Below are 115,343 nucleotides of genomic sequence, written 5' to 3' on the forward strand. Positions count from 1 at the left end.
TTCGTATACAATAATTGTATTCGTTCTGAATTTTCTCATTCAAAGCCATCAAACAATGGCTTGTTTTATTAGAATTTTCAGGGTTTTACATACTGTTCAATCTTCTGTTTTCAAAGTGCTTTGTGTTGTTATGTTCTCAACAGCAACTCGTTTATATTACCATATCGTTTCTGTTTTGTCAACAACTTTTTTAAACTTTCTTTTCAGCTTTTCAGCTGAGCCCTGCACCGGACTGTGTCCGTGCTGGAGTTATAATATATCATGTTCGCCAAATAAAGTCAAGGGAATTTGTTCCATTTTCTCAAACAATTTTTTGCAACACTAAATATGCTCTTATTTCTTGATTTCTCCTATATTTTGTGGTTATAACAAAAATCGCCGGACAGACATTTTTTCATTCTGACCAGCGATTTGTTTTAATTGAATATATGATATCAACAATTGCAGACCTACAGCATACCATGGATGACGCTCAAAACAATTGCATTCAGGAAATTATGTTCATATAGAAAGGACAGCCATTTACTGGCTTCCACCTGACGAATCAGTGTCATTCCCCACGAAGTACCGGAGCACGCCGTTAAGACCAGACAGAGAATCCAGAGAAAGATCAGACCCTGAACACCTCCGAGGAGCGCACCCGCGATTTTATTCATTCCAGAAAGGATCGGAAGGCGGGCAATCAAATCCAGCCAGCGCACCACCAGCTTAATCAGAAGATATACGATCGCAAACATCAGGACGAAGCCCACGGAATTTAAAATCATGTCCGCCAGATAGTTTCCTATATAATCAGCAAAGGCATTGACTCCCAAAAGCTCATAGACTTCGTGATTATTATTTTCGATCAGCGCCGATTTGACATTCTGAGGCAGATTAAGGTTTTCGATAATCGTGCGCTGTACGGATGGCACATCTTCATCTTTCTCTTCTTCATCACCAGTTTCTTCCGGCAGGCCGATACCTGCTGCCTGCTTCATGCTGTTGGACAGCGTCTGCTGTATCGACGTATTTTCTTTTAAATATTCTGTTACTTTCGGCATGGATACGTGCACAATTGCCAGAGCCGCCACTAATGCCACCATAGATACCGCAAGCCGGATAAATCCCCTGTAATGTCCGTATAGAACCATGGACAGCAGGTAGACCCCGGCCGCGATCGATAACCAATTTTCCATAAAATTCCTCGTTATAATTCTGCCTCCAGGACGAATCGGTATATGGCCGACGCCACTCCATCTTCGTCGTTTGTGTCCGTAATATAGTCAGCTGCCTTGCAGAGATCCGGTCGGCCATTTTTCATGGCTACACCGATTCCGGCCTCTAAGATCATGGAGAAATCATTTTCCCCGTCTCCCATAGCCATCGTTTGCTCTCTCTTAAGCCCCAGATGCTCCGCCAGCCGGCGGATACCACCACCTTTTGTCGCTCCTGGCGCATTGATTTCAAGATTCATGGGCATGGAGGAGGTAATGATAATTCCATCGATCTCTTCCAGCACCTTTCTTACCTTTGTGCGTTCTTCTATCTCAGGAAAAAATAAATTGATTTTCTCCACTGGCTTTCGGCAGGTTTCAAGAAACTCAATAATATTCGGATAAACATCTCTGGTCATCCGGACCACTTCCTGAAGCTCCGGCCTCAGACCATATTCCGTTAAGTGTTCGTAGAAACGCGGTTCGGTAATGCCGCGACGCTCAATGTATGGATCGTACATTACGTGATACTGATCAATAATTTTTAATATCTTCAGCGCCAACTCCCATGGAATGGTACACTCCGACAGTGTTAGATCTTCTTTCATATCCTCTACCACGGCGCCATTCGTTGTAATGGCATAGCGTACCCCCGGCAGTTCCCGGACGACCGAAGGAATCCCAGACACGGTTCTTCCGGTCGTCGGAACAATGTGAATGCCTCGTTCCAGGCATTCCGTCAGCGCCTGTCTGTTACGGGAAGACAGACGCTTCTGGCTGTCCAGAAGCGTTCCGTCCAAATCAAGTGCAATTAATCTGATATCCACAATTCATGCTCCAATTAGTTATTTGATTCCGCCGTCCACCAATTCGGTTCCTGTGCAGAATCAAAGGCTTACAGCAGAGTTACCGCCGTTTTGATTAGTAAATAAAATGCTCTTCTTTCAAGATCAGAAGGCCGTCTTTATCGTATTTGGATGAGAATATTCCCTTGACGCGTTTTCCGAAGGTTGGCTTTTCTGCACGGTCTGCCGCTTCTTCAATCAGGCCTTCCGCATTCTCTCTTGTCAGTGCCACTCCGTCCTCTTCCATAATCTCGATTCGCTCATACAGGGCCAGCATGCTCTTGCCGGTTATGCTGCAGTCAATTTCATTGGCATAACGGCAGGCGTACTGAGCGAACTCGTCAATATCCATCTCTTCCCCGTGACTTCCTGGACCATCATCATTGCGGTAAGACATGGCTTCCTCGCCGTCTTCGTCTTCTTCCACATAGTAATCGTCATTTTCATCATAGGACTCTTCCGGTTCCATCTCCTCGTAAACCGGCTTTTTACGGTTGCGGAACAGACCTTTTTTCTTTTTCGGCGCCGCTTCTTCATCCGGGAAATCATCGTAAGCTTCCTCTTCATAAGAATCCGTCTCATATGACTGTGCATCTCTGATATCCTGATCGTAAGAATTCTCTTCATAAGGCTCATCGGCGTAAACAGGCTGACGGCGCGGTTCAGGAATAACCTCCTGGACTGGTGGAGCCGGCTGGCGTCTGACCGGAGCATCATTTCGTTCCGGATAGAGAGGTCTCACCGCAGATTTGGGAGCAGCAGCCCTCTTAGCAGGCTCTTCATTTCTTGCCGTCGGACGCGGCTCCTGTGCCGGAGATATAGTTTGAGTATACTCCTCGCCAGGTTCATAGCCTTCTCCGCTTCCTATGCATTCAAACTTGCTGGCAAGACGCGGATGGTTTCTGTGAAGATTCTCCATTTGTTTGGGATTATCAATCAAAACAACGATCATGCCGCTGTTATCGTGATTCATCAGTTCATATAATTCTTCTAAGGCTTCCGGAGTCAAATCTCCTGCCTCTTCTATAACAAGATCTTTTCCGGCCAGTTTAGATGCGGATGCGAGCACACCTCTTTTGGAAAGCTTCTCTCCTGTAATCTTGGCGACCGGATTTTTTATGCCGGATTCATTATGAATCTGCTTTAATGCCTCTACAGCAATTTTAAGTCCTTTTTCGGGAGTCCTGGCTTCAATCATCAAATGATTTAATACAGGAGGTTCTTCCTCTTCCTCTTCCTCTTCAAGGTCTTCTATCTCAAGAACGTTATCTTCTGTACGCCGTTTGTTCAAAACAGTGACATTTGCGGTATGGTCTTCCTGTGTGCTGTATTCAGAATCCCCCTGAACGTAAGTGGAATTATCGCCTTCTGATTCATCATAGGATGTCTCTGGTTCATCATAGGCAGTCTCTCCATAGACCGGATCATCACCAGTTGATTCACCATCTGCGGAATCGCCGTATGCAGTCTCACTGGAAACCGATTCACCGGAAACTGATTCACCAGTAACCTCGTCACTATAAGCAGCGTCGCCGTATGCAGTATCGCCATAGGCAGACTTACCGTATGCAGTGTCACCATAAGCAGTCTTACCATATTCCGGATCGTCATAATCAGATGCACCGTAAGCTACGTCATCAGCCAAATTCCCGCCATAGGCCGGTTCTTCAGAAGTATTTTCTCCATAGGCTGCTTCCCCATAGGAGTTATCTCCATAAGCTGCGCCTTCATGGCTGTTTTCTCCATAGGCAGAATCTCCGTAGGTGTTTTCACCATAGGCGGTCTCTCCATAGGTACTCTGACCATGGGAGGCGTCTCCATATGCATGTTCCCCATAGCCTGGCTCTCTATATGCGTTTTCTCCATAAGCTGCCTCTCCATACGCATTCTCTCCGTATGCCGGCTCGCCATAGGAAGTCTCCCCATATCCTGGCTTTCCATAGGTATCTCCGCCATAAGCCTGTCCGCCATAAGAAGTGTCGCCATAGGGGCCGTCTTCATAGGAGGTATCGCCATAAGAAGATTCCCCATAGGAAGATTCTCCATATCCGGTATTTCCATAGGTATAGTCTTCCTCTATCACTGGCTCTGCAGGAACTTCATCAGCCATCTCCGGCATACGCATCATTCCGCGCGGTCTTGGCATCGCAGAGGCAAGGCGCTCTGCATTCCCAGCCATATGGACTACGGCATCCGCTGCACCGTATGCAGCACCAGCCATTCCGTCTGCTGCCCCGGCAAATGCACCTCCTGCATATGCGGTTCCTGCTGCTGCGGTCTCTACGGCCGCCATAGAAGCGCCATCATATTCAGAGTCCCTCATAACCGGGCGGTTAATCCGTCTGATATCATCGAGCACCCGTGTGTTGTCATGTCTCCTGGGGCGCTGTTCAGCCGGCGGTTCCTCGTAAGACATGCGGGACATCTCCCGGGCCAGTCCCTCCTGAACCTCGGCCTCCTGCATCCTGGCCTGTAAATCTCCATAATAGGGTTCCTCCGGCATGTCCATCCCCGGATTCCCATCATCATAGTATTCTTCATCCTGCTCCGGAACATTCATCTGGCCTCCGCCGAGTCCGTATTCCTGTTCCACAGCGCGAAGCTTTGCCTCATATTTATCACGGTTTTCCACCAGATCCATCTGGTAGGTCGTAAGCGGTGCGTACTGGATTTTCAGTTCCATTGCCTTATCCACGTATTTTCCAAGACCAAACATCAGCATGATCTTATCGCATGTCTCCACGCATCTGTCGGCCATACCTGCTATGCTGTAAAGCTCAGCCAGCTCATACAGCCATTTCTCATCAATTTCCTGACTTGTATAAGATTCAAGAGAATGGATTAACTGCTGGGCAGGCGCACCTTTTGCTTTCAAAATTAAATAGCGTAGAAGCTGCTGTCTCGGATCATCTCCGGCCAGATCGCTGAATTCCCTGTAATATGCCTCAGCCTCATCAATATTGCCCTCTTTTAATGCGAGTTCTGCCAGCTTATAGAGCAGACGTTTCCCAATGGGGGCACGTTCAAACGCCAGAAGAAGAATCTCTCTGGCCTCTTCATAGTCCTCATTTTTTTCGTAAACCATGGCTACCATAGACAGCAGGTTCGTGTTCCGCACGCGCCTCCAGTCAATGGTATCGGCAATCTTCATGGCCGTCTCATAATCACTCTTGCCGACAAGCTTCTTTATCTGTTCAACTTTAATATTAAACTCGTACTTATCCATTCTTTTGCATCTCCTAACAAGGTTAATGAGTTACAGTTCGACCCGGCCTTCCAGGGCCCGTAACAATGTTACTTCATCTATGTATTCCAGATCTCCGCCGACGGGCACGCCGCTGGCAATACGGGTTACCCGTACGCCTGTAGGCTTTATCAGCTTGCTTAAATACATCGCCGTAGTTTCCCCTTCGAGACTGGAATTGGTAGCGATGATAACTTCTTCCACATCACCCTGAAGCCGCTGCATCAGCTCCTTCAGTTTGATATCATTCGGGCCGATTCCCAGCATGGGAGAGATCGCTCCATGAAGCACATGGTAAACACCGTCATACTTCCCCGTTTTTTCGTAAGCCGCCAAATCCCTTGTATCCTCAACAACCATGATGACTTTATGGTTGCGTTTGTCACTTTTGCAGATCGGGCACAGCTCCTGGTCTGTTAGAGTGAAACACTCCTTGCAGTAATGGACATTATGCTTCGCCTCAGTAATGGATGAGGCGAGGCTCGTTACTGATTCCTCCGGCATATTAATAATGTGAAATGCCAGACGCTGTGCGGATTTGCTTCCTATTCCGGGAAGCTTGGAAAGCTCTTCTATTAATTTCGTTATCTGACTGCTGTAATAATCCATGATTAGAAAGGAAAGCCTCCGCCCATACCGCCGAGGCCGCCGGTCAGCTTGGACATGGCCGCACTGCTCTCTTCCTCCATCTGGCGGAACGCCTCGTTGGTCGCAGCCACAATCAGGTCTTCCAGCATCTCAATATCATCCGGATCCACCACTTCTTCAGTAAGCTTCACCGCAGTCACTTCCTTCTTTCCGGATACGGTAACGGATACTGCTCCGCCGCCTGCTGTCGCCGTATACTCTTTTGTCTCCAGCTCCTTCGTCGTCTCTTCCATCTGACGCTGCATTTTCTGAGCCTGCTTCATTAAATTATTCATATTGCCAGGCATTCCGCCTGAAAAACCGCCACGCTTTGCCATGGTGTATGTCCTCCTGTTAATCTTCTATTATAATATCCATGTGAATGTTTTCTTTTAATTCTTCGTCACTGACGTAAATGGTATCGAGGCGTTCTCCGCCGCCCCGCAGTCTTGCCTTAAAATAAATTGATTTCTGATAATGTTCTTCCACATACCGTTCGATGTCTCCCAGAGTCGTCGGACGGCTGCCTATAATAAAATTGCTCTGGTCTGTGAACACAACGCAGAGACAGCTTTCTCCCGCCGGTTCCACCACCGTATCCCGGAAACTGGCCCGGATCGGACCTCCCAGGTCTTTTACAATCTTTCCCCACTCGTTGCGGACCAGATTTAAGTCTTCCAACTGCCCCTTGGGGAGCGCAACGCGTTCCGCGGGTGTCATCGGTTCTGACGGGGCACCGTTTCCGCCCGTTCTTCCATTGTCTCCGGCCGGTACAGAATCCATACCGTTACCACCTGCCGGCATGGCGCCAGTTACAAAGACGCCCTCTTCCAGCTGTTTTTCAATGTTGCCGATTCGCTGAATGACGGAATCCAGGTTTTCTTCCATCTCGGGGCGGGTCAGTTTAATGAGAGCCACCTCGATCAGCACCCGTTTCTGGGATGCGTAGCGAAGCTGGTTCGAGAGATCGGAGAACACCCTGATAAACCGCAAAAGCGTCTCTCCATCGACCAGGCCGGCTTCTTCCATCAGAAGATTCATATTCTCCGCCGACATATCCAGCATATTTTCCGCGTCATCCACAGACTTTACAATGAGAAGATTTCTCAGATACCAGATAAAGTCTGTTACAAACTGCCCCAGCTCGCGTCCCTGGATTACCATCTCCTCCAGACTCTTAATACAGTCCTTCGTCCGGTTTTCCACGACAGCGCGAAATAACTGGCTGAATACCGTAATGTCTACGGCGCCGAGGACATCCAGCACATTGTCATATGTCAGAATCTCTCCATAATGGAAGGCCACGCACTGGTCCAGAAGGCTCAGCGCATCACGCATGGCCCCATCCGCCGCTTTGGCAATATAGGCCAGCGCCTTGTCCTCCACTGAAATATGCTCAGCTTCGGTCAGCTTCTGCAAATGAGACACAATGGTATCAACCGTAATCCGCTTGAAATCATACCGCTGACACCGTGACATGACCGTGACCGGTATTTTCTGCACTTCGGTGGTCGCCAGAATAAAGATTACATAAGACGGAGGTTCCTCCAGCGTCTTTAAGAGGGCGTTGAAGGCTCCTGTAGAAAGCATATGAACCTCATCAATAATATAAACCCGGTATTTTCCTTCCGTAGGGGGATACTGGACCTCGTCCCTGATCTCACGAATATTCTCGACGCCGTTGTTGGAAGCGGCGTCGATCTCCACCACGTTTAAGGAGGAGCCTGCCGCGATATTCTTACACGTCTGGCACTCTCCGCAGGGACTGCCGTCCACCGGATTCTCACAGTTAACCGCTTTCGCAAATATTTTTGCAATACTGGTCTTACCGGTACCTCTGGTACCGCAGAACAGATATGCATGACCGATACGATCGGATACTATCTGGTTTTTCAAAGTCTGTACTACATGGTCCTGGCCTCTGACATCCGCAAAGGACGCAGGACGCCATTTCCGGTATAATGCCGTATACGACATGCTCTATGGCTCCTTACTCATCGCCGAAGCTGATGCCTATCATCTTGGCTTCCTTAATGATAGAACTTTCAGGATCGACCGTCTTTAATTTACCGGCAACTTCTTCCAGCGGCACCTTCACGATCTCATCGTTGATCACTGCCACCATATTGCCGTATTCCTTATTCTTAATCAGATACGCGGCCTCCGCGCCCAGACGTGTCGAAAGAACCCTGTCGTATGGACATGGTTCACCGCCTCTCTGCATATGGCCGGGAACAGTCACACGGACTTCCTGTCCCGTGCGTTCTGTAATCTGAGCGCCGATCTCATAAGCGACCGACGGATAGATCACTCCGTTTTTCTTCTTTTCTTTCAATTCTTTCTTGGTAAGAGCGGCGTCCTCCTTAGAAATGGCACCTTCCGCCACTGCCAGGATAGAGAAACGTTTTCCTCTCTTCGTCCTGCTCCTTAACGCTTCCACGACAATATCCAGATCATAAGGGATCTCGGGAAGTAAAATAATGTCCGCTCCGCCTGCGATTCCTGCATACAGGGTAAGCCAGCCTACTTTATGGCCCATGACCTCCACAATAAATACACGGCCGTGAGACGCCGCCGTGGTGTGGATGCAGTCAATGGCGTTGGTCGCCACATTGATGGCGCTCTGAAAACCAAAGGTCACATCGGTTCCGTATAAGTCGTTATCAATTGTCTTCGGCAGATGAATGATATTCAGCCCTTCCTCGCGAAGAAGATTTGCCGTCTTCTGACTGCCGTTTCCTCCCAGAACAACGAGACATTCCAGCTTCAGCTTTTTATAGGTGTGCTTCATCGCTTCTACCTTGTCGAGTCCGTTCTCATCCGGTGTACGCATCAGTTTGAACGGCTGTCGCGAGGTGCCAAGGATTGTCCCGCCTTCCGTCAGAATCCCTGAAAACTCTGACTGCTGCATAACACGGTAATCAGCATAAATCAGGCCCTTGTATCCGTCTTCAAAACCAATTATCTCCACATCGTCATACATTCTGTACAGCGCCTTTGCCACACCGCGCATTGTCGCGTTTAAGCTCTGGCAGTCGCCGCCGCTTGTAAGCATTCCAACTCTCATCATCAAAGCACACCCCTTCTTAGATTCATGTTTAGGAAAATAGATACTATATACCCATTTTGTACATAATTATAATACAAAGGGAAGGGTGGGGCAAGGGAAAACTTTGTTCTATCGGGAAATGTAAGAAAATTACCAGTTAAATGGTAATGATTGTACATATAGAAAGACACCGGATTTTGCTTCCCCGGTGTCTTATTGTCTTCTATTCGCTGTATTTTATTTATATTTTTAATCCGTGCGTCTCACTTTGTATCGTTACCACAGGCGTTACCCTGACAGTTAACTCAGTCCAGGCTGCCTCACGGCACACAGGAGGTTCCACTTAGTGCTGCTGCATTCCTGCCCTGACACGGTTCATGAATTCCTGTTGCGTAAGACCCAAACGTCATCGCCACTTATCAGGGGCAGCCCTGCAATAGACGATCCGAGGTGAGACATCACCCCTGCTAGAGCGGATTGCAGGTACAGGGCACCGCTATCTCCCCGGCTGCACGGAAACTTTATGACATGTGTTGGTCTGTATGCGAACTTTCCATATATATACATATATTAACGCACACGTATACATCTTTTCATGTATAGCCAATTTAGTATACATGGAATCCGGCTATTTGTCAAGGAGTCGTCTCTTCCTGTTTTTGTTTTTTTATGGCTGCTTTCTTTTCCCTGAGAGCCTTAAAAAAATCCTTCATAAGCCGAGAACACTCTTCCTCTAAAACGCCATTCTCCATCTCAACCTGATGGTTAAAACCGTCTTCATGAAGCAAATCGAGCACAGAGCCGGCACACCCGGCCTTCGGGTTCATGCAGCCGATTACGACTTTGGGTATCCTGGCCTGGACGATTGCCCCGGCGCACATGGGACATGGTTCCAGGGTCACATACATGGTACAGCCTTCCAGCCTCCAGTCCCCCATCTTCTTACATGCTTTTTTTATGGCAATGATCTCCGCGTGAGACAGAACATTCTTATCAATCGTTCTCCGGTTATATCCCCTCGCAATAATCTTGTCCTCATAGACGATGACACATCCGATGGGTACTTCCCCGATAGCCCCCGCTTTCCGGGCCTGTCCTATAGCAGCACGCATATATTTTTCATCAGCATTCATGCCGGTCCCTCTTTTCACTCATTTCAAAAATATGGTATACAATGAACACTTGCCAGGTCCTTTCAAACACGCCGGGAGGCACCAGTACTGCATTGCGTAGTTAACTGTGATAAAATGCCTGATATCTGCGTCAGAGGCGTGTCTGCAAAGCGACGGCGCAGTGGACCCTGCGATTAGATTCGCAGGCGTGCTCCTGGCGTAGATAGCGGGTGCTATGCAGTACGTATTTAGGTCCGGCGGTACTGGTATGAATGTACGCCGAAACACGCAATGAGGTCTTTCACGAATTTAGTGTTTATGGTATACTTACTTTTAAGTGCACTGATAACCAGTGCATTTTAGTATATCACGAAAAGTACACCATGAAAATAAGGAAGCGAAAATTATGAAAATTTGCGGTCTGCAAAAAACAACTCTCCTGGATTTCCCCGGCCATGTCGCTGCCACCATATTTTTAGGCGGCTGCAACTTCCGCTGCCCTTTCTGCCACAACAGCGGACTCCTGGGAAATGATGCCGAAGAAGCCATGACCGAGGCTTCTCTCTTCACCTTTCTGAAGCGGCGTACATCTGTCTTAGAGGGAGTCTGCATCACGGGCGGAGAGCCAACACTCTCCGACGATCTGGAAGATTTTATCCGCAGGATCAGGCAGATGGGTTACTTAATCAAATTGGATACCAACGGCTATAAGCCCGCCGTCTTAAAGGATCTCGCTGGGAAAGGGCTTCTCGATTATATCGCTATGGATATCAAGGCCGGCCGGGAAAATTACCCGCGCGTGGCAGGCATTCCCGGCATTCAGATGGAAAAAATAGAGGAAAGTGCGGCATTTCTGATAAATGGCTCCATCCCGTATGAGTTCCGCACCACCGTCGTGAAGGAACTTCATGACAGCCAGGATTTTCTGGATATCGGACGGTGGCTTGAGGGCTGCCAGCACTACTACCTCCAAAACTATGTGGACTCCGGTGAAGTCCTTTGTTCCGGCTTCACTTCCTGTACCAAGGAAGAGCTTCTGGCTTTTGCAGAAATTCTCCGTCCATATATGGCTGACGTTTCTCTGCGCGGAATCGATTATTGACAGATGGCTGACGGTATCAGCTTCCAATCTTGACATCGGTATACCAGTATCCGAAACGTCCGTCTTCCATTGGCTGATTCTTTGACAGAACAAAATTGGGGAAACCAAACATAGATGCCATATACCGCTCATTACTGTAATAATGCCCCGGGACCCCCAGCAGATAGCGCGGAGTCCCCTCCGGGTTAAACAGTTTTGCCAAAATTAAGTAGCGGTAATTATAATATCCGTGAAGCAGGAAACTGTTATTTCCGTATACCCATATCTCTCTGGGCAGAAGGCCGATATCCTGTGGCTTAATAGTCAGGATTTCACAGCCCTTTTCATAATCAAAATCCAGGATTTTTGTGTGATCCCGTCTCAAATTCTCCCATACCCGTTCGCTGGAATTTTCATCCTCTTCCCCGGTCTTTAACAACCGTTCCAGTTCCATTGGATTGCCAGGAACCGGCTGGGGGTTCTGAGCCTTTTGGAGCTCCGGTGCCTTGGGTTCTTCATCCACCGTATGCGCCAGCGCGGCTCCCGATACTTCATCCGTTCTGTGGGATTCTGAATTTTCCGGTATTATTTCCGGCGCTGGTTTTGATGTTGTTAACGGCGATGGTTTTGATGCTGAAAACTCTGCTGATTTTGATGCATATCTATCCGGATTTTCATTTATACCTCTTACTGCGGCCGGTTCTTCGGGCTCTCCGGATTCCTGTATAGGTTCCGCCATACGAGATTTCGCTGTGTAATTTTCTGAGGCGCTCATTTTGAGAGAATCATGTGTGTCTCCCGCCGAGCGCATGTCAGAACTGTACCACATACTTTCTACCGGACGATTAACCGGATATCCGCGCATTCCTTTTGGCGCGGCGGCTTCTGAAGAGCTTTGAACAGCGTCTTTTGAGGTCATTTCCGAAATGTCATCAATTCCGTCTGTCGAATACGTTTCTGATATTTCCTGCATGGATTCCTCTGTATGGGAATTGGAAATATTCTGCGTACCGGTCATTGTGCCGGAGATAACAGAATTTTGTGTATTCTCCATGGAATATGTGCCTGGGATGCCATATATATCGCTTGCTGAATGGGCGCCGGACGTTTCATATGTGTCCTGGCTGCCATACATGTCTGGGTCTTGCTGCGCATAATCCGATGCGTGTTGTGATGCATATCCCGATATCTGATCCGGTCCATTTTCCATTGCAGCTTTTGGCGCATATTTTGATATATGTTCTGGCTCATAATCCAATGCATGTTCTGGTGTATATTTTGATGTATATTCCAGTACATGATCCAATCCATACTCTGACGCATATCCCGATATACGTTCCGGCTCATTTTCCAATCCATTTTCCGGTACTTCCATCTCTGCTTCCCGAAGTTCTGGCGCATATACTCCTGATTTTATCGACTCCGGAGCACTCATCTCCGATTCATTCATCTTCGTTTCTTCGGTTAAACGCTCTGAATTTCCCATTTTTTCAAGCTGCTGCGGGTAGGATCCGCTTTCCGGCCTGGAGACAAAGGAACCTGATGTATCGGCCCGATAGCAGATCGTCTCTCCCTGGATATCCTCCAGAAAATCACTCCGGGTTCCGGTCTCTTCCACATTATACAGCATCTCTTCCGGGTCAGCACCACACTGCCCTTCAGCCATAAACGGAGCCTGATTTTTTTCTTCTATATAATAAGATTCCTCCGTATCCGACTCCATTATTCCTGTGTGAAGTGTGGTAACCGTCTCGATATCCGGCATCAGTTCAGAGGCATATTCTACAGCCGGGATACCGGAGAAACCGGTGTAGCCGCGCGCAGAATTACCCTGTTTTCGATAAGATCCCTCATCCGCGTGTGCCATTTTCATGGGTTCCTGCTGCTGCCGATACGGTTCCCGAATTGGAGTATCCTTATCTGTGGCCGGTTCCTCCGTGCTGTGAAGATCACTCACCGGCTCTTCCACCGGCACCATTTCCGGCTTCGCCGGCTCATTCATGGATTCTATGTAAGAAGCTTTCGCTCTGGACCATTCCATCCTGGCTTCCTGCTGCCTGATCCATGCTTCCGCCGTCTGCTCCGTCGTATCTGCGGACTGTTCCACCTGTTTTCTGATGCTCTCCGCAAATGCTTTCGACTGCTCTCTGGCGCTCTCTGTAAATGCCTTTAACTGCTCCCGGGACATTTTATCCTGCTTCTCAATTTCCTTCGTTTCCTGGACAGCTTCTACAGGGAACTCTTCCTCAATTTCCTTCATTGCCTTTTTAATCTGCGCTTCCTGCGCCGTTTCTTCTCTTTCCTTTTTCTCGGGAAGCGTATTGGAAAGTTCTACTTCAGCGGCGTGGGCCACCGCATCCTCCCAGATCGTCGTATAAGACCGCCACGTATTTTCCACATCATGGACCGTCAGACCGTAACACTGATCCATGGGAATTCCGGAGTGTTCCACGTCACTTACCGTAACGACCGTACGGAATTCCCCGGAACCTCCGCGGATAAAAATATTTCCCAGCAAGATTTCCTTTTCACCGGCCAGCAGATAGACGCCGATATCATTGCCGCCCACATAAACCTTCTTAACATTCACCGTAATCTTACACTGGCTGCCCCGCGTTTCTATTTTCGCGAACCCAATGTTTTTTCCTTTGATTCCGCCTTCATAGGCATAGATATATGAGATTAGTCTCCGATAATTGGACATGATATCACCCCTTTTATAAATATTTTATGCAATTAGCCATTGAAACTATGCCATAAAAATGTTATCCTAATGCTATAAATGAAATAAAATTTTTTTTCAAGAACATGGAGGGCTATAAAAATGAGACTTTACCGCGCAAAGGATTACAATGACATGAGCCGCAAAGCGGCACACATTATTTCCGCTCAGGTTACCATGAAACCAGACTGCGTACTGGGACTCGCTACCGGATCCACACCGATCGGGACCTACAAGCAGTTGATCGAATGGTACAACAACGGTGATCTGGATTTTGCTGAAGTAAAGACTGCCAATCTGGACGAATATAAGGGACTGACAAGAGACAACGATCAGAGCTACTACTATTTCATGCACGAGAATCTGTTCAAACATGTCAACATCAAGGAAGAAAACACCAACATCCCTGATGGTACAGAGCCTGACGCCGCGAAAGAGTGTGCGCGTTACGAAAAAGTAGTCCATGAGTTAGGCGGCGTAGACCTCCAGCTTTTAGGCCTCGGCCATAATGGCCATATCGGCTTTAACGAGCCGGCCGACGAATATCCGAAGGAAACTCATATCGTAGACTTACAGGAAAGCACCATCGAAGCAAACAAGCGCTTCTTCGCCTCCATTGACGACGTTCCGCGCCAGGCTTATACCATGGGTATCGGAACCATCATGAGCGCAAAAAAAATACTGCTGGTAGTAAGCGGTGAAGACAAGGCTGCTATCTTACGTGAAGTCATCTGCGGACCGGTAACTCCTCGCGTTCCAGCTTCCATCTTACAGCTGCACCCGGACGTAACGATCGTAGCTGATGATGCTGCCCTTGCAAAACTCGGTGACTGCTGCAAATAAAAACAGCGGTACTGTCTGAACGGTACATAAATGAAAAGCCCCTTTCGGTTTCATACTGGAGGGGCTTTTCGTTTAATCCCATCATTACATCTAGACCCATCATGTACGGCAATTACTGACATATACTCCATAGAATCCAGCTGCTTTTTCGAGTCACGTAATACCGTCACACACTACCTGCCAGAGTCTTATCTTACCTCATTCTTCCGCCACTTTCTAAGAAGCCGGAGTTTCCCAGTACCGCTCTCCAACCCTATTTTCATTTACTGAAATATATGTTTTCATTTACTGAAATATATGATAAGCTTAATTTTACTGATCAAATACAAACATTTGCTTAGTATATCCTTTTAGTGAGGTTACGACAATATGGACAAGTTGTTAATCATTGATGGAACAAATCTGCTTTTTCAAATGTTCTACGGCATGCCATCGCGTATTATAAATAAGGACGGAAAGGCAATTCAGGGCACGCTCGGCTTTATCGGCGCAACAATTAAAATTATGAAAATGGCAGCCCCCACTCACCTTGTAATACTCTTTGACGGTGAGCACCCTAATGCCCGCACCGAACTGCTTGCTGAATATAAGGCTAACCGACCGGATTACTCACTGGTCGCCGAGGAAGACAATCCATTTTCACAGATTGATGATGTATATCGTGCACTCTCTTTTATGAACATCAGGCATACCGAGGTACAGCAGGTTGAGACTGACGACGTAATTGCAAGCTACGCCTATACATATGGGGAACAAATGCCGATTGTGATATCCTCCTTTGACAGTGATTTCTTCCAGCTAATCAATGACAATGTAAAAATCTTACGATACCGCGGTAAGAATACGGTCATTTGTGATACCACATATGTAAAAGAAAAGCTGAACATCACACCGCATCAATATGCAGATTTCAAGTCACTTACGGGAGATAATGCAGATAATATAAAAGGTGCCGACAAGGTAGGTCCAAAAACTGCCGCACTACTGCTTCATGAATTTGGGGATTTAGAAAGCATACTGGCAAACGCAGAAAGCATCACAAAACCAACGATTCAAAAGTCAATTTTAAACAATACGATCCGTCTGCGCAACAACTATAAGCTAATCAAACTCGATGCCAAAGCCGCGTTGCCATTTCATAAAAAAGAATTAAAATACGATTACAGCGGCATTACTACCAATGAAGTTTTGAGCGGAATTGGGTTGAGATAAATACAAATGCTGAACTCAAAGTGCAGAAACAAATTATTCTTGACTCTCCCTCTCTTCCATGGTATGCTGAAACAAATATTTCGAAAAAAGGAGGTGGACGCTATGCATTGCATCACAATTGAGGCTACAACATTATGGTCAAATATTGACAATGTCGCTGTCATTTCGTATAAAAATGACGATTCCGTGTATCAGTGCGCCCATTTTTACGATAATAACAGCGTCTGCCCTTCAAATTCATCGATTCTCCGGCTGTCTTAACAACTGGTTTTCATGATGGTTTATCTACCCGAAGGCGCTTGCGCTTTTGGGTATTTTTATGTGATGAAATCATGTTCCTGTCACATAAAAAATCTGCCCTTTTCGGAAAATGGGTTCTATTATTCCATTTTTAGAAAGGTAGTTTTATCATGAATAAATTTAAGACATTTCTTGCTGGACATGGCTGCGGGCCCCGCGCCATTGTCTCCACTATTTTGATGTGTACAAAACAAATTTTTGACGGCGGCATCCTGTGTATCACAGGCGGATACCTTGTTTCTGCCGTACAGTTTGTCATGCTTATTTTTATCTGGACCGCCCTGGACCGGGAAGGTTCCGATTTAGGCGGCATGGCGTTAAATCAGCTGATGACATACACACTGATGTCGACTGTATTGCATCAGGAATTAAATATTGTTTCACCGGCCACCGCCTCGCTGTGGGAAGGTTCTGTCATTGGACGGTTTACCAGGCCGGTTCCCGTTCCCATAGGCTTTATCGCTGAGACGATCGGGCGATGGTGGATTCCGAATTTTCTGTTTTTCGGCCTCCCTCTGCTGATTATCGCCCCGTTTCTGGGCGTAAATCCAGCGCCGGCGGATTTGACATCCGGAGCTTTAGCGCTCATCAGTCTGGCACTTTCAGCTTCTCTGGGATTTGCCATGGACTTATTATTTGCCGCCTTTGCCATGTTCCTGAAAAATGGCTGCTGGGTGGCAAACAATATACGAGAGGCGGCATTTTCGCTCCTGTCGGGGGAAATGATCCCCTTCGCCCTGTTTCCCTGGGGACTGGATAAGGTCTTTTCCTTCCTCCCCTTTGGCTCCATCGCCCATGCGCCGCTCACGATCTATACCGGCACGGCTGCTGCTCCCTTAAGTACCATCGGGCTGCAGCTCGTCTGGAATATCGTTCTGTGGATCACCGCGGCCAGGGTGTTCAAGAAAAGCAAAGAAAGGATGATCTCTTTTGGTGGATAATTTAAAAATACTTTTACGCCTCTACAGGCAATACACAAAAATGGACCTTTTATGGTTCCTTCGGGACACTCGCTACTGTCTGCTTCAGATCGTTTCAGATACCATATGCGCTTGCTGCACCATCGCCGGCGTATTCCTGCTGTCCGAAAAATTCGGCGGCTTCGGCGGTATGAATCAGGCGGAGATCCTCTTTATGATGGGCTTCTCCACTCTCGTTGACGGAATTTATATGATGTTTTTTATTGGAAATAATACAGCCATGATAAGCCGTATAATCGGGCGAGGTCAACTGGATCACGTCATGATACAGCCAGTTCCCATATGGGCGGAGCTGCTGGCCCAGGGATTTTCCCCGCTTTCAGGAAGCAGCATGCTTATATGCGGGATTGGACTGACCACGTATGCTGTCAGCCGGCTGCCCATATCCGTCACGATGCCATGGCTTATGCTGCTGCTTATTTATGCACTAAGCGCTACAGCTCTGATTATCTCCTTTATGACCCTGCTGTCCTGCGCCGCATTTTACGCACCCGCGGCAGCCGAGGAGATTGCCCAGGTGGGCAAGGATTTATTTACATCTCTGAAGACTTATCCGTTAGGTACGATGAGCCATTCAGTAAGACGGCTGTTCCTGACCGTACTCCCAGTGGGACTGGCGGCCTGGTTTCCATCGGCGCTGCTTTTAAAGGCAGGCTGCGGCGAATTTGGCCTTCCCATGCTCCTGCAGGCATGTTATCTGCCGACAGCCGCGTTTGCATTGTCACTACTCACAATTTATGTATTTAAGAAAGGAATGAAATATTATGCAGTCAATGGTTCACCACGATACTCCGGCTTTGGTCATAGATAATGTTACAAAACAATACTCCCAATGGCAGAGAAGCGGTCAAGCCCGGGATATCTTAAAAAATATGCTTCACCCACAGAAACGCATCATCACCGCTCTCGACCATCTTTCCTTTGAAGTGGCTCCAGGCGAGTTTGTCGCCTACGCCGGGGCCAACGGAGCCGGCAAGAGCACAACCATAAAGATTCTCTCCGGCATCTTGAGTCCTTCTGAGGGCACGGTATCCGTATCCGGTTTAAGCCCGGTCACTGACAGAATTGAGCTGATGCGCCATATCGGTGTGCTGTTTGGACAGAGAACAGAGCTGTGGTGGGATCATCCCATCATTACCAGCTTTGAATGGAAAAAAGAGGTGTGGGGCATTCCGGAGGAGATATATAAAAAGAACCTTTCCCTGGTGACAGAACTGCTCGACCTGGAAGACATCCTGCGCACCTTTGCCAGGGAACTGAGCCTGGGCCAGCGTATGCGGGCAGACATTGGGATGCTGCTGCTGCACGACCCCTCCGTCATATTTCTGGATGAGCCGACTCTCGGACTCGACGTGCTGGCCAAACAGCAGATGATACATTTTTTAAAGGAAATTAACCAAGAATGCGGAACCACCATTGTCGTTACAAGCCATGACATGGATGATCTGGAGGAAATGGCGCAGCGGATTATTCTGCTCAACAAGGGGCAGATTGCATTTGACGGAAATTTTGACAAGCTCAGAAATACGGCCGGCGCCTGCTCACGCATTGTTGTCACCATGAAGAATCCAGGCTCTAAAAAGCAGTCTTTAACATCTGATAAAGCATTAACCGATCCCACAATCCCGGGACTGCAGCTGCTTTCTTCCAATGAGGGTATATGCGAATATGAGTTTAACCGCAGCCAGACAGGAATCCATGAGGTTCTGGGTAATCTTGCGGGATTTCAGGGAATCGAAGATGTGGAAATCAGAAGAGCTCCTATTGAGGATGTGATAGCGAGACTGTATTTAAGCTGGAAAAAGTCGTAGAAAGCAGAGGATAAACACCAGATAAACTTTCTTCACGGAACAGCCTCATTGCAGTAAAATGATATCTCTTAAGTCGACAAGGTAAATTACCAAAGTCTGCTTAGGAGGTATTTTTCTGCGTGAAACCAGAATATGTAAGACCTGCGTCATTATCTCTGCCCTACACTTCAAACATATTACATTAATCATTTTAAATAATCTGTAAAACGCAGCATTATAATAAAGCCATGCACCTATTATCAAAGAGCTATAGCAACTGGGATTGATGGTGAATAACGATAATTTTATTAAAATCTACCCTCATCGGGATGGACTGAAAAAAATCAACTCCAAAAAAACTAATAAAAGCATCTATCCTTATTGGGTTTTATGATAATAATGGCAGGCTGTTCGATCTTAAATTTTATAAACTATTCAGAAATGCGCATAGAATTGTGCATAGCTATTGCTGGATTTAATAACTCCAACCTAACTCAAATATTCTTTTTCACTATAAACAAACTCATTCTTTTTCGTCTTTATACACACCATTTTTTAAAAAACAACTTCTGGTAAACACCATTCCTCTTATCGTGGCCAGAATACACTCCTGCTCTTTAACAGAAAGCTTTCCAGACTCTTCAAGGATTAATTCCGGACGGTTCTTCTCCTGATCTCTTTCTATGGACTGCAATCCTACACCCTCCGCCTTTGGCTTTTGACTTGATAAATCTTTTTTATGTTTTATAAATACATACTATCATGTTTCAATCACATTGTCAAGACGTTTATCCGTCTTTTCAATACATTTATGTCTTGACAAATCATTTTCACCATGTTAAGATTAGTTATCAGGATTTTTAGTGCATTGTTTATACATGATTAATTACTGTTACTGACCCCTGTTACGGTTCTCACATTGTATTTTCAACACATGCGTTACTGCATACATAAACTACCATGGTTAATAAGCTTCACATTTGTGTTTAACCTGTACCTGCAAAGTAATCGTAATCACATGCGCCTGACATGTAACATGTATTTCCCGTTTAAGGATTCTTTTGAATCGTTGGAAATTGCACTGTACATTATTCATATCACAGATAAAGTCTGAACGAAACCAATAAATACAGGATTCACGCAATTTTACGAAATGTTTTATTAATCCAAATTAAATGGCGGATTGGCGCATGTCCTACCATCTTATCGATTATGGCGCAGCGCCTACGCGGAATGGAGTATCATATGGGAATAGGTGCCCGTCTCAAACAGGCCCGCAGTTCAAAAGGGTATACACAGAATTCTCTTGCTGATGCAATTGGTGTCTCCCGCGGTGTCATCACAAACATTGAACACGAAAAGGCAGAACCGCAAATGCTCGTCATTCGGGGAATCTGTTACGAACTGGGAATTAACAGCTCGTGGCTTCTTCAGGGGGAAGGCCCCATGGAATCAGAAAAAGACGCGGAAAGAAGTGCTCATCTTCTTGCCGAGATCTATCATTTATCTACCTTACTTTCAAAAGAAGAACAGGATTATGTCCTTGATATGATTAAGACCTTTCAGAAACACAAAGAAAGTCTCCGTAACAACAGCGATATACCAAAAGAGACGGAGCCACAGTAATTTTCATTATTCTTTTATTATTCTAATTTATCATTGCATACTGTCTCTTATTCACTACAGTTTATATGAAAAGCAGAGCTGCCGGCCGGCAGCTCTACTATAAAAGCTATATTCCTTTTTATATTAATTCCTAAGGCCATACTCTTGCCCAACTGTCACCGGCAGCTGCAGCTCTGTTACAAACTGTGTAGTATCGTTTGTCATTCCCGCATCCACTAACGTAATTTCAATAGAATTTCCGGCCAGTTCATAGCCTCTCACTTTCATTTCAGACAAAAGTTTTTCATAGTAGACCGATGACTGCGTATGCGTTCCACAGTACCTCAGTGTTAGGTATCTTCCGCCCGGAATATCCGCTGCCTCTCCGTCATAGACATCTCCAGGTTCCAGCACAACAAATATGGAGCAGAACTCATCGAATTTATGTGACATCACATGACGCATTGAAATGGACACGCCCACCTTACCCAAAAACATGGCGGCCTCCAATTGTGTCTGCCGTTCCAGCTGGCGGATAGAATATTCCAGATCATCCGTGGCCGGAATTTCCGTCCGCAGCATAGCCAGCTTTCTGTCCGGCAGAGTAACCTCCTCCACCTGGTTATATATGGTATACAGTGCATCATGGAGCTGTGAGAGGCGTTCACTGATCTTGTGCTCTATGCGTTCCAATTCTCTGCGTTTTACAAGAACCTCCTGCTGCTGCTCTTTCAGAATCTCCATCATCTGACCGATATCCTTATTTTCAAAAAAACGCATTATTTTAGCCAGCGGCATATCCAGTGCTCTTAAATATTTAATTGTATTAAGGCGCTCAAACTGCCCGGTAGAGTAATAACGGTATCCTGTCATGGGGTCCGTATGCTCCGGACGGATCAATCCTATTTCATCGTAGTAACGCAGCGTTTTCGCATTAATACCGAACAGCTTCGCCATCTCGCCGATAGTAAATAATTTATTCATGGGACTGCCCCTTTACTCCATACATTTTCTCAATCATAGCATACCGTTTTTTTAATGTCCAGCCTCTTAGCTGTCGCCCTCATTGTTCATAATCTATTTCTCCATTTTTTTGCCTAATACATAAGTAACTCCAAAGGCAACCGTTACGGCAAGGACCATGACTACCATAGCCCATATCAAATTAGCTGAAGTACCATCAGGATTGATATATGCCGGTATAGAGATAAAGCCTGGCGTAGAGATTACATACTGGGTCATCCCCACCAATCCGGCCAATAGTCCGCCGAGTCCGCCTCCAACCATGGCGCCGATTAAAGGATACTTCTTCGTAAATAACACTCCGTAGACACCCGGCTCAGTAATTCCACACAGCGCAGTAATCCCCGCGCCAGTAGCCACACTTCTGTCATTAATGTCCTTTGCAATCAGCGCAGCTGCCAGACAGGCTCCCCCTACGGCGACATTAGCCGGGGCCATGCCGGTACAGATCAGCGGATCAGATCCAACCTCTGCCAACAGAGCAAATACAATAGGATAAGTCGCATTATTCATACCAAAGAAGACCATCAACGGCGTCGTTATACCGATAATCATAACAGCGACCGGCGGAGCCGCACGATAGATGGCAAATACACCGTTTGCCAGCCATGTTCCCATCAGATTACCAATAGGGCCTAACACAATTAAAGTCACAGGCACTGTGATCAGCATGGTAATCAACGGTACAAAGATAGTTCGCAGATACACGGGAACCACCTTAGAAAGGAAGCGGTATACGACTGCCATAAAAAGCACACCCAATATAACCGGAAATACCGTAGAATTATAACTAACCTGCTGAATGGGAATACCAAGGAAATTAAGCCCCTCTGCATTGTTAATAGTGGAGAACAGCAGTATTGCCCCCAGAAAGGCCCCTAGAAAGCCATTGGACTTCAGTCGGTTTGCTGCAGAAAAGCCTATGAAGATCGGCAGGAAGTAAAATGTCGCCTGGTTAATTGCATAGATAACCGTATAAGTACCCGACTCTGTGGATACTCCAAAGAATGCAGTCAGCAGCGTCAATACGGCCCCGGTAAGACCGCCAGCTATTAACACGGGAATCACAGGAGAAAAGGTTCCACCAATAAAGGACATAATGGTATTCATTACATTTCCCTTCTTCGCTTCCGTATCCTGCTTTAATGCAGCGGCGTCTGTAACTTCTCCGCCAGTCTTGAGTCCCTCATGTTTAATAAATTCTGCATACAAATTTGGAACATCCTGACCGATGACAAACTGATATTCACCATTTTGTACTACCAGATTCAGAACTCCGGGTATTTTTCCTGCTTCCTCTCTGTTTAATTTGCTTCCGTCTAAAAGCTGTACGCGCAAACGAGTCATACAGTGACTAATGCGGGAGATATTATTTTCACCACCGCACACCGCGATGATCGAGTTACAGATTGCCGCATAATTCTTTTTAGCCATGTTGGTACCCCCTCTTATTGTTTATTCTGCCCTATTTTTAGCAAAATTACGCCACTGTGACATATCCGTTCCCCATTCCTGACCGTTAGAGTGTATTAATGTGGAATACCAGTCAAACGAGTCCTTTTTAATCCGTTTCATATCCCTTAAGTCATCGTCGGTCCTGTTTACAAAGACCAGGCCATAACGCTTTGCCATGCCGTTTCCAGTGCTGAGAAGATCGGTAAAGGACCATGGATTGAATCCGAATACCTCTACCCCATCCTGAATCGCCAGACCTACATTATAAACATACTCTCTAAGATAATCAATACGGGCCTGATCATGGATCTTACCATCTTCTCCCAGCTCTTCATGAGCACCATATCCCGCTTCCGTTATAACCATCGGCAGGTGGTAGTGATCCCACAGGTAACGCAGTGAATAGCGCATGCAGACTGGATCAATATGCCAGTCCCAATCCGTCACTTCTACGTAAGGATTTCTGGCCAGCGCATATTCACCTGGCAAGTTAGGATATACGAATTCCCCCTTGATACCGGATTTATTAAGACCGATTTCCTGCTTATAGCTGTCATCGGGGGCCATTCCTACATCAGATCGATAGCAGTTAACCGCGATAAAATCGATTTTCGCCTGGGCTATTAATTCCATATCGCCAGGCCGAATATCCGGATCGATATCATTAACCTTCCAGTAATTTTTTACAAAACTGCTGTACTCGCGGAATACATATAAGTCATCCCAGATTTTCTGCGTCAGTTCCTCCGCATTCATGGCACCTATCTGATCCTCCGGCCGGCAGGAATAAGGATAAATCGGCACGTATCCAGGCACTGGACCAATTTTTCCATCTTCAACCAGCTCATGGCAGGCGACAACGGCTTTGGAGTGACACAAATTCATGATGTGGTTTATCTGCCACTTTTCCTTAAACCAGTCTGCGCAGCCCTTGGATACACCTAACCAGTCACCATAGACAATCTGCATATTCTGTTCATTAATAGAAAGCCAGTATTTTACACGATCCCCGAAGTTCTCAAAGCAGACACGGCAATAGTAATCAAATTCATCAATAATGGCCCGATTATGCCATCCACCGTACTTTTCATCCACCCAGCATGGCATATCGTAGTGATACAATGTGATAATCGGAGTAATCCCTGCCTCCAGCAATTCATTGATCAGGTTATTATAAAATGCGATTCCCATGGGATTCACCTCACGGTCAGCCGCTGGAATTACACGGGACCAGGAAATCGAAAAACGGTAGCTGGTAAAGCCGCACTCCTTCATCAACGCTACATCCTCTTTATAATGGTGGTAGTGATCAGATGCTACCGAGTTATCTGCATAAGGTTTCTTGGTTTGGGAATTCAAATCAATAATCGCGGGAGTACGGCCATCTTCAGCGGTTGCCCCCTCTACCTGCCATGCTGCGCTGGATGCTCCCCATAAGAATCCTTCTGGAAATACCGGGTTCTTTGAATACTTCATAAAATATGTCTCCTTTCAAAATTCGTCTTTCGCTTTTTACGTTTGGTTCATACAAACAGTGTACCAAAGAAGAGAAAACGATGGGGTTCAACATTTGAATCCAAATTTTGTGAAAAACACTGCAATTATGAAAAGTCAAATAAGAATTTATTGTGAATATCGATGACAGAATAAAAAACCTGTGATATGATTTGGCTATGAATACAGATAAAATCCAAAACAATTTCAGTTTAAGTTATTTTAATTTGATGACGTCCTTATTGGCAGTCCTAAATTCCAATGAAGATGATGATACCAACCTGGTGTTGGCAAGGTATTTACTGGAACATTTTCATGAATTGAAAAACCTGAGTATCTATGATGTGGCGGAGGAATGCTATGTTTCCCGAAGCAGTATTCAACGGTTTGCCAAACTGATCGGCTACGAAAGCTTTACTGCCATGAAACAGAATGCACCAATTACCCGGCAGCACATGGATGCCTTTGTTCAGTATGCCTGCCATCCGGAATTCGACCAGTATCTTCGTATTTCCATGGATGATATGATGCAGGATCTCAATGAGATGTTCCTGTCTCAAAATCTCGATGCGCTGGTAAAACGCATCCATGACAGTGAACAGGTCGTTATCCTGGCTGCGGATCTGTCTAGTTATCCAGCGAAGGTACTGCAGCAGGGACTGGCTGCGATTGGTAAGCTGATTCGTATTGTTACAGATGCCTATCCTGATACTGCTCTCCTGCAAAATTTAAAGCCCGAAGACCTGGTTATCGTTACCTCTACCACCGGCAATTACGCCATAGCTACGCTCTCCGACCTGCAGAGCGTCCACGCCTGCAAAGTGCTGATTACCCTTAATCATTCCGAAAAATTTGAGTCCTGTTATGACAGTGTGATTTATCTCAGTCACAAATTTCATTCCAGTGACCGCATTACAGAAGGCATTCAAAATGTATACACCCGATACGGCGTAAGTTATTTCTTTGACCTGTTGTTTAATCTCTATATTGAGAAAGTTAACACTCTGCCCTCTTCCCATCCCCACTCTATTTTGATAAAATAGATCCAGAATAATAAAATAAAAGAAAGAAGGTACTAATATTATGAAAGATCCGAATTGCGCATACTGTATGCAGGGAGAACTGGTCGCAAAATTTGGTTATCCTGTCTGCGAGATGGAAACCGGCGTTTTATATTTATTCAAGGAACAGAGCAAACGCGGCAGAGTTATTCTCGCGTATAAAGAACACGTCAGTGAATTGATCGATATCAGTGATGATGAACGCAGCGCATTTTTTGCTGACGTTGCCAAGGTCTCCAAGGCTGTACACAAGGTATTTAATCCTGACAAAGTAAACTATGGCGCTTACGGAGATACCGGCTGCCATCTTCACATGCACATTGTGCCCAAATACAATGGCGGGGATGAATGGGGCGGAACATTTGCCATGAATCCAGACAAGGTCTATTTAACTGATGAAGAGTATGAAGACATGGCTGTTGCGATCCGCGCCGCATTATAATTGATAAACCCAAAAGAAAGTGTGGAATCCATGTTAGATGACATCAGAAAGCAGGCGGCCGACGCCGCTGCAGAATTATTGGAAGCCGCTCATTTAAAAGAACACGATCTTGTCGTTATCGGTTGTTCATCCAGTGAAATTGCAGAATACCGCATCGGCTCTCACTCCAGTGAGGAGATCGGCGAAGCAGTGTACACCGCTATTTATCAGATCATGTCTTCTCACGGCATTGACGTAGCCGCCCAGTGCTGCGAACACCTAAACCGGGCCCTGATCCTGGAAGCAGAAGCTGCCGCACGCTATGGGTATGAGCCAGTGAATGTGGTTCCTCAGTTAAAGGCCGGCGGCTCTTTTGCCACTGCAGCGTACCATATTTTACGGCATCCGGTAGCAGTGGAACATATTCAGGCAGCCGCCGGCATTGATATCGGAGATACTCTGATCGGCATGCATTTAAAAGCAGTTGCGGTACCCGTGCGCATCGCCACCAAATACGTAGGTGCCGCCCGCGTTGTCTGTGCGCGAACCCGGCCAAAATTTATTGGCGGGGAGCGGGCCCATTACAATCCTGAACTAATGTAAGATACCGAAAGGCTAAGAAAATAACAGCCGTTCATTGAAAGCGAGGCAGCATATGGATACTGATTTTATGAACTTGACGACATAAAACCTTGCCAATGAGCATTTATGCTGTATTATCCGCAGTAAAAGATCCCATCCCGGTGTTGAGGCAAAGCGCCAGTGGCTTTCAGAGCGGCTGAGTGAAGGCCATGTTTTTAGAAAGTTAGATGCAAAGGCTACAGTTTTTATCGAATATGCACCTCTAGAAACGGCCTGGGTCCCTATAAACGGGGACAACTATCTGTATCTGTATTGCTTATGGGTTACTGGCAGTTACAAAGGAAAAGGATATGGGAAAGCTCTGATGGAATATTGTCTGGCTGATGCCAAAGAAAAAGGAAAATCCGGTATTTGCATGCTAGGGGCGAAGAAACAAAAATCCTGGCTTTCCAACCAGGCATTTGCAAAGAAATTCGGCTTCGAAGTTGTCGATACTACCGACAATGGATACGAGCTGCTTGCTCTTTCTTTGGATGGGACAACTCCAAGATTTGCACCAAACGTCAAAACCCCTGGAATCGAAAGTAAAGAACTGACCATTTATTATGATTTGCAATGTCCCTATATTCATCAAAATATCGAGATGATTAAACAGCATTGTGAAGAGAGTAACGTTCCCGTATCTTTTATTCAAGTAGATACGCTCCAAAAAGCAAAGGAACTTCCTTGTGTATTCAATAACTGGGGTGTGTTTTATAATGGTAATTTTGAAACAGTAAACCTGCTGGATATCAACTATTTAATGAGAATACTAAAAAAATAACAAATGATCCAGTATGTCAAAAAGGATCCCGCCACATTGTCTGACAAGTGGCGGAACCCTTTCCGATATTTCTTAGATATTTAATTCTTTGTAGATCTCTGATTTTCTATTATTTCCAATTACTCTTCCATGGTTGCGTACATGAAGTACCAGTAACCATATGGAGAATGCCATGTTCCCTTTAACTTCGGATTCTGCAGATAGAAATCACTTGAATAAACAAGCGGAGAAACAGCTGCATCTTCCATGATCAGGTTCTCTGCAGCATGAAGCTTCTCATAGTGTTCTGCCTTATCAGCAGTAGAACGTGCTTCTTCAAGCAGCTTGTCAACTTCCGGATTGGAATACTTTCCATCGTTGTTCCCGCTTGTGCTCGCAAGTAAGTTCAGCATATTGGAAGGATCATCATAGTCGTATACCCAGCCGCCACGACAAATTTCAAAATCACCGGCACGGCGAGTTGGTGTGAAGGTAGACCACTCTACGATCTTAATGTCCATTGTTATGCCAAGGTCTTTCCAGGCACTCTGTAAATATTCGGCAACCGGTTTATTATAACCTGCATCATTGGTCATATATTCAATGATCGGGAAGCCTTCTCCATTCGGATATCCTGCTTCAGCAAGGAGTTCCTTCGCTTTTGCCAGATCAGCCTCATAATCACTTACATTAAAGAAATCCCCGCCGTTATTCGCACGTGTTACTTCTTCAAAGGAGGAACCAGCTTCTACGTCAGAGATGCCAGGGCCTACGAAGTTGGTCGCCGGCGCAACGGTACCGATCATCAGTGTATTAGCTACATACTCACGGTCAACAGCAAGGCTCAGGGCCATACGCACTTTTGCATTATCAAATGGCGCCTTCTGTGTGTTAAAGATCGTATAAGAGGTAGCAAGACGTGGATCCAGATGGTAATCCGGGCTATCCTGCAGACTTGGAATCTCCTCAGTCGGAATATCCTTAATCATCTGTACTTCGCCAGTCTGATAAGCACTGTAAGCCGCGTTGGAATCTTCCATCAGAACGAACTTTAAGGAATTTAAGGTAACTTTGTCAGCATTCCAGTAATTTTCATTTTTTGCAAAAGTCATATGAGATCCCGGTACCCACTCGATCATCTTTAACGGTCCGTTGGATACATAGGTTTCAGGAGCCAGAGCCCACTGATCACCATTAGCATCTACGACATCCTTTTTAACAGGAGCCATGCTTGCGTGGGTGATGATTTTGTCAAAGTAAACACAAGGGCTGGCTAATTCTACAACCAGAGTCTTTGCGTCAGGTGCGGACACTGCCAAAGCGTCGATGTCTCCGGCCGCAGCTTCTTCATAACCCTTTACCATAGACAGCATGTCTGCCGCATACGGAGCCGCCGTCATCGGATCGGCCAGACGCTTCCAGGAATAAACAAAGTCTTCCGCTGTAAAATCGGAGCCATCGCTCCACTTTAATCCATCACGAAGATGGAATGTATAAGTAAGTCCGTCATCGCTCACATCAAAGGATTCCGCCTGTCCAGGAACAATATCATTGTTCTCATCAAAGGTAAGAAGCGTCTCAAATGCGTGCAGAATGATATTAGATGCATCAATTGCCGTGTTTAACGCCGGATCTACAGTCTCCGGATCAGGTCCAACCTGAACTGCAAGATCAAGTCCGCCGGTTGTCGTGGTTGTGGTCGATGTATTATTACCTGTTGTTTCCTTTGCCGCATTGCCGGATCCGCCGCACGCGGTCAGAACCATACCGGAAGCCAGAACAGCAGCTAATACAAGTGCCATTTTTTTCATGTTACTTTCCCTCCATATCTTTTCTCTTTGTCTGTCTGTGACAGACAGCGCAGATTATAGCATACCATACATTTAAGTTTCTTGCAATCCGTAAAATCCTTTCATTTTTTGGAAGATTCGTGGAAGTATAAAAAAATAGAGCAATCAAAAAAGCCGGGAAGCTGAATTTCTCTGCTCCCCGGCTCTCCTCTCCAATTAACGGTATGCCGTCTGTACTGCTTTTAAAAGTACCTTTGGATCCTTTACATATGGTGTGACAGGACAGATCGTCTTGTCCACATCCATCAAAGTATATACAGCGATTCTGGCTGCACGTACGGAGTACTCTTCTGTAAATACCATGTCATCCGGAATCTCTACGAACTGACTGATCATGGCGAAGTTGGTAGATCCCTCCGGTACCACGTTCGGGCGGTCGGTCATCTTACGCGGCTGGAACTGGGCATCTACATAAGGCATCATACATGGAATAACATTGACCACATCGGCCATGATCTCATCGATATGGTCCTCCATATGCAGATGATGAAGAAGTTCTGTCAGCATTTCTTCACCCGTACAGTCCTTCATCGGTTTCTTCACATAATCGCCCACATGATCCGTATACAGACCATATCCCCAGAATATCGTCTCATCCATCGGCTGATTAATAAAGTGTGGCTGCGCTGCTATGACTATGCTCATCAGCCAGTTAGAGTCTTTAAATGTCATCAGGGCGCCGCTTCCCGGTACGTTTCCGGTTAAATCCTCGATCATTTTTAACAGCTTATTTCCGCGGCTTGTTACAGTAAAGCTCTCCCAGTTTGTCTCATGTACATCTCCAAAGAACGGTTCCGGATTTCCCAGTCCCGGCTTCTTCATCGTCACCTTGCTCCAGAGTTCACCCGAAATAGGCTTTAATTCCGGTTCCGGAGCTGGTGTATGAAGATCACCCAGAGTTGCACTGTCTGTCATACACGCATTAGTCATAATACAGATATCACCCGCTTGGATTTCAACAGTTTTCTCTTCTCCGTTATCATCCAGATGCAGTGTTTTTGCAGTAATTCCGTCTCCTTCTGCAAAATCAATATCTGTCACCGTACAATTTTCAATAAAATTAACACCCTTATCTCTCAAATATGTTTCCAGTGGCTTAATTACACTGTCATACTGATTTAATGGGGTTCTCGTCACGCCTGCCAGCGTCTCAATTCTCGAGAACTCCAGAATCATCCGGCGCATATAACGGCGGAATTCAAACAGACTGCTCCATTTTTGGAAAGCAAAGGTCGTCTGCCACATATACCAGAAATTCGTAGTAAAGAAATGAGGCATGTCCGCAAACCACTGCTCGATTGTCATATCATCCAGTTTATCTTCTGGTGTGTTCATCAGCTTCAGCAGGGCCATTCGCTCTTCCTGAGTAAATCCCATGCTTCTCACATCAAGAATATTGCCCTCCTTATCCACCAGCCGGGCCTTCGCATGTGTCGGATGAGCGTGATCGAAATTCAATATCTCCTCTGTCACACTTCTGTCAGGATTATTGAGTGACGGAATTGAGCCAAATAATTCCCAGAAATTCTCATACGTCTCTTCGTTTAACATTCTGCCGCCGCGGCATACAAATCCGCCTTCCGGAGTACCGATTCCATCATTGCTGCCGCCGAGAATATGCATTCCCTCATAGATTGTGATCTGCTCTGCCGGGAACTTACAGTCACGGATTAAATACGCCGCGCCTGCCATGCTTCCGAGTCCGCCGCCAACAAAATAGGCGTTCTTTCCCTCATAGCTGCGGTTCTCCATAACCTGATCCGATACGTTATCTACTTTCTCTTCCTGTTTCTTTTTTGAATTATCATACGCTTTTTTTGCCGCTACACCGGCCGCCGCTGCTGCCGCGCCCCAGACAATCGCTTTTCCCAGTCCATTTTTCTTCTTCATATCCGTTTCCTTTCTTACCTCGTCAATCGGTTACTGTTCATAGCCTAATATTAGCATACTTCATCTGGCCTGTCACCATACATGAATTTTTTAATGTCAAAAAAAACGACACCGTCAATACGGTGTCGCAAAACCAGACATTTTTTCTATTTTGTCTATCGATAAATCGATTCTCATCTTCTACAATAGAGTCAGATTACAGCGTTCAATTACAGAATCATATTAGTCAGGGGGGGATTGTCATGTATGCAACCATGCAGGAACATCTAAGAGAATCCGTGTTTAAAACGGCGCTCTTCCATTTTTTAAGAAACAGCAAAAAATCACCGGAACGGACAGCCCGCAACATCGAGGAACTTTTAAACAAGTTCAGTACCTCCTCGTGTGAGTGTTGTATGAAATACGATGAGCTGCTCCAGCTGATCAAGACTTCCTCAATGGAAGAATGCATCAGCTATATCATGGATAAGATTTCTTAAATAGTGCCCTGGCTTCGGATATAACCGATCCGCTCTGTATCCTTGGCCAGGCTCCTTAAGTGTTCCGCCACAACTTCCGGTTTTATTCTCATTCCACTCTGGGTCCAGGAAACGATGACTCCGCAAATACCATACGCATAAAACTCGGCATCAAACTCCCGTTCCACATCATTTAAATGATTATTCTCATCCAATCTGGCAATGGCCTCTGAAAACAGGGCTTTGGCCATCTCAAATAAATAGCTCTCAAAGGTGTGCTCCTGCTCTTTCAGTGTGTTTACATAAAACGGCTTTTCTTTTTCCATAATCTGAAGCATCTCCAGGAATTTCTGATCCCAGTTATCGAAGGTAATACCTTCTGTGATCTTAGAAAAGTTCTCATTATAATAGATCCAGCTGAGCAGTTCATATTTATCCTGAAAATGATAATAAAACGTCTGACGGTTCAATCCGCATACCGCGGTAATATCCGCGATCGATATCTTATCAAACGGCTTTTCCCTGCAAACCTGTTTCAGCGCCGCGGCAATCGCTTTTTTTGTAATGAGTGAATCTGACATATTACCCCCTGTTACGTGTAAAATAGTTGCTTACATCTGCAAACTGTTTCAGTGTCAGCGCCTCCCCGCGTATCTGAGGAGTGACACCCAGACTCTCGATGGCATCTGCAATCTCATCTTTGGCAAAAGGCAGTTCCGGTGAATTATTCAGCCCATTCTGCAGCGTTTTACGCCTTTGATTAAAGGATGCACGTATGAGCTTAAACATCAGCTTCGGATCGTCCACTTCTACCGGTGGTTCTTTATGCCTTGTCAGCCTGATTACTGCGGATCCAACTCCCGGTCTCGGGATAAAACAGTTGGGCGGCACATTTGCCACAATATAGGCGTCAGCATAGTACTGCACCGCCAGCGACAACGCTCCATAGTCCTTGGATCCCGGCCCTACCTGCATACGTTCCGCCACTTCTTTCTGAACCATGACGGTAATATTGTCGATGGGAACGCCTCCTTCGAAGAGCCCCATAATAATTGGCGTCGTAATATAATAAGGAAGATTGGCAACCACCTTAATCGGCCGTCCACCATTATATTCCTCAGTCAGTTTATTTATATCAACCTTTAAGATATCGTCGTTGATTACAGTGATGTTCTCATACTCCTTCAGCGTCTCCTGAAGAATCGGAATCAGATTCTTATCGATCTCCACCGCTACAACGCTTCTGGCATGTTCCGCCAGATACTGCGTCATAGTCCCGATTCCCGGTCCAATCTCCAGCACGCAGTCGTCCTCCGTCACACCCGCAGCCGCTATAATCTTCTCCAGCACATGGGTATCGATCAGGAAATTCTGGCCGAATTTTTTTTGAAATGCAAATTCATATTTCTGTATGATCTCTATCGTTTTTTGGGGGTTTCCCAGTGTCGCCATTCGCGCCCTCCATTAAAGCCTGTACATTGTTTTCGCGTTTCTGTTTGTGATTTCTATTACCTCGTCCACTGATATCCCTTTTAAGCGGGCCACTTCCTCCACCACATACGGGAGATTCAGCGATGAGTTGCGTTTACCACGGTTGGGAACAGGCGAAAGGTAGGGACAGTCTGTCTCTAAAACCATCTGCTCCATCGGCATATATTCCACGACTTCCTTCAGCTTCTTTGCATTTTTGAAGGTTACGACTCCGCCGATTCCAAGAAAGAAACCCATATTTAAGTATTCCCGCGCCATCTCCTTCGTATAGGAGAAGCAGTGAATCACTCCGCCGAGATTCTCTGCATGAAATGATTTCATAATATCCAGTGTATCTTTCGCCGCATCGCGGCTGTGAATCACCACTGGAAGCTTCACTTCCCGAGCCAGCTCCAGCTGACGAAGAAACCACTTTTTCTGAACCTCCCGCCCCGGCTCATCCCAGTAATAATCGAGACCAATCTCACCGACAGCCACGATTTTCGGCAGACCGGAATTTTCTTTCAGCCAGGCAATACCATCCTCGTTCAGATCTTCGACCTCATTGGGATGGACGCCTATCGCTCCATAGACAAACGGATACTTCTTTGTCAGTTCAATCGTATTTTGTGAGGTAGCAAGGCTGGCCCCAATATTAGTAACCGCCTCCACTCCACATGCCTGCATGGAAGCAAGGAGTTCATCCCGGTCCTCGTCAAACTGCTCATCGTCATAATGAGCATGTGTATCAAATATCATCATTTTCTTCCCTCATATCTCTGAATCTAGTACTGCTTTGCATTAATAACGCAGTAATAGTGCTTGATATCCGCGTCAGGTGTGCGTCTGCAAAGCGACGGCGTAGTGGACCCTACGTCTAGCTTTGCAGGCGTGCTCCTGGCGTGGATAGCGAGTGCTATTACTGTGGAATTAATGCAGAGCAGTACTAGTTCCGCCCGCGCTGACAAAACGAGCCTGTCACCTGACAACCAGGAGCTGAATCAGATATAATACCATTATATGGACCGGATAAAACCAATAAAAAAAATACTTTAAATTTATCCGGCCTCTTGTACCATTATACATGCTGATTGGAATAAATGCCAGCACTGCCGCTCCAAAAAAGCTGATGCTTTCCAGTGCCGCCATAAGTCCGCCCGCAAGCACCTGATACCGTTTATTTCTCCGGAATTCATATAGAATAACAATCATCAGTATACCGCTGATATCATAATCGCATCTCAGCAGATAAGCCGCCGCACATCCAGCCGCCACCACTAACATTTTCTTAACCGCGTCATACTCCCAGCGCCGGTATCCAACCAGAACCACCAGGCCAATAAAAAGTGTGATATAGACGTTCTGATATGCCGGATAAAACCAGGTACCAAAGAATGCCAGATCAAATGGAATCTCCGAGATCAGACTGAACAGAAGCAGACGGCTCCCGTATTTTTTCACATTATGTGTGTGGAGAAATCCTTCCACCAGGAGGAAGCAGAAAATCGGAAAGGCAGCTCTTCCAATGATGCGCAGCCCCATATCCAGGTAATAGAGGCGGCTAAGCATCTCATTTCCTTCCATCGCTACCATGTTCATATTGAGATATGGTTCCACAATTCCCGCTCCGATATGATCAATAAGCATGGTAACAATCGCAACCATCTTAAGTGTATTTCCCGAAATTCCGCCTGACCGTTCGCCAGCTCCATATTTTGCTGAAGTCTGCTCCATCCATACTCCTTTCATAAAACCAGTAGTCTGTACTCCAAATCCTGGCATAAATAGCGGGTGCTGGATACGCAAGGATTTGGAGTATAGATTACTGGGGCCGGATTCCCGGAACCCAGCCCCAACCTTCTACTCTATTAACAGATTTCTGCTCCCGCAGGCATCGTTTTTTCCGGTACCATAAGGGATAAATTGCCTTCCGCGTCCTCTGCGCACAGAAGCATGCCCTCAGACAGCACTCCCGCCAGCTTCGCAGGCTTTAAGTTTACGACTACCATAACCTTCTTGCCTACCATCTCTTCCGGAGTATAGTGCGCTTTAATTCCGCTCACAATCTGCTTTACCTGGCTTCCGATACGAACCTGGGAACAAAGAAGCTTCTTCGACTTTGCCACTGCCTCGCAAGCGATTATTTCACCTACCTGAAACTGCAGCTTCGCAAAATCATCATAGGTAATCTCCTGCTTTGCCTCAATATCGATTACCTCAGGTGCGTCTGCTCCCGTCTCTTCACCAGCGCCTTCCTGTGCAGTTCCGACAGCCGCGGCAGCCTGCATGGCCTCTACTTTCTCCATTACCTCTTTGATATCCATACGGGCAAAGAGGATTTCCGGTTTATCCGTCACATGATTTCCACATGGGTAAAGTCCAAACTGATCCATCTGCTCCAGACTGCGTTTCTCAGTATGAAGCTGCTCCAGAATCTTTGCGGAAGTATCCGGCATAAAGGATTCCAGCAGAGATGCTCCAATGGTAATGGCCTCTGTCAGATTATAGAGCACGGTCTCTAAACGGCCCTTTTTAGCTTCGTCTTTCGCCAGAACCCAGGGTGTCGTCTCATCAATATATTTATTGCTTCTCCTGAATATGTTAAAGATTTCCGTAATGGCATCCGCCACACGAAGCTTCTCCATCTTTTCGCGGGCCTTTTTCACTTCGTCCAGTACGACTGCCTTTAAATCGTCGTCTACCGCCTCCGTATCGCCTGCATTATTGACCACGCCGCCAAAGTATTTATTGGACATGGAAATTGTACGATTGACCAGATTTCCAAGGATATTAGCCAGATCAGAATTCATACGCTCTACCATCAGCTCCCAGGAGATCACGCCATCATTGTCAAATGGCATCTCATGAAGAACAAAGTACCTTACGGCATCCACGCCGAAGAAATCTACCAGAGTGTCTGCATAGAGGACATTTCCTTTGGATTTACTCATCTTGCCGTCGCCCTGAAGCAGCCACGGATGGCCAAATACCTGCTTCGGAAGCGGCAGATCAAGAGCCATTAAGAAGATCGGCCAGTAAATAGTATGGAATCGAATGATATCCTTTCCAATCAGATGAAGGTCTGCTGGCCAGAGTTTCGCAAACTGCGCACTGCTGTTTCCATCACAGTCATATCCAATTCCAGTAATATAGTTAGTCAGCGCGTCAAGCCATACATAGGTTACGTGCTTCGGATCGAAGTTCACCGGAATTCCCCAGCTAAATGTCGTTCTGGATACACAAAGATCCTGAAGTCCTGGAAGGAGGAAATTGTTCATCATCTCATTCTTCCTGGATACTGGCTGAATAAACTCCGGATGCTCATTGATATGATTAATCAGGCGGTCTGCGTACTTACTCATACGGAAGAAATATGCCTCTTCCTTCGCCGGCTTAACTTCACGGCCACAGTCTGGACATTTGCCGTCAACCAACTGGGATTCCGTAAAAAAAGATTCACACGGAGTACAGTAAAGTCCCTCATAATAGCCTTTATAAATATCCCCCTGATCATACAGCTTTTTGAAAATTTTCTGTACCTGGGCCTCATGATCCTTATCCGTTGTACGAATAAACTTATCATAGGAAGTGTTCATCAGATCCCAGATCGTCTTGATCTGCCCCGCGGCATGATCTACGAATTCCTGTGGTGTTACGCCTGCTGCCTCGGCCTTTTCCTCTATCTTCTGACCGTGCTCATCTGTTCCTGTCTGGAAAAATACATCATACCCTTCGGCTCTCTTAAACCGGGCAATCGCATCCGCAAGCACTGCCTCATACGTATTACCAATGTGCGGTTTTCCCGACGCATAGGCAATGGCAGTGGTAATATAATATGGTTCTTTCTTACAATCTTTACACATTGTTTTTCCCTCCTGTACGTTTTATAACTAACTGCATTTCATTACTGAAAAGAATAAAGAGTCCGGCAAGCGTTTTTATTTCATAGGACCTGTTTTTCTGTGAAATAAAAAACCGCCTGTAAATATCCTTTCAGGACACTTAAAGACGGAATATTTCCCGTGTTACCACTTTAATTTATCCGTCTCTCACGACACGGACCTCTTCGGCTGCGCTCCCGTCTGAAACGGGAATTACAGTCTGACACGATAACGGGTGTAACCGTCAAAGCTTAAAGGCGGTAATCGCCACTTCGGCTCTGCTGCTCCAAGACCATGTTGGGAAGGACCTCAAGCTCCCTTTTCAGCTCCCGGGAGTCTCTGCACATGAAGCGCTCTTCTTACTCTTCTTTTCTCTGCATTCCTATATAAACTGGATTTGTAACTCTTAGTGTAATAGTTTCCATCCGGTTTGTCAAGCGGGAAACTGGTTAGAAATCCCGATAAAACTGAAAAACACGTTGTTTTTCGTCAAACTTTAACTCATGAGTTCTCTTTTTCTCCATATAATTATAATAGTGAATATTGGAGGAATAATTATGACAAACAAACACGTAAAACAGGCCCGCCGTCTGCTGGCCATTCTTCTCTCGGCCTCCATGCTGGCGGCCTGCGCGGGACCAAAGACACCTGCACCGTCTGAAACGTCTTCCGCCCAGTACGAACAATACAAATCGGAAAATGTGAGCGTCCAGAATCAATTTGACGCCCTCACTCAGACCATTTTCAAAGAAGAACTTAAGAATTCAGGCCTGGATCTTCATTACACGCTGGCTGATCCTGCTTCGCGCGGCATCACAGAAGTTCCTGATACTTTTGGAGAATTTTCTCTGGGCAACATGAAGAAAAACTACGGTGAAATGCAGGATTTGAAAAAAGCGCTTGGCTCCATCGATATAAAGAAGCTGACTAAGGAACAGAAACTCACCTACAAGATACTCTCCTCTTATCTTGAGACGGAACTATCTTCGGAAGGCCTGGAACTCTATGCACAGCCCTTAACCAGCACGATCGGCATTCAGGCACAGCTCCCTATCCTTTTGGCCGAATACTCCTTTTACAGTAAAGATGACGTAGATCACTACCTGGCCCTGCTGTCCACGATTGATACATATTATGGACAGATTCTGGAATTTGAGAAGGAAAAATCGGAGGCAGGACTTTTCATGTGTGACACCGCCGCCGACCATGTTCTACAGTCCTGTGAGGCCTACTTAATTCAACCGGACCACAGTTTCCTGGCGGAGACCTTTAACGAGCGGGTTGATGCTCTTACCGATGCATCACCGGAAGAAAAAGCTGCATATAAAGAGCAAAACCTTGCGGTATTAAAAGAACATTTTATCCCCGCCTATAAGAACCTCATTGACGGGATCACTTCGCTGATGGGAACGGGGACTAATGAAAAAGGATTGAGTGAATTTCCACAGGGAAAGGAATATTTTGAATATCTTGTAAAATCCAACACGGCCACCTCCTATGACAGCGTTGTAAAGCTTCAAAAGGCAATTGAGAAACAGTTAAATTCTGATCTAAAGGCATTGGGAGAAATCGTGCAGACTCATCCCGAGCTGGTCGATGCCCTGGATACCTATGCATTCCAGTATACAAAGCCAGATGAAATTCTGGAGACCTTAAAAGGACAGATTTCCAAAGATTTCCCTGCACTTCCCAAATGCAGCTATAAGGTCAAATACGTTCCAAAAGCGCTGGAGGGTTCCTTAAGTCCTGCATTTTACCTTGTGCCTCCGCTGGACCGTTACCAGGATAACGTCATTTACATTAACGGCGGCACCAGGTTTCAGAATGAAGATTTATTTCCGACACTGGCTCATGAAGGCTATCCAGGCCATCTATATCAAAATGTTTACTTTATCAGCAATAACACCTGCGATCTTCGGAAGATCCTGTCCTTCTCCAGTTATTCAGAAGGCTGGGCCACCTATGTAGAGTATTATTCCTACACACTTGACAATGGACTCGATCCGAACATGGGGCAGCTTCTGGCCCACAATGCCGCCATCTCTCTTGGCCTGTATGCACTGCTCGATATCTGCATTAATTACGATGGCTGGGACAAAGGACAGGTAAAAGAATATCTCAGTAAATTTTATAATATCGGAGACAGTGATGTCGCAGATACCATCTATTACAGCCTGGTGGAGAATCCTACCAACTATATGGAGTATTACGTGGGATATATGGAAATTATGGAAATGAGAGATACAGCGGAAAAAATTTTAAAAGATCAGTTTGATTTAAAAGCATTCCACACCTTCCTCCTCGACATCGGTCCGGCTCAGTTCAGCATTATACAGCCATATTTCCGGTTGTGGCTGGCGGAACAGATGGATCAGTAGGATCAGAAAAGGAATTTAGTGGGTATTTATCTGGCCACTTATCCAACTCTATTTATTGAACATTTGACCAACTGACGATTCCATCGATCATGTATTTTCTAATTTCTTATTATGATTTGTGCAGTATATAATATGTACTGAATAAAGGTGCCGCTTCATCACATTTACTTAGTGATTAAGCGGCACCTTTATCTATATGCCATATTACTATTTTATAATTTCACACATTACCAGTATCTTAGATATGATAATAATTATTGCAGGCCTCTTTACAGCTTTTTATAATCTCTGTTATATTCCAGGTAATCATTATCGCCATGCTCAATGTGTCCGCTGGAATAATTCTTTCCATCCACAAGAAGCTTCAGCTTGTCCAATTCAAAGTTTTCCGTAAATGTATTTCCAAGGGCTGTCAGCATTAATAATTCCCCTGATGTCCCGCTGGATGGTACTTTTGAAAGATCAAGGGTACCGATGCCATCTTTTGTGTCAAAATTAAGGACCTCAGTCCCTTCTTCTAAAACACCATATTCAATCAGCTTATCAACCAGCGACTGCGCTGTCAGTTCATCTACTGCGTCCATCGCCTGATTTAATCCTGTCGCATCTTCGTTAGAACTGTATACAGATATGATCTCCATCGGTTCCACGTTCGGGTCCGGTACTTTATCGCTGGCCCCGCCGGTCGATGCCTCAACCATAGGCTCTGTTGCTGATTCTGACTGTTTTACGGGAGTTGGTGTACATGCCGCCAAAGATAATACCAGCATAGCTCCTACAAAACACATGATGAATTTTTTCATGATTAATTATAGCCTCCTTCTAGTTCTCCTCAAGGCTCCGAAACCAGGTATTCAACTTGGTCAGAGCTTTAATCAAAGCTTCTACCTCATCTCCGCTCAGCTGACCGATAACGCCATCGATCATATCCTTATGGAATCTGGCATGATGCTCGTAAGCAGCCCTTCCTTTTTCTGAAAGAAATATATAGACAACGCGGCGGTCCTCTTTTCCTCTCTGACGAGTCACATAGCCTTTCTTAACCAGACTGTTCATCGCAATCGTCAGTGTCCCGACTGTCACAGAAAGCTCTTTTGCTATAGTTGACATATTCTTCGGTTCTTCGATCCCAATGGCTTCTATGACATGCATATCATTATTCGTCAAGTCCTTAAACTCAGACGTAATAATGGCCTGTTGTTCTATGTCCATAATATCGCGAAACAATCTTACCAATACTTCGTTAAGAGTCCCGTAAGTATCCACGTCTATCCCTTTCATACGTTCCTGCCAATAAAAGCTTCCTCATGATTATACATGATAATGAATCCTAAGGCAACCACCTGAATTCTTATGAAATTCTTAAAAAACTGTTTAATTACTGGATTTTATGCCAAAAATCGGCTCAAAATAATGCTGGCCGCCACTCCTGCCGCTGTAGCCACCAAAGCACCCCCCATAGTATACCTTGTTTTTTTGATTTTCACAGTGCCAAAATAGATACTGAGGCAGTAAAACACAGTCTCCGTACAGCTCATTAAAATTGAAGTCAGCATGCCAACATAGGAATCTGTGCCGTATTCCTTAAAAATATCAAGCACAAGTCCTGTCGCTGCAGAGTTTGATACCAATCGCACCAAAATCACAGGTACCACCGGTGCCGGAAGACAAAGCCAGCTTGCAGGATTCTTCAAAAGTTCCCCCAGAAAATCCAAAAAGCCCGAAGCGCGCAGTACTCCCACCGCGGTCATCAATCCGATCAGCGTTGGCATAATCCCTGCAACAGTTTTCATCCCATCTTTTGCACCATTGATAAAATCATCAAAAACCGGACGTTTCGAAAGAATTCCAAATCCAACAATATAAAAAAGAATCAGCGGAACCATTGCCTCCGATAAAAATAAAATAAAGCTCATTGAAACTCCTCAATTCTGTCTATTACTACATTCTATTCAAAAATCCCCTTTTCATTCAGGGCAATCCAGGATAAAATAGAGTCAATGGCAGTTGTACCAAAAGTAACGCGCTCAATCGCCAGAATGGGCTTTTAACCCATGCGAAAGTCCCAATAAATATATGAAAAATATGATAAAAAGAAAGGAATATCCAATATGAGCATATTATTTTTACAGTATCCCCCATGCAGCACCTGCAAACGCGCCCGAAAATGGCTGGATGACCACGGAATCTCCTATGAAGCCCGCCATATCAAAGAGCAGAACCCCACCGCGGCAGAACTGGAAACCTGGTACAAGAAAAGCGGACTCCCTCTGAAAAAGTTTTTTAACACAAGTGGAAATCTTTACAAAGAACAGAATTTAAAAGATCGTTTACCAGAAATGACTGAGGCTGAGCAGTTGGAATTGTTGGCTACAGATGGCATGCTTGTAAAACGGCCGATTGTTGTGGGGGAAGATTTTGTTTTGGTTGGGTTTAAGGAAGTGGAGTGGAGTAATAAAATAATTTAAAGCATCTTTTAACGAAATATGGGAACTTAGTCGATAACAGGGATAACGCTTATTTTAATATAAAAGCTATCCCTGTTAGTATGTTTAAGTAATAAAAATATAATCTTATTTACTCATAATATAAAGCACTACCTATCAGTATCAGATTTACAAGCTTGTCCATTTTTCTTATGCATTAATAGTACATTGAGTACTTATTATAATCTATTTTGTAATTAACACACCATCCGTTTGACTAGTTAGCATTTCACGAGTTCCATTAGCAACTACTAAATGTACACCTCGCAAACGATAATAACAATCATCTGGTTGACCTACAATATTAAAAGATAAGGATTTCGTAGTCAAATCTTCATCAGGATAATCTTCTTTGTTAAATTCAAATGTATAACTTGCGACATTAGCATATCGACTCTCACTGGGAATCCATCTATCCAGATAAATACCAAACCTTGTTTGATCAACTTCTGTATGTGTTAAAGTTTGAATAAATACACCTATTTGCCCATTTCCTTCATTAGAAATCTGTAATATTCCTGTCGATATATACGTACCTCTAGGTTGAGTTGCCCAAACTGTTTGTTCTTTAATATTTAATAATTTTATTTGCTCATTGCCTGTGACCTGTGCAAAACAAGGTGATATTGATAATACACTCATTAAAATGGCGATAACTAAACAAACGACTTTTTTTTTCATTTCTCCTCCTAATAAATAACATTCTCAATTAAACTAATAAAATCATCTTCATCCATAACTCCAGATAAATAATAATATGCCCCATCTAAATTTATCTTAGAACTATACTCAATTTCCCCCCCGGGCAATTTATTCTTTGCTATGTTTATATCTTTCTCTAACCAGATATTATAAATTGTTTTGTAGACCTTTCTATCGGAAACCACAGTATTCGAGGTAGTAACATCTCGCTTTGATTGAGTTATACATATTATATGATCATTATATTTAAATTTCAATAAAGCATTTCCATGTTCAATTTTTAATTCCTGAAATATCATGTCAAAAGGAACCGTTGTCATTTTAAGTGGCTTAATTCCTAATTGACTTTCTATTTCTTTATATGCTTTATCAAGTTTATCATTTCCTGACAATATATACTGATCATTATTCCAAACAATAGCGTTCTTCCCCATGTCCTCCTCTCTAATCCTATAATCATAAGCCTTCTTCGCCGATGTCCCCACAGAAGACCCACCAATTATCAAAACCACTAACAGCGCAACAAACGCAGGCCTATGCATATATCTTCCTGCGTTGGTCAGACTGTTTTTTAGTTTTACCTGCCTTTTAACAGCAGGTTTGATTCCTCTTTTATCCATCTCAGCCAATATTTTCTGAAATTCACCGGGCGGTGCTTCAAGTAGATCAGAATCTGGTGCTATTTCCGGGTGCTCCTGCATAAAATCAAGCAACCGTGCATCCATTCTTACTTGTCGTGTTAAAAAATATTTTATTCGCTTGAAAACAGAACATTTTTTTCCATGATTCCTATCTTGGTCCACGCACACACCTCATAATTACAGGTTATCCTGAAGTTCCCACACGCTTTGGGGTTGACATTTTGTTGCTAACGTTTACTATAATAGTATATCGATATTGGGAGGCAACGTCTTATGAAAAAAATCATTTTAACCGGCGGCGGAACAGCCGGACATGTTACCCCGAACCTTGCTCTGATTCCATCTCTGAAAGAACATGGCTATGAGATCCGTTACATTGGATCTTATCAGGGAATCGAACGGAAACTCATCGAAGGAGCGGGTATTCCCTATGATGGTATCTCCTCCGGTAAACTCCGCAGATATTTTGACATCAAAAATTTCTCCGACCCATTCCGCGTTGTGAAAGGCTATGGCGAGGCCCTGAAGCTGATAAAACTCCACCGGCCCGATGTCGTCTTCTCCAAAGGCGGTTTTGTTGCCGTTCCCGTTGTTCTTGCGGCAAAGCATTATAAAATTCCGGTTATTATCCATGAATCCGATATGACTCCCGGACTGGCTAATAAAATCTGTATTCCATCAGCGGCAAAGGTCTGCTGTAATTTCCCGGAGACTCTGGGATACCTTCCAAAAGAAAAGGCATGCCTTACCGGTTCACCGATACGTAAAGAACTGTTACAGGGCGATCGGCTTACCGGGCTTAAATACACCGGTTTGTCTGCCAACCGCCCTATCATTCTTATTATCGGCGGTAGTCTCGGTTCTGTTACCGTTAACCGCTCTGTACGCCATATACTTCCAAAACTGCTTGAGACCTTCCAGGTAATACATATCTGCGGCAAGGGCAATCTGGATGAAAGTCTGAGAGCCACCGAAGGATATGTACAGTACGAGTACGTTGACGCACCTTTGAAACATTTATTCGCTGCAGCGGATCTAATGATATCACGAGCAGGTGCCAATTCTATCTGTGAAATTCTGGCACTCCATAAACCTAATATCCTGATTCCACTTTCTGCTGCTGTCAGCCGCGGTGACCAGATCCTAAATGCGCGGTCATTCGAAAAACAGGGTTTCAGCTGCGTCCTGGAAGAAGAGAATCTTTCTGATGATTCCCTGTTCCAGGCCATTACCCAAACATATAACGACCGTCAAACCTATATCAGCCGCATGGAACAAAGCGAATTGCATAATGCCGTCGATACAATCGTGGATATGATCGAATCTCTGGCTTCAAACTAAACATTGTTAAATTTTTAAATATCGTATTTTGGTCCGAGAATCTTTTTCAGACACATTCTTGTCCTGTAAATCCGGGAGCGGCATACCGTTCCCGGTATCTCCAGCATCTCACAAATCTCCGGTATAGTTCTCTGTTCAAGGAAATACAGAACGGCCATCTCTTTCCATTCCTGTCTCATATTGGCGATTTCCGTAGTAATTCTCTGTATTGCTTCCTCACTGATTATAATATCAATGGGATCCGTTACCACATACGTGGTCAGCATCTCAATACATCTAACTGAATTCTCCTCATCAAGACTGACCTTTTCATAGCGTCCATTCTTTCTGAGACAATCAATCGCTTTTCCTTTCAGGATTTTCACCAGCATCGCTTTCTTGCGTGTTGGCGACCATGTTAAGGAATACTTCCTAAAGTAAGCTATGAAAGTTTCCTGAACTACATCTTCAAGTTCCATATTGGGAACATTCAGCGCTCTCGCAATCCGGCGGAGCGTTCCCTGATACTCTTCGTAAATCGACTGTAACAGCATATCTTCATCTTGTTGCATGCTCATCTCCTATGCCCCCTTTGGTTACAGGGTGCTCCTTATGGCAGCTCCTGTTTCTGTTAATTCTTCCGGGCTCACCTCTCCCGGTACCCACGAAACCATAACAGGCCCTTTCTCATAACGAGGAATAATGTGCACATGAAAATGAAATACAGTCTGTCCTGCTTCCACCCCGTTATTCTGGACTACGTTAAACCCGGCGCAATTCAAAGATTTTTTCAACGCCGTTCCTATCTTTGCTGCCAGTGGAAGGACCTTGGCCGCAACATCCTCATCCAACTCGCAGATGTCGCTGTAATGCTGCTTTGGAAGTATTAAAGCATGTCCTTTTGATGCCGGGCCCAAATCCAGAATTACACGAAACGTCTCGTCTTCGTAAATGGTTTCTGACGGTATCTCGCCATTAGCAATTTTGCAGAAAATACAATTGTCATCCCTCACACTCTCACCTCCTTCCATTTTATCCCCATATCTCGGTATTGCGTTTTTTCCTGGGCTTGCGATATAAAAGGATCCCCATTACAATGCCTATTAATAAACCTGCAATATGCGCGGCATTATCAACACCTGTGCTGGTAAAGCCAAAATACAGGGAACATACAATCATCACAACCAGCTGTCTGGTACTCAAATCTTCCAACCGGCCACGATTTATGATGACGGCGTATAAAAGTCCGCCTATCACACCAAATATAGCTCCCGAAGCGCCGGCTGATACGACGTTTCGGTACTCCCCTAAATTCACGGCCATGGATACGATATTCGCCCCCACTCCGCAGATCAGGTAGAAAAACAGATATTTTATATGACCCAGGGCTCTTTCCAGATTATCACCCAGGATAAAAAGAATCAACATATTGTTCATAATATGGCTGATTCCAAAGTGCATAAATACAGAGGTAATCAACCGGTAATATTCACCTTTTTCTATTACCAGCGGCGCATACATGGCGCCGTGCGCCACCATGAATGATGTATTCTCCGAAGAACCCGTCGCCTCCAGAAAAAGGAAGTACAGCACGTTTAGCGCGATAAGGCCGGTATTCACATATGCTTTTTTTCGTCCGTACAAATCTTCCATTGTGCTCTCCTTATAATCTTACGACCATTCTAGCACAATTTGCCGCTTTATGTAAATATAAATCCAATATTTGCGATATAAACTTCTTCTCCAGGCAAAAGTACCGCGGTTTCGTTCATCTCCAGCAGCCTTCCTCCTACCGTAGTTCCGTTTGTCGAATTTAAATCCGTAATCCTGTACTCCTCCCCCTCTCTGTCTATTCTCGCATGGAGACGGCTGACTGTATCACGGGATAATACATAGTCTGCCAGTCCTTCCTGTTTACCAATAATAAAAGGAACGTAGGAAATGATAATGTCGGGGATTCCCGGTTCTGTACTGCGGAGGCATCTGGAATTTAAAGGCCGTTCCTGTTCAGTCAAAAGGGCCGTAGTACACTCCTCATTCTTAAAATTTACCTCATGATTACCTGCAACTGGAATATCATAACTGTTCTCAGGTTCTTCCTGAAACACCATCTGCCACTCATGGCGACTTTCTTCCTCATCATATCTGTTTTTGTCCTCTCGTTCAACAAAATCTCGTTCTTTCTGATCTCCCTCCAGTAATTTTGGAATGACAATACGCACAAATAAAAAAATCGCCGTCAGCACATCCAGCGCGACGAGAAGCGGCCAGTATTGTTTTATACCTCTTTCTCCATATAAAAACCAGCAAAAAACAGGTCCGCCTGCAGCAATAACGGCAAAGGTTAAAATATTGCGGAACAGAGCTCTCTTTTCCACCAGACTTTCTTCTCTCTTTTTACTGCCATCCTGTAATATAGTTTTGTTCTCAAGCACCTTTTTTCCGCGCTCTTTCCACTCCGGTTCTCTTCGCACCGCTTTTTTATTCCTGCTCACCGGTCGTATCAGCTCCGCCTCTCCATCGGTTTCCATCGCATCCGTCTGCCAGTCATTATCTTTCATCTCCGGTTCTTTCCCCCACTCGTTTCTCATGTCATCAGACTTGTCCCGGCCTGTCAGCCTCAGAAGATCCCCCATTCCATAGTTCTCCTTCAAGCTCTCCTGATAAAGTCCGTATGCCATTACTACGCACTCCTTATCCTGATGATTCACCTTTCCCAGAAGGTATTGCAGAAGAGCCGTCATCTCTTCCGGAAATATCCCCTGACGTCCTGGAATCAGACAGAGATACACCGTAAAATTTTCCGGCTCCACATAGATATAATCCGGCTCTAACAAAATCTGGCCTTCCTGCAGCAAATATGTCTCCATCCGCTCCAGAGTCCTGACGATCCCCGTAATCAGGCATCGGAGCTCCTCTGCCCCCAGGCTCTGGTATTCCAGAAGCCGCGTCAAAGGCTGTCTCGATGTAATCTCATAGTAGTAAGATCTTATGTTATCCACCTGCTTCACATGAAATTTCAAAAGTCCATCGATACAGTTGGAGGCCATCATCCGTATCTCATAGCTGTCGTAAAAAGTTTCTTCCGGGATAATAATCAGATAATTATGCTTCAGTTCTCTTTTATATGTGATTTCCATTTCATTCCTCCTGGTTTAAAAGACTGCACATCCGCAGAAAATTCTCCGGATCATATTCATTCTGGCGGATTAGAAGGGACCAGGTTCCCCCTTTTCCAGAGGCGCTGACGCTCCGCCCCATCAGTGCCGTTCTTTTTTCCTCTATGATGAATTTATAGCCGCTCCAGGAGAATGGTCTTCCTGCCAGGCGCTCTGCATAGACTGCCGCCTCCTCCGCCGTAATCTCCTCTCCATGACGTAAATACTCTGAGGCTCCCTGCAGTGCCATCGCTCCCACTGTCTCATCCCGCAGCCTGTATGCTGCCTGAACAGAAAACAAAACTGCCCACAGGACAAGTGCCATAACGAAGGCTGCCTCTATGGTATAACTTCCTGCCAGTCTTTTTTTCATGAAATCACCATCCAGATCCACCCGGGAATAAGGAACGGTAAAAATGGCACCGTCATTCTGTGTATATTTATTCCACGTTTTTTTCCATGCAGGAATAGAAACAAGCAAAATATACCGCCCCATAATATTCCGTATAAAAGCAGCCGCACATTATCATAAAAGCTTAAGTAAAGCCCGCTGACCACGAAAAACAAGCCATCTCCAATTCCGATCGCACCTGCGGTCAGCCAGCCTGCTGCCAAAAGCACCACCCCCACCAGGCCCCCGCTCAGGGCCTGTAAAACAGGCTCCCCACCAGTCAGCCTGATGGCACCTGCAACTGCCCCATAGCCCAGATACAGCCATACACTTATACTTTTATTCCGCAAATCCTGCCAGGCTGCAGCCGCTAAAAATGTCATAAATATCATATGTACCAGTTTTATATCTTCCATTGAGTGTCCTCCTTTTCCCGGTCCCTCTCTATTTCGCGCAATAAGAACATGGCCCCAGAAATTCCACCTCCGACAACGGCACCGCACGCACATAAGCGACAATAGATGAACAATTCCTGTCGCCATGATAGCTCTCCCCGCTTGGCATGATATATACAGAACTTCCAGGTCCCGCAAGGCCGCCGCATCTGGCACACGGTTTATACTTCCTTCCATCAGAATTTCTCACAGTTCCTACATCTGCAAAAGAGATTACGCTGATATGATTGTAAAGATAGTGGCAATTCCTGTTTCTATGGTACCGGGTACTGCTCTTGCCGATATAGACCAGTTCATCTTCCATATCCTGTCCGGTATCTCCATTCCCCTTACCGCCGTCTCTGCCGATCCATGCTCTTCTGCAACTTCTGGCCGTCATTGGCACACTCTTCATGCGAAACACAGGAAATGGAAGAATCATCTGGTAGCTGAGAATTAAGTCTATGGTTTCTCCGTCCTCCAGAATCCGGGAGCCGGTCAGGGAAAACTGACCTGCCTTCTCCGTATGAATCCGGCTTCTTATCCTTCCTTCCGCATATAAGCGAAAGCCTGTCTTCGTCATATCCTCAATGAGTTCCTCCGGAATTCCGCTTTTCTTATAGTCTTCGCTTTCCAGCGTGGAATCGGACAGCACCCCCGCATACTGGCTGATTTCCGCGCACACCTGTTCCAGCTCCGTCTGTATTTTTCTGCTCTCATTCATCAGTACCATCGGAATCATCAGGATCATCATGGCAAACAGGAACAGCGGCAGTGCCAGCGCGGCTTCTACCGTTATGCTGCCGCACACACGAAGCCGATCTCCCTGCTGCCGGTACCAGACATGCCGGGGGGAGGCAAAAGATAATACCCTCTTTACAGGGAGGCCGTAAATCTCAAGGGGGATTCGTACCTGGAGAGTAACTGATCTTTTTTTATTAAAATCCTTTGATAAGGGCCGCTGAAAAAAGGGCATTATCCTTCGCCTCCTGTCCTAATACGCTTTGTCCGTATGCACTTCCATGGTATAGCGTGGATCCCCACCCAGCCAAAACAGATGCTTTCCAGTGCCAGTGCCAACAATCTCAGCCTGGTACACGCACCGTTCCATGGTAAAATCCGGCTGTTTTCTGGAGAGATTTATCTGGACTACGTCCATCACCCGATAATATAGACGCTCTGCCGGTTCTATAAACAGCAGCATCTTTAAGTAATTCTCATAGCGCTTTCCCTCCCCCGTCTCCTGTCCTGCTTCCACTTTTCCCTGTTCTCCCAGGGTCAGAAGTCCGTCTAAATTCAGTTTCCACGTCTCCCTCGTCTTTATAAGCGGAACTCTGTCTCCGGCCAGAAGAGCCTTTAGATCTGCCGCCGCTTCCCCCAGAGCCCATACTGTCATAACAAAGAACGCTACAATCCCTGTAAGCGGTGCGGTCCCGGTAATACCGGTAATTGCCGCAGCCAGCGCACGCGCCTCCTCTCTCTTCTGGCTGTCTGACAAGATATGTATAAGATTAAGTCCTTCCCGCACTGCCAGAATTTTCGCCGCGGCGAATTTCAGATTTTCTTCATCTGTTGATTTGCCTCCCAGCACATATTCCTGCTCATAACGCACCTCCTTCTGGTCAGCCGACAAAAAACAGGTGAAAAATCTGCCTATATATTCATCTGTCAATATGCGTTCCAGAAAATTATCTTTCAAAATGTCTTCTGTATGCATTGCCGATGGAAGTCCCCTTGTCTGAATCACACCTTTAGAAACCTCCTGCCCTTCAGGAAGGACTAACATCAACAGATCCAGTCCCGCCATCTGCTGAATCTGTTCCAGAAGATTCTGCTTTTCCGGTTCCTTCAGCCCCGCCCGAAAGGAGAGCTCCGGTATCTTCACTCTATCCCAGACAGCCTCAACAGATCCCCATAATGCATCCTCATCCGGCCCATCTCCCTCGTCCTCGTCATCCCATTCATCGATAATTTCTTCGACCTCATAAGACCGCTCCACCGCACGGTCGATCAGCGCCGCATTTCCTTCTGTCCCGGGGAACATGGCTTCTATCTCCCTCCGCTTCTCTCCGTTCTCAGAAATGTATGACTCATAGCTGGCCAGTTCCTCCTCCATGGCCCTCCGTATACCTTCGCTTAAATCATCCCTCTGCTGCTCTGTGTCCGCCCTCGTTTTCTCCAGATGTGCAGCCAATTCGTCAGCTTTCTTTTCGTAGGTCTTTATCAGCCCCGGAAGGCGCTCCGCTTCTTTTTTTAACTGCTTTGCAGCGGTCCGAAAACCGGATCCATCCCAGCCGGACAGCCTGGCGGCGGCCTTTTTACGATACTCTTCCTGGTTCTCCAGCGATTTCCATATGGCTTCAAGCGCACGTTCCATGCGTGCCGCCTCCCTCGCGTGGCCGCTGTACGCCTCTGAAACGGTCTGCAGGGATTCCGCCTCTTTCAGTTCCTTCCATAGAGTTTCCGCTTCGGAATCCTCCGCCACAGTATCCCAGATTCCATACCGCATGTAATCCTGTATCTCCTGCTTAAGGTTGGCTCCGTGCTCGTCAGTAATATGGGAAATCCCTTTGACCGAGGCGGACTGAATGACAGCCGGATACCAGCCATGGGTTTCCATATAAGGCTCCATATGCTTCAGCCACGTACTGCCTGGCTCGTCCTCATCTTCGTATTCCAGCAGGAAAAGCCGGTACTGCTCCCATGCCGCCCGGTGATAGCCGCTGAATACAGAATCCATGGCGGAATCTGCCGCCATCTTCAGATACCAGCCTGCCCCTGCGGTCCTGGCGGACTCGACGAGCCCGCACACCAGACTGCAGACGCACAGCATAACCAGGCTTAAGAATACGGTTATCTGCCCGCTTTTGCGCATATTAATATACCTCTTTCGACTGACTGTTGATTTCTTTGAATACATTGTTCAGCAGGGTTGTAATCTGTTTCTTAAAGATGATTACAAGACCGATCAGCACGACCAGGATCAATACAATCTCAATTACTCCCACGCCATCCTCTTCCTTCAAAAATGCAGCCAGCTCTTTCTTTATCCTTTCCATACCATTCACCTCCCTTCTCAGTAAAAAGCCAGGAACGCAGGCACTACCATCATGACCATAACAACGCCAAGCATTAGAAACAGCGGCAGCAGCAGCTTTGTCCCGGCCTCTTCTCCCAATTTTTTCGCCAGGTTTTTCCGCTGTTCGAACGCTGTCACCATCTCCAGCTCCAACGCGGCTTTAAGATTCTTACTGCCGGTTTTCCGGTTCTGTTCCAGCAGTGCCGCAAGCTTAACGTAGGGCTGCAGGCCACACCTTCGCCCAAATTCACCGTATGCCCTGCTCTCGGCCATTCCGCTCTTTAGCTGGGAAATCGTATGACACATCTCTTCATAGGCAGGCCTCGGCTTCCGTGTTCCTCCCTGGACCGTGTTTTCATATCCCACGGCAATCCGTTCCCAGGCAGTCCGTATCGTCATCCCCGCGCTGATAAATACCATGAATTTTGATACAATTTCAGAATAGTCCAGAAGCAAAAGCTGCTCCCGCTGTTTTTTTGCATTCTGCTCCTTCATTTTCTCCCGCGCCGCCCACAAAAAGGCAAGAAGAACTCCCAAAAAAGGGATCACCGTATAGTCTGTATCACGCTCCCGGTAATAGCTCAGCTTTTTTCCGTCCACTTCCTCCGGAAGAAGAAGCTCTTTCTCTGTCTTCTGCCTGGTATCCAGGCGGCGGCACGCTTCCATAACCTTTTCCTTAAGCTGCTCATCCCCGTTTAAGACCGGCGGCATCACGGTCACCCGTATGTCGTATTCCTGCGTATGGACTCCATCCGTTAAGACTGCTTTTAACCAAACCATCTCCCCTTCCTCCGAAACACCGCTGTTTACCACGGTACCAAAGGAGTCCACCAGTTCTGCGTTCTCGGATTCCCAGCGGACCGTTAAGCCGTAGGGCTCTAACACCCGCACTAAATCCAAATCACCGCGAACCGCCTCCAGTGATTCGTTTCCGCCCAAAATCCGGTCTGTCAGTTCCGGTAGTACCGTATCATACAGTGTTTTGGCCTCCTCGTCTGAATACTGCCGGTCTCTCACCGGTATCGTAACCGGTATTTTCCGCCCTTCTTCCCCCAACTCCCGAACCATAACCTCATACAGGAGTTCCCCTTCTCCGTGGGACGCCCGTTGCAAGGAAGATACGGGCACCCATTTGCCTCCCTGAAAAATCAGTAATACTGCATACAGTATGATTCCAGCCGCTGCACAGGCCACAGAAAACTTTGGAACCGAAAATTTCACGGATTTCCCCATTGCTACACCTCGATTCTCAAAATTCTTCCCGCCAAAGCATACGCTGCCGCGTAGAGCACCAGGCACCCCGTCATGATCCCTCTCCCTGCACCGGTCTGATACATCATATCGAAGAATCCAGGTGAGCTGACATCGACGTACAGCACCAGAAAAAAAGGAATCAGATTCATAAGCTTCTGTTCAAACTGTTTGGCAGCCGTCATTGTTGCAATCTCTTCCTGAATCTGTATCTTGTCACGAATCACACCCGAAGTGTGGTTAATAATCGAGACCAGTTCTCCCCCGCTTCGTTTTGCCGCGGCGAACACCTCGGCGAAATTCCTTACATCGTCCAGTCCGCTTCTGTCGCCAAATTCCCTCAACACCTGCTCAACCGGGCGGTTCATACGGATCTGTCCCTCCATATGGCTGAATTCCAGGGTCATCATACCGGAAGGTCCATACATGACCACCAGTTCCTTCACACTGGCTGAAAATGCATTCTCTACCGAGTATCCGGCGCTCAGAAAGGAGGATAGAATCAGAATCCCTTCTTTAAATTCCAGATTCAGCTTTTTTAAACGCTGTTCTTTTAGATCTCGCTTCTTGATCAGGGGATAACACAGTCCGAACGGACTCAAGAGAATAAATACCGGCAGACTCCGGTAAAATACATAGGACACGGCCGCCGCAAAACCGGCTCCTGCCGCCGCATATTGGAACCATTCCCCGGCGGACAGCCAGTACCTGTCATAACACAACGCCTGCTGCCCGCAGTTTTTCCGTGTGCTTAAGCGCTCCGGTTTTCTTAAGGCATCCGGAGACGGCCGCGTCCGGACCTTTTCGTTCCTCCGTCTTTTCCTCAAACTCATACAGGGAATGAAGCCTGATTTCCCCTTCTTCATAACAATCCACCTCCACAATTGAAAGCACCCGTCTGCTCCTGTCTCTCAGTCTCCCCAAATGCACGAGAATATCAAGAGCCGAAGCCAGCTGACTGCGGATCGCCGGCAGAGGCAGTTCAGCGCCCATTAACATCATCGTCTCCAGCCTGGACAGCATGTCCTTCGGGCTGTTGCCGTGTCCCGTACTCAAGCTGCCGTCATGCCCCGTATTCATGGCCATAACCATGTCCAGCGCCTCCTTTCCCCGGACCTCCCCCACAATGATTCTGTCCGGATTCATGCGGAGCGCCGCGCGAATCAGATCTGCGATCGTGACGGCGCCCTCCCCCTCTGCGTTTGGCCCTCTGGCCTCCAGTCTTACCAGATTCGGAACGGCACGGATCTGCAGTTCCGCGGAATCTTCAACCGTTACCAATCGTTCTTCTGCCGGAATGCAGGCGGTAAGCGCATTTAAAAACGTGCTTTTCCCGGAATTCGTTCCTCCGCTGATAAAAATGTTATACCCCGCCGTCACCAGTTTCTTTAAAAGTACAGCCGCCTCCTCGCTGACCGAGCCAAACCTGATTAATTTCTCCATCGTAATCGGCTCCGGAAATTTTCTGATCGTCACAGCAGGACCATCTAATGCAATAGGCGGCAGTACGATGTGCACACGGGATCCATCCGGCAGTCTGGCATCCGCTACCGGCCGGGAGACATTCACGGTCCGGTTGACCCGGCTGACAATCTGCTGAATCATATCCTCCAGCTGCTCCGTGCTCTCAAAGCCTTTGCTCCACGCCTCCACACGCCCCTTCCGTTCGACGAAGATATGATCCGGTCCGTTCACCATAATCTCAGTCACCTCACGGTCATCCACCAGCTCCTGCAGCACTCCCAGCCTGCGGAAGGAATCAAACAGGCTGCTGCGCAGGTCCACCCGCTCTTTTAACGGCAGGTATCTGGCCTGACCGTATTCCAGAATCCGTTCGTCGATCAGCTCATACAGTTCTTCGTCGCTGGTATGGTTCTGTCCCTCCAGAACCGTCATCAGTTCCTGCCGCAGTTCCTTTCATAATTCCTGATCCATCGCTTATGCCCCCTGTCGCCTGACTGCCGTTTTCTCTCGTTCTTTTCCTGTTGTTCCGTTACTACGATTACCTCCCCTTCAACAGCTGCCTCGTATAATCCCCTAACTCTCCCCACAGCAGCTGCTCCAGATAGTTTTCCTTTCTTCCAAAACTGCTGTGATAAGGAAGCTTAATCTTCTGAATCCGCTCTTTAAGCGCCTCATGCCCCGAACGGACTAAGTACTCTTCGAATTCCTCCACCTTTGCCACAGACATGCAGTCATCCTTCACCGGCATAAAGACCGTACTGCATACTTCCAGCACGGAAGCGGCCTTTTTCCCAAACTGTCCTAAATCCACCACCACGATATCGTAGGCGCTCTCCTTTGCAATCCGCGTCAGCAGATCTGCCATATCCTCGGCCGTAATCTGGCACAAATCCTCCGGATACCGCACCGGCGGTATGTAATCCAAATCCCCCCAGGAGTAGATAACCGAGCTAAGCCGGACCCAGCTGTAATTTCCCTGTCCGTAAAAATACAGCAGGTCGGACAAATCCGCCTTGTGCTCTTCCCCAAACAGCTTTTCCAGTCCGGAGCAGTCTTCTAAGTTTACATAAAGCACCCGTGATTTTCTGGACAGAAGCTGGCCCGCAGTCAGCGCAAAAGAGGTCTTTAAGCAGCGGTTGACGGGGGAGTACACACCGATGATATCACCAACATTCCCAATCGCGGTAAGCGCAGGCTGAATCGCCCCCACACAGTAACATGCCATAACCTCCCGCATGATATTATCGGTGGCCTGATACTTATAGACACTCGGATACTGTCCATCGACCGGCACCGTCTCCCCGTCAGCAAGCGTCACCACCCTGGCCGCTCCCAGGCGGTCAATCTCCTCCTTAGGCACAGTACTGTTAATCAGGAGCAATTCAATCTCATGCTCCATGGCATAATTTTTAAGCCTTTCCAGCGTCGTAAACGCCATGACGGTAAAAGGCACCTTCTCCTTCTGGTTTACAAAATCTGCAAACCGGTCGGCATAAAATGGGTCCACGTCGTAGACCGCCATAATCCTGTTTGTCACACCTTTGCTCCTATCCCGGTATCATGATGAAAGCCATAGTCCCAAAAAGCAGACAGACTCCCAGAGGGATTACCGCCTCCGCCCCGTCCCTGGCAAAATCATAATAGGCCGTTATTTTTTTTGTATGGTAAATGCGCCTGATATAGGCTGTGAGATGGTCAAAGCGCTCGTGAAAGCTGCCTTTCACCATCATCTTCAGAAAAGACCAGAAGGCCCCGATAAGAAATCCCAGGCCGATCGCCGCGGCCCCTGCGGTAAGGCCTGAGTAGCCGCAGATCAGCGCGGCCAGCTTGACATCTCCCGCTCCGATCATGCGGAAGAAAAACAGTGGAAAAAACAGTGCGGTCACCGCCAGCATACGCGCCAGAAACAGCCCGCCCTCTTTTAAATATACCGCCGTCTCCGGAGGCACTCCAGACTCCACCATGGCAAGAAGTATCCCACAGACCATGGAAATGGCTACCCACCAGTTGGGAATCCGGTGCTCCCGCACATCGTAATAGGCGCCAGCGGCCAGCACCAACAGCAAAATCAAATTTTGAGCGATAAAATCCCCCTCTTTCTCTCTTTATATTTTATCAAAACTGGGAATTGTGCCGGAATATCGGCGCTGCAGTCATAAAAAGAATTCTATGACCCTGTGAATCATATCTGCCCTCTGAATGGGGGTAAGAATGTTTCTTAATTATGCACAATCCGAAGCTAAAAGTCAACCTGTTTTCCACAAAAATACTGTATACATTTATTTGCTTTACATAACTGTGAAGCCTTGATAGAATGGACTTTTTTTCCATCTCATCCCCGGCTTTTTCCACTTCATTTTGTTGACGTTCTCTCCCTAAAATGGTAAAATACAGTTAGTTTATTTTTTTAAACCAAAGGAGGAATTTACATGTTGGAAGCCGGCGATTTTAACAAGCTTTTTCGCGACTGCATGCCGCTGTTTATTGCTCTTGGCGACGAGGTCCGACTTTCCATCATCGGGGTGCTTGCCAGCACTGGTCTCTATGACGATCATGAGACGAACATCGCCGCTTCTCTGGAGGGATACCGCCCCGACGGAGCCCACGGCATGAATGTAAAGGAGATTACGGAGCAGACCAACTTATCACGCCCCGCCATTTCCCATCATTTAAAGATTTTAAAAGACGCCGGACTGGTGAATGTTCGCCGGGAAGGCACTTCCAACTACTATTATCTGACGATCGCAGACAGCACAAAAGAACTCCGCAGACTGGGGACTTATCTCCAGGAACTGCTTTCTTCTGCCAAAGAGCGGCCTTCGCCAATGAATGCAGGCAATTTATGAATATTTTGGTATTTTCCAGATATACTATTTTCTATAGTAGAACTGTTGACTTATTTAAATCTGGAGATGAAATACGATGAAAAACATGATATTCAGAAAACGGCTGGTCCGTTCCGAGGAAGAAAAAAATTTACGCCGGGAGATCGAGCGTTCTAAAACAGCCATTGATTCGGCAAGAAACCATTTTGAACAGGTAGTCGATCCCACGCTGATTGACTGCTATATCTATGAACTAAACGCGGCACAGCTGCGTTATCAGTTCCTTCTGCGCCGCTTCAAGAGCCGGGAGGTATAAACTTTTATCACTGGAGGATAAGTATATGAGCAAGTGGTATGAAAAAGGGGTATTTTATCATATGTATCCCTTAGGGTTAACGGGGGCGCCGAAAGAGAATTCCGGAGCCGACGTTACAGACCGTTTTGAGGAAATGGATCAATGGATTCCTCATATCCGGTCACTTGGCTGTAACGCCATTTACATCGGGCCACTGTTTGAGTCCTCCTCACACGGGTATGACACGCGGGACTACCGCACGGTAGACCGCCGTCTGGGAACCAATGAAAGCTTCAAAAGCTTCGTTTCCCTGTGTCATGAATCGGACATCAAAGTGGTGGTTGACGGAGTTTTCAACCACACTGGCCGGGAGTTCTTCGCATTTCTGGACATTGCCGCAAACCGGGAGAGTTCTCCTTACCGTGACTGGTATAAGGGCGTGAACTTCGGGTGGAACAGTCCGCTGGGAGATTCCTTTGGCTATGAGGCCTGGCAGGGCCATTACGAACTGCCCTGTCTGAATCTGTGGAATCCCGATGTAAAACAGTATTTATTTGATACGATCCGGTTCTGGGTCGATACCTTCGATATCGACGGAATCCGCCTCGACTGTGCCAACGTGCTTGACTTTGGCTTCATGAAGGAGCTAAGGAACCAGACCTCCGCCATTAAGGATGATTTCTGGCTGATGGGCGAGGTGATTCACGGCGATTACAGCAGATGGGTGAATGATGAGATGCTTCATTCCGTCACCAATTATGAGCTGCACAAAAGCATTTATTCCGGTCACAACGACCACAATTACTTCGAAATAGCCCATAATGTCAGGCGTCTCGAGGCCATCGGCGGCAGGCTCTACACCTTTGTAGACAACCACGATGAGGACCGGATTGCCAGCAAACTAAGCGATCCGGAGCATTTATATCCCGTCTACACACTCCTGTTCACGCTTCCCGGAATTCCTTCCATCTATTATGGAGGAGAATGGGGGATTGAAGGCAGGCGGACAAAGACGAGCGATGACGCGCTCCGGCCTCGTATCACCATCGCAGACGAGGAAAAACTTCACTGCGGCCTGACAGATCTCATTGCCAGACTGGGAACCATTCATGATGAGAATCCTGAATTCCACGGGGGACGGTATCAGGAGCTCCTTCTCACCAACAGGCAGTACGCATTTGCACGGTTCCATCAGGGACATGCCGTCATTACCGCGGTAAACAACGACGGAGCTGATGTATCCGTCGCCATACCATGCCCGGTTAGCGGCACCACAGCGGTAAATCTTCTCGATGGGGAGGAGTATCCCGTTACAGATCAGAAAATCACGGTAACTCTGCCGGCAAACCGGGGGGTTGTTCTAAAGATTACGGAGGGCTAAACTTATGGCAGGAAGCAAAAAGGAAATTGGGACAGGATTTATCACGGAAGTGGACCGTTATCTCTTCAACAACGGCAGACATTATGAGATCTTTGAGAAAATGGGCGCGCATCCGAAAAAATATAAGGGCAAAAACGGCATGTATTTTGCCGTCTGGGCACCTCACGCGGAGCAGATCGGTGTCGTCGGCGACTTTAACAGCTGGGACCCGGAGGCAAATGCGATGAAGCCTCTGGCGGATTCAGGCATCTGGGAGGCATTTGTCCCTGGCATCGCTGCAGGAGAGCTATACAAATACGCCATCACAACGAAAAGCGGCAAAATCTTATTCAAGGCAGATCCCTATGCGTTCAGCGCGGAATACCGCCCCGGCACCGCTTCCGTTACCACCGATCTCTCGGACTTCCAGTGGGGAGACGACGCCTGGATAGATAAACGCGGAAGTGCCGATCCTATGAACGCCCCGATGAGCATTTACGAGGTTCACCTCGGATCCTGGCGCAGGAAAAACAGACCGGAAAAAGACGGCTGCTATACATATGTGGAAGCTGCAAAGGAGCTGGCCGATTACGTGACCGACATGGGATACACCCACGTGGAGTTAATGGGAATCGCAGAGCATCCCTACGACGGCTCCTGGGGGTATCAGGTCACCGGCTATTTCGCCCCTACCTCCCGCTACGGAACGCCTCAGGAATTCATGTACTTTATCAATTACATGCACAAAAAAGGAATCGGAGTCATCCTGGACTGGGTTCCGGCCCATTTTCCGCGGGATGCGCACGGCCTCTCTGAATTTGACGGAGAAGCGCTCTATGAATATGCCGATCCCAGAAAAGGGGAACACCCGGACTGGGGAACCAAGGTATTTGATTACAGCAAGTATGAGGTAGACAATTTCCTCATTGCCAACGCCATATACTGGGTGGAAAAATACCATGTGGACGGACTCCGGGTGGATGCCGTCGCCTCCATGCTCTATCTGGATTACGGCCGGGATAACGGCAGTTGGATTCCCAACCGTTACGGCAGCAATGAAAACCTGGAAGCCATTGAATTTTTCAAGCATTTAAACAGTGTGATGGCAGACCGCGGAAACGGCGCCATTGTCATCGCGGAAGAGTCCACCGCATGGCCGAAAGTCACCGGGAAGCCGGAGGACGAGGGTCTTGGCTTTACCTTTAAGTGGAATATGGGATGGATGCACGATTTCCTGGAGTACATGAAGCTGGACCCGTATTTCCGCAAATACAACCACCACAAGATGACGTTCGGACTCACCTATTTTACCAGTGAAAAATATATCCTGGTGCTGTCCCATGACGAGGTCGTCCATCTGAAGTGCTCCATGATCAACAAGATGCCGGGCCTTTTAGAGGATAAGTTTGCCAACTTAAAAGCGGGCTACACCTTTATGCTGGGGCACCCGGGCAAGAAGCTGCTCTTTATGGGGCAGGATTTCGGCCAGTTCCACGAGTGGGACGAAAAGGCGGCGCTGGACTGGTACCTGACCGACGAGCCGCAGAATGCCGGCTTACAGAGCTACGTGAAGGATTTACTGCAGCTCTACCGCAAATACCCGGCGCTCTACGAACTGGATTACGACTGGGACGGTTTCCAGTGGATCAATGCCAACGACGGAGACCGCAGCATCTTCAGTTTCGTCCGTTACAGCCGCGATCACAAACGGAGCCTCTTATTTGTCATCAATTTCACTCCGGTGGAACGGCCTGACTACCGTGTGGGCGTACCGAAGCGCGGAACCTATACCCTGGTGCTGGATAACAGCCACGGCCTCTATAAACGGGGCGACAAGGCCCCTGCATTCCGCTCCGTGAAAAAGGAGTGCGACGGCCAGGATTATTCCATCGCCTATTCTCTTCCTGCATACGGAACCGCAGTTTTCCGTTTTTGATAATATTTTTAGTTTTATGTAAATTGTGTGCAAAATATTCAGAACTTTTTACCGGAATATCTGTACTTTTTATGGAATTTGTAGTAAAATAAAAGAACCAAAACTACTACATAGTTTAGACTCAAGGATGGAAGGAGAGGTTATATATGGCAGCAGAATTGATTGCAACAACAGCAACAAAAAAAGTATATCGTGACGGAGACAAGGCGATTAAGGTTTTCAACGCAGATTTCCCGAAGGCGGAAGTATTAAATGAAGCGCTGATTACCGCGCGTGTAGAAGAAACCGGCGGAATTGACGTACCAAAGGTATTGGAAGTCGGTGTATTTGAAGGTAAGTGGTCCATTACGTTTGACTTCATTGAAGGCAAAACCCTCCAGCAGCTTATGGACGAGAACCCTGACAAGCTTGCAGAGTACATGGAACAGATGGTTGATCTTCATCTGAATATTCTTTCCAAACACTGTCCTCTGTTAAACAAGCTGAAGGATAAGATGTCCAGACAGATTCTTGAGATCGATGAATTAAGTGATATTACACGCTATGACATGCGCACCAAGCTGGACAGCATGCCGAAGCATACCAAGTTATGCCACGGTGATTTTAACCCGACCAATATCGTCGTAAGAGAAGACGGCTCCATGTGTGTTCTCGACTGGGTACATGCGACTCAGGGTAATGCCAGTGCAGATATTGCCAGAACCTACCTTCTGTTCTGCTTACAGGATCAGAAAAAAGCGGATATGTACATGGATATCTTCTGCAAGAAGACCGGTACTGCAAAGAAGTACGTACAGACATGGCTGCCGATCGTAGCTGCGGCTCAGCTGTCAAAGAAACGTCCGGAAGAGGTTGAATTACTTCAGAAATGGGCGAATGTCTGCGATTATCAGTAGAAAGGAACTCCTCCGGGAATACTACCGGAGGAGTTTTTTATTTCACAGATACGTATGCCCTGTTATGTTACTCAATTCTTTGTCAATCGAAGTTTCTGATAGCGGCTTCTTAAATTTTCTGAATCAATATATTCAATTTTATGTTCTCCTATCAATTCACGTATAGCCTTACCGACTGTGTCGGTAACTTTTGTATACCCCATAGCTTCTGCAAGTTCCGAAGATGAAAGCGGACTTCTCTGGCTTAATGTTGCCAGAATCAGATCTTTAATTTCGCTAATGTTTCTGCGTTTTCTCACGCGCCGTTCCGGCTTTTGAGAGGACGCAGGCAGAAATTTGTCCTGTACAGCAAGAATTACAGTAAAATACGTCCTTTCTATATCCGTTTCAAATACTGGCGGCTTTGAACCATTTTGCTGCATTGCACGCAAAATCGTTGGGATCCCCGTATTTCTCCCCTCAATAAGCTTTAATTCTTTTAAAAAATCACCAATTCTGCGGTTTCGGTAGCGACGGGAAATCATATGCCTGTTTCGGATATCTTCATCACTGATCGTCCTGTCCGGGCCCGGCAAACTGGTAATCTCCATTTTTTCAGGAGTAATCGTTACCGTAATGGGTTCGCCAATCTGATAGGATTTGTGATAGACCGCATTCGATAAAGCCTCCTCCACCGCCGCATAAGGGTAATTATAAATACGTTCTGCTTCGGCACGGCCAGGAACCTTTGTGACTTTTTCTTTTATAATATAATTTTGGACATAGCTAAGGGCATCACGCAATTGACGGTCAAGCGGCCCGGAAAATACTTTTTCAGTCATACCGATCCCTGTCGGATCAGGCTTATCAACAACTTCAATACGTGCATAAGGAAAAAACTCATCCGGCCGCTCATAAAAAAACATAAGCCCAACGTTTAATGGCTTGCGCAATTCACTCGGACCACCAACCAAACGCATATCTAAGGCAAGTTCCGTAACAGGACGCTTAAGCGAAGTTTCGTACAAATCGCTTCCTACTGCATAAAGATATTCTGCAATCAGACTGGACTTTAAATCTGCTACATTCGCTTTAAAATTAGCGCGATCATCAAAAGGAACATTATTGGCCAAAAGAAACAGTTCTTTTTCTTCCAGATTATTTGCCTTAATTGTATTGGAAAGTTTACGGATATAATATGCTTTGTCACTCCTGACAGCCTTTTCTGCCGGGAATGAGGTTGGGCACTTATATGGACGTGATTCCCCGCCCGGCACCCAAAGAACCAAAATATCCGCACCTTCATAAATAGTCTGCTCAACAATGGGAACATATTGCGGCTCAATCAGATTGCACTTTTGCAGTAATTCTTTGTTAATGCGGTCTATGGAATCCGGAGTAAGCCCGCTGACCGGAAGCTTCGGCATGCCATCCTCTTCCTCCACTCCAATAATAATATATCCGCCGCCCCAGTTATCAATGTCGTTAGCAAATGCACAGATGGAATGTAGAATTGGTTCCGGATTCCAATTCCTTTTATACTCAACCCGTGCATTCTCAACAACTCTGCGGTTGATTAATTCCGTTATATTAATTGGCAAGGCCATGCTGATTCCCCCTTTAATATCCCTTTATGATACCCCTTTATGATACCCCTTTATCATACCCTTTTATTATAAGGAGTATGTATGGAAAATTCAAGGTACTATCTGTTCAATTTTTATCTGCCACCGTCGTCTCTCACCTTCAGCACAAACAGCCTCGCAAGATAATCCCCCTGCCGCACTCCCGCCGTCTTAATGCCGCTGGCCTGATCCGACAGAATCAGTCCGTAATTCATGAGTTCATCGCCGTAGCATGTGTATGGAAGCTCCGCCATTCCCTGTTCCCGGATCTCATACTCCCCCTCTTCCAAAAGCCCCGAAAGCCTCATCCTGCAAAATCCTGCATTTACCGGCTGCAGCACTCTAAAGTAAGCCGCCAGCGCCTCCCGTTTGTCCGGAGAAACCACGATCCAGCCAGCCTCGCTGCGTTCACCCTCAAAGGGACTGATCAACCGGTAAAAGGTCCCATCTGCAATCAGCCGACGGTTTGCCTTCATAAATGCAGTCTGGTTCTTCATCTGTTCAAGCTCCGCCTCACAGATTGCCGTTACATCCATCTCATACCCAAAGGTACCGAAATACGCACAGACTGCCCGTGTCTCCATCGGAACACGGCGGTGTGTCTGGTGGTTCGGAGCCGCGGAGACGTGACTGCCCATGGAGCTTAAAGGGTAAACGTAAGAAGTACCGTACTGAATTTTTATACGCTCCACTCCATCCGTGTCGTCCGAAGTCCATGCCTGCGGCGCATAATAGAGCATTCCGGGGTCAAACCGCGCACCGCCGCTGGCACACGATTCAAACAGAACGTGAGGGAATTTGCGAATCAGCCGCTCATACAGACGGTAGACTCCCAGAATCTGCCGGTGCATGACGGTTCCCTGATAGGCGGCATCCCTCCCTGAAGACCACGCCTCAGTGATGCTGCGGTTCATATCCCATTTGATATAGCTTAAATGCCCCCGCCCGATGATGTCCTCCATCAATCCGCCGATATAATCGATCACCTCGTCCTTCGAAAAATCCAGAACCAGCTGGTGGCGGCCGACACAGCGCGGCCTGTCCTCGCTGCCCAGCACCCAGTCCGGATGCGCCTCATACAGGCGGCTGTCCCGATTGACCATCTCCGGCTCAAACCAGAGACCAAAGGAAAGCCCCATGGCCCGTATTTTCTCCGACAGCCCTTCGATGCCGTCCGGCAGTTTCTTCCGGTCCGCATACCAGTCCCCAAGCGAGGAAGTGTCATCGTCACGGCGGCCAAACCACCCGTCGTCCAGGACGAACAGCTCCACACCGGCCTCCCTGGCCTTTTCCGCCAGGGTCAGAAGCTTCACTTCCTGAAACTTCATATAGGTGGCTTCCCAGTTATTGATTAAAATAGGGCGCTCCCGGTCTCTCCACCAGCCCCTCGCCAGTCTGGTCCGGAACAGCTGGTGGAACACCTGGCTCATTCCGTTTAAGCCCCTGTCAGAATAGACCAGCACCGCCTCCGGGGTCTGGAAGCTCTCCCCTGCTGCCAGCGGCCAGGAAAATCCCTCCGGATGGATACCAACCATAATTCTCGTTGTCCCCATGGTGTCAACCTCGGCACTGGCAAGAAAATTACCGCTGTATACAAGGGCGGCCGCGATGACTTCCCCTGCCGTCTCCCCCGTATCCGGTCTCAGCAGCGCCAGAAATGGGTTAAACTGATGGCTGCTGTGGCCTCTCATGCTGTGAACCGACTGTATCCCCTGGTGCAGCGGATGGAAGTCGGGATAACGCTCCCGCCCCCAGGCACCGGCCAGATCGAGCATCGTATAGCGGCTGTCCGGCAGATCGAGGCTCAGACTCATGGCCTGCTCCAGCCGGATTCCCTGACAGCCCTCCAGACATTCAAACCGGGCATTTCTGGCAATTATCGGAAAATCACTGTATATAGTATAACTCAGCACCAGCCGCACGCGGATCAGGCTGTCCTCTAAATACAGCTCCAGAGAACAGGCTTCCCCGTCCTCCTCCACATACGTGGCCGGCAGTCCCTCAAGCGGCTTTTTTCCTGCAAAGATGCGATGCCCTGTATAGGTAAATCCGGTTATCCGGCTTCCATTTCCGCAGGCAATGCGGTAAGCCGGATAACGCATATCCCCCGTTCCATACACCGGATACTCCTGCCGCACATGCTCCCTGGAAAATGTATTATCGCCCTCAAAAGGACACGGTGCCATATCTCTCACCGCATATTCCAGCATATGGCCATAGTCTTCCCTGTCGCGAATCCTTTTTCCATAGTACAGCTGCCCGACAGAGCGGTCAGGCAGAAGTTTCATAATATAACTGATTTCCCGGTTATAAAGGTGGAACTCTTCCGTTCTCTCGTGAAAAACAATAGCCATATCCTGTAATCCCCCTCTTCCGTCACTCTATCACAGACAGGACAGCGCATGTTCCAAATCCGCCTTCAATACGTCTGCGCCTTCCAGTCCGCAGTGAATCCGCAGCACATTCTGATCCGCTCCCAGAAACTGGCACGCCTCCTCATCCTGCCTCGCGTGCGGCATACAGACAAGACTCTCAAAACCGCCCCAGGAAACGCCGATCTTAAACAGCTTAAGCCGCTTTGCCACTTCCTTGGCCTGCTCTGCGCTGCCTTCTATCTCAAAACTCAACAGCCCCGTATTTCCGCTCTGCTGCCGCTTCATCAGCTCATACTGCGGATGGGATAAAAGTCCCGGATAATAGACCTTTCTCACCTTCGGATGGTTCTCTAAGAACGCCGCTATATCCATGGCCGTCGCCTGATGGCGTTCCACACGCACCTCCATCGTCCGCAGACCGCGTATGATCAGCCACGCCTCCATCGGACCGATGATTCCGCCAAAGAGCTCCCTCTGCTGCCTCAGGCGCGCCATGAGCTCCTCGTCCTTCACCGCGAGAACACCTCCGATAATATCGCTGTGTCCGCCCATATACTTGGAGGTGGTGTGCATCACAATATCAGCCCCCAGCTCCAGCGGCTTCTGGTAAATCGGCGTACAGAAGCTGTTGTCAATATAGACGTAAGCGTGGTGTTTCCTCGCTGTCCCGGACACCGCCTGAATGTCCTGAAGGGACAGTACGACAGAAGAAGGGCTCTCCAGGATAATCAGATCCGTCTGATCCGTGACGGCTTTTTCAAATTCCTCCGGCTCATCCCCTTTTACATAGGTGACGCTCATATCCAGGTGTTCCCTGCAGTATTCATTGAGAAATGTCTTTAATGGTCCATACGCGTTCCGGATACAGACCACATGGCTCTTTGTTTTACAGACAGTGAGAACCGCCGTCGTAGCCGCCGCCATGCCCGAGGCAAACGCCAGCGCGCCGGTCCCGTGCTCCAGAGCCGCCACCTTGTCCTCCAGAATCCGCACCGTCGGATTCTGCACCCGCCCATAGCAGTATGTATGTTTGTCCGTCTTATCACTGTCATAGTAATCATCAATGGTCTCAAACACATTGAGTGAATTCATAAAAATCGGAGGAACAACGGCATTATAATAATGCTCATATTCCTCCCCATAATGGGCTGTCACCAGCTTATCACTTTTTAAATACTCCGATTGATCAGTCATCTCATATCCCCTTTCCCATTACCTATATGCTATGTGATAGGTTCACACAGGGGAGCACGAATTTCCTTCTTTACCGCCCCCTGAAGCCTTATCCGATTTCCATTACCGCTGTTGTCTGATATCTCTGTAAACTGCCTCTAAAAGCTTGTCATTGATGGACTGGGCCTTCCTTACATTCTTTTCACAGATGGCCTCATAAAGCTCCTCATGGAGCGGGATACTCTCCAGAAACGGGTCTTCCATATTAAGAGGGAACTCCCAGAACTTCTCCATCACGTTGTTTAAGGACAGAATCAGCTGATACATCACCTGGTTATGGCAAAGCCGGTAGATGGTATAGTGGAATTTCTTGTCCTCCGCCGTCTGCTGCAGGCCCCTACGGTATTTGCTCATCAGAATATCCTTAATTTCTCCAAGCTCCTTTAACTCCTCGTCGGTGATGGTGTGGATCAGCATCCGCAGAATCTCCCGTTCCAGAATCTTGCGCACTTCCAGCGCTTCCAGAAGACGTTCCTTTTCCTGTGTGAAATCAATGACCTGTACACCGTCGGCATCCACCAAACCACCCACATAGGCGCCTTTCCCATTCTGAATCTCCAGAATCCCCCTGGCTTCCAGTGTCTTCATAGCCTCCCTCAGAGAAGTCCTGCTGACCCCCATCATGGCCAGCAGGTTCTCCTGCGAGGGAAGTTTGTCCCCCGGATTCAAATCATGTTCTCTGATATAATCCAGAATAAACCGTATGATCTCGGACTGGAGGGAAGTCCTCTTTATCTTATTAACCATCGTGCTCTCTCTCTTAAAATAATATTTTTTTAACCATATCATAATAAACAGAGACTGTCAATCAACGCCCTTCGCCTGGTTCAAAAGATGGCAGGAAACGTAATGTCCCGTCTCGATTTCCCTAAGCTGCGGTGTCACGCTGCGGCATTGTTCCGTGGCGTATTTACACCGTTTCTCGAATCTGCATCCCTCCTTGCAGTTGATCGGACTTCCCACCTCGCCTTCCAGCGGAATCAGTGTCTTCGAGCGCTCAAATTCCGGATCCGGTACGGGAATTGCCGACAGCAGTGCCTTCGTATACGGGTGCTGCGGATTCCGGTACAGCTCCGCGCTGGATGCCAGCTCCACGATATGTCCCATGTACATGACGCCCACCCGGTCGGATATGTGTTTCACCATGGATAAATCATGGGCGATAAAGAGGTACGTCAGCCCCAGCTCCTTCTGGAGGCGCACCAGCAAATTGACCACCTGAGCCTGGATCGACACATCGAGAGCCGATATGGGTTCATCACAGACGATGAACTTCGGGTCCACGGCCAGCGCCCTGGCAATGCCGATTCTCTGACGCTGTCCGCCGGAGAATTCGTGAGGGAAGCGGTTCGCATGTTCCTTGTTGAGCCCCACCAGGCTTAACAGCTCATGCACCCGCTCCATCCGCTCCTTACCCGGATATAAATCATGGTTCTTCATTCCCTCCGCCACGATGTCGCCCACCGTCATTCGCGGGTCTAAGGAGGCGTAAGGATCCTGGAAGATGATCTGGGCGTTCTTTTTAAACCATTTTATCTCATCCTTCGTCTTTAACTGGCTCACATCTCTTCCGGCGAACTCGATAGTCCCCGAGGTGGCCGGATACAGCTTTACGACGGTTCGTCCGCAGGTCGTCTTGCCGCATCCCGACTCCCCCACCAGCCCCAGGGTCTCCCCGGCGCAGATGTCGAAGGACACGTCATCCACCGCCTTTAAAATCCCCTTTTTCCGCACTGGAAAATACTTCTTCAAATGTTCCACATGGACCATGGGTTTCTGATTATCTTTATCCATCCCTGTCATGATTCAAAAACCCTCCTTATATCATCGTAATCAAATGCCTCCCTGGCCATCGGATGATGGAGCCAGCAGGCTGCCTTGTGGGTATCTGACACCTCCGTATATTCCGGCGGCGCCTGACGGCAGATTTCCATGCAGTACTTGCACCTTGTGGCAAATCCGCAGCCCTTCGGCGGCGAGATGAGATCCGGCGGCGTCCCCGGAATTACCTCCAGCTGCGCCTTGTTCTCCACATTCAGCCTGGGTACCGCGTTTAACAGGGCATTGGTGTACGGGTGCTGCGGCGCATTGAAAATGTCGAAGACATTACCATATTCCACAATGCATCCCGCATACATAACCGCGATCGTATCCGCCATACCGGCCACAACTCCCAGATCGTGGGTAATCATGATAACCGATGTATTGTTTGCTTTCTGTATCTCCTTCAGCAGTCCGATGATCTGCGCCTGAATCGTAACATCCAGCGCCGTAGTCGGTTCATCCGCAATCATCAGCTTCGGATTGCAGGCCAGCGCGATGGCGATTACCACTCTCTGACGCATTCCGCCTGAAAATTCATAGGGATACTGATGCACTCTCTCATCCGGATTGGGAATATCCACCTTTTTAAGCAGCTCCACAGCCCTCTGCATGGCTTCCCGTTTTCCTACCTTCTGATGTTCCACGATGCTCTCCATGATCTGCCGCCCGATCTTCATGGTCGGATCCAGAGATGTCATGGGATCCTGGAAGATCATGGCCGCATCCTTGCCTCTGTAATCCTGCCACTGTTTTTCCGTAAACCTTAAAATATCCGTGCCTTCAAATAAAATGCTGCTCTCTTTCTTTACCTCTCCCGGGGGTGAGGCGATCAGCCCCATAACCGCCTTGGAAGTCACCGTTTTACCGCTTCCGGACTCCCCGACGATTGCCATGGTCTTTCCGGCGTCCAGCGTAAAATCCACGCCCCGGACCGCCTGTACCTCCCCGGCATATGTATGAAATGAAACCTTTAAATTCTTAACCTCAAGTAATGGTTGACTCATAGGTGATGCCTGCCTTTCCTCTATTATTCACAAACAGTGCTACTGGCGCAGTTTCGGATCAAATGCATCCCTGAGTCCATCGCCCAGCAGGTTAAATGCCAGCATGGTCACAGAGATTGCCAGCGCCGGGAAAATCAGCTCATGAGGATAGTAGGACATCTGCTGCTGGCCCAACGCGGCCATAGCGCCCCAGCTTGTCAGCGGCGGCTGGATTCCCATACCTACGAAGCTTAAAAACGCTTCCGCAAAGATAAAGGATGGTATGGAAAAGGTTGTATTGATAATAATCAGGCTCAATGTATTGGGAAGCAGGTGCGTTACGATGATCTGAAGAGGAGGCGTTCCCAGCGCCCGGGCTGCCAGAACGTATTCGCTCTCCTTCAGCTCCAGCACCTGGCCTCTCACGATTCGCGCCAGATTCGTCCAGCTTGTGATACACAGCGCGATCAATAGGGAGGTCATGCCCTTTCCCAGCACCACGGACATGATAATAACCACCACCATGTACGGCACTCCCACCAGGATTTCCACAATTCTCATCATGATATCATCCACAAGTCCGCCGCAGTACCCGCTGATGCCGCCATATAAAACTCCGATGACGAGTGACACGATCGCGCCCACGATACCAATCGTTAAGGAGATTCTTCCCCCCATCCAGATTCTCGCGAAGATATCCCGCCCCAGATCGTCCAGTCCGAACCAGTGCTGCAAGGAGGGCGTCTGATTCGTAAATTCAATATTCTGCTCGTCAAACGGGTGGGGATAAATATACGGCCCTATGGCGCACATCACCAGAATTAACAGGAGCACCACCAGGCTCACCATCGCTACTTTATTCTGTTTTAATCTCCGGACCGCGTCCTGCCAGTAGGAGATACTGGGGCGCACCACGGACTCTGATTTCTGTTCATCCACCCCGACACGCCGGAATAGATCCTTTGTTACTGTCATTTCATTTCCCTGTTCCATGGCTCTCCTCCTTACTTTCCTTCAATGATGCCCTTACGGACTCTCGGGTCAACGATTGCATATAAAATATCCATCACGACAATCGAAAGAATGAAGATGAAGGAAAAGAATATGGTCGTAGCCAGAACCATCGGGTAATCACGGCCATTGACGCTGTCCACGTAGTAACGGCCCAGACCCGGTATGGAGAAAATTCTCTCGATCACGAAGGACCCCGTCACGATTCCCGCCACCTGCGGCGCCACGATCGAGATAATCGGAGTGATGCTGTTGCGGAGCACGTGGCGTGTAATGATTTTCCAGTTGGACAGCCCCTTGGCCTTGGCCAGCAGGATATAGTCAGAGCTCAGCACATCCAGCACCGAGGACCGCATAAACCGCGAATACGTAGCCAGGCCGCCGATCGATGCCGCCAGCGTCGGCAGCGCCGTATAACGGAAAATGTCGGGAATCTTCATCCCCGGAGACACCCAGCCGACAATCGGAAAATAATCTCCGCCGCCGTATTTCTGGAGCAGGGCGGCAAAAACGAAGCTTGGGATGGATACCCCCACAATTGCGATAAATATCGTAATGAAATCGATCCACGTCCCCCGGTGGAAGGCCGCCAGAATTCCCAGAAGCAGACCGAGAACCAGTCCTAACACCACGGCCTGAATCCCCAGCCTTGCAGAAGCCGGAAAACGGTCCTTAATAATCTGATTCGCAGTAAGGCCCGGAGTCTTATAAGACTCTCCCAATTCTCCGTGAAGAAGATTCTTCAAATAAATAACATACCGTTCCCCCATCGGCTTATCCAGCCCCCAGCGGGCCTTCAGGTTCTCCACCACAGCCTCGGGAAGCACCTTGGTGTCCGCCTGCATCGGATCGCCCGGTATGACGCTGACCAGGAAGAAGGTTATTGTCAGAATTACCCAGAGTGTAACAATCATATAACCTATCTTCTTCAAAATATACTTTACCATCTTGAACCTCCCATCCTGTTTCTGACTCATGCGTTTCGTCGTAATCCATTTGCCGTAATCCATTGATTCATGCCGTGCAGTAATAGTCAGGCGCACAATGCGGGGCAGTAAATACCTGCCCCGCATTGTCAAAGTCCATGTTCCTGTCTCTTAATCCTATTCTACATATGCACTTTTCAGTTCGATTGCCGGGCCGCCGGCTCCATTAATATAGAAGCCCTTCACGCTGCTCTTTGCCACATTCTTGTCGTATGTAAAGGTAATCGGCGCCAGACCACAGTGTTCCACTGTGATAATCTTCTCTGCCTCTGCAAATTTCTCGCCGCGCACCTTCATATCGGATTCCGTCTTGCACGCCTCCACCAGCTCATCGTACTTCGCATCGGAGAAGAATGCCGGGTTGTTGCCGTCGCCGGTCATATAGCACTGCATAAATGTCATCGGATCATTATAGTCAGCGCCCCATCCGGTCTGGCATACCTGATACAGCCCCTTAGATACCTGGTTGTTAAAGGATGAATTGTCGGATGCCGTATCGATTTTAACAATCACGCCAAGCTTTGTCTGCCACTGGTTCTGGTAATACTCTGCCTGAACCTTCGTATCATTATCAGAGTTCTTCTGAAGGAACGTCACTGTAATCTGCTCTCCCTCTTTTCCGAGCTCCTTTAAGCCCTCCTCCAGCAGTGCCTTCGGATCCTGAGCCAGAAAATCCTTCATCGGCTCCGGATAGATATCGCGGAACAGTTCTTCGCCGATACTTAAACCGTAAGGAATCATGCCGTAAGCGGCCTGGTCCTTCTTCATAACATTTTTAACGAGAGATTCTCTGTCCAGCGCGATGGAAAATGCCATACGGATCTTCTCATTTGTAAAGATTCCGTTGGGATCTTCATTGTTAAAGCAGATATAGCTGTATCTCGGCTGCGGTCCCTCTAAGAGCTGGACCTCGCCGCCGTCGATTTTAGCCTTTAACGTATCTGCATACTCGCTGCGGACCTTTCTTAAGATATCAAGCTGACCCTGATTAAACATCTGCTCTCTCGTATTCTCGTCCTGCGCCAGCACCATGTTGACGGTTTCCAGCTTTACATTTGCCGCATCCCAGTAATTCGGGTTCTTCTTCAGCACGATCTTGGAACCGCGGACCCACTCTGATGCGTAGAATGGACCTGAACTGCTGAGTTCATCTGCCGTCGCACCGTAGGAAGAGTTCTTCTCGCCCTGTGTCTTGGATTCCGGGACCGGAGTCACATTGGCAAATGTCATCAGCTGTAAGAAATATGGAAGCGGTTCTGTCAGGGTGATTTCCAGCGTCTTGTCATCAACCGCCTTCGCCGCTACATCTTCCTTGCTTCCCTTGCCCGTATTGAAATCCTCTCCGCCTTTGATGCAGTAGAAGATTCCCGCGTTGTGACAGTTGACTTCCGGATCAAAAATCCTGCGAATAGAGTTTACATAATCCTGAGCCGTTACGGCCGTACCGTCGGAATACTGATTGTCTCTCAGCTTAAAAGTCCATACCAGTCCGTCATCGGAGGTCTCCCAGCTCTCTGCGCCTCCAGGCGTCACTTTTCCGTCCATCAGACGGATCAGCGTCTCCTGAATCTCCAGCACAATTGCATTCTTCTGCTCGTCATCGGAACGGCCCGGATCCAGCGTATCCGGATCACTGAACATTGGAATAGTCACCACCTGTTCCACAGCACCCGCAGGCGCTTCTTCTGCCTTTGTTTCGCCTCCGGCCTTCGTCTCACTGCCCGCTGCAGTCGTCTGCGTACCGGTCGTATCCGGTGTAGATGTCTTGGAGCTGCCGCACGCGGTTAAGGATGCCGCCATCACTGTTGCCAGACATAAAGCTAACCATCTTTTTTTCATAAAATCCTCTCCTTCTCTAAAACATTTTAAGCAATTAACAGATTCTGTTATTTCATTGCTTTACAACCAATCATCTAAAGCTCTTTATATCTCTCACTACGTATAAATTCATCCAGGGCAACGCTTTCCCCCTCATGAATTCTGGAATATTCAGCCGCTAACGCAATGATATGGCTCTGTATCGACACATCGACGCCGGTTCTTAACTGTCCCTTCGTCTCGCCTTCCTCTACCGCCGCCAGAAAATCGTGGATCAGGCGGTTATCGCCTCCCGCGTGGCCGGATAAATCGCCTGCCGTCGCATTGATATCATAAACCTCCGTCTCTTTTCCAAAATTCGTAACCTTCACAATTCCCGTATGTAAATCACCGATGATATCCCCCATAGTGCCCATGACCTTGATATCACGGCCTCCTCCGCTGGTAAATGCACTCATGGTAAAGTTGACCGTCACACCGCCCTCAAATTCCATATTGACCACCTGATGGTCCACCACGTTGTTATCGCAGTGATAGACACAGCGGCCGTAAGGTCCGGTCTTAATCTGGTCATAGATGGCCTCCTCGGTCAGTGTCTGGGAGAGTACGCAGCACGGCCACGCATCGTCACCGGTCAGATTCTTCTCAACAACATTGCGGATTCCAGTGCCTTTATCCGTGATATAGATCTTTTCCGCATCATACGGACAGTTCTCCTTTGCCGCACATCCGTCGAGGCAGCGCATGGCACAGCCGTCCGGAGCCATGGATTCCTTAAATAAATAGGTGGAACCATAGGATGAAACCCGTTCGCACTTCTTTCCCAGGAGCCATACGAAGATATCCATGTCATGGCAGCATTTTGCAAGAATCATCGGGCTCGTCTCCACAGAGTCGCGCCAGTTGCCTCTCACAAAGCTGTGAGCCTGGTGCCAGTATTTGACGTTCTCAAGTCCCTGGACGCTGACCACGTCTCCGATCTGTCCGGACTCGATCACCTCTTTTATCTTCGAATAAAATGGAGTATAACGGAGCACATGCCCCACAGCTACCATACGTCCATATTCGTGGGCCGTTTTCTGCAGAAGGAGACACTCCTCCAGGCTGGGAGAAATGGGCTTTTCGCAGAGAATGTGATATCCCTTCTTAATCGCCTCCACCGCCTGGGCCACATGCTGTTTGTCCTGGGTCGCTATCACCAGGATATCGGCGAGCTTCGGCTGTTTCAACAAGTCTTCCACCGTTTCAAAACAATTTTCAGGCGCTACCCCGTACTCTTCCCGGGCCGCCTCCCTCTTTCCGGCAACCGGGTCCGCCACCGCCACTACCTTCATCTCCTCCGGCGCTACAAGCTGATAATGGGCATAGATATCATTTCCCCGATTGCCCAGTCCTGCAATTGCCGCTGTTACTGGTCTCTCCATATTGATGTCCTCCTTAATATGAGCTCCTGACGGATCTTTACAAATCCCACAGGTGCGATACATGCCATCTCCGCTCCTTCTGCCTCTAAACCGGGTACGTAAAAAGGAAAGTAAGAGGATGGCTGATTGACATAATTCATAAGGCTTCATTTTCCGTCCATCCAAAGCCATGCGGGAATCATAAATAACATTGGACCTGTAAGCTATATGCTATATGCTATATGATAGGTTAAAAACTTAAAAAATAAAAAAACGACCTCCTCGTTCTCATCTGCTTACATTAAAAATAGCACATTACTCAATATTTGTCAATATATCCATTCTTTTTTAGAACATTTGACGAACCCCCTCCCTTATGGAGCCAGCACACAGCGGACTTTTTCACAGCCTGGCCGGAAAAGAGAGAGCGGGCGGCAGGGAGGGAAAGGTGAATGATGCAGAGGTCGGTGGGACTTAGGGCGAACAGCCGCCGGAGCAGGGGCAAAATCGCGTTTTCAGGACGCAGCGGTAAGTCCCCCTCACATACGTTCGGCGGAATGGTTTGCGGGCACTGAGAGCGAACGCATCCGGCGTTCGGTCGAATTGCCCGGGACCCCTGCGGAGGGGGCTGTTCGCCCTTAGAGCGTGTTTGAAAAATGCTTTCTGCCAGCTGTGCGTCACACTTTGTGGGAGATTTGGCCCTGATGAAGGAGGCGTAGTGGGCTACGCTGACTGAATTGGGGCCAAATATGCCGCGAAGTGGGGCGTGCAGATGGCGGGAATGATTTTTCAAACACGCTCTAGTCCCACCCCCTCGGAATCCCTGAATCTTTCCCTCCCTGCCGCCCGCTCTCCCTTTTCCTCAATCCCCCACGCAAAAAGTCCGCGTATCTCCTCCTCCCTCCTCACTCCCCCTGAGCCGTATACATCTGAAAATACTCCCCTTCCGCACGCATCAGCTCCTCATGGGTCCCTTTCTCCACCACTTCTCCCTGCTTGATCACCAGGATCAGATCCGCATTTCTTATGGTCGACAACCGGTGTGCGATCACGAAACACGTCTTCCCCTCCATCAGCTTCCTCATGGCCTCCTGGATCTGGATCTCCGTCCTGGTATCCACGTTGGAGGTCGCTTCGTCGAGAATCAGCATCCTCGCCTCCAGCAGCATAGCACGCGCTATGGTCAGCAGCTGCTTCTGCCCCTTTGATATATTCGTCCCGTCATCTGTCAGAATCGTATCATAGCCTTCCGGAAGGCGCTTGATAAACGAGTGGATTCTGGCCGCCTTCGCCGCCGCCACGACCTCCTCCATCGTAGCCCCCTCTTTTCCGTATGCCAGATTCTCATAGATGCTTCCGTGGAACAGCCACGTATCCTGCAGCACCATGGCGTATGATTTCCTGAGACTCTTTCTCGTCACCTCCCGGATCTCATGGCCATCCACCCGGATTTCCCCGGAATTCGGGTCATAAAAACGCATCAGGAGGTTGATCAGTGTCGTTTTCCCCGCGCCCGTGGGGCCCACAACCGCAATAAGCCTGCCCTGCTCCGCCTTCAGGGAAAGGTCGTGCAAAATAATCCGGTCCTTTTCATAGCCGAAATTCACATGGGACAGTTCGACCTCTCCCCGGACTTCCTCCCCCTCGCGTCCCAGCTCTGCGGCGCCGGGCGCATCTGCCGTCTCCGGAATCTCATCCATCAGCACAAACACCCGCTCCGCCGCGGCCAGCGCAGACTGCAGGTCGCTCATAATGTTGGCAGCCTCATTGATCGGGCCGGAAAACTTTCTAGAATATAGTACGAAAGAAGAGATCTGCCCTACCGTCATATAGCCGACGAGATAGAGGAGCGCGCCGAATACACTGATTAAGGACAGCGAGAGATTATTGATAAAATTCACCATAGGCCCTACCACACTGCCGTAGTATTCCGCCCTGTAATACGTCTCCACGGCTTCCTTATTCCGCTCCGCAAATTTTCGAATGACATTTTCCTCCTGGCAGTAGGCCTTTAAGGTCTTCTGTCCGGTTACCATCTCTTCCACGAAGCCGTTTAAATTCCCCAGACTTGCAGATCTCGCACGGAAGAGCGGACGTGTCTTACCCGTTATGAACTTCGTAATACAGGCTGACAGCGGCACCGTAAACGCAAATACCAGCACCAGTCTCGGCGATATGACCACCATCATGTAAAGGGCGCCTCCCACCGTGATCACCGTGGTTAAAATCTGTATCAGATCGCTGGACAGCGACTCATTAACCGTGTCGATATCGTAGGAAATACGGCTGATAATATCTCCCGTCTGGTGAAGGTCGTAATACCCCGCGGGCAGAGCCAGCATCTTGTCAAATACGTCCTTTCTCATCCGGTATACCACTTTCCGGCTGATGGTAATCATCAGAACCGAAAGCGCATAGGACAGCACCGAGGAAATCACGTAAAATGCCGCCATCCATCCGGCATAATGGAAAACTCTCGAAAATTCCACCTTCCCCATACCCGGCTCGATGGCGTCAATGGCATAGCCCGAAAGCATGGGCCCCACCAAAGCCAGCAAATTGCTCCCCACCGTCATGATAGCAGCCAGGAGCAGGAGCCATTTATACTGAATCATATAGCGTCCGAGGCGGAGAATCGTGTGCTTTCTCTGAACCAGAGAGCGCCCCTGCGACTCATTATATGCGGCCTCCAGCCGTTTTTCACTTCTGCTGCGTGCAGCCATGGTCCCGCCCCCTTATATTCCCATCTGGGATTTTCCAATTTCCCGGTAAATTTCACACGTCTCCATCAGCTCCTGATGCGTCCCGTAACCGATCATCTGTCCATCCTCCAGCACCATGATGTGATCCGAATTCATGATGGAACTGATTCTCTGGGCGATGATCACGCAGGTCGTCTCCGCAAAATGTTCCCTCAGCTCCTTCCGAAGCGCCGCGTCCGTCTTATAATCCAGCGCACTGGAGGAATCGTCCAGAATCAGAATATCCGGTTTGGCTGCCAGCGCCCGGGCAATCAGAATTCTCTGCTTCTGCCCGCCGCTTAAATTGGCCCCCTTGATATCCAGCTGCGCTGAAATACCGCCTTTTTCCTCCACAAACTCACTGGCCCGGCCGTAAAGAACCGCTTCCATGACAGCTTCCTCACTTAGCTCCCTGCCCATATTGATGTTTTCCATAATGGTATCTTCAAATATCGTATCATTCTGAAATACGGTTCCGAAACGCTTTCTCAGCTCATGCAGCCCCATGGTGCGCACATCTCTTCCATCAATGCGGACCGCGCCCTGATCGGCATCGTAAAAACGCATCAGCAGGTTCACGATCGTCGTCTTTCCCGCTCCCGTGGCGCCTATAATCCCCAGCGTCTCGCCCCGCTTCAGCCGGAAACAGATGTCCTCCAGGTTATTTTCAACCTTATTATAGGAAAAGGATACGTGGTCAAATTCCACGTGGACTGCACCATTCTCCTCGCCAGTCCCCGCTTTTTTCTCCGTTCCTGTCTCGGTCTCCCACGCAGCTTCCTCCTCAGCTTCCATCTCCTGGAGAACCAGCTCCTGATCCGCATCCAGGACCTTCACAATACGCGAGGCCGAAGCCGCAGCCTTCGAAATCATGATAAACAGCCTGGAAATGGACATCAGCGCATTCAGAATGATCGTAAAATACGTCATGAACGCCAGTATTTTTCCGACCTCCGAAGCCCCCTGGTTCACCCGGCAGGCTCCGGCCAGAATAACAGCCACAAGCCCCAGATTTAAAAGCACATTCATCACAGGATTAGTGATGCTGGTGGTCACCGTAGCCTTCCGCTCCCAGTCCACCACCTCCCGGTTCGCCCGGTCAAAACGCTCCCGCTCATATGATTCCTTAGACAGCGCCTTAATCACACGGATACCCGCAATATCTTCCCGGATCAGCCGCACAAACCGGTCCACCCGCTCCTGCAGAACGGAGAACATGGGAATCGTCTTCCTTGAGACCACCACCACGACAATCGTAAGAAGCGGAAGAACCGCCAGCAGGATACACGCCAGTACCGGATCCAGCGCCATAGTCATGGTAATGCCGCCGATTAGGAGGATCGGTGCCCGTACTCCCAGCCGCTGGACTCTTCCGAGCATCTGATGAACGTTGTACGTATCGCTGGTCAGCCTGGATATCAGAGACGGCCTGGTGAAACGGTCGATCTGAGTGTTGGATAAGCGGCTCACCTTCTCGAATAAATCTCCCCGAATCGTCTCGATGGCGCTGCTGGCCACCCGGGATGCCATCCGGTTCGCCGCAACGCTGAACACCACCGCCAGAATCGAACAGAAAATCATGAAAAATCCCCACAAAAATATTTCCGGCCTCTGGTTTGCCGGAATCACCGTATCGATCATATAAGCCAGTGTCCACGGAAGAAATAAATCCATCAGCGTACCGGTAAACTTAATCAAAAAACCGATCGCCATACGCAGATAATACGGTTTTAAATAATACGAAAATATCTTCTTCATACTTCTACCTCGCCCAATGCCTCCATTATACAGGATTCAGCTGAAGCGTGCAAGAATCCGATCACTTTCCTATTGCACGAAAAACCGCCGTCCCGCGGCCATACCAGCCGCAGGACAACGGTTCTCCTGCACCTCTTCTTACTGTTCGCTTTCCTGCTTCGGCGGGCGGTTCACTGCCAAAGGCAGATTAATTCCCACCGGATTTAAGATAATACCGATGGCATCGCCTGCTAGCACCTGGGAAACCTTCTCCGCCGGTACGATTACCGGCCGCAGCTGGTCTTCCCGGTTAAACTTCTGGAATTCCAGAATATCTGTAAATGCCGCCTGATAGACATCTCCGTTCTTCATCTTTACCAGCGGGATTCCATTGCCCTCTTTCTGTATGGCAAGAATGAAAGTCCCCTTCCGGAAATGCATCTCGATCTCTTCCTGCAGTTCCATGAGCCTGGAATTCATCTCCGGTCCCGGCTGCCTTCTCGCCTCCTGCATATAATAAAGAGCAGTTAAATGCAGCGCCGGATTCTCCACCCAGACCTTGTCCTCCTCGCCGGGCTCGTCTCCTCTCCGTCTGACGAACTCCTCCAGCTGGATAAGCTCCTCTTTCCCGGAATCTGCTACGAAAATAGCGTTCACTCCCATTGTATACAGATTCGTATAGAATAAAAGCAGCTGTTTATTTTCCAGTTTAACGATGCTTACCGGGATCTTTTCCCCAGCCAGGCTCTTTGCCTTGGCTTCCGCCTCCTCCGGCTTAAAAAACACCAGAACCTCATCGTCAAATGTCTCCGGATCACACACGACATACGGCAGCTTCGTACATGCAGAAACCACCACATACAGGGCCTTCGTGTCTCTCAAACGCCCCAGCACCGCCTGCTTGTCTGTCTGTGCGCCATTCTTTCCTTCGTTATCCATGGGTATTTCTCCTTCTCTCTGATCAATCCTATCGTTCCGCTTCGCCATGATCCGGCTTAAGCCTCATCCTTCTTTGTCATCGCTTCCCGTTCCTTCTTAAGCTCCTCGTACAGAGCGTAAAAAGTCCAGCCGCAGTTCGTCTCCGTGACTACTGCCTTTAACTCAACCTTCGGCACACCGGCCCGGCGCAGTCCCGCGAGCAGCTCGTCGATCCGCCGGTTCGTAAAATTCTTCATAACCAGCATCTCTTCCTCCAGCTCCGGAAGCACAGTTCCCTCTTCCGTCTCCCGCTCGTCAAATCCTTCGAAACCAGCCAGATAACCAACCGTCTGCCCGGTCTGTTCCGGTGTAATATTCTTTATCCGGATGCCCATGCGGATCAGAACACCCTTTAATTTTGCCGCTTTCGACGCGTTGCCAGCCTCTTTCTCTCTCTCCGGCTGATAATACAGAACCATCTCTTTCGCCGCCACGCCTCTTCCTCCTGTTCCTAAAGCAGATGTTTTCTTAATTCTTCCCCGCTCAGAGGGCTTAAATACGCAGGCGCGATATCAAATACCGTTTTACAGCCCGCCGCGCCTTCCTTACTCAGACGGTAAGCCGCTCTCGCATACGCCACGATGACGGAGGCCGTGAACTCAGGGTTCGAATCCAGCTTCAGGCTGTACTCGATCACATGGCTGTGCTCATTCTCCCATCCCGTCTTTCCGGTGCGTATCACAAAGCCTCCGTGAGGAATTCCCTTATGATCTCTCATGAGCTCTTCCTCACTGATAAACCGGACCGTCGTATCGTAATCGGCGAAATAGTTGGGCATCGTCACGATCTCTTCCTCGATCCGCTTTAAATCAGCCCCTTCTTCCGCCACCACAAAGCATTCTCTCGTATGCTTCTGTCTCGTAGTCAGCTCCGGATTCTCTCCATCTCTCACAGCCTTCAGCGCGGCCTCAACCGGCACCGTATACTGTCTGGCGTCCTTCACGCCTTCCACGCGGCGAATCGCATCAGAATGCCCCTGACTGACTCCCCGGCCCCAGAAGGTATAATCGCTGCCCTCCGGCAGAACGGCATTGCCATACAGACGATTCAGGGAAAACATTCCCGGGTCCCAGCCCACAGAGATAATTCCCACGTGGCCGCCCTCCTTCGCCGCCGCGTCCACCGCCTCAAAATGCTCCGGTATCCTGGCATGTGTATCAAAACTGTCAACGACATTAAAACACTTTGCAAACTGCGGCGTCTGAACCGGCAGATCTGTAGCACTCCCGCCGCATAAGATCATCACATCAATCTCGTCCTTCATGGACTCCGCCTCCTGGACAGAACAAACCTTCACCCCGGGCGTCAGAATGTTCAAAGACTCTTTATCTCTCCTCGTAAAGACTGCCGCCAATTCCATATCCGGGTTATGCTTAACCGCACACTCCACGCCCTTACCGAGATTCCCATATCCTAATATACCAATTTTGATTGTCATATTCGTACTTCCTCTCCTTGTCATGTACTATCTAAAAGCTATCCCCATTATACCCCGGCTGTCCCCCATATGTAAATTGCTTTTTTAAGCCCCTCACAAAAAACAAAGCCGCATGGTGTCCAACCGGCACCCCATGCGGCTCCTAACTTTCAACCTTCACTTCTCTGCTACCAATCCCAACTTTAACATCAGGCCAGTGCGGCCTCTTCCTCCGGCATCTCTAATGCGGTCGTCTCATACTTGTCCAGGATTACTCTCTGAATCATGTCACGGGTATTCGAATTAATCGGGTGTGCGATGTCGCGGTATTCTCCATCTGCCGCCTTGCGGCTCGGCATGGCGATAAACAACCCCTTTTCTCCCTCAATTACTTTGATATCATGGATTACAAATTCATTATCCAGTGTAATTGATACGATGGCCTTCATCTTTCCTTCTTTTTCGATACGTCTTACCCTAACATCTGTAATCTGCATGTCAAAACCCCTTCCCGTCACATTACCTATAATGTGTATCTTTCGTTTTTCTCTACGACAATTTTAATATTGTCCGGTGTACCTATGTAAGTCGTATTGGCGCGGATTGTATCCCGGCTTTCTACTATGCAGTTCTCAATAACCGTGTTGTCCCCAATATACACATCATTTAAAATGATGGAATTCTTAATCACACAGTTATTGCCGATATAGGCTTTTTTAAACAGAACGGAATTCTCAACTACCCCATTGATGATGCTTCCGCTGGATACCAGGCTGTTCTTCACCACTGCGCCTGGATTATACTTTGCCGGCGGCAGATCGTCGATCTTGGAATATACATCCGGATACTGACGGAAGAAGTAATCTCTGACTTCCGGTTTTAAGAAATCCATGTTTGTTCTGTAGTAGGATTCTACGGAAGCGATATTTCTCCAGTAGGAATCCATCTTGTACGCATAGATTCTCTTTAAATTCTTATATCTCACCAGAATATCATTGACAAAGTCGTAGCGGTCTTCCATCGCGCAGCGCTCGATCAGCTCAATCAGCTGACGTCTTCTGATCACATAAATGCCGCACGATACGGTATTGGAGGAAGCCACCATGGGTTTCTCCTCAAAATCGGTAATTCTGCCGTCCTCGTTGGTTCCCACCAGACCGAAACGGGTTACGTCCTCTCCCTCAGGAAGGTCCGTGCAGACTACGGTGATATCGGCCTTTTTCTCAATATGATACTCGAGCACCTTGCCGTAATCCAGTTTATAGATACCATCACCGGCCGAGATGACCACGTACGGTTCATGGCTGTTCTTTAAGAAGGTAAGATTCTGATATAATGCGTCGGCAGTTCCACGGTACCAGTCGCTGCTTTCCGCCGTAATGGTTGGCGTGAATACGAATAAACCGCCCTGTTTTCTTCCGAAATCCCACCATTTGGAAGAACTTAAGTGCAGATGAAGAGACCTGGAATTATACTGGGTCAACACTGCCACGTTCTGAATATGGGAATTCGTCATATTGCTCAGTGCAAAATCTATGCTGCGGTAGCTGCCTGCGATCGGCATGGCTGCAATCGCCCTCTTATTGGACAATTCCCGCATTCTCTTACTGTTACCGCCTGCTAATACAATTCCTATTGCTCTCATCGCATACCACCTGCCTTTATGATGTAATCTCCGCTTGCCAGTAATCCGTCGGGATAGTCCTCTACGATCGTCTCCCCTACAACGGCGGTGTTCTTTCCAACCTTTACATTATCCGGGATAATAGAGTTCTCACCCACGGTAACCAGGTCAAACTGGTATACCTTCGGGTCATACTTGCTCGGTGCGTATTCACCCACGCCGAGTGCGACGTTTGATCCAATCTTGACATTCTCAGCGATGACAGCCTTATCGACTACGGAACCGGCGCCAATCACGCTCTCACGCATGATGATGGAATCCCGGATCACGGCGCCCTTCGCCACGGTAACACCTGCACCGATTACGGAATTATGGACTTCTCCGAATATCTCGGAGCCCTCTCCGATGATGCTTCTCTCAATCACTGCATCTTCTGATACATACTGAGGCGGAATGATATCACTCTTGGTATAAATCTTCCAGTATTCCTCATATAAATTGAACTCAGGAATAATGTCGATTAACTCCATGTTGGCTTCCCAGTAAGAACCTAAAGTACCTACGTCCTTCCAGTAGCCATTGTACTCATAAGCAAATATCCTCTGTCCGGCTGCATGGCAGTACGGAATGATATGCTTGCCAAAGTCACAGCCTGGTTCCTCTGACATCTTAATCAAGGCTTCTTTCAGTACTTTCCAGCTGAATATGTAAATACCCATGGAGGCCAGGTTGCTTCTCGGGTTCTCCGGCTTCTCCTCAAACTCCGTGATACGGTTGTTCTCATCAGTAATTACAATTCCGAAACGGCTGGCTTCCTCAATCGGTACCGGCATGGCAGCAATGGTGATATCTGCATTATTCGCTTTGTGATACTCAAGCATAACCTCATAATCCATCTTATAGATGTGGTCTCCTGAGAGGATTAACACATAGTCCGGGTTATACGTCTCCATAAACTCCAGATTCTGGTAGATCGCATTGGCTGTACCGGTATACCAGTCGCTGCCTTTGCTCTTCTCATAAGGTGGGAGAACGGTTACTCCACCCACATTACGGTCCAAATCCCACGGAATACCGATCCCGATATGGGTGTTTAAACGTAATGGCTGATACTGTGTCAAAACTCCGACCGTATCAACTCCCGAATTGATGCAGTTGCTGAGCGGGAAATCAATAATACGGTATTTCCCGCCAAACGATACTGCTGGTTTGGCTACCTTCTGTGTCAGTACACCTAAACGGCTTCCCTGGCCGCCTGCCAAAAGCATGGCAATCATTTCTTTTTTAATCACGTTATCACCTCTTGCTGTTAGAATTTTATTGTACTAGCATTATACCACACATTTGAAAAATAGTGAACAAATTTTTGAAATATTATTATACTTTTTTGTGCATTTTCCGACATTTTTCCATAAATATGGTTTTCTTTTACATTTCATGCCAGATATAGTGTTTTTACACAGTCTCCCCCTTGAATCGCAGCCCAAAATACAGTATAATCTTAATAAGTATGCGATCATATCAAAAGGAGAAATCATTATGGATTTAGTGACAGTAAGGCAAATATATAAGGACAGGGAGCAGTATTTAAACAAAGAGATTTCCATCGGCGGCTGGGTCAGAAGCCTTAGAGATTCCAAGGCTTTCGGCTTCATCGTCCTAAGCGACGGTACCTATTTTGAGACACTTCAGGTGGTCTACCACGACACCATGGAGAACTTTTCCGAAATATCCAAACTGAGCGTTGGAACCGCCCTGATTATAAAAGGTACCCTGGTTGCTACACCGGAAGCCAAGCAGCCATTCGAGATTCAGGCGACAGAAATCGTCATCGAAGGTGCTTCTTCGCCAGATTACCCTTTACAGAAAAAACGACACAGTTTTGAGTATTTGAGGACCATCTCTCATTTACGTCCCCGCACCAATACCTTCCAGGCGGTATTTCGTGTCCGCTCCTTAATCGCCTATGCGATCCACCAGTTCTTCCAGGAGCGTGATTTTGTGTATGTACACACCCCGCTCATCACGGGAAGCGACTGTGAAGGCGCCGGCGAGATGTTCCAGGTGACGACGCTTGACTTAAACGACATTCCGAAGACCGACGAAGGTAAGGTTGATTTCAGCCAGGACTTCTTCTGCAAACCGACCAACTTAACCGTAAGCGGCCAGTTAAACGCAGAGACGTATGCCATGGCCTTCCGCAATGTCTATACCTTCGGACCTACCTTCCGTGCGGAGAATTCCAACACGACCCGCCACGCCGCCGAGTTCTGGATGATCGAGCCGGAGATGGCATTCGCCGATTTAAACGACGACATGGACCTGGCAGAGTCCATGTTAAAATACGTGATCCGCTACGTACTGGAGCATGCTCCGGAAGAGATGAGCTTCTTCAGCCAGTTCGTGGATAAGGGACTTTTAGACCGTCTCCACAACGTATTAAATTCCGAATTCGCCCATGTTACCTACACCGAGGCCGTAGAGCTTCTGGAGAAGCACAACGACGAGTTCGACTACAAGGTATTCTGGGGCTGTGATCTGCAGACCGAGCACGAGCGCTATTTAACAGAGCAGCTCTTCAAAAAACCGGTCTTCGTAACCGACTATCCGAAGGAAATCAAGGCCTTCTACATGAAGATGAACCCGGATAACAAGACCGTGGCAGCCGTTGACTGCCTCGTTCCGGGAATCGGCGAGATCATCGGCGGAAGCCAGAGAGAGGACGATTACGACAAGCTCACGGCCCGCATGGACGAGCTGGGGTTAAAGAAAGAAGATTACCAGTTCTATCTCGATTTAAGAAAATACGGTTCCACCCGCCATGCAGGCTTCGGTCTGGGATTCGAACGCTGTGTTATGTATTTAACCGGCATGTCCAATATCCGCGACGTTGTTCCGTTCCCAAGAACCGTAAACAACTGTGAACTCTAGAATTCTACCACAAATTCCCTACCATTCCGGCAGGGAATTTGTGGTATCTTTACTGGTAAAGCCGGGTGAGAAAAACGGCACCGGAAACAACTGAGGAACTATGAGGTGATGACTATGAAATTCGTACATATAGCAGACGTTCACTGGGGCATGAGCCCGGACAGCGATAAGCCCTGGAGCAAGGAACGCTCCCAGGATATCAAAGATACCTTCGCGAAAGCCGTCGCACAGGCGGGACAGCTGGAAGCCGACTGCCTGTTTATTTCCGGCGATTTATTCCACCGCCAGCCGCTGGCAAGGGATTTGAAAGAAGTTAATTATCTGTTTTCTACGATACCCGGTGTTCACGTCGTCATCATCGCAGGCAACCACGACCGCATCCGGAATAATTCCGCACTCTTAAGCTTTACCTGGGCGCCAAATGTGACTTACTTAATGGATGAGGAACTGCGATGCGTCTATTTCGAGGAGATCAACACGGAGGTCTATGGCTTCTCCTACCATACCACGGATATTCCGGAGAACCGCCTGGATCATCTGAAGGTGCCTAACAACGGCAGAATCCACGTCCTTCTGGGCCACGGCGGTGATGCCAACCATATCCCCTTCGACAAGGGCGCCATGGGCGCGCTGGATTTCTCCTATATTGCCATGGGACATATCCACAAACCGGAGGTATTGATCGAGAACCGCATGGCATTTTCCGGATCGCCGGAGCCCCTCGACAAGACGGAGGCCGGCCAGCACGGCATGTTTATGGGCGAGATCAACGAGGTAACCCGCATGGTGACCTCCTTAAAGTTCGTTCCGCTGGCCAGGATTCAGTACATCTCCCTGGCAGTCAATGTGACGACGGCCACCACCAACACGGAGCTGGCCATGAAGATTACCCAGGAGATTCAGAACCGGGGACCGGAAAATATATTCCGATTCCGCATCCGGGGCATGCGTGATCCCGACATTTCCTTCGATTTGGACATGCTGTCCACACGGTTTAAGATAATGGAAATCATTGATGAGTCCGAGCCGCAGTACGATTTCTCGGCGCTGTTCGCGGAGCATCCCAGCGATATGATCGGCTTCTATATACAGGCCCTTCAGAAACCGGAGATGAGCCAGGTGGAGAAGAAGGCGCTGTATTACGGAATCAACGCGCTGCTGCGCACCACGGATGAAAGGAGCTGACCGAATGAAAATTCTGGATATCTATATTAACGGTTTTGGAAAATTTCACGGGCGGAACCTTTCCTTTGAGGACGGCTTAAACATCGTCTACGGCAAGAATGAAGCCGGTAAATCCACCATCCACACCTTTATCAGGGGCATGCTGTTCGGCATCGAGAAACAGCGCGGACGGGCCTCCAGAAACGATCTCTACTCCAAGTTTGAGCCCTGGGAAAACAGCGGCACCTACGAGGGGCAGCTGAGGCTGGAGCACAAGGACCACATTTACCGCATCGAACGGACATTTCAGAAGAATAAGAAGGAATTTAAGGTGGTAGACGAGACGGCGGGACGGGAGATCGAACCGACGAAGGCATTTCTCGACGACCTCTTAAGCGGTTTAAGCGAGACCGCATACAACAACACGGTCAGCATCGGCCAGTTAAAAAGCGCAACTGATGAAGGCATGGTGTCTGAACTTAAGAATTACATTGCCAATCTTAACACCACCGGCAATATTGCACTCAATATCACAAAGGCGACCTCATTTTTGAAGAGCCAGCACAAGGAGCTGGAATCTCAGATGGTTCCCGAGGCGGCCCGCACCTACACCTCTCTGCTCAGCGAGATCCGCAACACCGAGAAGGAGATCGCCTCGCCCGAATATGAGAATCAGATTCAGGCCTACCAGCGCATGCGCGTGGAGGTAAAGGATACGCTGGAAGTGAAGCAGAAGGAAAAGGAAGAGCTGATCCAGAAGGTGGCCAGAGGCAAACAGGTTCTGGCCAACAACCAGTTTACCGATCAGGATTCCATCACGGCCTACTCCATCAAGACACAGGGCACCTTTGACGAGTACACGGAGGCGAAGGAGGTCTGCGGTAAAAAGTCGAAGAAAATCCTTTCGGTGCTCTCTCTCGTCATCGCCACCCTGCTGCTGTGCGGTGCCGGCGCCGTCTATTATCTGGGCGGTGACAACTATGTGACTGCCGTTTACGGGATCGACTCCCTGGTCTGCATCGCCGCGGCGGTGGGTGCGGCCATTATCTTCTATCTGATTGGCCTCATCCTGTATCTGCGGCTGCGGCACAGGCAGAAGGACATGGAGCTAAGCGCCAAGGTCCTGCAGGAGATCTTCTCCAGGCATTTAGGCGACACTGCCATCTCCATGGACGCCATGCGGGCATTTCAGGCGAGAATGGCTGAATTTACGCGGCTGAGTTCCGCCATTGCCAAGTCGGAAACCGCCATTGAACAGAAGGCCGCCGAGATCACGGAGCTGCAGGGCAGGCAGGAGAACTGCGGGGAAGTCATTGAGAAACAGCAGAAGACCCAGTGGGAGTTAGAGAAGAAGCTGGAACATCTGTCCGCCTGCAAGACTCAGGCCGAGGGCCTGAAGCACATTCTGGCTGAAAATGACAGAATCCGCGAGGAACTGTCCGCCATCGACCTGGCTCTGGAGACCATGACGACGCTTTCCTCCTCGATCCGCGATTCCTTTGGCCTCTATTTAAATAAGACCGCCTCAGATCTGATCGCAGGAATCACGGGAGGGATCTATACCAGCTTAAGCGTGGATGAGAACCTGAATGTATTCTTAAACACGAAAACCAAACTGGTTCCGTTAGAACAGGTCAGCAGCGGAACGATGGACCAGGTATATCTGGCCCTGAGACTGGCAGCCGCCAAGCTGATTATCGGAGACCACGGGGAGATGCCGCTGATCTTCGACGACAGCTTTGTTCTGTATGATGATGACAGGTTGAAGACCGCGCTGAAATGGCTTGTGAAGGCCTGTGAAGGACAGATTATTATCTTTACGTGCCATCAGAGAGAGGCGCAGATGCTGACGGCGAATTTGATTCCTTATCATTTGGTGGAGATTTGATTATAAGACATGATTATGCCGCAGGGCAGCCGGTAATCCGGCTGCCCTGCGGCTTTTCTTTATGACTTTGCTATGTCCAGAGCGGTATCCAGCGCCGTCTTCTCCGGAATTCTTATTTGTATAGAAGGAAATTCTTTCTTAAGGAGGTCCGTCAGTTCAGGAGCTATGATTTTGTTCTTTAAAAGAACACTGCCCCAGAGCCAGAGCTCTACCGGCGCCTCTTTCTGGTATCTGTCTAAATCGGCTTTATAATAGACATCCTTTACCAGGGCAAACAGTTCATCCCGACATTCCCGCAGTATTTTCAGACCTGTCTCATCTCCCAGCTCATAAGCCTTTTCTGCCAGCGGGGCAAAGGAGGCAATCTGCGTCTTTTCCATTAACATGTCGTTGACAAAGGTATTGATCTCATCCAGCGTTTTCAGGCCGCTCTGCGCTTCGAAAAGTTCGTACAGAATGGGACAGCGGGTTCTGCCGTCGATGTGGTTGGCCGCCTCTCTTATGACCTTCATCCCCATATTATGGCCGCTTCCCTCATCGCTCAGCACATGGCCCCAGCCGCCGCAGCGGGTGATCGCTCCGGACTCTCCCCTGGCATATGCGATCGAACCGGTGCCGCAGACCAGCACGATAGCCGGCCCGGTAGACACATGCAGAAATACCTCACAGTCGTTATATACCAGAATGCTTTCCGGCCGAAACCCCATTTCCAGGAAGGACCTGCGGCACTCTTCTTCCTGCCTTGGAGAATCGATTCCACTGGCCGCCACACAGATTTTTACGCAGTCCTCCGCCTTGATCTGTGCCTCCTCCAGAATCGGCAGAATAAAGCTCTGATACTTTGCATTGCACTTCTCATATCCGTCTGTATTCATGGTGCCTCCGGCTCCGTAGAATTCCCCCGCCCGGCCATCCGCATACTCTATTTTCATGCGGGCAACGGTTCCGCCTATATCTAATCCGGCATAATATTTCATAGCTTCCTCCTAGATTACGCTTTTGTGTTTAAAACCCCGTAGAAATCAGGAAATTTAGGCTTATCACAATCTATATTTCTGCGTTCTGATCCGAATACGCTCATTACCTGAAACGCCGGGAGCGTCTCAAATATGCTGAGATACGGATTCTGATTACCTGACAGCTTAAGCACATGGCTGTCTTCTTCCCAGTCTAATACCGTAATAATAAAGTTTACACAGCCTTTTTCCCTGGTGTAGTGATCCAGGGCAGCCATCCGTTTTGCATTCTTTTCGCCGGCAGGAAGGTAGAGATGACACATTCCCGGAGCAATCGTGTTATTGACGCCATGCAGGTATTCCTCAAATTCATAGGCCACCGCCGGTATGTAGAGGGTCTCCAGAAGCTTCAGCGCTCCTTCCTGTGCCGCATAATAGCCGGCGTCCTCCGACAGAATGGTAACGTGTGGCATTACAGCAAGTAAGTCAGCCTGATTCCGGCAGAATTCTACACTCTTCTCTATATTTGAGGGTGCTGCGTCTATGGCCTGATTCAGTTCCTCCAGAAAATGGTCAGAAGCCCCCTGGTCTCCCAGATTCCAGGCACTGCCCAGAGCCAGGCCCAGGAGATAGAGGGTTAAAACCGTGGCCGTCATTCCTTTCGTCTTCGGTCCCACCGTCTCCTCCCCGCAGGCGATAAACTGGTGAACGTCACTCTCCTTTGCTACCGGAGACTGTTCATCGGCAGTTACCGCCAGAATGCGAAAGCCGCATGCCTTCCATTTCTTTACTGCATCTATGGTGGAGGTACTCCTCCCGGACTGAGAGACAGCGATCAGCAACGTCTCTTCCGGATTTAAGAGCCTTAAAAGGCCGTCCAGACGGGTCGGCACCACCGCAGCCGCCTCCAGCCCCAGCATCTTCCCATAGAAATCTGCCGCCGCCATAGATGCGATATAGGAGCTTCCGGAGCCGAGAATCACGATCCGTTTTACCGGCTGCTGCAGTTTTTCAACCGCGCCATGAAAAAGGGACTCCCTGTCATCCGTTATTTTTCGCCATACTTCAGGCTGTTCTTTTATATATTCCAACATTCTTCTTGCCATATTGACTCTCCTGTTCTTTTATTTCCGCTCCTCTTTAAAACGCCGAAAAGCGTTTGACTGTCTGTTGTTCTAATGCTATGATTCTAGTATCATGATCCTGCAGAAGGGAGCTTTGCCGTGAACCAGTATATGCCGAAATATCTGAAAACCAAAAACCGTATGATGATTTTTGATTTGTTCCGCAATCAGAACATTATGAGCCGCGCGGAACTGGTCCGCATCACTGGAATCAGCTTTCCCACTGTCTTAAAGATAGTCGACAAGCTTCTGGAGCTGGGAATTCTCATCGAGCTGGAAGAGACGACTCAGAGCCCCGGCGCCGGACGGCGCGGCCATCTTCTTCGTTTTAATCCGCGGGCATACTACGCCATCGGACTCGAATTTGAAGGGCAGATCGTACATATGGGTCTGGTCGATATGCTGGGAACCTGCCAGTACTGCCGGTCAATCCATCTTCCGGTCCAGAACCACACGCTGGAGCTCTCCAAGCTGACGAGAGAGATCAGCAAGCTGATGGCACTGGCCGCGGGCGAACAGATTCCCGTGCTGGGTATCGGAATCGGTTTTCCCGCTATGGTGAATCCACAGACAAACAGCATTATTCATATGTCCTATATGAACATCGACCACGAAGTAACGTTTGCAGAAGCATTTCCGGAGTTTACGGCTGCTCTCCCTGTTCCGTTTTTCCTGGACAACGACGTGAACTTCGCCTGTCTCGGCGAGGCATTTTTACGCCGCAGATGTCCGGAATATCAGAACCTTGTTTATTTTACTCTGGGTACCGGATGTGGTGTCAGCTATATGATGAATGGGGAACTGTGGTACGGCGCCACCCATAAATCCGGAGAGATCGGCAACATGCCGGTCACCTCCTTTCAGATACCGGGGGCGGATGTCCCGGAGCCCAAACCATTTGAACAGCTGATCAATCTGGAGGCTATCTACCAGCGTTTTCAGATTAATTTGCAGCAGAATCCCGGATTTCCGGAGACTATGAGGGATGAAATTATCAATTATCTCTGCCCTTATCTGAGCTATACACTGACCAATCTGACGTATTTGCTCGATATCCAGCACTGTGTCCTGACAGGGATCATTCCACTGGCGCTGGGAGACCCCCTGCTGCAGAGAATACAGGAGGCCATCCGCACCACCCTGGTGCACAATACCCTTCAGATCGAACCGTCGATCAGCCGCGACACCGGCATTATCGGCGCCGCAGTCACTGTCTTTAATAAACGCCTGGAGGTCCTTTTCGAGGAATAGAGCGGAATACTTTTATATCCGCTTATAGGCCTCCGCCAGAATAAACCATGTCACATGAGGAATCCATTGTTCCGCCCAACGCCAGTTGTCCTTTACACTGCCGCCTGGTTCCCGGATCAATGCGATTCCTTCTTCATTGTCCTCCGCACTCGTAATACCATTGCAGATACCGCCGGGGCAGTTCATGAAATCATACCTGTCGTTAAAGAAGTACTGGATGTTATTTCGTCCATACCCCTCCATCATACAGGAATCAAACGGGTTTAATCCCATAATCCAGTTGATCTGCTGATCGGCGAAGAGCTCCAGCGCATCTTTTAATTCCGTATCCCGGGTTACCGCAAGAAGTGCTCTGGCCGCTGCCGAAAGCGAGGCTATTCTCGCATTTTCGCCCTGCCACCACGGCTCCACCGTAGTATGATGAGGGAAGAAAAACTGGATCCTTTCTATTCCCTTCTCGTCTTTATACAGAAATCTCGGATAACCGAACGGGTTGCTCACCGATGTGGACACAAAAAGCATGTGGCGCATAAGCATCTCTGCCATCTTTATCGCATCATTCGACTTTTCCTCGTCCATTTCGACGGCTGCATACTCAATCAGTGCCATAACGGGCAGCCCCTCATCGGCCGCATGGTAATACGGTTCGCCATCTCTCACAGTTAAATAAGCCTTCTGCCCCTCTTCCATCACCATCCGTTTATAGATTCGTTCTGCCATGGCTCCGGCTTCCATCAGATATTCGTACTCCTCACTCGCCCGAAACAGCTCCGTCAAAGCCAAAAGAGAACAGTATTCATCAATCAGATTCCAGGCTCCGTCATTGGTATATTGCTCATTGTTCTCATATAAGTAGTGCCATGCGTCCTTGGCCGCCAGCAGATACTCATCTCTTGTATAATCGGTGCCCGGATAGTAATGCCTTGAGGCCGCCGCAAGAGCGGCTATAGCCGTTCCGCCGCCGGAACGCAGACTGACCTCATAATTGGTGTCATTCACCACCTCTTCATCCGCTGTCGCCGCCTTCTCACTGAACTGGGAACTGGAGCCGTGATACTCAAAACCGATCTTACGGTTTCCCCGAACATGAGCCAGGGCATTGGCGCGGCTGATGGAACGGAAGAATCCGCCGGAAGGCGCACGCAGACGCATCAGAAAATCGGCGCCGAAGCATCCTTCGTCCAGCATTCTGCGCTTCAGCATGGTATACTGCTCATTTCCGGACGCTGTCAGTTCCTCAGCCGCCTTAAAAAAGGTATATGCACTGAATGACGCCTGCTGCGGATTATGTACGGTTCCATGGGATAAATGGGACAGATGGATACCGTAATCCCCCGTAGCATCATACCAGCCGCCGTGGGCGTCCACCCGCCCCGCCCTCTCTCCGTCGAAGCTGAGACTGCGGTCTTCATGGAGCCACTCCCCGCTGGAACGCTGTGCCTTAAAGTAATAGCAGGCCGCATTGATCAGCCTCATTGTGATGAGTGACTGCCGGATTTCAAAACTCTCGCTTACCACCGTGCCGGATGACGTCTCCAGACAGATGCAAAAGACGCCCTCGCCCTTCCAATCCGAAAAATCCAGAGTCCAGTAGTAGCCGGTATTCCACTGCGCGACTTCCCCGCACTCCGCCGGAGTGCCCTCAAACACGGTCTCCCCGCCTTCCCGGCGCACGCAGAAATGAACCGGCCGGTCCTCTCTCTTTCCCTGATATACCGCGGTCTTTCTGCCGCCGGCATCATACCCCAAATGATTAACAAGCACTTCCATATAATCGATCCTCCAAATTTAGTTCCGCCTGCGGCGGGATGTTTTTCTGATATGCCGGCAGATCAGCCTTTCACCGCACCCGCCGTAAGACCTTTGATAACCTGCTCCTGGGATATTACATAAAGAATGAGCAGCGGCACGATTGTCACGATGATCGCTGCCATCATACTTCCGTAATCGGTTCCGAACATATTGCTGACCATGGATAGAATCACGCAGACCGGCTGCTTGGAACGCTGTGACAAATAGACCATGGATGTCAGCAAGTCGTTATAGGACCAGATGAATACCATGATTCCGACAGTCGAGAACATCGGTTTGGACAGCGGCATGGTAATACGGGAAAAGACATAGATGGGTGTGGCGCCGTCCATAATGGCGGCCTCATCCAGTTCATCAGGCAGCGAACGCATAAATCCGGTCAGCAATGTGATGGAAAAGCAGAGATTTCCCGCAATCTGAGGGATAATGGCCGCCGCATGAGTTCCTCTGATCGGAAGCTTGCTGATCGTTACAAAGTTGGGAATCATGGTTGCAAAGGAGGGAACCAGGAGGCAGGCAATAAGAACTGCATCCGCGTATCTCGTCCATTGAAAACGGAATCTTCCCAGCGCAAACGCCGCTAATCCGGCCACTAGCACCACTCCGACTACCACGGAACCGGAAATAATAAAGCTGTTCAGAAACGCTCTGGACATACTTAAATCCGGATAACTCATGATTGTCTTGTAATTGTTGAACTGAATGGCGGAAGGCAGTGCCACGCCATTTTTTACGATCTCTTCTGACGTCTTAAAGGAGTTGACGAACACCCACAGCAGAGGGATGATTGTCGTCAGTGCCCAGGAAATCAAAATCACGTATTTTAAAACAGCTGCTGCCAGCTCTTTTCCGCGCCCTTTTCTGTCGTCATTCATTTTCCTCACCTCCCGAAAGCAGCTTTCTGAGTACGCTGGTCACCGCCACGCCAAGCACGATCATGACAATCGCAATGGAGCTGGCATAGCCTCCGTTCCCGCGCGCAAACGCCTTCTGATACATATAGGTGCTGAGCAGCTGGCTGGAATCCAGCGGGCCTCCATTGGTGACCATGAAAATGATATCGAACACTTTAAAGCAGCCGGAAATTACCAGAACAATCGATGAGGTGAGCACGCTTCTCAGCATGGGAATGGTTATGTAGGCGGCCTTCTGCAAGGGCCTTATTCCATCGAGCATAGCCGATTCATATATATCAGCAGGAATGTTGGCAATTCCCGTTAAGAATATGACGAAATAGAAGCCCACATACTGCCACACAACCGGAATCAGGGCTAAGTATATCGATGACTTCTCATTGATCCATACCTGTTTCTCTCCGCCAAACAAAACAACGAAATAGTTGAGCAGACCGTATTCATATTTATAAATCAGGGTAAACATAAGGCCGATCGCCGTAGCTGAAATAACGATAGGGAAAAAATAAATCGTGCGGAAGAACTTAAAACAGTGTCTGATTCCATCGACCATGATCGCCAGGATAAGGGCAAATCCGATCTGGAATATAAGTACTCCTGCCATCAGAATCACAGTGTTGCGAAGAGCCACCCGAATCACGGGATCGGCAATTAATTCCTTATAATTATCGAGTCCAATAAAGGTCTGTTCCGTGGAAAAATTATACCATGCGGTGAAGCTGTAAAAGATGGTTTTTCCCAGCGGATATATCATGAAACACAGCAGCAGCACCACGGCAGGAATCAAGAATATGATCGCTGTCCTTTGTCTTTTCGCCTTCATGAAGCATTTCCCCTCTCTTTTCTGTCAGGGCGGCAAAAGCTCTCACTTCTGCCGCCGCAATCCCTCTTTCCTGTTATCTGTTTACTGCTTCCTGAATTTTTCTTGCTTCTGCCAGGAGATCCAGGCTGCTCTTCTTGCCTTCTACCAGATACGGGGTGCCGTCGTCTGCGATTGCCATCCAGGCCTCGCGGCTTACCTGGGAATCGATTGCCGTATCGGTATAGGTTGCTTTGTTTAACATAAGAACCGCGCTCTTCATCAGCTCAGAGGCGCCCTCCGGTGCCTGGCACTCTACCGCTGAGCTTCCGCCTACTGCGATAAAACGCTGCATGATCTCCGGTGAAGTCAGGTATTTTATGAGCTTTAAGGACTCTTCACTGCGTTCTGACGCTTCCCTGCTTAAAAACCATCCGGAGCCAAAGCCGGCAAGCGCACAGCTTTCTCCGCCCTTTCCTCCAGGAAGAGCCGGCATGGAAATCAGCCGCATATCCGGATTGTCTTCCAGGGCGCTGACACACCAGGAGCCGTTAAACATCATGGCTGCCTTGCCCTCCTTAAACATCAGACGGATGTCGTCTTCTGAAATAGTCATGGTATCCTTTGGAAATGCTTCCTTCTGATACAGGTCAGCGATACAGTCGAGCGCCGGAGCCCAGCTGTCATCAAAGTAATTCTTATGGCCTTCCGCTCCAGCCTGGGCTAAAATAGCCAGCTCCAGAACGTAGGATGGTTTCGCCATGGAGGCTGCAAACGCCGGAATTCCATTCTGGGCAAACACCTCGACCGCTTTCATAATATTATCGTACGATGTCGGCTCTTCGAGGCTGTACTGGTCAAACAGCTTTTTATTATAGAAAAGTCCTTCATAATAGCCGAGATAGGGAAGGCTGTACTGCTTACCGTCGTATTTCTGGCCATCCAGCGCGGACTGCTTGAAATTCTTAGACCAGTCCTGGTCTGCTTCCATAGATGGTCCAAGATCCACAAAGAGTCCGGAATCCACCAGGGGCTTTCCATCCGCTCCCGTATAGAACAGACATAGATCGGCAGGAGTGCGGGCAGCAATATCTGCCTGCATCTTTGTACGGAACACATCGTTCGCTCCCGCGGTAGGCGCAGACTCATCTACAATCTCAATGCCCGGGTTGGCCTGCATATATTCGTCGATCACTTCCGACCACACCGGAGCCCACTGATCGGATCCGGTAAAGAACGTAAATACACGGATCTTCTCTTTTGCGCCGGATTCTGCCTTCTTTCCGGAGTCCTGGCCTGCATCGGCCTGTTTCGTGCTCTCATTTCCCCCCTGGGTCGCTGATGGTGACTGGCCACAGCCTGCAAGGGATGAGATCATCATTGCTGAGCCTGCAAGTAAAGCTAACATCTTTTTTGTTTTTTTCATGATTCCTCTCCTTCTGATTCATATCATTTTATTTTTTAAGCAGTTTGACTGCTAAAAAGACAAACTCTCCTGTTTCCCTCTGCTCCAGACTGCAAAAAACAGAGTTGCCGCTCCTATGGTAATTGCTGAGCAGGCCATCATGGAACCAGCCCCCCACAGCTCGAAGGCCGCGCCTCCGATATATCCGAAAATCAGTTTGCTGAATACGGTACTCATTGTGGCGTTCAGCACCTGGCCGCTGGCCCGTAAATCGGGCGGTACTCTTCTGTTAATGTAATTCAGCAGACAGTATGTAATTCCGGTATAGCTGAAGCCGTGGAGCAGATTCGTAACGATAATTAACACCGGGTCCGTCAGATAATAGAGAAGCGACCACCGGACGCAGGTCAGGACGCCTGCCAGAATCAAGACCTTTGCGACTCCCATCTTTTTGACCAGACGGTGCATAAACATGAGGCACGGTGCCTCGGCTACCGAACAGGCAAACATCATCCAGCCGACCAGCCTGCTGTTACCCCCAATCTGAACAAAATGGAGTGAGTAAAAGCTGTAAAAAAAACTGTTGCCAAGTCCATAAATCAAGTTGAACGCGATCAAAACCACGAGGGTGCGGTTGGATAAGATCTCCCGAACCGAGGATTTCTTTTTTTCGTTTCGAAACCCTTTCACCGGAGGTATCGTCAGAGAAAAGAGCAGGCACAGCCCCATGGCCGCCGCTACGATCCAGAATATGGCCGAATACTCATCCCTTAAGAAGTAGCCAATCAAGACCACCGTCACCGCGTATCCAATGGTTCCTCCCATACGGATCCATCCATAATCCCATTTGCTGTTCACCAGAGATTCCAGTGTGATATTATCGTTAAGCGGTACAATCGGAACGAAGCACGCTCCAAAGACTGCCACAAGCAGTACCACCGGCCAGTAGCTTCTCGTGAGATAAAAGCCCAGGGCCGAAAGGATTGAGGCCAGATAGAGGAAACAGACCACCCGGTTCTTTACCCTGGCGCGGTCACTTAAGATTCCCCACAGAGTCTGTGCCGCCAGAAGTGCAACCGTAGAGATCGAGATGATACTCCCAATCTGCGTCGCAGTAAATCCGATCTGTGCCAGATACAGGTTTAGATACGTATTGTAGATGGCCTGCCCTGAAAAATACACCAGATATACGCAAAACAGCCCTGTCGGAAAACTCCCATCCTTACTTTCTCGTCCCATTATGCAACCCCAATTTAATTTCTTAACTTTGTTTAGTTATTTTTGATGAACTCAGTATATCATAGCCTTTATCCAAAATCAAGTTGGTTATTATAGTCATTTTATATAATATTTCGCTTATTATTTTGTTTATTATGCACATTAAGCAAGATCATTTCTGATTATAATATGGTTTTTGCGAAAAGGAGAGCTGATACCATTTATTCGTCAGAAGGTTCTCAATTACTAAATATAATTAAATATTTATCTGTAATATTGTAATTACATATTGACAATATCATCATTTATTCATACAATGATGATAAACCATTGAGAAAAGGAGATTTCGCTATGATTAACTTTGACGAGGCGGTAATCCGGGAAAATTATCAATTCATTTACGCTCAGAGAGACCGGATTGAAGCCATTGCAGACCAGATCTGCGCAGATGAATTCGATCTGCTGTTCTTTACTTCTTCCGGAGGCTCCATGGCTATGATGCAGCCATTCCAGCACTATATTAACCATTACTCGCCGGTTCCGACTGACGGTATGCTTTCCGCTGACCTGGTTCTTACCGGCTGCAACCGTATTACCAGCCGCTCGGTAGCATTTCTCACCTCCAAGTCCGGGGACACGCCGGATACACTGAAGGCGGCCCAGTACCTAAAAGAACGAGGTGTCCGTCTGGTCTCCGTCATCGGAATCCCCGATTCACCTCTGGAGGCGATATCAGACTATTCCTTTATCTATAAGGACGGAAGGCCCCAGGAGCTGGTCTTTTATCTTTTAATCGGTAAAATTCTTGAGATAAAAGGCTATTTTCCTGATTATAAAAGTTTTGCAGACGAACTGGGCAGCCTGGGCAGCGCTCTGGCTCAGGTTCGCATTCAGGCCGATGAAGCCTGTATCAGCTATGCGAAAAAATACTGCCGGGAACCCTATAACATCTGGATTGGCTCCGGAGACTTATGGCCCACCGCCTACTCCTATTCCATGTGTGTTCTGGAGGAATCCCAGTGGATACGCACGAAATCCGTCAGTTCACCGGAATTCTTCCATGGTACCCTGGAGCTTTTGGAGGAAGATGTATGTGTAACCCTGCTCCTGACTGAAGGGGTGACAAGGCCTCTCGACGAAAAGGTAAAAGCATTTGCCCAAAAGCACACGAATAAACTGACCTGCTTTGACTGCCGTGATTATGCACTTCCGGGAATCAGCGATCGTTACCGCCCGCTTCTTTCCCCCGTGATCATGGCCGCGGTCCTGCAGCGAATCAGTAAGAATATTGAGGTAATCACAGACCATTCCCTGGACATCCGCCGTTATTACAGAAAGGGTGAGTACTCATGAGACTTTTGGGGCTCGGTGACAATGTCATCGACTACTATACGAATACCGGCGCCGTATATCCGGGCGGTAATGCTTTCAATGCTGCGGTTCACGCCTCCATACTCGGTGCAGAAGCCGCCTACATGGGCAATCTGGCCGATGACGCCATGTCTGAAGTCATCGTCGATGCGCTGAACCGTTTTCATGTGGACTTCTCAAAATGCAGAAAGATCCCAGGGACCATCACCAAATGCTGCCGCTACCGCGTCACAGACGGGGAACGCACCTATCTGGGCATCACGGCCGGAGATCGATGGTCCGGACCGCTTCTGCTTCAGGAAGAGGATATGGAATACTTAAGATCATTTTCTCTGATTCACAGTTCCTGTAATGCAAAAATGGAAGAAGAGATGTCCCGGCTCAGCGGTCTTCCAGCCTTATTCACCTACGATTTTGGTGAAAAGGAAAAATACAGAACTGATTCCTATTACGATAAGATCTGCTGCGGGCTGGACCTGGCCCTGTTTTCATGCCCTCCAATGGAGGAATCGGAGATACGATCATTCTGTGAACCGCTCCACAAGAGAAACACAGGACTCGTCCTGATCACCATGGGAAGCTCTGGTCAGTGCGTATCTGACGGTACTTCTCTGGTATACGGAAAGGCGGAATATATTGATCCGGTTGATACAATGGGAGCCGGGGACTCCTTTCTCACCGCCTTCGTCATGGCTCTGTGTGAACAGGGCTGGACAAAAGGCCGTATTCCTGCCCCCGCCATGATCGGGCTGGCTCTGGAAAAGGCCACCGCCTACTCCACTGCAAACTGCATGAAAAAGGGAAGCTTCGGTTATGTAACGTATGCTGGACACCCATTGTAAAAAATGGTTTTTCCTGTTATACTAGACGGAAAATGTAATGTTTTACAGGATCTGCGGGGTGAAAAATTGGACTATATTAAGATTAACAAATACAGTTCTGTTCCGCTTTACGAACAGATACGTCAATGCATCATAGAGGCGATACAGAAGGGAATCCTAAAGCCCGGCCAGAAGCTTCCCACAGAGGAAGGCATCTGCAAGGCCTGCGGAGTTTCCAGGCCCGTCGTGCGCCAGGCCTACAACGAACTGGTAAACAGCGGAAGAATTGAACGAAAACGTGGCTGCGGCTCCTTTGTGAAGGGTCCGGATAACCGCGGAATCTTTATGAATCAGCTTATGAGCTTCGACGAGGAGATGAAACTGATCGGTAAGGTTCCCTCCACCAGACTCCTGAGCATGGAAAAAATACAGTTTGATGAAGATCTGTATCAAAAATTGGAACTCGCGCCGTCTGATGTATGCCTGAGACTGGAAAGACTCCGCTATTCGGATGGAATCCCCTTTGTCTATACGGTCAATTACCTCTCTTTAAATCGCTTTCCAAAGCTGGACCGCTTTGACTTTTCAAATGCGTCTCTGTATCAGACTTTAAAGACGCAGTACGATGTGCTGCCAGTCCATTCCAGACGGTCCATTACGGCCCGCAGTGCTTCGCCCCGGCTGGCTGACTCCCTGGAGGTTCCGGAAGGTACCGCGCTGCTGGTGATTGAAAATATCGTCTATGACCAGTATGACTGCCCCATAGAGCTGAGTATAGAATCAATCTCAGGGGAAACTCACCAGTTTAGTTTTGACGTGTTCCGCAATTCGTAAATGAACGGCAGGGATGGATACGGCCGAAAAGGACCTGAGAAATGGAGTACCTGACAGCCGGATAACCTGACGTAAATTAAAAACTGCTTTACTGGAATGACCGTAACGGGATAACCCATGGCCTTTCTCAGAAAGCAGTTTTTTCATATTATATATTATTTTCACCCGCACTCGCTAACCCGCATCTCTATCCGCGCTCACTCCTCTTTCCGCTCCAAGATAAACTTACAGAATTATGAAAAGCTGCTTTCGCCAATAACTTTAGCCGGGATTTCGGGGTTTTCGTTCCGCCAGGGAACCGGGGCCGGAGCGCTTCCCCCGGTTTCGGCGATTTTTGCAGGACGTCGGCAGCTCTTAGGTTGGAAGGGTGCAAAAACAAGGGGAAAAATCTGACCTCAAAGTCAGATTTTTAGAGGACCTGAATCGAGAAGTCCTTCAGGAGTTCTCGATGAATGTCATCGGTACCCTTGTTTTTGTATCCTTCCGGCCTTAGAGATGCCCCGGCCGAAACCATGAGCCGAAACCGGGGGAAGCGCTCCGGCCCCGGTTCCCTGGCGGAATGAAAACCCCGAAATCTCTCTCAGCCTCATGAGGAACCACCATTCTTCACAATTCTGTAAATTTACATTTTTATCCTCTTTCCGCTCTCCCCCTCCTCGCGCAAACCACCATTCCAATCACGATCCCAGCCACCGCCGGGCTGATCCATTCCAGATTCAGGCTGTGCAATGGCAGTCTATTTAACACGCGTCCCAGAGGCGTTATGCCGATTTGATACAGGGACATAGCGATGCTCGTCACTCCGGTCAGGGCAATGGAGCAGACGTAAACAGGCTGCCACCGTTTCCCGTCACGGAAGAGAAATGAGAGGAGAATCAATACGATAGCCGCTGGGTAGATCGCATTTAACACCGGGACGGATATCTCCAGAATCCGGTTAAGCCCGGCATTGGCGATAATCAGGCTGACCGCGGCGAAGACAAAGGCCCATGCACGATATCCGATTCGCGGCAGAATCGTGCAGAAATACCGGCTGCAGCAGCTGATCAGTCCGATACAGGTATTCAGGCAGGCGATAAAGAAAATGGCCGCCAGCATAATCAGCCCCGCCTTCCCAAACAGGAAACGCACCATCTGATTCAGAGTCTGCGCACCATTCTCAGAATAACCGAATGCGCCTCCCGTAACCGCGCCGATATGGGCCAGCGCAGCGTACACCAGAAGCAGTATGCCTCCGGCAATCACTCCGGCCCTGATCGTTTCTTTTATGATGGAGCTCTCCGACTTCATCCCCAGGGCGCGGATATTGAGGGAGATAATAATTCCAAAATTCAGTGCCGCGATCGTATCCATCGTCAGATACCCTTCCAGAAATCCCTTTACAAACGGATGATTCTGATAAGTCTCAGACGTTCCGCCGTAACCGGACGCCGGCTTTAAAATGCAGCCAATGAACAGAATTGCAATCAGGGTCAGCAGACACGGGGTCAGCACTTTTCCCAGCCTGTCCGTCAGTTTATCGGGCTTTAAGGCCACCAGGAACGCGATGGTAAAGAACAGGCACGAATACAGCAGCTGGGCTGTCCCCGCAGGGATACGGCCGTCCAGAAATGGTATTACGGCCATCTCAAACGACGTGCTGGCCGTTCGCGGGATCGCCAGGCACGGACCGATCGATAAATAGATCAGGAGCGTAAAGACAGCCGCAAATACAGGATGAACCCGCCCCGCCAGGCTGGTAAGGCCGCCGGCCTTCGCCACCGCAATCACGCCGAGAATTGGAAAACCAATGGCGGTCACGGCAAAGCCAACCATGGCGGTCCAGGTATTCGTCCCTGCCATAGCACCCAAAAAGGGCGGAAAAATAAGATTTCCCGCCCCAAAAAACATGGAGAATAATGTCAGTCCTACCAGACATAAGTTACGTTTTGACAGTCTTTCCATCGATCTCCTACCTGTCACCCGCGCGGTAACGGTCAAGGAGACGGTTGATTCTCGATGTCGGATTCAGGAGCTCGCTTAAAGAAGCGTCGTGATTCAGATTATCGATAATCAGCGCAATATATTTGCTCATATCTACATTGATATAATACGGTCTGGACAGCAGATCCGGTGTCTGATATACCAGGTTCGTCGTCAGGATTCTGTCGATAATTCCATTCTCGTAGTATTCATCAAACTTGGCAAGGCCATTGGTGAATAAACCGAAGGTCGAGCAGATGAAGACCTTTCTCGCCTTACGGCGTTTCAGCTCCTTCGCCACGTCCTGCATGCTCTCGCCGGAAGAGATCATATCGTCCACGATAATCACATCTTTTCCTTCCACGCTGCTTCCCAGGAACTCGTGAGCCACGATCGGATTGCGGCCATTGACAATCTGTGTATAGTCACGGCGCTTATAGAACATCCCCATATCAAGTCCCAGTACGTTGGCAAAGTATACAGCGCGGCCCATACCGCCCTCATCCGGGCTGATCACCATCATATGGTCACTGTCGATCTGCAGTTCCTTCTCTTCTCTCAGAAGATACTTGATAAACTGGTAAATCGGCTGAACCGTCTCAAATCCCTTTAACGGAATCGCGTTCTGCACTCTCGGGTCGTGAGCGTCAAAGGTGATGATATTCTCAACACCCATATTGGTCAGTTCCTGAAGGGCCAGCGCGCAGTCGAGAGACTCTCTGCTGGATCTCTTATGCTGTCTGCTCTCATATAAAAACGGCATAATCACATTGATACGGCGGGCTTTACCGGCCGCAGCCGCGATAATTCGCTTTAAATCCTGGAAATGGTCATCAGGGGACATGTGGTTTGTCATCCCGCACAGGGAATAGGTCAGGCTGTAATTACATACATCCACCATGATGTATAAATCGTCTCCGCGAACCGACTCGGAAAGCGTTCCCTTCGCCTCTCCGGTACCGAAACGCGGTGTGCTGGCCCCAATGATATAGGACTCTCTCTGATATCCGGAAAATGCAATCGTAGACTTGTGCTCGCTCTCCCGCTCCCGTCTCCAGTCCACCAGATAATCGTTCACTTTGGCTCCCAGCTCCGTACAGCTCTTAAGCGGAATTAATCCCAGCGGGCCCACCGGAATCGTCTCAATCGTCTTCTCTTCGTATAACATTTCTTCTCCTCCAACGTATCCATTTGTCTTACAACGGTTCTTTTATATCATTATGCGCCGAAATAGTCAAGTTAATCAGCGCGTTTTGCTTTCTTTCGCAGGCGAATATCGTCGCCGTAGAGCGGAATAATGGTATATTTGCTGATCAGGCGGGAGGTCACACGCTCCGTGTAGCGGTCCCTCAGCTCATTCAGCGGATGATTCGTGGAAATAATCGTAGACTTCGATGAATTCAGCCGCTCATTGATGCAGTAAAACAGCTGCGACGAGGTAAAGCTGTTATTCAGCTCCGTCCCCAGGTCATCGATAATGAGCAGATCGCAGTCCAGAATGTACTGGTACATACCCTTCATCTCTTCCTCCGCCTGATACTCAAAGCGGTTCTTCGAAAATACCTCGAACAGGTCATTGGCCGACAAATAGATGACCGAGTAATACCGATCGATCAGTTCTCTGGCGATGCAGTTGGTCAAAAATGTCTTTCCAACCCCCGTAGGACCAGTAAATAACATATTCCCATGCTCTGTCGTGAAACTGTCCACAAACCGGTGGCATGTATCCACCACCTGCTTCATATACTGTCTCACCGTTCTTCCCAGGACGGGAAGCACCGACGAATCATCAAAATATTCAAAAGAAAAGGTAGAAAAATTCTCAAGCGTTACAATCTCTTCAATGTTGGACTGGGCGTATAAGTATTTCATCTCGGCCTGCCGGAAGCAGTGGCATTTCCTGCCCTCCGAGTAGCCTGTATCCATGCAGTCCATGCACTTGTAATGCATCTCCATATAGTCAGGCGGAAATCCGTAGGCACGAAGCAGAACACCCTTCTGCTCCCTCAAATCCGCTATTTCCGCCCTCAGTTCCTTTAATGCCCCCTGGTCGCCGTCCAGCAGCCTCCTGGCGCTCTTTACCGCGCAGGAGCTTATGGAGTCGTCCAGTTCTTTTATGGCTGGTATCTTATTATATACTTCTGCTATTCTGGATTCCTGTTCATGGCGGTTCTGCAGCTGCTGCTGCTGATAGGTACGCATGATGGCATCAAACTGAGAATTGCTGAGCGACATGGCTCCCTCCTTACTTTTCTGTTAACTGCTGCAGCACCAGCGCATCGTAGTCGATCTCTCTCTGGGGAAAGTTCTGAAACTGATTGGTGCTTCTTCCGCGGCCATTGCCGCCTCCCCTGTAATCCTGGGAGCCGCTTCCGTTACCGCTTCCCTTTCCCTTAGCGCGCTCCGCATGCTGTTCATCCAGCCGCCGGATATCCTCCAGAGAGCGCACACCGGCCTTTTTCCAGCCCGAAAGGATCTTGTCCGCATATTTGAAGCTGGGCGAGTGTGTGGCCGCCAGAGTGCGGTTACAGGCCTCCAGAACGAGTTCCCTGGTAAATCCGTAGGTCTTGAACCAGCGGTCAATCATCTCACGCTCTGAATCGCCCGGCTTTCTGTCGTTCAGACCGAACGCCTTCATCACCGCGAAGGAGTCCCTGGTAAATGACGACGCGTACGCCTTGGCGTCCTCCACGGTCTTAAGCCCGGACTCGTGCCAGTTGATCGCCACCGTCTCGATATAGCGGATACTGGTGTGCCCGCCCTGTACGCAGTACTCCACCACGTATTCCAGGAGCTCGGCAGTCATGTGCAGACCGTCATAGAGATAGGCAAACACCTCACACTCCCGCTGGGTAAAGACTTTGTTCATATATTTCTGGGCGATATAGAGAAGCTGGGAAAAATCCTCATCTCCCGCCAGGCCGCTGATCTGTTCCGGAGAATAGACAGGCCGCGGCTCCGCCTTCCTGGCCGGAGCCGGTTCCGGTGCCTTTGGAGCCATCGGTCCCTTCTCCGGCGTATCCGCTTCCACACACGTAACGGTGCCGGCTGCATTCCCTTTTACCGGGCCGTCCACATACCCGTAAGAAGAATTCACGCCTGCATACGCCTCCGTAAACACTCCGTTTAAGGCAGACGCCCCATTTTCCACAATCACGCCCCCGGCACAGGCCATCTCGCCAGCAGCCGGACACTTATCCACAGACAGGCCATCGGCAGAAGCTTTATCCACAGATTCCTCCAGGACCCCTGCCTTTTTCCAGTAAGCAAGCGCACGTGCCACATCCGATTCCGTGTGGTTGACCGCATCCGCAATCATAGAGACCGTCACCGCTTCGCCCTCATGGCGGAGCAGGAAAAGGTACTCCTTGATATACTCTCCATTGGCCGAAGCCATATATGTATCAATAAACTCGTTGGGAACCAACGTCGCATTCACTCTAAAACTGCTTTTAAAATCCACCGCCATAACCTCACTTTTCGTCCTGCACTGCGCTTTTGAACTGTCTCATCAAGTGCTCATAGTATACCATTCCCACTAAGCTCGCGGGATACCTCACTAAGTGGTCAGGTATGACTCGCACTAGGTTCGTGGACTACCTCACTAAGTGCTCATAGTATACCATAAGTCACTTTAAAAAGAAATAGGGGGAGTTATCCACCAAAGTAATTGTGGATAATGTGGATAATGTGGAAAGCAAGTATACATAATCTTAAAAATTATGGGGAATTGTGTCGAATCCCTGATAAATTCGTTCTTTCTAAAATTGTAAGTCAATAATTTATGTTAATTAAAAAATCCACATAGCTTCTTTACATAAAATGTTGAAAACTATGTGGATAATGTGGATAACTACTTCCCTAACAGCTTTTCTCCCACTTTTACAATGTCTCCGGCCCCCATAGTTATCAACAAATCACCGTGTATACAGTTTTCCAAAATAAATGTTTCTATTTCATCAAAGGATGGAATATAATGGGCTTTTACCCCTTTTGCCTCGATTCTCTCGACAATATCTTTGGAACTGATGCCTAAATTGTCGGTTTCGCGGGCCGCGTAGATGTCTGCGAGGATTACTTCGTCAGCCATGGACAGGGCCTCTGCAAATTCGTCAAGAAACGCCCTGGTACGCGTGTAGGTGTGGGGCTGGAATACGACCCACAGCTTCTGGTGCGGATAATTAAGCGCAGTCGCCAGGGATGCGCTGATTTCCTGCGGATGATGGGCGTAATCATCGATAATGGTGACGCCTCCCAGCTCTCCCTTCTTCTCAAAGCGGCGGTTTGTGCCTGTGAAATTCCACAGTCCCTTCCTGATCATCTCCAGAGATATCCCCAGCTCCCTACACACAGCCACGGCGGCCAGGGAGTTATACACATTGTGCTCACCGGGAACACCCAAGGCCACGGTATCCACAATTTCCCCGTCCACACTCAGATCAAAGACCGGTCTCGCCAGTTCGTCGAAACGAATATGCTCTGCGCGGTACTTACTGCCCTCTTCTTTTCCAAATGTAATGACACGGCAGGATAACCCCTCCGTAATCTTTCTATAATCCGTTATATCGCTGTTGATGACCAGAAGGCCGTCATCCGGCAGCTTCTCGGCAAACAGGCGGAAGGAATGGCGGATATCGTCCAAATCCTTGAAGAAATCGAGATGGTCTGCCTCCACGTTTAAAATCACCTCGATGGTCGGGAAAAAGGACAGGAAGCTGTTGGTATATTCGCAGGCTTCCGTCACGAAAAGCTCCGGTCCGCCCACCCGGATGTTGCCTCCAATGGAATTTAAGATGCCGCCTACGGAGATCGTGGGATCCGCATCAGCAGCCAGAAGAATCTCTGTAATCATGGATGTGGTCGTAGTCTTCCCGTGAGTTCCGGAAACGGCAACCGCATTCTCGTAATTTTTCATCATCTGACCCAGCAGCTCCGCGCGGCTCAGCATGGGAAGTCCTTTATCCCTGGCTGCGGCAAATTCCGGATTGTCTGGATGAACGGCCGCCGTGTAGACAACTACATCGATCCCGTCAACAATATTATCCGCACTCTGTCCACAGGCAATTCTGGCGCCCTTTGCGGCTAAATGGTCCGTAAGCTCCGATTCATGAGAGTCGGACCCTGAAACAGTAAATCCCTCATCAATCAGTATTTCAGCCAGACCGCTCATGCTGATACCGCCAATCCCTATAAAATGTATATTCTCCGGTTTATGAAAATCAATCTGATACATCGCTTATTCCATCCTTACTATGTTTTTAATTTTATTCCACTTACTTTTACTGCTTTTCTGTGGTAAAGTCAACTCTTTCTTATTATTATATCGAAAAAGCGGCAGAAAAGCTACGTTTTCGAGGGGATAAACGAAAAAATACCCGCAGTTTCTGTTGTCTGCGGGTATTTTTAAGAATATATTCAGGTTATGTACTGTCCTACTTTTTCGTTTCCTCTCCGTAATTCCCATAGTACTTGCCATAATACTTACCGTAGTAGTTTCCATAGTAGGAATCGCGGTCTAAGTCCACCTTGTTTAAGACAACGCCCAGAATGCGGCATTCGCCCTTTTCCAGCTGTTCCTTTACGTGCTGAACCATCTTATAGCTGATTGCACCGCTTTCAACGACGATAATGGTACCATCCACGTGTCTGGCGATCAGAGCCGCGTCAATAACGCTGCCCAGCGGCGGAGCGTCGATGATTACGTAGTCGTACTCCTCCCGCGCCTTCCCGATCAGATCTGCAAATAAATCGCCGCTTAAAAGCTCTGTCGGATTCGGCGAAACCGGACCGGCAAAGATCATATCCATATTGTTAATATCCGTGTTGCAGATTACATCGTCAATGGTCTTCTGTCCGGATAAATAATGGGTCAGGCCGAACTTATTGCCCTCCGCCTTATAACGGCCCACAAGCACGGATTTACGAATGTCAGCGTCGATAAACAGGACGCGGTTGTCCGCTTCCGCGAAAGAAACCGCCAGCTGGAACGAAAGAGATGATTTTCCTTCGTTGGGTGTCGAGCTGGTCAGTGTGATAACTCTTGTGTCATGACCGGAGAACAGGATGTTGGTACGCAGCGTTTTAAACGCCTCGTTTGCCCTGAAATCCAGCTTATCGTGTTTACGCAATAAAACCTTCTGCATCCTGCTTACCTCCCGCTCTTCTTCCGTTTGGATTTCTTCTTTTTCGCGCCTGTCTCACCCTCAAATACCGGGATCGTAGCCAGTGTATTGAGTCCTAAGTACTTCTCTACATCTTCAGGCGTCTTAATCGCATCGTTCATCACAAACAGCACGAGTATAACAGCTCCTGCCAGGAACACGCCTGCCAGACCGCCGATCATGGTATTCTTCGTAATGCTTGGCTTTGTCTTCTGTGTTGGCAGATACGCCTCCTCTACAATGTTCGGCGGCGCAGAATCCATAATTTCAGCCATACGGGCAGATGCTACCGATGCAAACTCATCGGCTATGGATTTGGCCATGTAGGGGTCTGTGTCCTCCACCGAGATGGTGAGGATACGAGTATCGGTAGGGTTGTCCACCTTAATTTTTTCCACTAACTGCTCATGGCTTAAATTTAAGTCCAGGTTGGTAATAACCTGCCCCGTAACGGGCCGGCTGGTCACCAGGACCTTGTAATCCTTAGTCAGCTGGGTTCCCAGCTGTAAATCCGTGAGGGAGGTCAGCGTAGTCGTCTTATTCACGATATAGAGCATCGTAGAGGACGTGTAGACGGGCTTCATTACCATCGCGGTAAAAAGTCCGAAGCCGACGGCACCCACAATGCCGGTCAGAAGGATAATCCACAGTTTCCGTTTGATTACGTAAAATAGTTCCTTCAAATCAATTTCAATCTCGTCATCCTGATTGGTTCCCATAATTTTCTCCTAAATCAAAATAATTTATCCTCCAGTACCGCCATCGGATTCCCGCATAAAATCCCTTCAGCAACAGGCGCCGGACAGTTGTCGTGAATCCACGCCGCCGCCTTTTTTATCTGCGGTTTTCGATAATGAGTGCCGTGGGAATCTGTCCCCAGAAAATGGATCCGCCCCGACTTGCAGAGCTTTCGAACCACCGCGCTGGCAGAATCAAACACTCCGCCAAACAGGCTGGCTCCATTTACCTGAAGGCAAACACCCAGATCCCTTAATTCATCGAGCCGGTCCGTCTCCTTATACAGGCAGCGGTAACGCTCCATGTGAGCCAGGATCGGCGTATAGCCGCCGGATGCCAGCCTTCGCAGTCCCTTGTACAGCTCTTCATAACGAACAGACGGTAAAAACTCCACCAGAATGTAATGGCTGCCCGCCATAGTCCACGCGCGGCCTTCGTCAAGACACTCCAGAAGGCTTTCGGAATACATCAGCTCATTACCGAGATGCAGCCTCATTTCGGCCCCGTACGGGGTCTCCTTTAAGCGCGCTTTCAGCTGTTCGAAGCCCTCCTGCAGTTTAGAGGCGTATCCGGCCTCGCAGTCCGCAGAAAAATGGGAGGTGCATATGATATGGCGCACGCCCTCCTCATATTCCAGCTTCATGGCCTCCAGGCTCTCTTCCATCGTCTGTGACCCATCGTCCACTCCGGGAATTAAATGGCAGTGAATGTCGTATAAATCCATCCTTCTTACCGTTCCCTTTCTCTTTGTGTGATCAATAAAGGTTGCTTAGTGTTTTATTTGTTGTCTTGTTTTTTACTGTCTTTACTATTTGTTGACTTTGTCATTTGCTGTCTTTCCAGGTATGGACCGCGACCAGGACAATGACTCCGAGAAGGACTCCTATCACTCCCGTAATCATTCCGGTTCTGCACAACCCGTTACCGTATATTTTGAAAAACAGTTCCATGTAATCCGGGGTCACCTTCGGCAGGTTCTGACCGATTATGACCATGCCGGCGCCAAAGGCCGCCGCAGTTATCAGTCCGCCGCCCATAAGGCCTTTCCCGCCCAGTATAACACCACGGTGTTTATAATGGTTCAGGCCGATGATAAGGGCCTGTGAAAGAATGGCAAGCAGCAGTGAAAGCGGCAGTGCTATTTTTGCAAAAGCAAAAAATTCCGTTTTCATTTCTATCCACCATGCTGCAAATGGCCATTTAAGCAGAGAGGAGTACTTCTTATCCAGACGACTCATAAGTTCATCCAGCCCAGTCTGGGCCTGCTCCGTCATTGTAACTGATCTGCCTTCCAGGTACGATCTGATATCTGCCTCCAGCTGGTCTGTCAGCACGGAAGTATCCGCCTGATAGGCTCCCTGGCTCAGATCGCTCTCCACCTGCTGCCTTGCTGCCAGTACGACGCGCTCATACGTAATCGCGCCATCCATAACGTTATCCGGGATGTCCAGAAGTGCAAACGAGATAGACGTATCGCGCCGCAGTTCCTCAAAGATCGTGCGGTAATATCCCGTATCCGCAAGTTTATTCAAAACAGCACTGTCCTGAAACGCCCCGATCCAGACGCTTACTGCCGAAAAGCAAACGGCGGACAGCACACCTATTTCCGCTGCCAATATAAATCTAAAAAATTTCCTCAGCTTTCTGTTATGATGGTGTACAAAAAGCTTTTTCAACAATGAAACAGCTGCTATAATCGCTATGACCGCAGCCAATAGAATAATGATGTACCATAGTGTCTGATAAGGAATATGGATGCGCGCCATCAGGGCGTCCGTATCCTTTGATAGATACTCGTAAGACTGAGGCGGCGCCTTGTCCACGAGCTCCAGAATCGAGATTACCTCCGGAGTTGGCGGAATTACCTCCTGTGGCTCCTCAGAGCCTGATCCGTCCGGATTATCCGTTCCGTTCCCACCATTCTGCCCATCACCGACAGTTTCTCCGGTTGGTTCTCCGCTTTCCGTACTCTCTCCCGGCTGATTTCCAGCCTCTGCGTTTCCGTCTGTTTCCTGGCCATCCGGTTTCTTACTTCCGTTATTTCCTGTTTCTCCGCCCTTCGGACTTTCGGCCGGCGCCGTCTCCGGAGGCGCAGTCTGCCCGATCCGCTCTAAATATCCGCTGTCGACACCAGTCTGTACATTGGAATAGATCTCAGATATCACGGACTGTGCCTGCTCCGCTGTCAGATCCACATCATCCTGCTGCAAATAACTCATGGCAGAATTTATATATTCCTGACGAACTTTGTAGATAACACCGTCCTGCTCGAACTGGCCGTTGATAACAGAAACGATCGACTGCTCATTGCCGTTGATACTGCCGGCATAGGCAGGCGTACAGAAAAACATGACCATTAGAAATGTAGGGAACAGCAGTGATAACAGGCTGCAGCGCTTTGCAGTCCTTGTTCTATTTTTCATAATTTGCTCCACATTGGTTTTGTTGCCTGGGTTGAAAAATGGTTGTGTATATTATTTTGTAAGGTGCACTGAAAAATAGGGCGGTTCCTTTGGGAGCCACCCTATAAATGGTTGGAAATATTAATTGTTTGCTAAAGAAATTGTATAGTTTACAACAGTTCCATCAATCTCAACAGAAACGGTTACTTTCTGATCCTTAAGTGCCGTATAATTAACCTCATTAACATAGAAATCAATTGAAGTATCTAATTTGTTCTTCCACTCAGAAGGTGTATATTCCTGAGTATTAATACTTGGTAACGTAACTTTAACGTTTGCAGAAGGATCTACTGTCTCAAGTATTGAATTAACAACTGTTTTTACTGCTTTCTGTGCATCATCAAGGAAGGAAGTCATATCCTCTTCAGTTTTTGGCTCATTTACATCTACTTTTACTGCAACACTATAGTTTGTTCCTTCTTTAGTTAGATCTCCTACATTTACTTTGCTAACAGACTCATTAGAATAATCCTCTGCATTTTTCTTAACACCATCTACAGCATCCTGAACTTTTTCTGGCACTGGTGAAGGAGTTGGGGTTGGTTTATAGGATCCGCCTGAGCCACTTCCGCCACCATTCAGTGACTGGTTACCATTTCCACCATATGTAGCTGATGCTGGTACGCTAGGCTGTCCATTAGTAGTTCCATAAAGGCCAAAGTTATAAGTAGTATTACCGATCTTCATATCACCGATAAATAAGTCACCGCTTGTCCCCATGTAGTAAACCTGATTGTCAACCTTGATCAGGCCAACCTGCATAACGCCATTGTATGCCAGGAAATACCATTTTCCGTCAGCATCCTGGAACCAGCCCTTCTGCATAATTCCGTTGTTGTCGAAATGATACCATCTTCCATCAGCGTCTCTAAACCATGTTCCTGTCTGGAATGTACCATTATCATTCTGGTATCTCCAGTTGCTTCCCTCCTGTAACCATGCAGCAGACGCTGTCATGACTGAACCTACGGAGAGAGCTGTTGCTAATGCCATAACAGCAAGCTTCTTCATTCTCATAATTGCATTCTCCTTTCAAAATCCTTTTCCTAAAATTATTTTTCCGGAATATGTAACCCGTTGAGACTATATTAACTCACCTTTCCATATTTTGCAAGCTTTTTCAGCCTAAAACATGTCTATATAATCTGTTTTCAACGTATTTTACGAACAATATTATCGGATTGTATTTATAAAAAGACAGGATCACTAACTTTTAGCGATCCTGCTGTTTTACACGAATATTATAGCTAATTATCTTGTCTATAAATTTATTATGGATCATAGACATATAGTTTTACATTAGTATTTATTTTTTCAGGTTTATTAAATCTTGTATAAACTGATAATATGAAACCTATATTATATAGAAGAAACCATCACCTCCACAAATATGGTGATTGGAAGGAGCTAAATATATGTCACTTATTTCTCTTCTATTATATGGTTCTATATGTTTTGTAGTCTGTTGCCTCTTTACATTAGTCTTACTCCTTTATTGTATGATCCACGTTTCGACAGCTTATGACAAACTATCTGATGATGAGCAACAATTCAAATTTTTACAGAACCAAGACACTTTGTGATGGTATATCTGCAAATCCTATAAATTCCTGTTAGCAGACAGAAACAACTACAGCCAATCACTGTGCCGATACTATTCATAAGAATATCATCTACCTGAAAATATCCTCTTTGGGTGATCAGTTGAGTCGTTTCGATCATTAGGCTGCAAAAGGCCCCGGCCATAAGGCTGAGTACCAAATTACGCATAGGCCTAAAAAGAGTAGCTGGCAAAAAACCAAAAGGAATGAATAAGAGTACATTTTCTATAACATATGCATTATTTCTGGAACCGCCTAATGTTTCAAATAAGGTAAGACTGATCGCTGTCCGTGAGCCTGGTTCGCGCTCGAATAAAGTGATATGGACTAATGCTAATAGATAGATTAGAAATATAAATTTATAGAAATAATGGGAGCTCTTTTTACTTTTAAATAAGATAATTTTTGTAATAAAGAACACTATTAAGCCCAGTAGTATAGCATATGGAAGATATTCCAGTTCTTTTCCAATGTCCTTTATTATATAGTTCCACATAGTTTTATCAAGTAAATCTATCATGTTGGTTACCTTTCAAGAAGTAGTACACTTGTTTTATTAATTAGTTAACAAATTTCTTATGCCTACTT

The 115,343-nt window shown here is 48.0% G+C and carries 103 protein-coding genes, 1 other RNA gene, 2 pseudogenes and 1 other annotated feature; of the genes and pseudogenes, 29 read left to right on the plus strand and 77 right to left on the minus strand.

The annotated features are described in order from the left end of the window. Positions 1-449 precede the first annotated feature (449 nt). The 9 genes from H8S80_RS17150 to tadA form a co-directional block, all read right to left on the minus strand. Complete coding sequence (locus tag H8S80_RS17150; protein WP_002605637.1) at positions 450-1,178, minus strand: CvpA family protein; 729 nt, start codon at positions 1,176-1,178, stop codon at positions 450-452. 11 nt (positions 1,179-1,189) lie between these two features. Next, positions 1,190-2,026 carry a Cof-type HAD-IIB family hydrolase gene (locus H8S80_RS17155; protein ID WP_038259153.1) on the minus strand — a complete coding sequence of 279 codons (837 nt, stop codon included), beginning with the start codon at positions 2,024-2,026 and terminating at the stop codon, positions 1,190-1,192. Between the two features lie 91 nt (positions 2,027-2,117). After that, entirely contained in the window at positions 2,118-5,267 is a 3,150-nt protein-coding gene (locus H8S80_RS17160; RefSeq protein WP_117632636.1) for a hypothetical protein, read from the minus strand. A 30-nt stretch (positions 5,268-5,297) separates the two neighbouring features. Continuing rightward, positions 5,298-5,894 (minus strand): recombination mediator RecR, encoded by a 597-nt coding sequence (gene recR / locus H8S80_RS17165; protein ID WP_002605640.1) that lies wholly within the window; start codon positions 5,892-5,894, stop codon positions 5,298-5,300. Positions 5,895-5,896: 2 nt separating this feature from the next. Further along, entirely contained in the window at positions 5,897-6,250 is a 354-nt protein-coding gene (locus tag H8S80_RS17170) for a YbaB/EbfC family nucleoid-associated protein (RefSeq protein WP_002605641.1), read from the minus strand. Positions 6,251-6,266: 16 nt separating this feature from the next. Then, entirely contained in the window at positions 6,267-7,889 is a 1,623-nt protein-coding gene (dnaX, locus tag H8S80_RS17175; protein WP_002605642.1) for a DNA polymerase III subunit gamma/tau, read from the minus strand. 13 nt (positions 7,890-7,902) lie between these two features. Then, a complete protein-coding gene (locus H8S80_RS17180) occupies positions 7,903-8,982 on the minus strand; it encodes a 6-phosphofructokinase (RefSeq protein ID WP_002605643.1) in 1,080 nt (359 codons plus the stop codon). 233 nt (positions 8,983-9,215) lie between these two features. After that, positions 9,216-9,477: signal recognition particle sRNA large type (gene ffs, locus H8S80_RS17185), an RNA gene on the minus strand. Positions 9,478-9,596: 119 nt separating this feature from the next. Next, complete coding sequence (gene tadA, locus H8S80_RS17190; protein WP_002605644.1) at positions 9,597-10,094, minus strand: tRNA adenosine(34) deaminase TadA; 498 nt, start codon at positions 10,092-10,094, stop codon at positions 9,597-9,599. A 385-nt stretch (positions 10,095-10,479) separates the two neighbouring features. Between tadA and H8S80_RS17195 the strand changes: the two genes are divergently transcribed. Then, the gene (locus H8S80_RS17195; protein WP_117632637.1) at positions 10,480-11,175 is read left to right on the plus strand and encodes an anaerobic ribonucleoside-triphosphate reductase activating protein; all 696 of its coding nucleotides are present in this window, start codon (positions 10,480-10,482) and stop codon (positions 11,173-11,175) included. A gap of 16 nt (positions 11,176-11,191) precedes the next feature. Here the strand turns inward: H8S80_RS17195 and H8S80_RS17200 are convergent, their stop codons facing one another. Beyond that, on the minus strand, positions 11,192-13,858 hold the full coding sequence (locus H8S80_RS17200) for a DUF6128 domain-containing protein (RefSeq protein WP_117632638.1): 2,667 nt from the start codon (positions 13,856-13,858) through the stop codon (positions 11,192-11,194). A gap of 120 nt (positions 13,859-13,978) precedes the next feature. Between H8S80_RS17200 and nagB the strand changes: the two genes are divergently transcribed. The 6 genes from nagB (at position 13,979) to H8S80_RS17230 (ending at position 19,022) form a co-directional block, all read left to right on the plus strand. Continuing rightward, positions 13,979-14,719 carry a glucosamine-6-phosphate deaminase gene (gene nagB / locus H8S80_RS17205; RefSeq protein ID WP_002605647.1) on the plus strand — a complete coding sequence of 247 codons (741 nt, stop codon included), beginning with the start codon at positions 13,979-13,981 and terminating at the stop codon, positions 14,717-14,719. Between the two features lie 369 nt (positions 14,720-15,088). Beyond that, complete coding sequence (locus tag H8S80_RS17210; RefSeq protein ID WP_117632639.1) at positions 15,089-15,931, plus strand: 5'-3' exonuclease; 843 nt, start codon at positions 15,089-15,091, stop codon at positions 15,929-15,931. A gap of 102 nt (positions 15,932-16,033) precedes the next feature. After that, positions 16,034-16,192 (plus strand): hypothetical protein, encoded by a 159-nt coding sequence (locus H8S80_RS17215; RefSeq protein WP_181987991.1) that lies wholly within the window; start codon positions 16,034-16,036, stop codon positions 16,190-16,192. 149 nt (positions 16,193-16,341) lie between these two features. Next, the gene (locus H8S80_RS17220; RefSeq protein ID WP_117632640.1) at positions 16,342-17,172 is read left to right on the plus strand and encodes an ABC-2 family transporter protein; all 831 of its coding nucleotides are present in this window, start codon (positions 16,342-16,344) and stop codon (positions 17,170-17,172) included. 40 nt (positions 17,173-17,212) lie between these two features. Next, positions 17,213-18,022: an ABC-2 family transporter protein gene (locus tag H8S80_RS17225; protein WP_243007939.1), complete on the plus strand. Its 810-nt coding sequence runs from the start codon at positions 17,213-17,215 to the stop codon at positions 18,020-18,022. Beyond that, positions 17,976-19,022, plus strand: coding sequence for an ABC transporter ATP-binding protein (locus H8S80_RS17230; RefSeq protein WP_117632642.1), 1,047 nt, complete (start codon positions 17,976-17,978; stop codon positions 19,020-19,022). Before H8S80_RS17225 ends, H8S80_RS17230 begins: the two co-directional genes overlap by 47 nt. Before the next feature lie 502 nt (positions 19,023-19,524). Here the strand turns inward: H8S80_RS17230 and H8S80_RS17235 are convergent. Next, positions 19,525-19,695 carry a hypothetical protein gene (locus H8S80_RS17235; RefSeq protein WP_002605653.1) on the minus strand — a complete coding sequence of 57 codons (171 nt, stop codon included), beginning with the start codon at positions 19,693-19,695 and terminating at the stop codon, positions 19,525-19,527. 551 nt (positions 19,696-20,246) lie between these two features. Here H8S80_RS17235 and H8S80_RS17240 point away from each other — a divergent pair. After that, a complete protein-coding gene (locus H8S80_RS17240) occupies positions 20,247-20,627 on the plus strand; it encodes a helix-turn-helix domain-containing protein (RefSeq protein WP_002605654.1) in 381 nt (126 codons plus the stop codon). A 123-nt stretch (positions 20,628-20,750) separates the two neighbouring features. Here H8S80_RS17240 and H8S80_RS17245 read toward each other — a convergent pair whose 3' ends face one another. From H8S80_RS17245 to H8S80_RS17255, 3 genes are all read right to left on the minus strand, one after another. After that, complete coding sequence (locus H8S80_RS17245; protein ID WP_117632643.1) at positions 20,751-21,590, minus strand: MerR family transcriptional regulator; 840 nt, start codon at positions 21,588-21,590, stop codon at positions 20,751-20,753. 93 nt (positions 21,591-21,683) lie between these two features. Continuing rightward, positions 21,684-23,063 carry a PTS transporter subunit EIIC gene (locus H8S80_RS17250; RefSeq protein ID WP_117632644.1) on the minus strand — a complete coding sequence of 460 codons (1,380 nt, stop codon included), beginning with the start codon at positions 23,061-23,063 and terminating at the stop codon, positions 21,684-21,686. Between the two features lie 21 nt (positions 23,064-23,084). Continuing rightward, positions 23,085-24,560 carry a glycoside hydrolase family 1 protein gene (locus H8S80_RS17255; RefSeq protein WP_117632645.1) on the minus strand — a complete coding sequence of 492 codons (1,476 nt, stop codon included), beginning with the start codon at positions 24,558-24,560 and terminating at the stop codon, positions 23,085-23,087. Between the two features lie 197 nt (positions 24,561-24,757). On the opposite strand from H8S80_RS17255, the gene H8S80_RS17260 reads away from it, so the two are divergent. The 4 genes from H8S80_RS17260 to H8S80_RS17275 all read left to right on the plus strand — a co-directional run bounded on the left by H8S80_RS17260 (position 24,758) and on the right by H8S80_RS17275 (position 27,465). Continuing rightward, entirely contained in the window at positions 24,758-25,621 is an 864-nt protein-coding gene (locus H8S80_RS17260; protein WP_002605658.1) for a MurR/RpiR family transcriptional regulator, read from the plus strand. Positions 25,622-25,661: 40 nt separating this feature from the next. Then, on the plus strand, positions 25,662-26,081 hold the full coding sequence (locus H8S80_RS17265) for an HIT family protein (protein ID WP_002605659.1): 420 nt from the start codon (positions 25,662-25,664) through the stop codon (positions 26,079-26,081). A gap of 30 nt (positions 26,082-26,111) precedes the next feature. Then, positions 26,112-26,663, plus strand: a complete 552-nt coding sequence (locus H8S80_RS17270; RefSeq protein ID WP_117632646.1) for a TIGR01440 family protein — start codon at positions 26,112-26,114, stop codon at positions 26,661-26,663. A gap of 112 nt (positions 26,664-26,775) precedes the next feature. After that, positions 26,776-27,465, plus strand: coding sequence for a GNAT family N-acetyltransferase (locus tag H8S80_RS17275; protein ID WP_243007947.1), 690 nt, complete (start codon positions 26,776-26,778; stop codon positions 27,463-27,465). Between the two features lie 119 nt (positions 27,466-27,584). Here the strand turns inward: H8S80_RS17275 and H8S80_RS17280 are convergent, their stop codons facing one another. Both H8S80_RS17280 and H8S80_RS17285 read right to left on the minus strand, forming a co-directional pair. After that, entirely contained in the window at positions 27,585-29,255 is a 1,671-nt protein-coding gene (locus tag H8S80_RS17280; RefSeq protein ID WP_002605662.1) for a peptide ABC transporter substrate-binding protein, read from the minus strand. A 195-nt stretch (positions 29,256-29,450) separates the two neighbouring features. Further along, positions 29,451-31,184 (minus strand): oleate hydratase, encoded by a 1,734-nt coding sequence (locus tag H8S80_RS17285; protein ID WP_002605663.1) that lies wholly within the window; start codon positions 31,182-31,184, stop codon positions 29,451-29,453. Between the two features lie 242 nt (positions 31,185-31,426). Here H8S80_RS17285 and H8S80_RS17290 point away from each other — a divergent pair, with 242 nt between their 5' ends. After that, the gene (locus tag H8S80_RS17290; RefSeq protein ID WP_002605664.1) at positions 31,427-31,663 is read left to right on the plus strand and encodes a hypothetical protein; all 237 of its coding nucleotides are present in this window, start codon (positions 31,427-31,429) and stop codon (positions 31,661-31,663) included. Here H8S80_RS17290 and dhaS read toward each other — a convergent pair. From dhaS to metG, 5 genes are all read right to left on the minus strand, one after another. Beyond that, entirely contained in the window at positions 31,660-32,223 is a 564-nt protein-coding gene (gene dhaS / locus H8S80_RS17295) for a dihydroxyacetone kinase transcriptional activator DhaS (RefSeq protein ID WP_117632647.1), read from the minus strand. The two genes, H8S80_RS17290 and dhaS, sit on opposite strands and share 4 nt — an antisense overlap. Before the next feature lies 1 nt (position 32,224). Continuing rightward, on the minus strand, positions 32,225-33,094 hold the full coding sequence (gene rsmA, locus H8S80_RS17300; protein ID WP_117632648.1) for a 16S rRNA (adenine(1518)-N(6)/adenine(1519)-N(6))-dimethyltransferase RsmA: 870 nt from the start codon (positions 33,092-33,094) through the stop codon (positions 32,225-32,227). Between the two features lie 12 nt (positions 33,095-33,106). After that, complete coding sequence (locus tag H8S80_RS17305) at positions 33,107-33,871, minus strand: TatD family hydrolase (RefSeq protein ID WP_117632735.1); 765 nt, start codon at positions 33,869-33,871, stop codon at positions 33,107-33,109. A gap of 219 nt (positions 33,872-34,090) precedes the next feature. After that, on the minus strand, positions 34,091-34,846 hold the full coding sequence (locus tag H8S80_RS17310) for a TraX family protein (RefSeq protein ID WP_002605668.1): 756 nt from the start codon (positions 34,844-34,846) through the stop codon (positions 34,091-34,093). A 134-nt stretch (positions 34,847-34,980) separates the two neighbouring features. After that, positions 34,981-36,975: a methionine--tRNA ligase gene (gene metG / locus H8S80_RS17315; protein WP_025532244.1), complete on the minus strand. Its 1,995-nt coding sequence runs from the start codon at positions 36,973-36,975 to the stop codon at positions 34,981-34,983. 138 nt (positions 36,976-37,113) lie between these two features. Further along, positions 37,114-37,377, minus strand: a binding site (T-box leader). A gap of 173 nt (positions 37,378-37,550) precedes the next feature. Here metG and H8S80_RS17320 point away from each other — a divergent pair. Then, positions 37,551-39,371, plus strand: a complete 1,821-nt coding sequence (locus H8S80_RS17320; RefSeq protein WP_117632649.1) for a DUF885 domain-containing protein — start codon at positions 37,551-37,553, stop codon at positions 39,369-39,371. Between the two features lie 269 nt (positions 39,372-39,640). Here the strand turns inward: H8S80_RS17320 and H8S80_RS17325 are convergent, their stop codons facing one another. The 3 genes from H8S80_RS17325 to H8S80_RS17335 form a co-directional block, all read right to left on the minus strand. Further along, positions 39,641-40,174 carry a GerMN domain-containing protein gene (locus tag H8S80_RS17325; RefSeq protein WP_002605671.1) on the minus strand — a complete coding sequence of 178 codons (534 nt, stop codon included), beginning with the start codon at positions 40,172-40,174 and terminating at the stop codon, positions 39,641-39,643. A gap of 19 nt (positions 40,175-40,193) precedes the next feature. Further along, a complete protein-coding gene (locus H8S80_RS17330; protein ID WP_002605672.1) occupies positions 40,194-40,652 on the minus strand; it encodes a MarR family winged helix-turn-helix transcriptional regulator in 459 nt (152 codons plus the stop codon). A 107-nt stretch (positions 40,653-40,759) separates the two neighbouring features. Then, on the minus strand, positions 40,760-41,287 hold the full coding sequence (locus H8S80_RS17335; RefSeq protein ID WP_055659872.1) for a spore maturation protein: 528 nt from the start codon (positions 41,285-41,287) through the stop codon (positions 40,760-40,762). 195 nt (positions 41,288-41,482) lie between these two features. Here H8S80_RS17335 and H8S80_RS17340 point away from each other — a divergent pair, with 195 nt between their 5' ends. Then, a complete protein-coding gene (locus tag H8S80_RS17340) occupies positions 41,483-41,839 on the plus strand; it encodes an arsenate reductase family protein (protein ID WP_117632650.1) in 357 nt (118 codons plus the stop codon). 204 nt (positions 41,840-42,043) lie between these two features. Here H8S80_RS17340 and H8S80_RS17345 read toward each other — a convergent pair whose 3' ends face one another. Both H8S80_RS17345 and H8S80_RS17350 read right to left on the minus strand, forming a co-directional pair. Further along, a complete protein-coding gene (locus H8S80_RS17345) occupies positions 42,044-42,538 on the minus strand; it encodes a DUF6147 family protein (RefSeq protein ID WP_117632651.1) in 495 nt (164 codons plus the stop codon). 8 nt (positions 42,539-42,546) lie between these two features. Continuing rightward, a complete protein-coding gene (locus tag H8S80_RS17350; protein ID WP_243010366.1) occupies positions 42,547-43,362 on the minus strand; it encodes a glucosamine-6-phosphate deaminase in 816 nt (271 codons plus the stop codon). A gap of 111 nt (positions 43,363-43,473) precedes the next feature. On the opposite strand from H8S80_RS17350, the gene murG reads away from it, so the two are divergent. Continuing rightward, positions 43,474-44,541 (plus strand): undecaprenyldiphospho-muramoylpentapeptide beta-N-acetylglucosaminyltransferase, encoded by a 1,068-nt coding sequence (gene murG, locus H8S80_RS17355; protein ID WP_117632652.1) that lies wholly within the window; start codon positions 43,474-43,476, stop codon positions 44,539-44,541. 14 nt (positions 44,542-44,555) lie between these two features. Here murG and H8S80_RS17360 read toward each other — a convergent pair whose 3' ends face one another. The 14 genes from H8S80_RS17360 to H8S80_RS17425 all read right to left on the minus strand — a co-directional run bounded on the left by H8S80_RS17360 (position 44,556) and on the right by H8S80_RS17425 (position 56,369). After that, positions 44,556-45,098, minus strand: a complete 543-nt coding sequence (locus H8S80_RS17360) for an RNA polymerase sigma factor (protein ID WP_025532466.1) — start codon at positions 45,096-45,098, stop codon at positions 44,556-44,558. A gap of 18 nt (positions 45,099-45,116) precedes the next feature. Next, complete coding sequence (locus H8S80_RS17365; RefSeq protein ID WP_002605679.1) at positions 45,117-45,533, minus strand: HIT family protein; 417 nt, start codon at positions 45,531-45,533, stop codon at positions 45,117-45,119. Between the two features lie 19 nt (positions 45,534-45,552). After that, a complete protein-coding gene (locus H8S80_RS17370; RefSeq protein WP_002605680.1) occupies positions 45,553-46,173 on the minus strand; it encodes a rhomboid family intramembrane serine protease in 621 nt (206 codons plus the stop codon). Between the two features lie 47 nt (positions 46,174-46,220). Next, positions 46,221-47,660, minus strand: a complete 1,440-nt coding sequence (locus H8S80_RS17375) for a DUF6382 domain-containing protein (RefSeq protein ID WP_117632653.1) — start codon at positions 47,658-47,660, stop codon at positions 46,221-46,223. 1 nt (position 47,661) lies between these two features. Then, complete coding sequence (locus tag H8S80_RS17380; RefSeq protein WP_117632654.1) at positions 47,662-48,051, minus strand: hypothetical protein; 390 nt, start codon at positions 48,049-48,051, stop codon at positions 47,662-47,664. Continuing rightward, positions 48,048-48,485 (minus strand): prepilin peptidase, encoded by a 438-nt coding sequence (locus H8S80_RS17385; protein ID WP_002605683.1) that lies wholly within the window; start codon positions 48,483-48,485, stop codon positions 48,048-48,050. Before H8S80_RS17385 ends, H8S80_RS17380 begins: the two co-directional genes overlap by 4 nt. A gap of 28 nt (positions 48,486-48,513) precedes the next feature. Continuing rightward, complete coding sequence (locus tag H8S80_RS17390) at positions 48,514-49,314, minus strand: pilus assembly protein (protein WP_038259167.1); 801 nt, start codon at positions 49,312-49,314, stop codon at positions 48,514-48,516. 183 nt (positions 49,315-49,497) lie between these two features. Continuing rightward, positions 49,498-51,378, minus strand: coding sequence for a DUF5702 domain-containing protein (locus H8S80_RS17395; RefSeq protein WP_117632655.1), 1,881 nt, complete (start codon positions 51,376-51,378; stop codon positions 49,498-49,500). A gap of 1 nt (position 51,379) precedes the next feature. Further along, a complete protein-coding gene (locus tag H8S80_RS17400; RefSeq protein ID WP_002605686.1) occupies positions 51,380-51,562 on the minus strand; it encodes a Flp1 family type IVb pilin in 183 nt (60 codons plus the stop codon). 17 nt (positions 51,563-51,579) lie between these two features. Then, the gene (locus H8S80_RS17405; RefSeq protein ID WP_117632656.1) at positions 51,580-52,815 is read right to left on the minus strand and encodes an immunoglobulin-like domain-containing protein; all 1,236 of its coding nucleotides are present in this window, start codon (positions 52,813-52,815) and stop codon (positions 51,580-51,582) included. 2 nt (positions 52,816-52,817) lie between these two features. Beyond that, positions 52,818-53,555 (minus strand): type II secretion system F family protein, encoded by a 738-nt coding sequence (locus H8S80_RS17410; RefSeq protein ID WP_117632657.1) that lies wholly within the window; start codon positions 53,553-53,555, stop codon positions 52,818-52,820. Next, the gene (locus H8S80_RS17415) at positions 53,545-54,729 is read right to left on the minus strand and encodes a TadA family conjugal transfer-associated ATPase (protein ID WP_117632658.1); all 1,185 of its coding nucleotides are present in this window, start codon (positions 54,727-54,729) and stop codon (positions 53,545-53,547) included. The genes H8S80_RS17410 and H8S80_RS17415 overlap by 11 nt, the downstream gene beginning before the upstream one ends. Positions 54,730-54,835: 106 nt before the next feature. Then, the gene (locus H8S80_RS17420) at positions 54,836-55,819 is read right to left on the minus strand and encodes a P-loop NTPase family protein (RefSeq protein WP_117632737.1); all 984 of its coding nucleotides are present in this window, start codon (positions 55,817-55,819) and stop codon (positions 54,836-54,838) included. 25 nt (positions 55,820-55,844) lie between these two features. Next, positions 55,845-56,369: an A24 family peptidase gene (locus H8S80_RS17425; RefSeq protein WP_002605691.1), complete on the minus strand. Its 525-nt coding sequence runs from the start codon at positions 56,367-56,369 to the stop codon at positions 55,845-55,847. A 357-nt stretch (positions 56,370-56,726) separates the two neighbouring features. Here H8S80_RS17425 and H8S80_RS17430 point away from each other — a divergent pair, with 357 nt between their 5' ends. From H8S80_RS17430 to H8S80_RS17450, 5 genes are all read left to right on the plus strand, one after another. Then, positions 56,727-57,143, plus strand: a complete 417-nt coding sequence (locus tag H8S80_RS17430) for an ArsR/SmtB family transcription factor (protein ID WP_117632659.1) — start codon at positions 56,727-56,729, stop codon at positions 57,141-57,143. A 76-nt stretch (positions 57,144-57,219) separates the two neighbouring features. Then, on the plus strand, positions 57,220-57,438 hold the full coding sequence (locus H8S80_RS17435) for a YaaL family protein (RefSeq protein WP_002605693.1): 219 nt from the start codon (positions 57,220-57,222) through the stop codon (positions 57,436-57,438). Between the two features lie 25 nt (positions 57,439-57,463). Beyond that, positions 57,464-58,798 carry an alpha-amylase family glycosyl hydrolase gene (locus H8S80_RS17440; protein WP_117632660.1) on the plus strand — a complete coding sequence of 445 codons (1,335 nt, stop codon included), beginning with the start codon at positions 57,464-57,466 and terminating at the stop codon, positions 58,796-58,798. Positions 58,799-58,802: 4 nt separating this feature from the next. Next, positions 58,803-60,713, plus strand: coding sequence for a 1,4-alpha-glucan branching protein GlgB (glgB, locus tag H8S80_RS17445; protein ID WP_117632661.1), 1,911 nt, complete (start codon positions 58,803-58,805; stop codon positions 60,711-60,713). 146 nt (positions 60,714-60,859) lie between these two features. Further along, the gene (locus H8S80_RS17450) at positions 60,860-61,609 is read left to right on the plus strand and encodes a phosphotransferase family protein (RefSeq protein ID WP_025531805.1); all 750 of its coding nucleotides are present in this window, start codon (positions 60,860-60,862) and stop codon (positions 61,607-61,609) included. A gap of 71 nt (positions 61,610-61,680) precedes the next feature. Here the strand turns inward: H8S80_RS17450 and H8S80_RS17455 are convergent, their stop codons facing one another. The 11 genes and pseudogenes from H8S80_RS17455 to H8S80_RS34860 all read right to left on the minus strand — a co-directional run. Next, on the minus strand, positions 61,681-63,195 hold the full coding sequence (locus H8S80_RS17455; protein ID WP_117632662.1) for an RNA/DNA-binding domain-containing protein: 1,515 nt from the start codon (positions 63,193-63,195) through the stop codon (positions 61,681-61,683). A 113-nt stretch (positions 63,196-63,308) separates the two neighbouring features. Beyond that, positions 63,309-65,567: an alpha-galactosidase gene (locus H8S80_RS17460; RefSeq protein WP_117632663.1), complete on the minus strand. Its 2,259-nt coding sequence runs from the start codon at positions 65,565-65,567 to the stop codon at positions 63,309-63,311. 30 nt (positions 65,568-65,597) lie between these two features. Next, positions 65,598-66,782 (minus strand): trans-sulfuration enzyme family protein, encoded by a 1,185-nt coding sequence (locus H8S80_RS17465; RefSeq protein WP_117632664.1) that lies wholly within the window; start codon positions 66,780-66,782, stop codon positions 65,598-65,600. A gap of 102 nt (positions 66,783-66,884) precedes the next feature. Continuing rightward, positions 66,885-67,568 (minus strand): FadR/GntR family transcriptional regulator, encoded by a 684-nt coding sequence (locus H8S80_RS17470; protein ID WP_002605700.1) that lies wholly within the window; start codon positions 67,566-67,568, stop codon positions 66,885-66,887. Positions 67,569-67,625: 57 nt separating this feature from the next. Continuing rightward, a complete protein-coding gene (locus tag H8S80_RS17475; RefSeq protein ID WP_002605701.1) occupies positions 67,626-68,624 on the minus strand; it encodes an ABC transporter ATP-binding protein in 999 nt (332 codons plus the stop codon). After that, the gene (locus H8S80_RS17480) at positions 68,621-69,649 is read right to left on the minus strand and encodes an ABC transporter ATP-binding protein (protein WP_002605702.1); all 1,029 of its coding nucleotides are present in this window, start codon (positions 69,647-69,649) and stop codon (positions 68,621-68,623) included. The genes H8S80_RS17475 and H8S80_RS17480 overlap by 4 nt, the downstream gene beginning before the upstream one ends. Positions 69,650-69,688: 39 nt before the next feature. After that, a complete protein-coding gene (locus H8S80_RS17485) occupies positions 69,689-70,621 on the minus strand; it encodes an ABC transporter permease (protein ID WP_002605703.1) in 933 nt (310 codons plus the stop codon). A gap of 11 nt (positions 70,622-70,632) precedes the next feature. After that, on the minus strand, positions 70,633-71,586 hold the full coding sequence (locus H8S80_RS17490) for an ABC transporter permease (protein WP_002605704.1): 954 nt from the start codon (positions 71,584-71,586) through the stop codon (positions 70,633-70,635). 156 nt (positions 71,587-71,742) lie between these two features. Further along, on the minus strand, positions 71,743-73,464 hold the full coding sequence (locus H8S80_RS17495; protein ID WP_054356534.1) for a peptide ABC transporter substrate-binding protein: 1,722 nt from the start codon (positions 73,462-73,464) through the stop codon (positions 71,743-71,745). A 74-nt stretch (positions 73,465-73,538) separates the two neighbouring features. Further along, the gene (locus tag H8S80_RS17500; protein ID WP_025531802.1) at positions 73,539-74,867 is read right to left on the minus strand and encodes a Gfo/Idh/MocA family protein; all 1,329 of its coding nucleotides are present in this window, start codon (positions 74,865-74,867) and stop codon (positions 73,539-73,541) included. Positions 74,868-75,165: 298 nt separating this feature from the next. Further along, positions 75,166-75,579, minus strand: a pseudogene (locus H8S80_RS34860) (DUF6783 domain-containing protein); the annotation flags it as partial. On the opposite strand from H8S80_RS34860, the pseudogene H8S80_RS34865 reads away from it, so the two are divergent. Then, positions 75,496-75,846 (plus strand): annotated as a pseudogene (locus H8S80_RS34865) (DUF6783 domain-containing protein). The pseudogenes H8S80_RS34860 and H8S80_RS34865 overlap by 84 nt on opposite strands. Here the strand turns inward: H8S80_RS34865 and H8S80_RS17505 are convergent. The 8 genes from H8S80_RS17505 to H8S80_RS17540 all read right to left on the minus strand — a co-directional run bounded on the left by H8S80_RS17505 (position 75,752) and on the right by H8S80_RS17540 (position 84,635). Next, positions 75,752-77,569, minus strand: coding sequence for an ABC transporter ATP-binding protein (locus H8S80_RS17505; RefSeq protein WP_117632666.1), 1,818 nt, complete (start codon positions 77,567-77,569; stop codon positions 75,752-75,754). The pseudogene H8S80_RS34865 and the gene H8S80_RS17505 sit on opposite strands and share 95 nt — an antisense overlap. A 12-nt stretch (positions 77,570-77,581) precedes the next feature. Beyond that, the gene (locus H8S80_RS17510; RefSeq protein WP_117632667.1) at positions 77,582-79,345 is read right to left on the minus strand and encodes an ABC transporter ATP-binding protein; all 1,764 of its coding nucleotides are present in this window, start codon (positions 79,343-79,345) and stop codon (positions 77,582-77,584) included. A gap of 138 nt (positions 79,346-79,483) precedes the next feature. Continuing rightward, positions 79,484-80,263: an SseB family protein gene (locus tag H8S80_RS17515; RefSeq protein ID WP_002605628.1), complete on the minus strand. Its 780-nt coding sequence runs from the start codon at positions 80,261-80,263 to the stop codon at positions 79,484-79,486. 56 nt (positions 80,264-80,319) lie between these two features. Next, positions 80,320-80,736, minus strand: coding sequence for a DUF3783 domain-containing protein (locus tag H8S80_RS17520; protein WP_117632668.1), 417 nt, complete (start codon positions 80,734-80,736; stop codon positions 80,320-80,322). A gap of 17 nt (positions 80,737-80,753) precedes the next feature. Continuing rightward, entirely contained in the window at positions 80,754-81,740 is a 987-nt protein-coding gene (locus H8S80_RS17525; RefSeq protein ID WP_002605626.1) for a diaminopimelate dehydrogenase, read from the minus strand. A gap of 188 nt (positions 81,741-81,928) precedes the next feature. After that, positions 81,929-82,216 carry a septation regulator SpoVG gene (gene spoVG, locus H8S80_RS17530; RefSeq protein ID WP_002605625.1) on the minus strand — a complete coding sequence of 96 codons (288 nt, stop codon included), beginning with the start codon at positions 82,214-82,216 and terminating at the stop codon, positions 81,929-81,931. A 26-nt stretch (positions 82,217-82,242) separates the two neighbouring features. Next, positions 82,243-83,364, minus strand: a complete 1,122-nt coding sequence (gene glgD / locus H8S80_RS17535) for a glucose-1-phosphate adenylyltransferase subunit GlgD (protein WP_002605624.1) — start codon at positions 83,362-83,364, stop codon at positions 82,243-82,245. After that, a complete protein-coding gene (locus tag H8S80_RS17540) occupies positions 83,361-84,635 on the minus strand; it encodes a glucose-1-phosphate adenylyltransferase (protein WP_002605623.1) in 1,275 nt (424 codons plus the stop codon). Before H8S80_RS17540 ends, glgD begins: the two co-directional genes overlap by 4 nt. 247 nt (positions 84,636-84,882) lie before the next feature. On the opposite strand from H8S80_RS17540, the gene asnS reads away from it, so the two are divergent. The 3 genes from asnS (at position 84,883) to H8S80_RS17555 (ending at position 89,326) form a co-directional block, all read left to right on the plus strand. Continuing rightward, positions 84,883-86,274, plus strand: a complete 1,392-nt coding sequence (asnS, locus tag H8S80_RS17545; RefSeq protein WP_002605622.1) for an asparagine--tRNA ligase — start codon at positions 84,883-84,885, stop codon at positions 86,272-86,274. A 114-nt stretch (positions 86,275-86,388) separates the two neighbouring features. Beyond that, on the plus strand, positions 86,389-87,459 hold the full coding sequence (locus tag H8S80_RS17550) for a metallophosphoesterase family protein (RefSeq protein WP_002605621.1): 1,071 nt from the start codon (positions 86,389-86,391) through the stop codon (positions 87,457-87,459). Positions 87,460-87,463: 4 nt separating this feature from the next. Then, positions 87,464-89,326, plus strand: a complete 1,863-nt coding sequence (locus H8S80_RS17555; RefSeq protein ID WP_002605620.1) for an ATP-binding protein — start codon at positions 87,464-87,466, stop codon at positions 89,324-89,326. 59 nt (positions 89,327-89,385) lie between these two features. On the opposite strand, the gene H8S80_RS17560 is transcribed toward H8S80_RS17555, so the two are convergent. Further along, positions 89,386-90,303, minus strand: coding sequence for an N-acetylglucosamine kinase (locus H8S80_RS17560; RefSeq protein ID WP_117632670.1), 918 nt, complete (start codon positions 90,301-90,303; stop codon positions 89,386-89,388). Between the two features lie 14 nt (positions 90,304-90,317). Then, a complete protein-coding gene (locus tag H8S80_RS17565; protein ID WP_117632671.1) occupies positions 90,318-91,388 on the minus strand; it encodes an SIS domain-containing protein in 1,071 nt (356 codons plus the stop codon). 117 nt (positions 91,389-91,505) lie between these two features. Between H8S80_RS17565 and H8S80_RS17570 the strand changes: the two genes are divergently transcribed. Further along, a complete protein-coding gene (locus tag H8S80_RS17570) occupies positions 91,506-92,657 on the plus strand; it encodes an ROK family protein (protein ID WP_002605617.1) in 1,152 nt (383 codons plus the stop codon). A gap of 12 nt (positions 92,658-92,669) precedes the next feature. On the opposite strand, the gene H8S80_RS17575 is transcribed toward H8S80_RS17570, so the two are convergent. The 5 genes from H8S80_RS17575 to H8S80_RS17595 all read right to left on the minus strand — a co-directional run bounded on the left by H8S80_RS17575 (position 92,670) and on the right by H8S80_RS17595 (position 98,826). Beyond that, complete coding sequence (locus H8S80_RS17575; RefSeq protein ID WP_117632673.1) at positions 92,670-94,427, minus strand: glycoside hydrolase family 9 protein; 1,758 nt, start codon at positions 94,425-94,427, stop codon at positions 92,670-92,672. A gap of 62 nt (positions 94,428-94,489) precedes the next feature. Then, complete coding sequence (locus tag H8S80_RS17580) at positions 94,490-95,344, minus strand: carbohydrate ABC transporter permease (protein ID WP_002605615.1); 855 nt, start codon at positions 95,342-95,344, stop codon at positions 94,490-94,492. Continuing rightward, on the minus strand, positions 95,337-96,206 hold the full coding sequence (locus tag H8S80_RS17585; protein ID WP_002605614.1) for a carbohydrate ABC transporter permease: 870 nt from the start codon (positions 96,204-96,206) through the stop codon (positions 95,337-95,339). Before H8S80_RS17585 ends, H8S80_RS17580 begins: the two co-directional genes overlap by 8 nt. A 73-nt stretch (positions 96,207-96,279) precedes the next feature. After that, positions 96,280-97,608 (minus strand): ABC transporter substrate-binding protein, encoded by a 1,329-nt coding sequence (locus tag H8S80_RS17590; protein WP_117632674.1) that lies wholly within the window; start codon positions 97,606-97,608, stop codon positions 96,280-96,282. A gap of 51 nt (positions 97,609-97,659) precedes the next feature. After that, a complete protein-coding gene (locus H8S80_RS17595) occupies positions 97,660-98,826 on the minus strand; it encodes an MFS transporter (protein WP_117632675.1) in 1,167 nt (388 codons plus the stop codon). Positions 98,827-99,156: 330 nt separating this feature from the next. Here H8S80_RS17595 and H8S80_RS17600 point away from each other — a divergent pair, with 330 nt between their 5' ends. The 3 genes from H8S80_RS17600 (at position 99,157) to H8S80_RS17610 (ending at position 101,831) form a co-directional block, all read left to right on the plus strand. Beyond that, positions 99,157-100,158 carry an SIS domain-containing protein gene (locus H8S80_RS17600; RefSeq protein ID WP_117632676.1) on the plus strand — a complete coding sequence of 334 codons (1,002 nt, stop codon included), beginning with the start codon at positions 99,157-99,159 and terminating at the stop codon, positions 100,156-100,158. Next, positions 100,155-101,018 carry a PfkB family carbohydrate kinase gene (locus tag H8S80_RS17605; RefSeq protein ID WP_117632677.1) on the plus strand — a complete coding sequence of 288 codons (864 nt, stop codon included), beginning with the start codon at positions 100,155-100,157 and terminating at the stop codon, positions 101,016-101,018. Before H8S80_RS17600 ends, H8S80_RS17605 begins: the two co-directional genes overlap by 4 nt. 66 nt (positions 101,019-101,084) lie before the next feature. Then, positions 101,085-101,831: a GntR family transcriptional regulator gene (locus H8S80_RS17610; RefSeq protein ID WP_181987993.1), complete on the plus strand. Its 747-nt coding sequence runs from the start codon at positions 101,085-101,087 to the stop codon at positions 101,829-101,831. 630 nt (positions 101,832-102,461) lie between these two features. On the opposite strand, the gene brnQ is transcribed toward H8S80_RS17610, so the two are convergent. The 11 genes from brnQ to H8S80_RS17665 form a co-directional block, all read right to left on the minus strand. Next, positions 102,462-103,775 carry a branched-chain amino acid transport system II carrier protein gene (gene brnQ, locus H8S80_RS17615; RefSeq protein ID WP_117632678.1) on the minus strand — a complete coding sequence of 438 codons (1,314 nt, stop codon included), beginning with the start codon at positions 103,773-103,775 and terminating at the stop codon, positions 102,462-102,464. A gap of 7 nt (positions 103,776-103,782) precedes the next feature. Then, positions 103,783-104,961, minus strand: coding sequence for a ribose-phosphate pyrophosphokinase (locus tag H8S80_RS17620; RefSeq protein ID WP_002605607.1), 1,179 nt, complete (start codon positions 104,959-104,961; stop codon positions 103,783-103,785). Between the two features lie 71 nt (positions 104,962-105,032). After that, entirely contained in the window at positions 105,033-106,028 is a 996-nt protein-coding gene (locus tag H8S80_RS17625; protein WP_117632679.1) for an ATP-binding protein, read from the minus strand. Between the two features lie 10 nt (positions 106,029-106,038). After that, entirely contained in the window at positions 106,039-107,262 is a 1,224-nt protein-coding gene (locus H8S80_RS17630) for a DnaD domain protein (protein WP_117632680.1), read from the minus strand. A 384-nt stretch (positions 107,263-107,646) separates the two neighbouring features. Beyond that, positions 107,647-109,026, minus strand: coding sequence for a UDP-N-acetylmuramate--L-alanine ligase (murC, locus tag H8S80_RS17635; protein ID WP_117632681.1), 1,380 nt, complete (start codon positions 109,024-109,026; stop codon positions 107,647-107,649). Positions 109,027-109,225: 199 nt separating this feature from the next. After that, positions 109,226-109,936: a CpsD/CapB family tyrosine-protein kinase gene (locus tag H8S80_RS17640; protein WP_117632682.1), complete on the minus strand. Its 711-nt coding sequence runs from the start codon at positions 109,934-109,936 to the stop codon at positions 109,226-109,228. A gap of 5 nt (positions 109,937-109,941) precedes the next feature. Beyond that, positions 109,942-110,673 (minus strand): YveK family protein, encoded by a 732-nt coding sequence (locus H8S80_RS17645; protein WP_117632683.1) that lies wholly within the window; start codon positions 110,671-110,673, stop codon positions 109,942-109,944. 14 nt (positions 110,674-110,687) lie between these two features. Continuing rightward, on the minus strand, positions 110,688-111,416 hold the full coding sequence (locus H8S80_RS17650; RefSeq protein WP_117632684.1) for a CpsB/CapC family capsule biosynthesis tyrosine phosphatase: 729 nt from the start codon (positions 111,414-111,416) through the stop codon (positions 110,688-110,690). A 100-nt stretch (positions 111,417-111,516) separates the two neighbouring features. Then, entirely contained in the window at positions 111,517-113,115 is a 1,599-nt protein-coding gene (locus H8S80_RS17655; RefSeq protein ID WP_117632685.1) for an ICP22 family protein, read from the minus strand. A gap of 120 nt (positions 113,116-113,235) precedes the next feature. Further along, entirely contained in the window at positions 113,236-114,171 is a 936-nt protein-coding gene (locus H8S80_RS17660) for an N-acetylmuramoyl-L-alanine amidase family protein (RefSeq protein WP_117632686.1), read from the minus strand. A 534-nt stretch (positions 114,172-114,705) separates the two neighbouring features. Next, positions 114,706-115,275 carry a VanZ family protein gene (locus tag H8S80_RS17665; RefSeq protein WP_117632687.1) on the minus strand — a complete coding sequence of 190 codons (570 nt, stop codon included), beginning with the start codon at positions 115,273-115,275 and terminating at the stop codon, positions 114,706-114,708. Between the last annotated feature and the right edge of the window lie 68 nt (positions 115,276-115,343).

The sequence above is a fragment of the Hungatella sp. L36 genome, from assembly GCF_014288035.1.

Bases quoted from the DNA above. Each gene is read 5' to 3' on its own strand.
- H8S80_RS17150 (WP_002605637.1), bottom strand. From the start codon at position 1,178: ATGGAAAATTGGTTATCGATCGCGGCCGGGGTCTACCTGCTGTCCATG.
- H8S80_RS17160 (WP_117632636.1), bottom strand. From the start codon at position 5,267: ATGGATAAGTACGAGTTTAATATTAAAGTTGAACAGATAAAGAAGCTT.
- recR (WP_002605640.1), bottom strand. From the start codon at position 5,894: ATGGATTATTACAGCAGTCAGATAACGAAATTAATAGAAGAGCTTTCC.
- H8S80_RS17170 (WP_002605641.1), bottom strand. From the start codon at position 6,250: ATGGCAAAGCGTGGCGGTTTTTCAGGCGGAATGCCTGGCAATATGAAT.
- dnaX (WP_002605642.1), bottom strand. From the start codon at position 7,889: ATGTCGTATACGGCATTATACCGGAAATGGCGTCCTGCGTCCTTTGCG.
- H8S80_RS17180 (WP_002605643.1), bottom strand. From the start codon at position 8,982: ATGATGAGAGTTGGAATGCTTACAAGCGGCGGCGACTGCCAGAGCTTA.
- tadA (WP_002605644.1), bottom strand. From the start codon at position 10,094: ATGAATGCTGATGAAAAATATATGCGTGCTGCTATAGGACAGGCCCGG.
- H8S80_RS17195 (WP_117632637.1), top strand. From the start codon at position 10,480: ATGAAAATTTGCGGTCTGCAAAAAACAACTCTCCTGGATTTCCCCGGC.
- H8S80_RS17200 (WP_117632638.1), bottom strand. From the start codon at position 13,858: ATGTCCAATTATCGGAGACTAATCTCATATATCTATGCCTATGAAGGC.
- nagB (WP_002605647.1), top strand. From the start codon at position 13,979: ATGAGACTTTACCGCGCAAAGGATTACAATGACATGAGCCGCAAAGCG.
- H8S80_RS17210 (WP_117632639.1), top strand. From the start codon at position 15,089: ATGGACAAGTTGTTAATCATTGATGGAACAAATCTGCTTTTTCAAATG.
- H8S80_RS17215 (WP_181987991.1), top strand. From the start codon at position 16,034: ATGCATTGCATCACAATTGAGGCTACAACATTATGGTCAAATATTGAC.
- H8S80_RS17220 (WP_117632640.1), top strand. From the start codon at position 16,342: ATGAATAAATTTAAGACATTTCTTGCTGGACATGGCTGCGGGCCCCGC.
- H8S80_RS17225 (WP_243007939.1), top strand. From the start codon at position 17,213: ATGGACCTTTTATGGTTCCTTCGGGACACTCGCTACTGTCTGCTTCAG.
- H8S80_RS17230 (WP_117632642.1), top strand. From the start codon at position 17,976: ATGCAGTCAATGGTTCACCACGATACTCCGGCTTTGGTCATAGATAAT.
- H8S80_RS17240 (WP_002605654.1), top strand. From the start codon at position 20,247: ATGGGAATAGGTGCCCGTCTCAAACAGGCCCGCAGTTCAAAAGGGTAT.
- H8S80_RS17245 (WP_117632643.1), bottom strand. From the start codon at position 21,590: ATGAATAAATTATTTACTATCGGCGAGATGGCGAAGCTGTTCGGTATT.
- H8S80_RS17250 (WP_117632644.1), bottom strand. From the start codon at position 23,063: ATGGCTAAAAAGAATTATGCGGCAATCTGTAACTCGATCATCGCGGTG.
- H8S80_RS17255 (WP_117632645.1), bottom strand. From the start codon at position 24,560: ATGAAGTATTCAAAGAACCCGGTATTTCCAGAAGGATTCTTATGGGGA.
- H8S80_RS17260 (WP_002605658.1), top strand. From the start codon at position 24,758: ATGAATACAGATAAAATCCAAAACAATTTCAGTTTAAGTTATTTTAAT.
- H8S80_RS17265 (WP_002605659.1), top strand. From the start codon at position 25,662: ATGAAAGATCCGAATTGCGCATACTGTATGCAGGGAGAACTGGTCGCA.
- H8S80_RS17270 (WP_117632646.1), top strand. From the start codon at position 26,112: ATGTTAGATGACATCAGAAAGCAGGCGGCCGACGCCGCTGCAGAATTA.
- H8S80_RS17280 (WP_002605662.1), bottom strand. From the start codon at position 29,255: ATGAAAAAAATGGCACTTGTATTAGCTGCTGTTCTGGCTTCCGGTATG.
- H8S80_RS17285 (WP_002605663.1), bottom strand. From the start codon at position 31,184: ATGAAGAAGAAAAATGGACTGGGAAAAGCGATTGTCTGGGGCGCGGCA.
- H8S80_RS17290 (WP_002605664.1), top strand. From the start codon at position 31,427: ATGTATGCAACCATGCAGGAACATCTAAGAGAATCCGTGTTTAAAACG.
- dhaS (WP_117632647.1), bottom strand. From the start codon at position 32,223: ATGTCAGATTCACTCATTACAAAAAAAGCGATTGCCGCGGCGCTGAAA.
- rsmA (WP_117632648.1), bottom strand. From the start codon at position 33,094: ATGGCGACACTGGGAAACCCCCAAAAAACGATAGAGATCATACAGAAA.
- H8S80_RS17305 (WP_117632735.1), bottom strand. From the start codon at position 33,871: ATGATATTTGATACACATGCTCATTATGACGATGAGCAGTTTGACGAG.
- H8S80_RS17310 (WP_002605668.1), bottom strand. From the start codon at position 34,846: ATGGAGCAGACTTCAGCAAAATATGGAGCTGGCGAACGGTCAGGCGGA.
- metG (WP_025532244.1), bottom strand. From the start codon at position 36,975: ATGTGTAAAGATTGTAAGAAAGAACCATATTATATTACCACTGCCATT.
- H8S80_RS17320 (WP_117632649.1), top strand. From the start codon at position 37,551: ATGACAAACAAACACGTAAAACAGGCCCGCCGTCTGCTGGCCATTCTT.
- H8S80_RS17325 (WP_002605671.1), bottom strand. From the start codon at position 40,174: ATGAAAAAATTCATCATGTGTTTTGTAGGAGCTATGCTGGTATTATCT.
- H8S80_RS17330 (WP_002605672.1), bottom strand. From the start codon at position 40,652: ATGAAAGGGATAGACGTGGATACTTACGGGACTCTTAACGAAGTATTG.
- H8S80_RS17335 (WP_055659872.1), bottom strand. From the start codon at position 41,287: ATGAGCTTTATTTTATTTTTATCGGAGGCAATGGTTCCGCTGATTCTT.
- H8S80_RS17340 (WP_117632650.1), top strand. From the start codon at position 41,483: ATGAGCATATTATTTTTACAGTATCCCCCATGCAGCACCTGCAAACGC.
- H8S80_RS17345 (WP_117632651.1), bottom strand. From the start codon at position 42,538: ATGAAAAAAAAAGTCGTTTGTTTAGTTATCGCCATTTTAATGAGTGTA.
- murG (WP_117632652.1), top strand. From the start codon at position 43,474: ATGAAAAAAATCATTTTAACCGGCGGCGGAACAGCCGGACATGTTACC.
- H8S80_RS17360 (WP_025532466.1), bottom strand. From the start codon at position 45,098: ATGAGCATGCAACAAGATGAAGATATGCTGTTACAGTCGATTTACGAA.
- H8S80_RS17370 (WP_002605680.1), bottom strand. From the start codon at position 46,173: ATGGAAGATTTGTACGGACGAAAAAAAGCATATGTGAATACCGGCCTT.
- H8S80_RS17375 (WP_117632653.1), bottom strand. From the start codon at position 47,660: ATGGAAATCACATATAAAAGAGAACTGAAGCATAATTATCTGATTATT.
- H8S80_RS17380 (WP_117632654.1), bottom strand. From the start codon at position 48,051: ATGAAAAAAAGACTGGCAGGAAGTTATACCATAGAGGCAGCCTTCGTT.
- H8S80_RS17385 (WP_002605683.1), bottom strand. From the start codon at position 48,485: ATGGAAGATATAAAACTGGTACATATGATATTTATGACATTTTTAGCG.
- H8S80_RS17395 (WP_117632655.1), bottom strand. From the start codon at position 51,378: ATGCGCAAAAGCGGGCAGATAACCGTATTCTTAAGCCTGGTTATGCTG.
- H8S80_RS17400 (WP_002605686.1), bottom strand. From the start codon at position 51,562: ATGGAAAGGATAAAGAAAGAGCTGGCTGCATTTTTGAAGGAAGAGGAT.
- H8S80_RS17405 (WP_117632656.1), bottom strand. From the start codon at position 52,815: ATGGGGAAATCCGTGAAATTTTCGGTTCCAAAGTTTTCTGTGGCCTGT.
- H8S80_RS17415 (WP_117632658.1), bottom strand. From the start codon at position 54,729: ATGACGGTTCTGGAGGGACAGAACCATACCAGCGACGAAGAACTGTAT.
- H8S80_RS17420 (WP_117632737.1), bottom strand. From the start codon at position 55,819: ATGGCGGTCTACGACGTGGACCCATTTTATGCCGACCGGTTTGCAGAT.
- H8S80_RS17430 (WP_117632659.1), top strand. From the start codon at position 56,727: ATGTTGGAAGCCGGCGATTTTAACAAGCTTTTTCGCGACTGCATGCCG.
- H8S80_RS17435 (WP_002605693.1), top strand. From the start codon at position 57,220: ATGAAAAACATGATATTCAGAAAACGGCTGGTCCGTTCCGAGGAAGAA.
- H8S80_RS17440 (WP_117632660.1), top strand. From the start codon at position 57,464: ATGAGCAAGTGGTATGAAAAAGGGGTATTTTATCATATGTATCCCTTA.
- glgB (WP_117632661.1), top strand. From the start codon at position 58,803: ATGGCAGGAAGCAAAAAGGAAATTGGGACAGGATTTATCACGGAAGTG.
- H8S80_RS17450 (WP_025531805.1), top strand. From the start codon at position 60,860: ATGGCAGCAGAATTGATTGCAACAACAGCAACAAAAAAAGTATATCGT.
- H8S80_RS17455 (WP_117632662.1), bottom strand. From the start codon at position 63,195: ATGGCCTTGCCAATTAATATAACGGAATTAATCAACCGCAGAGTTGTT.
- H8S80_RS17460 (WP_117632663.1), bottom strand. From the start codon at position 65,567: ATGGCTATTGTTTTTCACGAGAGAACGGAAGAGTTCCACCTTTATAAC.
- H8S80_RS17465 (WP_117632664.1), bottom strand. From the start codon at position 66,782: ATGACTGATCAATCGGAGTATTTAAAAAGTGATAAGCTGGTGACAGCC.
- H8S80_RS17470 (WP_002605700.1), bottom strand. From the start codon at position 67,568: ATGGTTAATAAGATAAAGAGGACTTCCCTCCAGTCCGAGATCATACGG.
- H8S80_RS17475 (WP_002605701.1), bottom strand. From the start codon at position 68,624: ATGACAGGGATGGATAAAGATAATCAGAAACCCATGGTCCATGTGGAA.
- H8S80_RS17480 (WP_002605702.1), bottom strand. From the start codon at position 69,649: ATGAGTCAACCATTACTTGAGGTTAAGAATTTAAAGGTTTCATTTCAT.
- H8S80_RS17485 (WP_002605703.1), bottom strand. From the start codon at position 70,621: ATGGAACAGGGAAATGAAATGACAGTAACAAAGGATCTATTCCGGCGT.
- H8S80_RS17490 (WP_002605704.1), bottom strand. From the start codon at position 71,586: ATGGTAAAGTATATTTTGAAGAAGATAGGTTATATGATTGTTACACTC.
- H8S80_RS17495 (WP_054356534.1), bottom strand. From the start codon at position 73,464: ATGAAAAAAAGATGGTTAGCTTTATGTCTGGCAACAGTGATGGCGGCA.
- H8S80_RS17500 (WP_025531802.1), bottom strand. From the start codon at position 74,867: ATGGAGAGACCAGTAACAGCGGCAATTGCAGGACTGGGCAATCGGGGA.
- H8S80_RS17505 (WP_117632666.1), bottom strand. From the start codon at position 77,569: ATGGCTGCACGCAGCAGAAGTGAAAAACGGCTGGAGGCCGCATATAAT.
- H8S80_RS17510 (WP_117632667.1), bottom strand. From the start codon at position 79,345: ATGAAGAAGATATTTTCGTATTATTTAAAACCGTATTATCTGCGTATG.
- H8S80_RS17515 (WP_002605628.1), bottom strand. From the start codon at position 80,263: ATGGATAACGAAGGAAAGAATGGCGCACAGACAGACAAGCAGGCGGTG.
- H8S80_RS17525 (WP_002605626.1), bottom strand. From the start codon at position 81,740: ATGACAATCAAAATTGGTATATTAGGATATGGGAATCTCGGTAAGGGC.
- spoVG (WP_002605625.1), bottom strand. From the start codon at position 82,216: ATGCAGATTACAGATGTTAGGGTAAGACGTATCGAAAAAGAAGGAAAG.
- glgD (WP_002605624.1), bottom strand. From the start codon at position 83,364: ATGAGAGCAATAGGAATTGTATTAGCAGGCGGTAACAGTAAGAGAATG.
- asnS (WP_002605622.1), top strand. From the start codon at position 84,883: ATGGATTTAGTGACAGTAAGGCAAATATATAAGGACAGGGAGCAGTAT.
- H8S80_RS17550 (WP_002605621.1), top strand. From the start codon at position 86,389: ATGAAATTCGTACATATAGCAGACGTTCACTGGGGCATGAGCCCGGAC.
- H8S80_RS17555 (WP_002605620.1), top strand. From the start codon at position 87,464: ATGAAAATTCTGGATATCTATATTAACGGTTTTGGAAAATTTCACGGG.
- H8S80_RS17560 (WP_117632670.1), bottom strand. From the start codon at position 90,303: ATGAAATATTATGCCGGATTAGATATAGGCGGAACCGTTGCCCGCATG.
- H8S80_RS17565 (WP_117632671.1), bottom strand. From the start codon at position 91,388: ATGGCAAGAAGAATGTTGGAATATATAAAAGAACAGCCTGAAGTATGG.
- H8S80_RS17575 (WP_117632673.1), bottom strand. From the start codon at position 94,427: ATGGAAGTGCTTGTTAATCATTTGGGGTATGATGCCGGCGGCAGAAAG.
- H8S80_RS17580 (WP_002605615.1), bottom strand. From the start codon at position 95,344: ATGAATGACGACAGAAAAGGGCGCGGAAAAGAGCTGGCAGCAGCTGTT.
- H8S80_RS17585 (WP_002605614.1), bottom strand. From the start codon at position 96,206: ATGAAGGCGAAAAGACAAAGGACAGCGATCATATTCTTGATTCCTGCC.
- H8S80_RS17590 (WP_117632674.1), bottom strand. From the start codon at position 97,608: ATGAAAAAAACAAAAAAGATGTTAGCTTTACTTGCAGGCTCAGCAATG.
- H8S80_RS17595 (WP_117632675.1), bottom strand. From the start codon at position 98,826: ATGGGACGAGAAAGTAAGGATGGGAGTTTTCCGACAGGGCTGTTTTGC.
- H8S80_RS17600 (WP_117632676.1), top strand. From the start codon at position 99,157: ATGATTAACTTTGACGAGGCGGTAATCCGGGAAAATTATCAATTCATT.
- H8S80_RS17605 (WP_117632677.1), top strand. From the start codon at position 100,155: ATGAGACTTTTGGGGCTCGGTGACAATGTCATCGACTACTATACGAAT.
- brnQ (WP_117632678.1), bottom strand. From the start codon at position 103,775: ATGGAAAGACTGTCAAAACGTAACTTATGTCTGGTAGGACTGACATTA.
- H8S80_RS17620 (WP_002605607.1), bottom strand. From the start codon at position 104,961: ATGTTATACGAAGAGAAGACGATTGAGACGATTCCGGTGGGCCCGCTG.
- H8S80_RS17625 (WP_117632679.1), bottom strand. From the start codon at position 106,028: ATGTCGCTCAGCAATTCTCAGTTTGATGCCATCATGCGTACCTATCAG.
- H8S80_RS17630 (WP_117632680.1), bottom strand. From the start codon at position 107,262: ATGGCGGTGGATTTTAAAAGCAGTTTTAGAGTGAATGCGACGTTGGTT.
- murC (WP_117632681.1), bottom strand. From the start codon at position 109,026: ATGTATCAGATTGATTTTCATAAACCGGAGAATATACATTTTATAGGG.
- H8S80_RS17640 (WP_117632682.1), bottom strand. From the start codon at position 109,936: ATGCAGAAGGTTTTATTGCGTAAACACGATAAGCTGGATTTCAGGGCA.
- H8S80_RS17645 (WP_117632683.1), bottom strand. From the start codon at position 110,673: ATGGGAACCAATCAGGATGACGAGATTGAAATTGATTTGAAGGAACTA.
- H8S80_RS17650 (WP_117632684.1), bottom strand. From the start codon at position 111,416: ATGGATTTATACGACATTCACTGCCATTTAATTCCCGGAGTGGACGAT.
- H8S80_RS17655 (WP_117632685.1), bottom strand. From the start codon at position 113,115: ATGAAAAATAGAACAAGGACTGCAAAGCGCTGCAGCCTGTTATCACTG.
- H8S80_RS17660 (WP_117632686.1), bottom strand. From the start codon at position 114,171: ATGAGAATGAAGAAGCTTGCTGTTATGGCATTAGCAACAGCTCTCTCC.
- H8S80_RS17665 (WP_117632687.1), bottom strand. From the start codon at position 115,275: ATGATAGATTTACTTGATAAAACTATGTGGAACTATATAATAAAGGAC.